General features: G+C 59.6%; 90 protein-coding genes and 2 pseudogenes (1 of these 92 cut by a window edge). 53 read left to right on the top strand and 39 right to left on the bottom strand.

The window, feature by feature from the left end; translation table 11 throughout:
* From AB4Y89_RS09065 to AB4Y89_RS09050, 4 genes are all read left to right on the top strand, one after another.
* On the top strand, positions 1 to 243 hold the 3' portion of the coding sequence (locus AB4Y89_RS09065; protein ID WP_442300595.1) for a M67 family metallopeptidase. Its footprint begins 213 nt before the window's first position; the window shows 243 of its 456 coding nt (coding positions 214-456); its start codon lies beyond the left edge, outside the window; the stop codon is at positions 241 to 243.
* On the top strand, positions 240 to 566 hold the full coding sequence (locus AB4Y89_RS09060; RefSeq protein WP_442300594.1) for a MoaD/ThiS family protein: 327 nt from the start codon (positions 240 to 242) through the stop codon (positions 564 to 566). Before AB4Y89_RS09065 ends, AB4Y89_RS09060 begins: the two co-directional genes overlap by 4 nt.
* Positions 567 to 665: 99 nt before the next feature.
* A complete protein-coding gene (moeB, locus tag AB4Y89_RS09055) occupies positions 666 to 1,880 on the top strand; it encodes a molybdopterin-synthase adenylyltransferase MoeB (protein ID WP_442300593.1) in 1,215 nt (404 codons plus the stop codon).
* A gap of 338 nt (positions 1,881 to 2,218) precedes the next feature.
* Complete coding sequence (locus tag AB4Y89_RS09050) at positions 2,219 to 3,187, top strand: class I SAM-dependent methyltransferase (RefSeq protein WP_442300592.1); 969 nt, start codon at positions 2,219 to 2,221, stop codon at positions 3,185 to 3,187.
* A gap of 145 nt (positions 3,188 to 3,332) precedes the next feature.
* On the opposite strand, the gene AB4Y89_RS09045 is transcribed toward AB4Y89_RS09050, so the two are convergent.
* Positions 3,333 to 4,184, bottom strand: coding sequence for an RDD family protein (locus AB4Y89_RS09045; protein ID WP_442300591.1), 852 nt, complete (start codon positions 4,182 to 4,184; stop codon positions 3,333 to 3,335).
* Positions 4,185 to 4,266: 82 nt separating this feature from the next.
* Here AB4Y89_RS09045 and AB4Y89_RS09040 point away from each other — a divergent pair, with 82 nt between their 5' ends.
* Positions 4,267 to 5,166, top strand: coding sequence for a stage II sporulation protein M (locus AB4Y89_RS09040; RefSeq protein ID WP_442300590.1), 900 nt, complete (start codon positions 4,267 to 4,269; stop codon positions 5,164 to 5,166).
* 110 nt (positions 5,167 to 5,276) lie between these two features.
* Here AB4Y89_RS09040 and AB4Y89_RS09035 read toward each other — a convergent pair whose 3' ends face one another.
* The 5 genes from AB4Y89_RS09035 to AB4Y89_RS09015 are packed head-to-tail and all read right to left on the bottom strand — an operon-like array spanning position 5,277 to position 10,801.
* Positions 5,277 to 6,731 (bottom strand): DUF58 domain-containing protein, encoded by a 1,455-nt coding sequence (locus AB4Y89_RS09035; RefSeq protein ID WP_442300589.1) that lies wholly within the window; start codon positions 6,729 to 6,731, stop codon positions 5,277 to 5,279.
* Between the two features lie 6 nt (positions 6,732 to 6,737).
* Positions 6,738 to 7,721: an AAA family ATPase gene (locus AB4Y89_RS09030; protein WP_442300588.1), complete on the bottom strand. Its 984-nt coding sequence runs from the start codon at positions 7,719 to 7,721 to the stop codon at positions 6,738 to 6,740.
* On the bottom strand, positions 7,708 to 8,898 hold the full coding sequence (locus AB4Y89_RS09025) for a DUF4350 domain-containing protein (protein ID WP_442300587.1): 1,191 nt from the start codon (positions 8,896 to 8,898) through the stop codon (positions 7,708 to 7,710). Before AB4Y89_RS09025 ends, AB4Y89_RS09030 begins: the two co-directional genes overlap by 14 nt.
* Positions 8,895 to 9,821, bottom strand: a complete 927-nt coding sequence (locus tag AB4Y89_RS09020; RefSeq protein ID WP_442300586.1) for a DUF4129 domain-containing protein — start codon at positions 9,819 to 9,821, stop codon at positions 8,895 to 8,897. Before AB4Y89_RS09020 ends, AB4Y89_RS09025 begins: the two co-directional genes overlap by 4 nt.
* A gap of 8 nt (positions 9,822 to 9,829) precedes the next feature.
* Complete coding sequence (locus tag AB4Y89_RS09015; protein WP_442300585.1) at positions 9,830 to 10,801, bottom strand: hypothetical protein; 972 nt, start codon at positions 10,799 to 10,801, stop codon at positions 9,830 to 9,832.
* Between the two features lie 465 nt (positions 10,802 to 11,266).
* Between AB4Y89_RS09015 and AB4Y89_RS09010 the strand changes: the two genes are divergently transcribed.
* Both AB4Y89_RS09010 and AB4Y89_RS09005 read left to right on the top strand, forming a co-directional pair.
* A complete protein-coding gene (locus AB4Y89_RS09010) occupies positions 11,267 to 14,518 on the top strand; it encodes a carboxypeptidase regulatory-like domain-containing protein (RefSeq protein ID WP_442300584.1) in 3,252 nt (1,083 codons plus the stop codon).
* Between the two features lie 444 nt (positions 14,519 to 14,962).
* The gene (locus tag AB4Y89_RS09005; RefSeq protein ID WP_442300583.1) at positions 14,963 to 16,597 is read left to right on the top strand and encodes an L-lactate permease; all 1,635 of its coding nucleotides are present in this window, start codon (positions 14,963 to 14,965) and stop codon (positions 16,595 to 16,597) included.
* Between the two features lie 13 nt (positions 16,598 to 16,610).
* Here AB4Y89_RS09005 and AB4Y89_RS09000 read toward each other — a convergent pair whose 3' ends face one another.
* Both AB4Y89_RS09000 and AB4Y89_RS08995 read right to left on the bottom strand, forming a co-directional pair.
* Complete coding sequence (locus tag AB4Y89_RS09000) at positions 16,611 to 16,988, bottom strand: DUF120 domain-containing protein (protein ID WP_442300582.1); 378 nt, start codon at positions 16,986 to 16,988, stop codon at positions 16,611 to 16,613.
* Positions 16,989 to 17,049: 61 nt separating this feature from the next.
* Positions 17,050 to 19,341, bottom strand: coding sequence for a GH92 family glycosyl hydrolase (locus tag AB4Y89_RS08995; protein ID WP_442300581.1), 2,292 nt, complete (start codon positions 19,339 to 19,341; stop codon positions 17,050 to 17,052).
* A 243-nt stretch (positions 19,342 to 19,584) separates the two neighbouring features.
* On the opposite strand from AB4Y89_RS08995, the gene AB4Y89_RS08990 reads away from it, so the two are divergent.
* Together AB4Y89_RS08990 and AB4Y89_RS08985 are read left to right on the top strand one after the other, a co-directional pair.
* Positions 19,585 to 20,037: a DsrE family protein gene (locus tag AB4Y89_RS08990; RefSeq protein WP_442300580.1), complete on the top strand. Its 453-nt coding sequence runs from the start codon at positions 19,585 to 19,587 to the stop codon at positions 20,035 to 20,037.
* A gap of 102 nt (positions 20,038 to 20,139) precedes the next feature.
* Positions 20,140 to 20,520 (top strand): hypothetical protein, encoded by a 381-nt coding sequence (locus tag AB4Y89_RS08985; RefSeq protein ID WP_442300579.1) that lies wholly within the window; start codon positions 20,140 to 20,142, stop codon positions 20,518 to 20,520.
* Here the strand turns inward: AB4Y89_RS08985 and AB4Y89_RS08980 are convergent.
* Positions 20,465 to 20,737, bottom strand: a pseudogene (locus AB4Y89_RS08980) (TOPRIM nucleotidyl transferase/hydrolase domain-containing protein); the annotation flags it as partial. The gene AB4Y89_RS08985 and the pseudogene AB4Y89_RS08980 sit on opposite strands and share 56 nt — an antisense overlap.
* Positions 20,738 to 21,104: 367 nt before the next feature.
* Between AB4Y89_RS08980 and AB4Y89_RS08975 the strand changes: the two are divergent.
* Complete coding sequence (locus AB4Y89_RS08975) at positions 21,105 to 22,301, top strand: hypothetical protein (RefSeq protein ID WP_442300578.1); 1,197 nt, start codon at positions 21,105 to 21,107, stop codon at positions 22,299 to 22,301.
* 50 nt (positions 22,302 to 22,351) lie between these two features.
* A complete protein-coding gene (locus AB4Y89_RS08970) occupies positions 22,352 to 25,528 on the top strand; it encodes a DNA/RNA non-specific endonuclease (protein ID WP_442300577.1) in 3,177 nt (1,058 codons plus the stop codon).
* Between the two features lie 354 nt (positions 25,529 to 25,882).
* Here the strand turns inward: AB4Y89_RS08970 and AB4Y89_RS08965 are convergent, their stop codons facing one another.
* Together AB4Y89_RS08965 and AB4Y89_RS08960 are read right to left on the bottom strand one after the other, a co-directional pair.
* Positions 25,883 to 27,154, bottom strand: a complete 1,272-nt coding sequence (locus tag AB4Y89_RS08965; protein ID WP_442300576.1) for a homoserine dehydrogenase — start codon at positions 27,152 to 27,154, stop codon at positions 25,883 to 25,885.
* A gap of 11 nt (positions 27,155 to 27,165) precedes the next feature.
* The gene (locus AB4Y89_RS08960; RefSeq protein ID WP_442300575.1) at positions 27,166 to 27,639 is read right to left on the bottom strand and encodes a nucleoside deaminase; all 474 of its coding nucleotides are present in this window, start codon (positions 27,637 to 27,639) and stop codon (positions 27,166 to 27,168) included.
* A gap of 60 nt (positions 27,640 to 27,699) precedes the next feature.
* Between AB4Y89_RS08960 and allB the strand changes: the two genes are divergently transcribed.
* The 10 genes from allB (at position 27,700) to AB4Y89_RS08910 (ending at position 37,019) form a co-directional block, all read left to right on the top strand.
* Positions 27,700 to 29,082 carry an allantoinase AllB gene (gene allB, locus AB4Y89_RS08955; protein ID WP_442300574.1) on the top strand — a complete coding sequence of 461 codons (1,383 nt, stop codon included), beginning with the start codon at positions 27,700 to 27,702 and terminating at the stop codon, positions 29,080 to 29,082.
* Between the two features lie 196 nt (positions 29,083 to 29,278).
* The gene (gene uraD, locus AB4Y89_RS08950) at positions 29,279 to 29,788 is read left to right on the top strand and encodes a 2-oxo-4-hydroxy-4-carboxy-5-ureidoimidazoline decarboxylase (protein WP_442300573.1); all 510 of its coding nucleotides are present in this window, start codon (positions 29,279 to 29,281) and stop codon (positions 29,786 to 29,788) included.
* A gap of 14 nt (positions 29,789 to 29,802) precedes the next feature.
* Positions 29,803 to 30,141: a hydroxyisourate hydrolase gene (gene uraH, locus AB4Y89_RS08945; RefSeq protein WP_442300572.1), complete on the top strand. Its 339-nt coding sequence runs from the start codon at positions 29,803 to 29,805 to the stop codon at positions 30,139 to 30,141.
* A gap of 136 nt (positions 30,142 to 30,277) precedes the next feature.
* Positions 30,278 to 31,126 (top strand): factor-independent urate hydroxylase, encoded by an 849-nt coding sequence (gene pucL / locus AB4Y89_RS08940; protein WP_442300571.1) that lies wholly within the window; start codon positions 30,278 to 30,280, stop codon positions 31,124 to 31,126.
* A gap of 392 nt (positions 31,127 to 31,518) precedes the next feature.
* The gene (locus AB4Y89_RS08935) at positions 31,519 to 32,721 is read left to right on the top strand and encodes an allantoate amidohydrolase (protein ID WP_442300570.1); all 1,203 of its coding nucleotides are present in this window, start codon (positions 31,519 to 31,521) and stop codon (positions 32,719 to 32,721) included.
* Positions 32,714 to 33,448 (top strand): (S)-ureidoglycine aminohydrolase, encoded by a 735-nt coding sequence (allE, locus tag AB4Y89_RS08930; protein WP_442300569.1) that lies wholly within the window; start codon positions 32,714 to 32,716, stop codon positions 33,446 to 33,448. Before AB4Y89_RS08935 ends, allE begins: the two co-directional genes overlap by 8 nt.
* Positions 33,445 to 34,698, top strand: coding sequence for a M20 family metallo-hydrolase (locus tag AB4Y89_RS08925; protein WP_442300568.1), 1,254 nt, complete (start codon positions 33,445 to 33,447; stop codon positions 34,696 to 34,698). The genes allE and AB4Y89_RS08925 overlap by 4 nt, the downstream gene beginning before the upstream one ends.
* A gap of 14 nt (positions 34,699 to 34,712) precedes the next feature.
* Positions 34,713 to 36,080, top strand: a complete 1,368-nt coding sequence (locus AB4Y89_RS08920; protein WP_442300567.1) for an NAD-dependent succinate-semialdehyde dehydrogenase — start codon at positions 34,713 to 34,715, stop codon at positions 36,078 to 36,080.
* Positions 36,081 to 36,286: 206 nt separating this feature from the next.
* Positions 36,287 to 36,649, top strand: a complete 363-nt coding sequence (locus AB4Y89_RS08915) for a type II toxin-antitoxin system RelE/ParE family toxin (RefSeq protein ID WP_442300566.1) — start codon at positions 36,287 to 36,289, stop codon at positions 36,647 to 36,649.
* A 52-nt stretch (positions 36,650 to 36,701) separates the two neighbouring features.
* Complete coding sequence (locus AB4Y89_RS08910; protein ID WP_442300565.1) at positions 36,702 to 37,019, top strand: XRE family transcriptional regulator; 318 nt, start codon at positions 36,702 to 36,704, stop codon at positions 37,017 to 37,019.
* A 77-nt stretch (positions 37,020 to 37,096) separates the two neighbouring features.
* On the opposite strand, the gene AB4Y89_RS08905 is transcribed toward AB4Y89_RS08910, so the two are convergent.
* The 5 genes from AB4Y89_RS08905 to AB4Y89_RS08885 form a co-directional block, all read right to left on the bottom strand.
* Positions 37,097 to 39,994 carry a carboxypeptidase regulatory-like domain-containing protein gene (locus AB4Y89_RS08905; RefSeq protein ID WP_442300564.1) on the bottom strand — a complete coding sequence of 966 codons (2,898 nt, stop codon included), beginning with the start codon at positions 39,992 to 39,994 and terminating at the stop codon, positions 37,097 to 37,099.
* A gap of 68 nt (positions 39,995 to 40,062) precedes the next feature.
* Positions 40,063 to 41,295: a DUF5666 domain-containing protein gene (locus AB4Y89_RS08900; RefSeq protein WP_442300563.1), complete on the bottom strand. Its 1,233-nt coding sequence runs from the start codon at positions 41,293 to 41,295 to the stop codon at positions 40,063 to 40,065.
* A gap of 276 nt (positions 41,296 to 41,571) precedes the next feature.
* A complete protein-coding gene (gene treZ, locus AB4Y89_RS08895) occupies positions 41,572 to 43,317 on the bottom strand; it encodes a malto-oligosyltrehalose trehalohydrolase (protein WP_442300562.1) in 1,746 nt (581 codons plus the stop codon).
* 3 nt (positions 43,318 to 43,320) lie between these two features.
* The gene (gene treY, locus AB4Y89_RS08890) at positions 43,321 to 45,966 is read right to left on the bottom strand and encodes a malto-oligosyltrehalose synthase (RefSeq protein WP_442300561.1); all 2,646 of its coding nucleotides are present in this window, start codon (positions 45,964 to 45,966) and stop codon (positions 43,321 to 43,323) included.
* 45 nt (positions 45,967 to 46,011) lie between these two features.
* Entirely contained in the window at positions 46,012 to 46,671 is a 660-nt protein-coding gene (locus tag AB4Y89_RS08885; protein WP_442300560.1) for an MFS transporter, read from the bottom strand.
* Between the two features lie 117 nt (positions 46,672 to 46,788).
* Here AB4Y89_RS08885 and treS point away from each other — a divergent pair.
* The 3 genes and pseudogenes from treS to AB4Y89_RS08870 all read left to right on the top strand — a co-directional run.
* Positions 46,789 to 48,456 (top strand): annotated as a pseudogene (gene treS / locus AB4Y89_RS08880) (maltose alpha-D-glucosyltransferase); the annotation flags it as partial.
* Positions 48,457 to 48,602: 146 nt separating this feature from the next.
* On the top strand, positions 48,603 to 49,793 hold the full coding sequence (locus AB4Y89_RS08875; protein ID WP_442300559.1) for a hypothetical protein: 1,191 nt from the start codon (positions 48,603 to 48,605) through the stop codon (positions 49,791 to 49,793).
* Between the two features lie 47 nt (positions 49,794 to 49,840).
* Positions 49,841 to 50,566 (top strand): hypothetical protein, encoded by a 726-nt coding sequence (locus AB4Y89_RS08870; protein WP_442300558.1) that lies wholly within the window; start codon positions 49,841 to 49,843, stop codon positions 50,564 to 50,566.
* A gap of 162 nt (positions 50,567 to 50,728) precedes the next feature.
* Here AB4Y89_RS08870 and AB4Y89_RS08865 read toward each other — a convergent pair whose 3' ends face one another.
* Both AB4Y89_RS08865 and AB4Y89_RS08860 read right to left on the bottom strand, forming a co-directional pair.
* Entirely contained in the window at positions 50,729 to 51,649 is a 921-nt protein-coding gene (locus AB4Y89_RS08865; protein ID WP_442300557.1) for a segregation and condensation protein A, read from the bottom strand.
* Positions 51,650 to 51,719: 70 nt separating this feature from the next.
* Positions 51,720 to 53,105 (bottom strand): DEAD/DEAH box helicase, encoded by a 1,386-nt coding sequence (locus AB4Y89_RS08860; RefSeq protein WP_442300556.1) that lies wholly within the window; start codon positions 53,103 to 53,105, stop codon positions 51,720 to 51,722.
* A 387-nt stretch (positions 53,106 to 53,492) separates the two neighbouring features.
* Here AB4Y89_RS08860 and AB4Y89_RS08855 point away from each other — a divergent pair, with 387 nt between their 5' ends.
* Entirely contained in the window at positions 53,493 to 54,830 is a 1,338-nt protein-coding gene (locus AB4Y89_RS08855) for an amidohydrolase family protein (RefSeq protein WP_442300555.1), read from the top strand.
* Positions 54,831 to 54,917: 87 nt separating this feature from the next.
* Here AB4Y89_RS08855 and msrA read toward each other — a convergent pair whose 3' ends face one another.
* The 7 genes from msrA to AB4Y89_RS08820 form a co-directional block, all read right to left on the bottom strand.
* Positions 54,918 to 55,394, bottom strand: coding sequence for a peptide-methionine (S)-S-oxide reductase MsrA (msrA, locus tag AB4Y89_RS08850; protein ID WP_442300554.1), 477 nt, complete (start codon positions 55,392 to 55,394; stop codon positions 54,918 to 54,920).
* Positions 55,395 to 55,823: 429 nt separating this feature from the next.
* The gene (locus AB4Y89_RS08845; RefSeq protein ID WP_442300553.1) at positions 55,824 to 56,714 is read right to left on the bottom strand and encodes a pseudouridine synthase; all 891 of its coding nucleotides are present in this window, start codon (positions 56,712 to 56,714) and stop codon (positions 55,824 to 55,826) included.
* A gap of 57 nt (positions 56,715 to 56,771) precedes the next feature.
* Entirely contained in the window at positions 56,772 to 57,947 is a 1,176-nt protein-coding gene (scpB, locus tag AB4Y89_RS08840; RefSeq protein ID WP_442300552.1) for an SMC-Scp complex subunit ScpB, read from the bottom strand.
* A 128-nt stretch (positions 57,948 to 58,075) separates the two neighbouring features.
* Positions 58,076 to 59,200, bottom strand: coding sequence for a trans-sulfuration enzyme family protein (locus AB4Y89_RS08835; RefSeq protein ID WP_442300551.1), 1,125 nt, complete (start codon positions 59,198 to 59,200; stop codon positions 58,076 to 58,078).
* A complete protein-coding gene (locus AB4Y89_RS08830) occupies positions 59,197 to 60,378 on the bottom strand; it encodes a trans-sulfuration enzyme family protein (RefSeq protein WP_442300550.1) in 1,182 nt (393 codons plus the stop codon). The genes AB4Y89_RS08835 and AB4Y89_RS08830 overlap by 4 nt, the downstream gene beginning before the upstream one ends.
* A gap of 261 nt (positions 60,379 to 60,639) precedes the next feature.
* Positions 60,640 to 63,714 carry an amidohydrolase family protein gene (locus AB4Y89_RS08825; protein WP_442300549.1) on the bottom strand — a complete coding sequence of 1,025 codons (3,075 nt, stop codon included), beginning with the start codon at positions 63,712 to 63,714 and terminating at the stop codon, positions 60,640 to 60,642.
* Positions 63,715 to 63,798: 84 nt separating this feature from the next.
* Positions 63,799 to 66,789, bottom strand: coding sequence for a carboxypeptidase regulatory-like domain-containing protein (locus AB4Y89_RS08820; RefSeq protein WP_442300548.1), 2,991 nt, complete (start codon positions 66,787 to 66,789; stop codon positions 63,799 to 63,801).
* Between the two features lie 384 nt (positions 66,790 to 67,173).
* On the opposite strand from AB4Y89_RS08820, the gene AB4Y89_RS08815 reads away from it, so the two are divergent.
* From AB4Y89_RS08815 to AB4Y89_RS08780, 8 genes are all read left to right on the top strand, one after another.
* Entirely contained in the window at positions 67,174 to 68,136 is a 963-nt protein-coding gene (locus tag AB4Y89_RS08815) for a LysR family transcriptional regulator (RefSeq protein WP_442300547.1), read from the top strand.
* A gap of 641 nt (positions 68,137 to 68,777) precedes the next feature.
* The gene (locus AB4Y89_RS08810; protein WP_442300546.1) at positions 68,778 to 69,053 is read left to right on the top strand and encodes a hypothetical protein; all 276 of its coding nucleotides are present in this window, start codon (positions 68,778 to 68,780) and stop codon (positions 69,051 to 69,053) included.
* A gap of 23 nt (positions 69,054 to 69,076) precedes the next feature.
* Positions 69,077 to 72,091 carry a choice-of-anchor D domain-containing protein gene (locus AB4Y89_RS08805; protein WP_442300545.1) on the top strand — a complete coding sequence of 1,005 codons (3,015 nt, stop codon included), beginning with the start codon at positions 69,077 to 69,079 and terminating at the stop codon, positions 72,089 to 72,091.
* A gap of 192 nt (positions 72,092 to 72,283) precedes the next feature.
* Positions 72,284 to 73,237 (top strand): sulfate adenylyltransferase subunit CysD, encoded by a 954-nt coding sequence (cysD, locus tag AB4Y89_RS08800; RefSeq protein ID WP_442300544.1) that lies wholly within the window; start codon positions 72,284 to 72,286, stop codon positions 73,235 to 73,237.
* A gap of 1 nt (position 73,238) precedes the next feature.
* Positions 73,239 to 74,816, top strand: a complete 1,578-nt coding sequence (gene cysN, locus AB4Y89_RS08795) for a sulfate adenylyltransferase subunit CysN (RefSeq protein ID WP_442300543.1) — start codon at positions 73,239 to 73,241, stop codon at positions 74,814 to 74,816.
* Complete coding sequence (locus AB4Y89_RS08790) at positions 74,813 to 75,505, top strand: phosphoadenylyl-sulfate reductase (RefSeq protein ID WP_442300542.1); 693 nt, start codon at positions 74,813 to 74,815, stop codon at positions 75,503 to 75,505. Before cysN ends, AB4Y89_RS08790 begins: the two co-directional genes overlap by 4 nt.
* A 48-nt stretch (positions 75,506 to 75,553) precedes the next feature.
* Positions 75,554 to 76,636 (top strand): XdhC family protein, encoded by a 1,083-nt coding sequence (locus AB4Y89_RS08785; protein WP_442300541.1) that lies wholly within the window; start codon positions 75,554 to 75,556, stop codon positions 76,634 to 76,636.
* On the top strand, positions 76,633 to 77,187 hold the full coding sequence (locus tag AB4Y89_RS08780) for a nucleotidyltransferase family protein (protein ID WP_442300540.1): 555 nt from the start codon (positions 76,633 to 76,635) through the stop codon (positions 77,185 to 77,187). The genes AB4Y89_RS08785 and AB4Y89_RS08780 overlap by 4 nt, the downstream gene beginning before the upstream one ends.
* 86 nt (positions 77,188 to 77,273) lie before the next feature.
* On the opposite strand, the gene AB4Y89_RS08775 is transcribed toward AB4Y89_RS08780, so the two are convergent.
* The 4 genes from AB4Y89_RS08775 to AB4Y89_RS08760 are packed head-to-tail and all read right to left on the bottom strand — an operon-like array spanning position 77,274 to position 81,521.
* Positions 77,274 to 78,128, bottom strand: coding sequence for an FAD binding domain-containing protein (locus AB4Y89_RS08775; protein ID WP_442300539.1), 855 nt, complete (start codon positions 78,126 to 78,128; stop codon positions 77,274 to 77,276).
* Positions 78,129 to 78,131: 3 nt separating this feature from the next.
* Complete coding sequence (locus AB4Y89_RS08770) at positions 78,132 to 78,605, bottom strand: (2Fe-2S)-binding protein (RefSeq protein WP_442300538.1); 474 nt, start codon at positions 78,603 to 78,605, stop codon at positions 78,132 to 78,134.
* Between the two features lie 39 nt (positions 78,606 to 78,644).
* Entirely contained in the window at positions 78,645 to 80,960 is a 2,316-nt protein-coding gene (locus AB4Y89_RS08765; protein ID WP_442300537.1) for a xanthine dehydrogenase family protein molybdopterin-binding subunit, read from the bottom strand.
* Positions 80,961 to 81,020: 60 nt separating this feature from the next.
* Positions 81,021 to 81,521: an O-acetyl-ADP-ribose deacetylase gene (locus AB4Y89_RS08760; RefSeq protein ID WP_442300536.1), complete on the bottom strand. Its 501-nt coding sequence runs from the start codon at positions 81,519 to 81,521 to the stop codon at positions 81,021 to 81,023.
* A gap of 310 nt (positions 81,522 to 81,831) precedes the next feature.
* Between AB4Y89_RS08760 and AB4Y89_RS08755 the strand changes: the two genes are divergently transcribed.
* Entirely contained in the window at positions 81,832 to 82,899 is a 1,068-nt protein-coding gene (locus AB4Y89_RS08755; protein WP_442300535.1) for a purine nucleoside permease, read from the top strand.
* A gap of 125 nt (positions 82,900 to 83,024) precedes the next feature.
* A complete protein-coding gene (locus tag AB4Y89_RS08750) occupies positions 83,025 to 83,603 on the top strand; it encodes a hypothetical protein (RefSeq protein ID WP_442300534.1) in 579 nt (192 codons plus the stop codon).
* A 267-nt stretch (positions 83,604 to 83,870) separates the two neighbouring features.
* Here the strand turns inward: AB4Y89_RS08750 and AB4Y89_RS08745 are convergent, their stop codons facing one another.
* The 4 genes from AB4Y89_RS08745 to AB4Y89_RS08730 form a co-directional block, all read right to left on the bottom strand.
* The gene (locus AB4Y89_RS08745) at positions 83,871 to 84,503 is read right to left on the bottom strand and encodes a CDP-alcohol phosphatidyltransferase family protein (RefSeq protein WP_442300533.1); all 633 of its coding nucleotides are present in this window, start codon (positions 84,501 to 84,503) and stop codon (positions 83,871 to 83,873) included.
* A 120-nt stretch (positions 84,504 to 84,623) separates the two neighbouring features.
* Complete coding sequence (locus AB4Y89_RS08740; RefSeq protein ID WP_442300532.1) at positions 84,624 to 85,097, bottom strand: GreA/GreB family elongation factor; 474 nt, start codon at positions 85,095 to 85,097, stop codon at positions 84,624 to 84,626.
* Positions 85,098 to 85,195: 98 nt separating this feature from the next.
* Entirely contained in the window at positions 85,196 to 85,660 is a 465-nt protein-coding gene (ruvX, locus tag AB4Y89_RS08735; RefSeq protein ID WP_442300649.1) for a Holliday junction resolvase RuvX, read from the bottom strand.
* Positions 85,661 to 86,277: 617 nt separating this feature from the next.
* Positions 86,278 to 87,123 carry a glycoside hydrolase domain-containing protein gene (locus AB4Y89_RS08730; RefSeq protein WP_442300531.1) on the bottom strand — a complete coding sequence of 282 codons (846 nt, stop codon included), beginning with the start codon at positions 87,121 to 87,123 and terminating at the stop codon, positions 86,278 to 86,280.
* A 22-nt stretch (positions 87,124 to 87,145) separates the two neighbouring features.
* Here AB4Y89_RS08730 and AB4Y89_RS08725 point away from each other — a divergent pair, with 22 nt between their 5' ends.
* Positions 87,146 to 87,676: a YfiT family bacillithiol transferase gene (locus AB4Y89_RS08725; RefSeq protein WP_442300530.1), complete on the top strand. Its 531-nt coding sequence runs from the start codon at positions 87,146 to 87,148 to the stop codon at positions 87,674 to 87,676.
* Between the two features lie 64 nt (positions 87,677 to 87,740).
* Here AB4Y89_RS08725 and AB4Y89_RS08720 read toward each other — a convergent pair whose 3' ends face one another.
* Positions 87,741 to 88,760, bottom strand: a complete 1,020-nt coding sequence (locus tag AB4Y89_RS08720; RefSeq protein ID WP_442300529.1) for a hypothetical protein — start codon at positions 88,758 to 88,760, stop codon at positions 87,741 to 87,743.
* A gap of 87 nt (positions 88,761 to 88,847) precedes the next feature.
* Here AB4Y89_RS08720 and AB4Y89_RS08715 point away from each other — a divergent pair, with 87 nt between their 5' ends.
* The 3 genes from AB4Y89_RS08715 (at position 88,848) to AB4Y89_RS08705 (ending at position 93,614) form a co-directional block, all read left to right on the top strand.
* Complete coding sequence (locus AB4Y89_RS08715; protein ID WP_442300528.1) at positions 88,848 to 89,195, top strand: hypothetical protein; 348 nt, start codon at positions 88,848 to 88,850, stop codon at positions 89,193 to 89,195.
* A gap of 73 nt (positions 89,196 to 89,268) precedes the next feature.
* Positions 89,269 to 91,782 carry a TonB-dependent receptor gene (locus AB4Y89_RS08710; protein ID WP_442300527.1) on the top strand — a complete coding sequence of 838 codons (2,514 nt, stop codon included), beginning with the start codon at positions 89,269 to 89,271 and terminating at the stop codon, positions 91,780 to 91,782.
* A 179-nt stretch (positions 91,783 to 91,961) separates the two neighbouring features.
* Positions 91,962 to 93,614 (top strand): CTP synthase, encoded by a 1,653-nt coding sequence (locus AB4Y89_RS08705; protein WP_442300526.1) that lies wholly within the window; start codon positions 91,962 to 91,964, stop codon positions 93,612 to 93,614.
* Between the two features lie 78 nt (positions 93,615 to 93,692).
* Here AB4Y89_RS08705 and AB4Y89_RS08700 read toward each other — a convergent pair whose 3' ends face one another.
* Complete coding sequence (locus AB4Y89_RS08700) at positions 93,693 to 94,157, bottom strand: hypothetical protein (protein ID WP_442300525.1); 465 nt, start codon at positions 94,155 to 94,157, stop codon at positions 93,693 to 93,695.
* Between the two features lie 140 nt (positions 94,158 to 94,297).
* Between AB4Y89_RS08700 and AB4Y89_RS08695 the strand changes: the two genes are divergently transcribed.
* From AB4Y89_RS08695 to AB4Y89_RS08655, 9 genes are all read left to right on the top strand, one after another.
* Complete coding sequence (locus AB4Y89_RS08695; protein ID WP_442300524.1) at positions 94,298 to 94,897, top strand: DUF4230 domain-containing protein; 600 nt, start codon at positions 94,298 to 94,300, stop codon at positions 94,895 to 94,897.
* A gap of 343 nt (positions 94,898 to 95,240) precedes the next feature.
* Positions 95,241 to 95,567: an ArsR/SmtB family transcription factor gene (locus AB4Y89_RS08690; RefSeq protein WP_442300523.1), complete on the top strand. Its 327-nt coding sequence runs from the start codon at positions 95,241 to 95,243 to the stop codon at positions 95,565 to 95,567.
* The gene (locus tag AB4Y89_RS08685) at positions 95,564 to 95,992 is read left to right on the top strand and encodes an SRPBCC family protein (protein WP_442300522.1); all 429 of its coding nucleotides are present in this window, start codon (positions 95,564 to 95,566) and stop codon (positions 95,990 to 95,992) included. Before AB4Y89_RS08690 ends, AB4Y89_RS08685 begins: the two co-directional genes overlap by 4 nt.
* Positions 95,989 to 96,381, top strand: coding sequence for a DoxX family protein (locus AB4Y89_RS08680; RefSeq protein ID WP_442300521.1), 393 nt, complete (start codon positions 95,989 to 95,991; stop codon positions 96,379 to 96,381). The genes AB4Y89_RS08685 and AB4Y89_RS08680 overlap by 4 nt, the downstream gene beginning before the upstream one ends.
* Positions 96,382 to 96,402: 21 nt before the next feature.
* Positions 96,403 to 97,257, top strand: coding sequence for a formyltetrahydrofolate deformylase (gene purU / locus AB4Y89_RS08675; protein WP_442300520.1), 855 nt, complete (start codon positions 96,403 to 96,405; stop codon positions 97,255 to 97,257).
* A 512-nt stretch (positions 97,258 to 97,769) separates the two neighbouring features.
* Positions 97,770 to 100,976, top strand: coding sequence for a sensor histidine kinase (locus tag AB4Y89_RS08670; protein ID WP_442300519.1), 3,207 nt, complete (start codon positions 97,770 to 97,772; stop codon positions 100,974 to 100,976).
* A 295-nt stretch (positions 100,977 to 101,271) separates the two neighbouring features.
* A complete protein-coding gene (gene ggt, locus AB4Y89_RS08665; protein WP_442300518.1) occupies positions 101,272 to 103,041 on the top strand; it encodes a gamma-glutamyltransferase in 1,770 nt (589 codons plus the stop codon).
* A gap of 236 nt (positions 103,042 to 103,277) precedes the next feature.
* Positions 103,278 to 104,168, top strand: a complete 891-nt coding sequence (locus AB4Y89_RS08660; protein ID WP_442300517.1) for an SMP-30/gluconolactonase/LRE family protein — start codon at positions 103,278 to 103,280, stop codon at positions 104,166 to 104,168.
* Positions 104,169 to 104,180: 12 nt separating this feature from the next.
* Entirely contained in the window at positions 104,181 to 105,194 is a 1,014-nt protein-coding gene (locus tag AB4Y89_RS08655) for an amidohydrolase family protein (protein WP_442300516.1), read from the top strand.
* 4 nt (positions 105,195 to 105,198) lie between these two features.
* On the opposite strand, the gene AB4Y89_RS08650 is transcribed toward AB4Y89_RS08655, so the two are convergent.
* Positions 105,199 to 106,185, bottom strand: coding sequence for an arabinan endo-1,5-alpha-L-arabinosidase (locus tag AB4Y89_RS08650; protein WP_442300515.1), 987 nt, complete (start codon positions 106,183 to 106,185; stop codon positions 105,199 to 105,201).
* Positions 106,186 to 106,532: 347 nt separating this feature from the next.
* Here AB4Y89_RS08650 and AB4Y89_RS08645 point away from each other — a divergent pair, with 347 nt between their 5' ends.
* Together AB4Y89_RS08645 and AB4Y89_RS08640 are read left to right on the top strand one after the other, a co-directional pair.
* Positions 106,533 to 106,868 (top strand): PadR family transcriptional regulator, encoded by a 336-nt coding sequence (locus AB4Y89_RS08645; RefSeq protein WP_442300514.1) that lies wholly within the window; start codon positions 106,533 to 106,535, stop codon positions 106,866 to 106,868.
* A gap of 9 nt (positions 106,869 to 106,877) precedes the next feature.
* Positions 106,878 to 109,406: an ADOP family duplicated permease gene (locus AB4Y89_RS08640; protein WP_442300513.1), complete on the top strand. Its 2,529-nt coding sequence runs from the start codon at positions 106,878 to 106,880 to the stop codon at positions 109,404 to 109,406.
* Positions 109,407 to 109,437: 31 nt separating this feature from the next.
* Here the strand turns inward: AB4Y89_RS08640 and AB4Y89_RS08635 are convergent, their stop codons facing one another.
* Both AB4Y89_RS08635 and AB4Y89_RS08630 read right to left on the bottom strand, forming a co-directional pair.
* Positions 109,438 to 110,289, bottom strand: a complete 852-nt coding sequence (locus AB4Y89_RS08635; RefSeq protein ID WP_442300512.1) for a maleylpyruvate isomerase N-terminal domain-containing protein — start codon at positions 110,287 to 110,289, stop codon at positions 109,438 to 109,440.
* 149 nt (positions 110,290 to 110,438) lie between these two features.
* Entirely contained in the window at positions 110,439 to 111,071 is a 633-nt protein-coding gene (locus AB4Y89_RS08630; protein WP_442300511.1) for a CGNR zinc finger domain-containing protein, read from the bottom strand.
* A gap of 115 nt (positions 111,072 to 111,186) precedes the next feature.
* Between AB4Y89_RS08630 and AB4Y89_RS08625 the strand changes: the two genes are divergently transcribed.
* From AB4Y89_RS08625 to AB4Y89_RS08615, 3 genes are all read left to right on the top strand, one after another.
* Positions 111,187 to 112,035 carry an alpha/beta fold hydrolase gene (locus AB4Y89_RS08625; RefSeq protein WP_442300510.1) on the top strand — a complete coding sequence of 283 codons (849 nt, stop codon included), beginning with the start codon at positions 111,187 to 111,189 and terminating at the stop codon, positions 112,033 to 112,035.
* Between the two features lie 66 nt (positions 112,036 to 112,101).
* Complete coding sequence (locus tag AB4Y89_RS08620) at positions 112,102 to 112,797, top strand: alpha/beta fold hydrolase (RefSeq protein ID WP_442300509.1); 696 nt, start codon at positions 112,102 to 112,104, stop codon at positions 112,795 to 112,797.
* Between the two features lie 13 nt (positions 112,798 to 112,810).
* Positions 112,811 to 113,410, top strand: a complete 600-nt coding sequence (locus AB4Y89_RS08615) for a TMEM175 family protein (protein ID WP_442300508.1) — start codon at positions 112,811 to 112,813, stop codon at positions 113,408 to 113,410.
* A gap of 163 nt (positions 113,411 to 113,573) precedes the next feature.
* On the opposite strand, the gene AB4Y89_RS08610 is transcribed toward AB4Y89_RS08615, so the two are convergent.
* A complete protein-coding gene (locus tag AB4Y89_RS08610; protein WP_442300507.1) occupies positions 113,574 to 115,118 on the bottom strand; it encodes an ankyrin repeat domain-containing protein in 1,545 nt (514 codons plus the stop codon).
* Positions 115,119 to 115,343: the final 225 nt, after the last annotated feature.

Here is a 115,343-nt window from a genome sequence, read left to right as displayed (position 1 = left end):
GGCCGCAAACAGGGCCTGGACATCGTGGGCTTTTACCACTCGCATCCAGATCATCCGGCGATGTGGTCTTCGACCGACTTCGCCGAGGCTCATTGGTTCGGCTGCTGTTACGTCATCACCAGCGTCGACAAGGGCAAGGCCAATCTGACCAATGCCTTTCACCTCAGCGGCACGACGGAAGATGACAAAGCTTTTCAGCAGGAAGAGATTCTGATCACAAAAGCAGTTGGAGAAAACGCATGAAGATCAACATCCCGACACCGCTCCGGGCGTTCACGGACAAGCAAGCCACCGTGGAGGTAAACGGCGCCACGGTTCAGGCCGGGCTCGATGCACTGGTCGCCGCCCACCCCGAGCTGAAGAATCACCTCTTTACCCCGGACGGCAAGCTGCGCAGCTTCGTCAACGTCTACCTGAACGATGACGACGTCCGCTATCTGCCCGCCGCCGAGGCCTCCGCAGTCAGCGCCGCTGACGAGCTCACCATTATTCCTTCCATCGCCGGCGGCGCCGGCCGGACTGGCCGTCCAGGCGTAAGCGCTTCGCGCGCTCTTTGTTGTCGTTAGACAACATCCCCTTCCGACATTTTTTTCTTGTCATCCTGAGCGTAGCGAAGGACCCGCTTTTCGGGTCCTCTACGGCTCAGTCAGCCGAAGGACCATACCATGCCTGATTTGAAAGAAGTCGCACTCCCGGAACTGTCGAACGACGAAATCTCGCGCTACTCGCGCCACCTGATCCTGCCCGAGGTGGGCTTTGAAGGCCAGCAGAAGCTGAAGGCCGCCAAGGTCCTGTGCGTTGGGACCGGCGGTCTGGGCGCTCCGCTTGCCTACTACCTCGCCGCTGCCGGCATCGGCACGCTTGGCCTGGTGGACTTTGACGTTGTCGACGCCAGCAACCTGCAGCGCCAGATCATCCACTCGACCTCGACTGTCGGCCAGCTGAAGGTCGACTCCGCCGAGAAGAAGCTCAAAGACCTGAACCCGTACATGAACGTGGTGAAGCACAACGTCATGCTGCGCAGCGACAACGCCCTTGAGATCTTCAAGGACTACGACATCATCGCCGACGGCACGGACAACTTCCAGACACGCTACCTGGTCAACGATGCCTGCGTGCTGCTGAACAAGCCCAATGCCTACGGCTCGATCTTCCGCTTCGAGGGCCAGGCTTCAGTCTTCGCCACGGAGGAAGGCCCCTGCTATCGCTGCCTCTATCCGGAACCGCCACCGCCGGGTCTGGTTCCGTCCTGCGCCGAGGGTGGCGTACTGGGCATTCTGCCCGGACTGGTCGGCGTGATTCAGGCCACCGAGGTCATCAAGCTGATCCTCGGTATCGGCGAGCCGCTTGTCGGCCGCCTGCTGCTCGTGGATTCTCTGTCGATGAGCTTCCGTACGCTGAAGCTGCGCAAGAACCCGAAGTGCCCGATGTGCGGAACGCACGAGATCAAGGAACTGATTGATTACGATCAATTCTGCGGCATCGCTCCGCCGACGACCACCGGCCCGCTGGAAGTAGCGCAGCACGCCGCCGTGGGTGATGTTCTCGTACAGGACGGCATTCCGCAGATCACCGTGGAAGAGCTGAAGGCCAAGCGCGACCGCAACGATGACTTCGTGTTGCTGGATGTTCGCGAGCCGCATGAGTATCGCATTGCGAACCTGGGCGCTCCGCTCTATCCGCTGGGCGAGATCGGTTCGAAGCTTGGCGAGTTGGCGCAGTACAAGGACAAGGAAGTACTGGTCCACTGCCGCTCCGGCGCGCGCAGCCAGAAGGCCGCGCTCGAGCTGAAGGCTGCCGGCTTCTCCAACGTGAAGAACGTCGCAGGGGGCATCCTGGCCTGGGCCGAGAAGATCGACCCGACCATGCCGAAGTACTAAGTCAGTCTCTGCTCATCAAACTCCCGTTTCGGAGCTTCTGTAAATCCTGCTCTGAACGGGAGTTTTTGTGCTCTGAGCTACTCTTCTTCGTTGTTTGTGCTCGTAATTGGAACGACCGGAAATCACGTCAAATGCCGGCCCCTCCTATGTCCGGAAACTGTTCACTTTATAGATCTTCTCGATATACCGAAGGTGTTTTGCAACGTCATGGTTTCGTCCGGGCAACCCGAAGTAAACGCGGGGGCATCCAGAGCAACTAAGCATTAGTTGATGGATACCGCGCCGCGCGCACAGTTGAGCCTCAGCGACGGGATCACCACGCAGCGGAGGATCATCCGGTGAATCGCATCATGCGCAGTCCGTCTGTACGGACAACGCTCTCCTCGTTATTTCACGCCCTTCAGAGCGGTCTGCACGTTAGCGTCACTCCCTCACACTTTTACTTTCCCGTGCCGGACCTGGACTCCTTCCGCGGTAAGGACTGGAAAGAACGCCGTCCCTGTAGCGGCATCGACTTCCGTTTCGACGAGCAGATCCAACGGCTGCAGCAGGATCTGGCGCCCTATCTGGCTGAGTGCAAGTTCCCTGAAAGTTCGGTCTCCAACAATGGACATCGCTCGTTCCACTTCAACAACGGCTTCTTCGAGCATGTGGATGCAGAGATCGCGTATGCCTTCGTGCGCCGCAACAAGCCTCGCCGCATTATCGAGATCGGTAGTGGAAACACCACGATGGTGCTGGCCGCCGCCTTACGTGCCAATCGGAAAGAGGGCTTCCCGGGTGAGTTGATCAGCATCGAACCGCACCCTGCGCCGTATCTCAAACATGGCATCGATGGCTTGACCCAGTTGATCGAAAAGCCGGTACAACAGGTCCCACTCGAGTTCTTTCATCAGCTCGAAGCCAACGATATCCTCTTCATCGATTCCACGCACGTAGTCTCGGTCGACAGCGACGTGCTCTATGAATGCCTGCGCATCCTGCCTGAGCTCGCCGAAGGTGTCCTGGTTCACCTGCACGACATCTTTACGCCGCACGATTACCCGCAGAAGTTCGTGATGACCAATCTCTGCTTCTGGGGAGAGCAGTACATGCTCGAGGCCTTTCTTTCTTTCAACCAGGCCTTCCGCGTCATGTGGTCCGCAAGCGCACTTCAGCACGAACACTGGAACGAGCTTGAGGCCGCCTTCCCGGCGTGGAAAGACAGCTACACACGCATGCCCGCGCAGCTAAAGATCTACGCACCCACACTCGATGGAAAGAATGTGTGGCCCAACAGCTTCTGGATTGAGCGCGCTGCTCGATGATGCAAATGGCGTTGCCTGACGTGGGCATGCCCTAGAGCAATTCTCCTAATACTGTGGTGTTGGAGAAATCTGCGAATGCCGTTTTCTTCGAAGGAAAACGGCGCAAACTGCAAACGCTTCGCTCTACACCTTTAGGAGAACTGCACTAGCCTCTTCGATATACCGCGACCTCGCGCAACGAATGCGCAATGGCTTCCAGGCATCGCCGGCTCCCGGGGGTTGCCGGCACCTCTATCTGCATCTTGCGGCAGAGAGAAGCCAGCATCTGCGACCCGATACGGTCGATCGTATCCGGATCCAGGTCAGGAATCCGGGCGACGAAGGCTTCGATCATGACCAGATCTTCCGTCGAGAGCTTTGCAATCACAGATGGATCGAACTCAACGCCATGCGCCACATGCATCGCATGATTCTGCACCGGGGCGGGCTCGGGAGCGATCGTAATGCTGCGGCTGGAATAGGCTGATCCAGCCCCTGCGGTCTCCTCCTGACGGACAACGATGGTGCCCGCAAGCAGATCGCCCAACCGCTTGTTCTGCTTGCTGATAACGATCGTGAAGATCCCGATGACGTAAGCCGTCGGCATCATATCGATAATCCGCAGGAAGTTCCGCGCCATTGCCTCGAAGAGCGTGATCTGTCTGCCCGTGTCTTTAATGACGCGGATGCGGTTCAAACGCTTTCCCGGCGTCTGTCCATTCCAGAAGGCTTCAAACAGGGTGTAATAGCCCCAGAAGAAGAGAAAGTTCACGAAGATCAGGCCGGCCGTCAGCCACATGCCGGTGCGGTCTGAGACCTGGTTCAGCCGCTCGGCGCCTCCGGCTGACGCAAACGCCAGGCTGATGACGATGACCAGAAATATATAAATGCCACCCTGAAGAAGCAGGTCAGCTAGGTGCGCCAGCATACGTGAGCCGAGGCCGGCCACGGGAAAACTGAGTGCTACCTGCTCGGGTGTGTCGATGCTAAGCTGATCTCGATATTGATGGGTGCTCATGATCTCGAATGCCTGGTTAGAACAGCGTAGGGCCTCCTGGGCCAAATTGGAATTCCTGATTCAGCAGGCAGAGAAATTTCGTTTGAAGCACCTTACCGCCGAGGAGCTCTCCGAGTTCGGCCTGCTCTACCGCCAGGCTGCCGCCGACCTCTCTGCTGCCCGAAGCGACCGTTCCGCCAAAACTACCGCCGAATACCTCAACCGCCTGGTCAGCCGGGCCCATCATCTCGTCTATGCAGGCCGCAAGACGACACTGCGCGGTATGCTGCGGTTTTTCACTGATGACTATCCACGCATCTTCCGTGGGCTGCTTCCCTTCACGGCAGCATCCCTGCTCATCTTCCTCGGGGGAGCCCTGCTGGGAACGCTGCTCACACTGGCGCGGCCGGAGTTCATGCGGGAGTTCCTCGGCCCATCGATGGTGAGCACCATCGAGAAACATCAGATGTGGACCGACTCCGTGGTCGCCATTAAGCCGCGCGCCTCGGCAGCGATCACGACAAATAACCTCAGCGTTACCTTCTTTACCTTCGCGGGAGGTATCGCCGGCGGTGTCTTCACCGTGTTCCTCCTGTTCAATAATGGCCTGCTGATGGGAGTCGTCAGTACAGCCTGCGCGCAGCATCATATGTCCCTCAGCCTGTGGAGTTTTGTCGCAGCACACGGCGCGCTGGAGCTTCCCGCGATCTTCATCGCCGGGGGAGCAGGACTGCGTATTGGCTGGGGTCTCCTGTTTCCCGGACTGCTCTCGCGCCGTGAATCCCTCGTGCTCGCCGGGACCGAAGCCGTCCGTCTGCTCGCCGGCACCATCCCGATGCTGCTCATTGCCGGCACACTGGAAGGCTTTGTTTCACCCACCAAGGCGCCGCTGGCGCTCAAATTCGGCATCTCCGCCACTCTGCTCACCCTGCTTTGGTTGTGGTTAGGACAGAACCGCGACCAGAAAGCCTTGGATACCGTCTCGGAACCAGCGCTCGCCTAAAGCATTTCTCCTGTAGGTGGAGTGTAGGGATCCCGTATCTATGGGCGTTTTCCGCAATGAAAACGCCGCTGCACCCCCTTCCGGGATACCCAGCAACAGGGAAAACTGCCCTAAAGCGTTCCCTGCGATTTGATCTCCAGATAACGGTTGATGGCGGCGATGCCTGCCTTTTCCGGAGATGTCTCCACCACCAGGACCCCGCGGCGCTGTAGCTGCGCCACGATCAGCCTGCGGCGCGCAAGCATCTCATTGGCCGCAGTCACGGCAAACATCTCAGTCGCATTGCGAGGCTGCTGCCGTGCAAACTCCGTCAGTTCGGGATGCTCGAGCAACACCAGCACGACCAGGTGCCGCTTCGCGAGATCGGCAACCGCGAGCGATACGTCAGGCGCAGAGGCACTCTCCGCCATCTCGGTGATCCAGAAGACGAGCGACCGCTGGGTCTGGAGCTGACGGAAGCGGGCCGCAGCCAGCCGATGATCTGCTTCGGCATGCTCCGAATGAACCATCGACAAGGCATCGAGCATACGGCGCAGATGTGGTGCTCCCTTCGATGGGGAGATCTGTTGCTGGATGCGCCGGCCATAGGCAAGCAACGCGCTACGGTCGCCGGCGCGGTCCACCACCTGAGACAGGCGCATCGCTGCCGAGACCGCCTGATCCACCTGTTGCAGGTGCAACCGGTCATCATGCGCCCGCTCCTGGAAGCCGACCATCGCCGAATTGCCATGGTTTGATCCGCCAACCTTCAACTCAAACGATGTCCGTGACAGTCGCCCGGCATCAATGACAGTCCATACCTGTTGCGACCGTTCCGTGCGGAAGGTGCGTGTGATGGGTTTGCCGCGACGTGCGGTCGCTGTCCATGAGATGTTCCGCAGTTCATCGCCCTGCTGATAGTCACGTAGCGACTCAAACTCGCGGCCGAGGCCGATGCGGCCTCGCCTCCGCTTCTCCAACTCGATCTGACGCGCACGGATCAGAAAAACATCGTCGGCTGTGCCGACGGCCTGCGGCACGACACGAATCGTCTGTTCCAGGGGCACAAGCGAGCGACCCTCCGCCAGGCCCAGGATCGACCGGTAACGAAGATAGACGTGGTCCAGCTTCATCTCACCACGTTTGGCCGGAAAGGTCGGGACACGGATCTCCGCCAGTTGGTTGCGGAAGATGGTAATTGCCTGCAGCGGAGGAACCAGCGAGAGTGCGGGATGCAGCCCGTCCATGACCGCGACACGCATCCGGCCGCTCCCAGCCTGTTCGATCTCCAACACAATATCCGTCCGCTCACCCAGCATCGGTGCATGGACAAATCGCCGTCTGACGGTAAAGATGCCGGCCTTCGGTAGACGCCAGGCATCGATCGCAGCCAGCACAAGAATGATGCCGTCCCATACGGGCATCATCCAGAGAGTGTGCGACAGAAAGAACGCGGGAATCGCAAACAACACGCCTGCCGTCAACAGCCACAGGGCGCGCGGCGTAAGAGCAAATGCGAATAAGCGCCAACGCTGGCTTTTCAGCGTAGCGGATGCCGCAACCGGTTCTGGGATCAGCGTCTGCATTCGAACCTATTTGGGAACCGGGGAAGCCGCCAACACGTCGTTCAAAACGCGGTCCGGGTCAAGACCTTCCAGTTCTGCTTCGGCCTTCAATTGCAGGCGGTGCCGCAGACATGGAATCGCGGCCGCCTTGACGTCGTCCGGCAGCAGGAAATCGCGGCCATCTTTGGCGGCGTACACCTTCGCGGTGTTCAACAGAGCGACGGCTGCGCGTGGTGAAGCTCCCAGGGCCAGCGCGGGCCACGAACGCGTGCGGCGAACAATTGACAGCAGATACTGAAGTACCTGCTCCTCTGCTTCGACGGCGCGCGCCTGTGCCCGTGCCGCGGAGATCCAGGCCGGATCGACTGGATCGATCGGTGTCTGTTCCAGCAGGCCGCCGGAGGCATGGTGCCGTTCCAGCACCGAAAGCTCTTCAGCTTCCGACGGATACCCGATTCTGATCTTCAACAGGAAACGATCGAGCTGGGCCTCAGGCAGAGGATAGGTTCCTTCAAACTCCACCGGGTTCTGCGTAGCAAAGACCGTAAAGTACGGATCGAGTACATGGCGCACGCCATCGGCCGTGATCTGTCTCTCTTCCATGCACTCCAGCAGTGCAGCCTGCGTGCGCGGAGGCATACGATTCACCTCGTCGGCCAACAGGAACTGCGTAAATGCCGGCCCCTTGTGAAAGACAAAGGCATTGTGGGACGGCATGAAAACATTTGTACCGGTGATATCGGCCGGCATCATGTCCGGAGTTCCCTGGATGCGACGATAGTCGAGCGCCAGCCAGCGCGCCAGCGACTTCACTGCCAGCGTCTTCGCAACGCCGGGTACGCCTTCAATAATGGCGTGTCCACCGGCGAGCAGCGTCACCATCGCCTGCTCGATCAGCTCATGCTGTCCTGCAAGGACCTTTCCCAGTTCCTGCGAGCCGTGCTCGAAGAGAGCCTGGACGGCATTGGTTCCAATCTGCTCCTCGGGGAGCAACTGTTCATGTTCGGACAAAGAAATTCTCCTTGAAAGCCGTGGATTTCACAGACACCCGCTGCTCCAACTCTTCCATAACCTGATGGAAACGTTTGACCACCGTAAGAGCGACTGCAGGCGAAGTCCGCTTCAATGTTTCTGTCTCTTCTAAAAGCGGGATGATATCGGGCGAGTCATAGTTGAAGCGTTCGCGTAGCGAAGCTGCAATCGCAGGCGCGCCCTCCCGCACCGTTTCACGCCCAATACCGCACTGCTGTTCCAGCATGTGAATCAGGCGCAGACGCGCATCTGCAATCGCCGCTTCTCCCGCACCCGCCTTGTGATACAGATTGCCCATCGAATAGGCGAACTCAAGCGGTGAGGTACGCGGCGTAGTTGCCAATGTCCGTAATGGACCGTGTCGCCATCCATACGCCAGGAAGAGAAAGAGCAACACCGCCAGAAGCTGCAGCACCAGTGCGGTCAAGGGGATGCCTTTGGTTTTGCTCCACGGCGAGAGCGGTAACGGCTGCGCATCGGCTTCGTTGAAGAGAATCGTGCGATCCGTGCCTCCGATACTCGCCATCAGTAGTCGCAGGTTCGCATCGTCGTGCAGACCACGATTGGTGATCGGCTCTACTGAAGCCCACCATACGATCGAACCTTTTCCGTAGGGATAGTAGATGACCGCTGCCCCTCCCATGCACGAGTGCGCCACATAGGTCTCCAGCAGGTCGTCTTTGGCGAGAATGGCAGGATGGAACAAAACCGGTCCGGCATGCGCCAGTGCGCTGCTGCCCTGGGGGGTTGTCAGGCAGCGCTCCGGCGGCCTAAGGTCATCCAGCCAATAGAAACCCGGCAGTAGATGCGCTCCGGCAATGCCATCCGCCAACACGTGGCCACCGCGTTTGACGAAGTCTCCGAGCGCATCCTGCTCGGGCTTCTCGAACTGGGCCCACGGTGTCGCAATCACAAGCGTGGTGTGCTCCGCATCGACGGTATTGAGAGCCGTCAGAGGAGCATCGGAATGCTGCACGCGATATCCGAGACGCTGCAACAGCACATAGGCTGCTTTCGTACCGCCGGCCGCGGCATTGCTCACAATGGGCCTCTGATCATTTGGATCGGAGGATGACGCAAAGATGCTGACGAGGACGATCAGGCCGATGGCAATACCGATGCCGGCCAGGACGAGTTTCTTCTCACGTGCCATCATGCGCGGGACAGCTCCCGTGCAAGCCCGGCCGCACGCTGATAGTCGAGCTCCGTGGCTTCGCGCCGGCCATACCAGACCGACTCGAGTAGTACAGTCTGTTCGCGCAGCAGCCTGCGCTGTTCCGAGCCGGGCTGTAGCAGTACGAGGTACTCCCGCGGCGTGCGGTTACGGACGATCGCCCAGATGCGCCGCTCTTCAAAACCGGTAATCGTCTGCCAATAGAGTGCATGGATCGCCTCTCTCCACTCACCCCGCTGGGCGCACGCCTCCGCCTCCTTTACCCATGAGACCGACGCGGGCGTCTCCTGCTTTGTGCCACGCACTTGTTCCGGCACCAGCCTGTCTTCGCGTAACTGGCGCATCAGCCACAGACCAAGCGCCAGCAGAGGAATGGCAAAGAGAATCACTTCGAGCACGACTCTCGCCCAGCTGATGGTGGAATCGCTGACATTGGAAACGTTCAGGTGGCGCGCCATCCAGAGATCAATCCGTCTGGACAGCCGTTCCCACCACGATGGCTTCGCCTCTTTAAACTCGACCTGCTGCAGTACTGCATCCGCCTCCTTGCGCACATCGTGGCGCGGCTGCGGCGCTGCGGATTCGATCGAAAGATGCTGCAGCAGGGTCTCCGCCTTCGCTGCACGCTGTTGCTGGGTCGCGGTCGCCATCTCCGGCAGCGCCTTCCGCAGCCAGCCATAGCGAACGTGACTCATGGTACTGGCATCGAGATCGATGCTTTCGTCAGGACCTACACGATCTGACGTACAAGCCTTCGTATCACTCGCACAGTCACGGATCAGTTGCTGCAATGTTGCAGTGTTGGCCTGGTGCTGCTGCAAGGTGACATGCGTCAGCACGGTCTGCGCGTGTGTGGCGAGACCCGAGAAGAGCAGCAAAAGCGCAGGAAGAGCGCAACGATACATCGTTTCGCCTAGGCCTCGGCCACACCTTCGGCGGGAGAACCGGGCTCTTCGACAGGCTGCGCCACCAGGTTCTGCATCATGAACTCAATATCGAAGGCTTCGCGGCGCACCCGCTCATCGAAATAGACCAGTGTCATGCTGACGGCGCCAATGGGCTGCAACAGGAGCGATGCGAAAAATACCACCGCCATCGAGACAAGCTGAGCGGCCAAAAGCGCCAGCTTCCCACGCATCGAGGCAAAGACCAAGGCAGAAAGCCCGCCCCAAAGCACCAGATAAAGCACACCGATCAGGCAGAAGATCAGGAAGATGCGCCACTTGCGATCGGCCGTAAGAGCCCGGCTCCGCTTCAGCGCCGCACGTACGCCGAGACCCTCCATCACCGATGCAGGCATCGCCAGGGCAACCTTGCAGAAGCGATAGCCGGAGTATATAAAACTGAAAAATGCCGCAAACCCCACCAGAGCGATCGCGATTGTTACAGAGGTCGATCGAGTTGCGGCCATTACCCCGGCCAGAACAGCCAACACGATATAGATGACAATCGTGACCCATCCCGCGCTCAGGAACTGCACAACGATCAGCGCCGGGTAGCGGAACCAGTGCTTTTTACTCTCCTGATAGGCCGCGCCAACCGTGACCTGGCGATCCAGGTAGACCGACGACACCGCGAAGGTCGATGCGGCCTGCGAGCTGCCATAAACACCCAGGGTGACCAGGCTCCACACGATCGTGAAGACGCCGAGAAGCACGGCGTAGGTCGTGTTCGAATGAGAGGCCCGCACCATGTGGTCAAGGCCGATACGGATGCTGCTGCCGCATAACGACACCAGCGCAGGAACCAGGGCGACACCACAGAAGAGCCAGAAATTGCTCCGGGAGAGCGAGAAGGTGCGATCGACAACCTCGCCCGTAGTAAGCGGACGCAAACGGTCAGTAACCGCGTCGCCGGCAGGGTGAAACTCAGCCTGAGAATCCATAGAGTCCCTGAGAAAGTTTTGGATAGCGCGAATTCTAGCAGAGCCCCTGCAGCGTGTCTGCGAGTTAAATTTAACGCCTGCGCAGACGCTTCCCATTCGCGCCTTTCTGAGGCAAACAAAGAACCTTATGCTGTTTCTTGACGTGACGGTCAACGCTGGAACCGGCGTTATCTGATGTGGTACCTCGCATGGACAGTCGTCATCGGAATCCAATACCCTTTCAATTGATTTGCTGGAGCATTTCTCCTAAGGCTGTAGAGCGGGGTTTTTGGTTGTTTGCGCCGTTTTCCTGCGAAGAAAAACGGCATTCGCAGATTCATCCAAAGCTGCCGTATTAGGAGACTTGCTCTAATTTCGTAGTTTCCCCCAACCTGTCTTGCCCAAAGAAATTGATTCGTGCAGATGTGCAGTAAGCACACGATTTCGAACCCCCTCTAACTCCCCCAAAATTGAGGCCCAAATTTGATGAACCCTCAAAAGCTATTAAGGCTTTTGTTCTGCGTGCTCGCGCTGTGCTTTGCCATGTCGTCGAGCGTGTATGCACAGGGAGGAAGCGCCGTACTAAGCGGGACCGTTACGGATCCCTCAGGCGCCGCCGTTCCCAATGCACATGTAACTGCCACAAATACCGAGACCAACCTGGTGCTCACCTCAGAGACCAATGCATCCGGTCTTTATCGTTTCCCCACTATCCCGCCCGGCCACTACACCATTGCAGCCGAGGTCTCCGGCTTCCAGAAGTTCCAGCAGACCGGCGTACTGCTCACCGTCAGCCAGCAGGCTACGCTCGATATCGGCTTGCAGGTCGGTAGTGAGAGCGAGACCGTCAACGTCACCGCGGGCGCGGCTCTGATCAACACCACCAACGCCGAAGTCAGCAACACCGTCGGCGAACAGGCCATCCGTGAACTTCCGCTCAACGGACGCGATCCATCCAGCCTGGTATTGCTCTCGCCCGGAACCGTCAACGTACTCAACACCGGTGCCGGCACCCTGCAGGGCGAGACCACCTTCCCCAATGAGACCGGCGCCTCCGCAGGCGGCGGGCGCCAGGGCAGCACGCTCTATCTGTTGGATGGCGTGCCCAACATGGACACCTATATGGCGCTCGCAGCGCCTTCACCGAACGCCGATGCCACTGCCGAGTTCCGTGTCATCTCCAACAACTTCGACGCGCACTATGGCTTCTCGCCGGGAGCGGTTGTCAGCATTGAGACCAAGGGCGGCACCAACGCCTTCCACGGCGGAGCCTTCGAGTTCCTGCGCAACAGCGCATTGAACGCAGCCGACTACTTCTCGAAGAAGGTGGATCCGCTACGCCGCAACCAGTTCGGCGGATTCCTCGGCGGCCCGATCAAGAGGAACAAGCTCTTCTTCTTCGCCAACTACCAGGGCACGCGCCAGTCCACCACCGCCACCTCGAACAGCACCAACACGCCCACCGCCGCGATGTTGAACGGCGACTTCTCGGCATACCCGAAGACGCTCGGCGGCGGCTTCGTTAACAACCGCATCGATCCCAGCCTCTATAACCCTGCCGCTGTACGCATTGCCAACACGGCACTGCCGCGCGGAGGAGATCCGGCCAGCGGCCTGGTCTACTACACCGCTCCTGCCTCGGTGGAGAAGTTCGACGAAGGCACCGGCCGTCTGGACTACTCCATCAACGACAAGCAGCGCCTCACGTTGCGTAGCTTCATCCAGTACTACAACCGTGGTGAAGCATCGACGCCCGGCAACATCCTCGCCATCGTTCCCGGCAAGCAGGGCAAGCTCTTCAACGAGGTGCTGAACCATACCTGGACCATCTCGCCCAGCCTGGTCAACGCTCTCTCATTGTTCTGGAACCAGGAGCACGTCTACAACGCAGGCACGCAGCGCGACAGCTCCGGCAACGCCTTCTGTCTCTCTAAGTACATCAACGTCAGCGACCCAGCGGGCGCCTGCTACTCAGAAGGCCTGAACGCCAACGGCGGCTTCAGCACGCCCTACTCCGAATACACGGGGGAGATGCGCCGTTCGTGGGGCTTCTCCGACTCCGTCACCAAGATCATCGGCAACCACACCGTTTCGTTCGGTGTGGACCTGTGGCATCAGCGTGCGCGTGAGTTCACCTACTATCCGGCGGCGCCGATCATCGGCTTCAACGGATACTCCACCGGCTCCGGCCTGGCGGACTTCCTGCTCGGCCGCGTCGGTACCTTCACGCAAGGTGCGGGCGAGATAGCCGATGTCTCCGGCAACCTGCTGGGAGCATTCGGGCAGGACCAGTTCCGTCTGCGTCCGAACCTGACCGTCACGCTCGGCCTGCGCTGGGATCCGAACCTCGCACCGGCCTCGAAGGACGGCCGTGGCGCGGTCTACAACCCGGGACAGCAGAGCACGGTCTTCCCAAATGCCCCCAGAGGTCTGGTCTTCCCCGGCGACCGTGGTGTGCCTGACAGCCTGGCGCAAAACACCTATGGTTACTGGGAGCCTCGTATCGCCTTTGCCTACCAGGCCAGCCCGAAGACGGCCTTCCGCGCCGGCTTTGGTATGTTCACCGCTCCGCTGCCTTACTCGGCTTATAACCACGTAGCCGACGTAAGCCCGTTCAGCCCGACGTTCACACTGAACGGCAGTGCATCGAACCCGATCAACTTCTCCAACCCGTGGGCGAACTTCTCGTCAACGGGCTTCGCCAGCCCGTTCCCGCCCTTTGCCTATGACAATGTTCGGCCCTCGTCGAACTACGTCTTCCCGGCACAGACCACGGTACCGGCAGCCTTCCGTCCGAACTTCAAACTCGGCATGACGCAGAGCTGGAACGCGTCAGTCGAGCAGCAGTTCAGCGGAGACCTGGTGATGCACCTCGCCTACGTCGGCAGTCAGTCCTACCACCAGACGCTGATCATCGACGCCAACCCCGGCCAGATCGCCGCGAGCGTACGTGGAACACGTGGGCTGACGAACTACGGCCAGATCCTCACCATCAACAGCAACGGCACCAGCAGCTATCACTCGCTGCAAGCGCAGTTCGAGAAGCGCTTCTCGCACAGCTTCCAGGCGCAGAGCAGCTTTACGTGGTCGAAGAATATCGACATCGCCGCCAGCGGCAATGCGTCGTTCACTGGCAACGGTCTCTCCAATCCGTATGACCTGCGCTTCAACCGTGGCCTCTCCGACCTGAACTTCCCGCTGGTCTCGGTGACCAACCTGGTCTACTCCACACCGAAACTGAAGGGATGGAACCCGATCGCGCGCAATGTGCTGGGCGAGTGGGAGATCAGCGGTATCTATACGCTGCAATCTGGCCGCCCGTTCAGCGTAAGTGGTGGTAACGGCAACAACAACTCCGGCGCGCTCGTCTATGGCGACCGGGCCGACCGCGTTCCCGGCGTCGTTGTGCAGACGCACCAGGGCAGCAAGCAGGAATGGGTGCAGCAGTACTTCACCACGGCCGCCTTCGCTCAGAATGCAGTTGGGACTTTCGGCAACTCAGGACGAAACATTCTGAAGGGGCCTGGCACCAACTACAGCGATGCGGCACTGATGAAGAACTGGACGATCCAGGAGCGGTACAAGATCCAGTTCCGCTGGGAGCTCTTCAATGCCTTCAACCGCATCACCTTCGGCCAGCCCGATGCCAATCCGTCCAGCGGAACCTACGGACGTATTACGGCAACCGGACCGGTCAAGCCGCGTGTGATGCAGGGCGGTCTGAAGGTCACGTTCTAATAACAATCCTGAAACATGAAGCGGATGTGCTGGTAACCAGCACATCCGCTTTTTATTTAAGAAGACACCGGGTGCCCCGGGTCCCCTTGGGGACCTGGGTATTCGCTCCGCGCGAACCCTCTCTTTTGCTTGTCATCCTCTTTTGCTTGTCATCCTGAGCAAAGTGAAGGACCTGCTTTACCGCCCCGCCGGGATCTTCGGTCGAGAAGCAGATTTCTCCGCTCCCTCCGGTCGACCACCCCAACCAGCAAGCTGGTCGGGGACCCCGGCGCTGCGAAATGACAAACCCAAAAAGACGATTCGAGCTTCGCTCGAACAACCCACATAAGCTTCGCGTATGTGGGGCACCCAGTTTTGTGGCACCATCGGTTTGACCACTCCAAACACGTCCCCGTACCATGGCGCGAAAGCGTTCCATACTCCACTTCGTGAGCCGACACTCGAATGCCGTGGCCGCAGGACTATCTGCTCTATCACCTGGGACTCGGCTGGTCGGCCGCCCTCGCCGCTCTACCGATCTTTACCCTGTTGCTTCTATTGGGTGTCCTGCGCAAACCCTCGTGGATGGCGGGCCTGTCGGGACTGGCCGTTACCTTCGTGCTGGCTATCGGCGGATATCACATGCCCGCGCTGCAGGCCGTCAGCGCCGCTGCACACGGAGCGGCCTTCGGCCTCTTCCCCATCTCGTGGATCATCTTCTGGGCGATTGCCCTCTTCCGCATTACCGAATCCACGGGCAAGTTCGACATTATTAAGGATTCCGTCAGCCGCCTGACCCCTGATCTACGGCTGCAGGCGCTGCTGATCGCCTTCGCCTTCGGAGCCTTTCTCGAAGGCGCCGCCGGCTTTGGAGCTCCAGTAGCCATTGCGGCCACCATGCTGACCGGCCTCGGCTTCTCCGCCTTTACCGCCGCCGCCATCTGCCTGCTGGCCAACACGGGCCCCGTTGCTTTCGGATCGATTGGAATTCCGGTAGTAACGCTCGCCGGAATCACCGGCCTGCCGCTCGACAAGCTCAGCGGAGCAGTCGGCAGCTTCTGCGCGCCGGTCTCGTTCATTCTTCCTGCGTACCTGATCCTCGCCATGTGGGGTCGCACTGGTTTTGCAGGAGTCTGGCTGCCATGTCTCGTCGGCGGTGCCGCCTTCGCATCAGTGCAATGGAGCGTCTCGCACTACATCGGGCCGCAACTCACCGACATCCTTGCCTCGCTGACGGCGATCGCCGCCCTCGTCGCTGTGATTCGCTTCCGCCGGTCGGAGCAGGACACCTCCTACCTGCACCCCGGCGACATTACGGATACGACAACAACAAACGGCTACACCGCCGGCCAGATCTTCGTTGCCTGGATGCCCTACGGCCTGCTGGTGCTCTGCGTGCTGCTCTGGGGTTACCAGCCCTTTCAGAGGCTGCTGAACCGCGGCAGCATCCTGATCCCCTGGCCCTATCTGCACAACATGGTGCTGCGTATGCCGCCGCTGGTGGCCAAGGCCGCGCCGTATCCGGCGATCTTCAACCTGAACTGGTTTAGTGCCTCCGGCACCTCCTGCATGACCGCAACGGTGCTCTCTGCCCTGTTGCTGCGGGTGCGGCCGATGGAGTTCCTCCGCATCCTGGTCTCGGTGGTGCGCACGCTGGCCCTGCCTACCCTGACCGTGACCTCAGTGCTGGCGATGGCCTTCCTGATGAACTACTGCGGAGCCACCGCCACCCTGGGCCTGGCCTTTGCAGCAACAGGAGTGCTGTTCCCCTTCTTCAGCGCCCTACTGGGCTGGCTCGGCGTCTTCCTCACCGGCTCGGACACCTCTGCTAACGCTCTCTTCGGCAGCCTGCAAGAAGTGACGGCGAATCGTCTCGGTCTCGACGCCGTGCTGATGGCTGCAGCGAACTCCGCCGGCGGCGTGATGGGCAAGATGATCAGTTTGCAGACGATCGCGGTAGCTGCTGCAGCGACGAACATGTCGCTGCACGACCAGTCAAAGCTCTTCCGCTTTACGTTGAGGCACAGTGTGCTGCTCGCGGCCGTCATCGGCTTGCTGGCCGTGGTGTACGTCTATGTCTTTCACGTGCGGTGGCTCTAACCGACGTTTCAGTTCATTCGGGTAGACCCTCAATCTCCACGACATCACCATCTTGCAGATGAAAGGCATCGCGGAGCTTGATATCGGTGGCCACCTCAACAATAGTTCTGGGATGGTCACCGCGGCCTTGCTCGTTGGCATCCGTCCTAAGGATGAACGCAGGCCTCCCGAGGATGGAACAGGGAACAAGGTTCACAGAGACGGTGCCGCCATACTCGTGCCCTTCGAGCCGCATCGGCCTCTCCGGCAATCGATACGGAGTTTCAAGCTGGATATTGAGTGTTCCGGGAAACAAGATCATTCCTGTCTTCGCCAAGTAGTGATCGCGCAGCTTCTCGATCCAATAGGAGAAGTTACCAATTCCCGAGACCACCCTGCCACGTAATATCAACGACCCAACTCCACAAAAACGGTTGATACCCAGATAAACTTTCGCGAGCTTTACTTCAAGCTCACATCGCTACCACTGCCTTCGGCCGATACGCACTTCCCCACTGCGACGGCTTCGGTCCCATGACAAACTTCACCGTCGCCCCTGCCTGGATCTGCTCCCACGTCAGCACCGGTTCGGTCAGCGGCTTGCCGTCGATGGTGGCGGACTGGATGTACTGGTTCTCTGCCGAGTTGTTTTCGGCCTGTACCGTGAAGGTCTTTCCGTTTGCCAGCTTCAGGCTCATCTGACGGTAGAGCGGTGAGCCGATCATGTATTCTCCGCTGGCGGCGTTGACCGGGTAGAAGCCCATGGCGGTGAAGATGAACCAGGCGGACATCTGGCCGCAGTCGTCGTCACCGATCAGGCCTGCGGGGCCGGTCTTGTAGTGGGCTGCGGCGATCTGGCGGACGCGTTCCTGCGTCTTCCAGGGCTGGCCGGCGAAGTCGTAGAGATAGCCGTAGTGGTGGCTGGGCTCGTTGTTGTGGTCGTTATGGCCGCCGGCGAAGTGTTGGTCGAGATACTTGGCGTAGTTCTCGGCGCCGCCCATCAGGTCCATCAGGCCTGCCTGGTCGTGAAAGGCTCCCCAGGTGTAGACCCAGGCATCGCCCTCGGTCCAGCCGGCGATGGTGCGATTCGCATTGGTGTCGCCGCCTTCGCCGCCGCTGATCGGCGCCCAGCTTCCGTCGCTGCGCTTGCCGTTCATCAGGTGGCGGTCAGGGTTGTAGAGGTGACGAGCGTTGAGGGAGCGTTGCATCAGCTCCTTGTACTCCGCGTCTTTGCCGAGCATTTTGGCGATCTGCGCGACGCACCAGTCGTCGTAGCTGTCTTCAATGGTGCGGCTGGCGGCTTCGTCGATCTTGTCGACCGGAATGTAGCCGAGGGTCTTGTAGTAGGTCAGGCCGGCGCGGGCCTCATACGGAGTCTTTACCTCGCGGTCGAGCCAGCGGCGGGTGGTATCTCCATCCGGAGGAACGGTAGCGTCTTTCCAGGCCGCCTGCCACGCCGTCTCCTTGTCGAAGCCATGGAAGCCCTTGCGCATGGCTTCGGCGACGAGCGAGTCGGCATGCGTGCCGATCATGATGTTGGTATAGCTGGGGTTGGGCCACTTGGGCATCCAGCCGCCCTCTTTGTAGTCGTTCAGCAGGGCCGTCACCATGCCGTCGATATGTTCCGGAGACGTGAGGGTGAGCCAACTCCACTCGGCGCGGAAGGTATCCCAGATCGAATAGGCCGTGTAGCTGGTGCCATCGTGCACCTTATCGTCAAAGCCGGAGTAGTAGCGGCCGCCCTCGGTCATAATGCGTGGGAAGAGCTGCGAGCGATAAAACGCCGTGTAGAGACGGACTTTGTCAGATTGCGAGGCTCTGGAGACCTGCAGATGCGCGAGCTTCTCCTGCCAGGTGGCATGCAATTTGCGCTGTAGCACTTCGAAGTTCCAGTCCGGCATCTCGGCCTTCAGATTGGCGCGCGCCTGGTCCAGGCTAATGAACGAGGTGCCTACGCGCAGCTCAACCAGTTCACCGGGAGCGAACTCGACGTAGGCGCCGCGATAGTCTTTTGCATCCTTACCGTAGGTCTCACCCGACTTGGGAAGCTTGCGGAACTGCACGACGAAGTAGCCCTTGAAGTTGGGCAGTGCGGCGGCTCCGGCGTTGGGCATACTGCCCGGCCCCAGGTGGGCGTCCATGCGGTGCGGGTTCCAGCCCGTGATCTCGCCCTTGGCGAGATCCACGGCAGCCCAGCCATTGAAGTTGGGCCGTGAGGCCTCGACCAGGATACGGGCCGCACCTTTGGCCGGAAAGCGGAAGCGCATCATGCCGCTGTGTTCGGTTGCGGTTATCTCGGCTTTGAGCGCCTGACCTTCGCCGGCATCGAGGGTCACGCGATAGATATCCGGATGCGACTGCTCGTCTTCGTGGCGAAACTTCATCGCACGCGCTTCGGGAGTTGTGCGCAACTCGCCGCCTACCTGCGGGATGACGGTGACATAGCCGAAGTCGCCCATCCACATCGCCGGCTGATGCGTGCCCATGAAGCCCGACATCGTCGTGTCATGCCACTCATACGAGAGCACGCTGATCTTGTTCTGCCGTGTCTGCGGAATCCAGCCGGTCATGGCGAAGGGAGGTTCGACCAGAGGCAGGGTGCGGCCATAGCCCTCGGGAGTCTTCTCACTACCGATCAGAGGATCAACGTACTGCACCACGTCCGTTGGAGCGGGCTTGGCCTGGGAGTGCCTGGCTTGGGCGGGCTTAGCTTGAGCGAGCAAGGCAGGGGAGACGGCAAGAAGAGCGAATGCGAGGTGTTTCATGGCAGGGAGAAGGATAGTTGAATGGTGGAATGGTTGAATAGTTGAATGGTTTTGATTGGTTGAATTGTTTGATGGGTTCCGGGCGAGATTCACGACTTGCTGAAAGAGAAAAGCAAATCCCTTCGGGATGACAAAAATACGAGGAATCCCGCAGCGCGCATACCCGTACGGAAACCATTCAACTATTCAACCCTTCCACTATTCAACTAAACTCAAGCTTCACCCAAGAAGGAGACCTATCTCATGACACGCCGTAGCTGGATCTTCCGCCTCTCTTCGCTGCTTCTTGTTCCTGCAGGTCTCATTGCGCAGCAACCCGCCACGCCTCAGAATCAGCCGACGCAGCGCATTCTGATTCATGTGCACTCCGATCAGCCTGCGGACTGGCAGGCGGCGTTGAAGAAGGCCAACGACCTGATGACTTCGAGCGCGAAGCCGTATGACACGCGGGTTGAGATTCTGGCCACTGGCGACGGTTTAAAGCTGGTTGATAAGAAGGGTGCTCTTGGCAATGACGTGACCAGCGCGGTTGGCAAGGATGTCAGCTTCGTCGCCTGCCATGCGTCCATGCGCTCGAACAAGATGAACGACGATCAGTTGCAGACAGGTGTCGGCACCGTTCCATCCGGCGGACGCGAGATGGCGGCGCGTAAGGCTGAAGGCTGGACGGTGATGGATGATAAGTCTTTGAAGTAGGGTTTCGTGCTTGCAGAGCCCCATCCACGCTGTGGGTGGGGTTTGTTGTTTGAAAAGTAGATCCCTACGGTAACAGCCGATCACAAAAGGGATAATTTGGCGATGCTACGACTAATCGGACAAAATGAAGCTCAAATACTTCTGAATGAAGCGAATCTGCGCGAAGGTACGCAGGGCGTGCCACGCTCGACTTATTGCTTCCGGCATACCTACGCCACACTCAGATTGCAGGAAGGCGTGGACGTGTATTTCCTTGCCGAGCAGATGGGGACATCCGTCCAGATGATTGAGAGCCACTATGGACACGTCAACACGATCAAGCATGCCGACCGCGTGTTGCAGGGCATGACGGGATGGGAGCTGCCGCAAGTAGAACCGGGCGATATCAAGGCTAAGGCGTCGAAAGCGGCAGAGACGCACGATAAATTCAAAAGGAGGCCGCGCACCAAAGCAATTCCGGGCTCACTTCTTGCTCGCCAGTGATTTTATTCCGGCGATGTAGCTTGTCTCCGTCTGCGTCTAAGATCACGAGCAGAGGTATCTTGAGTCCTTTCGCAATGATTGCAGGGCGCAAAAATTCGCTCTTGCCGTTTACATTCACCATGTGGGCTCCCGACCTACGGTAGGCGTCCCACCGACCGGACAGGACCATCCAGCTCTGGATATAGGCAACGTCCTCTAACCCCTCAACTAATACAAGTTTTTTTGTAAAAACATCTCAGATAAAGCGGGCTGAAGCGCTTGATGGAGTTTCGCTGTCGTTGCATTTAGGTCTTTTGAGGGTTTGCCCGTGAGTTCGGCGAACTTTTTTGCAAGATCCACGACCTTATATTGTCGAACGAGGGCATGGGGAAACCTTTCCCCTGGCAACGCACCGGGCATTGATGCCCCCAGGGCAAGGCTGCTAGAGTTTCAGCAGATGTACCCTCCCTTCCCGGAGAAGACTCGCAGGTTTCAGTGGGGGCCCGGCCATTACCATCACGAATCAGCAGTCCCGAATCCTTATCTTCCTCGTATATCTGCTTGCTGGAGCCGTCGCCCTTCAAGGACTGTTGGTGTGGCCTCCAATGATTGTGATCGGCCCGGCGTTTGCGACGCTCCTGGCTATCATCATTGCGCGTACCGCCAAGGTTAAGCTCACTCTTGCCATCATTGGCGTCGTTTTGCTTTACAGCGTCGTCGTGCTTGTCCTTTTCGTCATAGTGGCTTTTGTCGCACCCAGCCATTATCAGAACGGTGAGGACGCGATCACGTGGGGGCTCACGCTTGAGGGAATTGTGGCGGCTCTCCTGCTCCATGGGCTCATCCGTAAGCTGCGTGCGCGAACTCCTCAGACGCAACAGACAGCGCCGGGGCCGAAGCCACCGCAGAAACAAGACCCACCTGCGGCTACAGAGAACCCCGCCGAAAGGGTCGTCATTCCCAGAGAGTTGGCGGAGTGGATCGCGACGAGCTTCGCGCTTCCTCTTAGCCGGTGCTACGCAGCCAACGCCGCTGCGGCCCGCGCGCTGGAACAAGGCAAGAGCCAGGACATCGCAAAGCAATCCGCAGCCGCGGCGGCAAAGGCCTGGATGCCGAAGCCCGGTGTCTCTTTGCTGGCTGTCAGCGACGACCGCCTGGATGAAGATGGGGCCTGGAAATCGATTGAGTTCGGAGCCCTCAGCCAGTTACTGGCAACCGAAGCCGCGTTGCTGCGAGCCTTCGAGCTTGGAAAGGACATGGCTCAGGCGACGGAGGCGGCGCGTGCCGCCGCGAAAGCGTGGGCGCCAGTCACCCCCCCTGGCTTACCGTCTCAAGTAGACCGCGCTCAGGGAGCGTCCCAGGGGGTCGTCTACGGATTCATGAAGCGCACCGTCCCTTTCCCCCTGACCACGCGGAGAAGCGTTACGTACATCGATAAATCCGTCTGGACGTTCACTGTTCAACGCAAAGGCATCGGGGAAAACAATCGGCCACTCTCTCCGATTCAGGTACAGATGGAGGGCTATCAAATCGACGGGCAACTGGAAGATGGTGACACCGTCGTCTTTGACGCACCTCCTACGGCATCGGTCGTGAACTCCGTTCGCCATATCCATAACCTTTCTAAGGGAGTGGACCTGCTCGTTCATCCGATGGAAGAAAGTCCCGCATACAAGAACTTTCAATCCAACAAGATTCTGGTCATCGTGCTGGTCATCATCCTGGGGGGAGGCATAGTTGTGGCGATGGTCTCGGCGTTCAATCGGCAGGCTGCCCCTATTCGGAAGATGTTCCCTCGATAAAGCATCTATGCCGTCCGCACATCGTTTCATCGCACCGTTGAGGACTTCAGATGAGCGACTTCAACTCGAACTACACTCCACCGCCGGACATCCATATCCCCGCGTTCGATTCAAGCGCGCAGTCTGCCTTTCAGGCAAACACCCAAGTTCCTTCGTTCGACCCATCGACGCAGGCATCGGTCCCGGCATTTCCTACGTTTGACCCATCCATGCAGGCACCATTCCCGGATAGCGGAACATTTTCTACGTTCGACCCGTCGACTCAGGCACCATTCCCGGATAACGGGACATTTCCAAACTTCGATCCATCGACGCAGGGGCCCGCTCCGGATGCCGGAACGTTTTCACCCTTCGACCCTTCGACTCAGGGATTCTCGTCCTCTGATCCAGGCATGTCTTTCCCGCAGGACAACTTCTCCTCCCCAGGTCCAGACCCGAGCTTTCCGTTCGACCCCGGCTTTGCGCCGCCCGATTACGACAACAGCGCCACGTTCGATTCCGGCCTCGCTCCCATTCCAGATTTCTATGGTCCGCCGGATATGGGCACGACACTGCCGGATCCGCCGCCGTTCGACGCTGAGTCAGGCGGTCAGACCTTCAGCTTTGAACCAGTGGCCTCTGTTCCATTGGATTTCGACCAGAAAACGATGGGGCCACCTTCGTTCGATCTGCCTCCAACGGACTTAACCCTGGGCATGGACACCGCCACAGCGACGTACACCGATGTTCGTGTGGACGACTTCCTCACCGCATTCCATGAGGCCAGCTTCGGTCCGCCTTCCTTCGACGAACCCCAGCCAGGAGACCCGAACAACGCGGTTGAGAGCGCTGCCGTTTCAACGGTCGAACCCGGCAAATCGGCTGAGCCCGTTGCCGATACTTCCGCTCGGCTCGACACCGCAGCAGCCAGCACCACGGACTCCAACGCTACACAAACCCCGGAGACGGGCGGAAGCTCGAATTCGAGCGCATCGGCGGATGGTGGAGTAACGCAGAGCGCCGGTGGTAACGAATCCGGAGCGGCGGCAAAGTCTGAGGCAGGTAACTCAGGGATGACGGAGTTCCGGGTGTGGCCAGGGGGACAATATGAACGCGCCGACGGCTCCGCCTACGACTATCAGGCCTCACAATCCTTCGTGCAAAACGGGGAAACGTACTATCAGAACGTCGAGGTACGTCCGGACGGAACAGTCGTCGTTCACGAGTACCGGGGCTCTGAAGGCTTCAATATCGAGCACACCTCGGTCACGCCGGGCCCCGATGCTGGTCCTCCAGTTCCCGGTGCCGGTACTCAAGCTCCAGACACGAGCCAGGCGCCGGCAAGCCCCGAAGCGAAGCCGGACCATGACAAGTCGGTGGATTCTGGCGGGCTCGGGCCCACTCTGCAGGCAATCGACCATTTCCTGGTTCCCAGAGCCGACGAGCATCCCTTTGCCCGAGGCGTTATGGACAACCTCTATAAACGCGGCGAAGGAATCGCGAGTGACCCTGCGGCTCTTTTTGGGTTTCGTCCTGACAAGACTCTACTTGGGTTTGCGCAGTCTTTCATCACACTGGGCAAGGCGGCCGACGACGTCTACTACTACATGATGCACCCCGACAGCCAGGAAGGAGAGCGAAAGCTAGGGAGCGCTGTGGTGGATGGAGCCTTCGAGACTCCCAACGTGATCGGCGTAGCAGAAGGGGCTTTCGGCGCACTTGGCGGTGGAGCAGGTGTGGCAGCGGCAGAGGCTGGAGCGGGTGCCGGAAAGCCTTCCGGCGAGGGTACTCCATCTGGACTTGCGGAACCGAAAGAAGCTACGCCGCCGTCGAAGGGTGAAGGCCCAGCGGCAGCTGAAACCGCCCCGCCGCGGGAGGCTCCCGTGGCAGCCGAACCAGTTGCACCGCCGGCGCAGGAGGGTGGCGGAGAGCCGCCGGCCACGGCAGGCGGTTCTGAACAGAACCCAGCGCCCGCAGCTGCGGAACCCCAGGGCCAGCCTCCAGCAGAGCCGCCGGCTGAACCTCGCGCCTCAGAGGAACCGGCAGAGCCACACAACTCCGAACCGGAACCTCACGACGCTGAACCCGAGCCTCATGACGCTGAACCCGAGCCTCATGACGCTGAACCCGAGCCTCATGACGCTGAATCGGAGCCACACGACGCTGAATCGGAGCCACATGACGCGGAATCCGAGCCTCACGACGCTGAACCGGAACCCCACGACGCAGAATCCGAGCCCAGCAGCGCCGAGCCGGAGCCCAACAGCGCCGAGCCCGAGCCGAACAGCGCCGAGCCCGAGCCAAACAGCGCCGAGCCTGGGCCCAACAGCGCCGAACCGGAGCCGCAGCAAGCCGAACCCGAACCACACGACCCGCAATCCGAGCCGCAAGGCAACGAAACCGAACCGTCCTCGCCGGAGGAGGGCAATACGGAAGAAGGCGCCAACGACTCTTCCGGTGAAAACGAAGAGAGCACTCAGACGCCAGTAGAACCGAGCGAAAACCCCAACAGCGGCGCCCGCGAACTGAACCTGGACGCCGGCGCTTCAGCTACATCGAATAAGCCCAGGTTCTACAGGGGTAGGAAGCCTTTGTCAGCTATCGTGCCAGCACCGAAACCGAAATTTGGTAATCCCTCCGGCGACTCCAGTGGGACTGGCCTGCGCACGGGGATGCGCTTCGGCGAGAAGAACGCAGCGGAGATCTCTTCCAACTTCAACCTCGATTACAACCAGGGCGCCGGAAGACCGAACTCCGTCACGTACGAAGTGCACGCAGGTGTAAGGGAACGCACGGCTGCACCTGAAGAAAGAGCCTTTGCAAGAGACTCCAGCACCGAAGGCGCGCAATCGAGCGACAGTGCCTATACAGGATCCGGCTATGAGCGAGGACATCTGGCTCAGCGGGAGGTATTTAAAGAAAACACATTCACCGGTGCGGACCACTTGACCAACCGTGGAGATGTGCCACAGGGTATCCCGCCGCAACGTGTGGCGGACCAATTCACGAACGTTGTCCCCATGAAGGCCGAACTGAATCGGGGTACGGGTTCCCGCTGGCGGGCAGCCGAGGTGGAAACGCTAAACCTGGCCGATGAGCTCGGCTCTGTCACAGTGAAAGTTGTCCCTAGGTATGCCGAGAATCCCCCAAGACTTTCAGACGGAACGCCAATCCCGGACTCTATCGAGCGTACGGTCTATGATTCGAACGGAAATCAGATCAGACACGATACATTTGATAATCGCTGAACGGTCCCCACAGACCCCTCCGACAGAACGCAGATCTGGCATCTCTCTTCGTAGGTCAGATGTCTGTAACTTCTCATGGCTCCCTCCAAGCTACGTTGTCCATGAAAAGCCACATCCTCAGACCGCTGGACAGGCGTTGTTGCGCCTTATGGTTGACATTCGCGCGTAGCGCGAACTGATTCTTTCGCTCATGCGAAAGAATCAATGACAAACAGTTCCTTCGCTAATTCACCCCAATGAACAAGTTCGCCGGGGACCCCGAACGCTCAGGATGACAAGCACAAGACCGTTCGCGCATCGCGCGAATACCCAGGTCCCCGAGGGACCTGGGGCACCCAACGTATGGCTATCTCTCTAGTCTTCTGCCTTGTCTTCGATGCGAAGCATCTGCAGGCAGAGCGGCTTTTCCAGCATGCAGTCCATCTTCGCGATGGAGCGTAGTGCTCTCTCAACGACAGAGGTCAGGCAGGGCTCAGTGGTTACGACGAAGGGCAGACGGTCTTTCGGATACCCCGGGCGCTGCAGGATGGAGTCGATGTTCGCTCCGACCTTGGCCAAGGCTCCGGCGATGGCGGAGACGATTCCCGGCTTGTCGCTCACCACAAAGCGCAGATAGTGTGGAGCGAGGAACTCGCCCACCACAGCACGCTTACGCACCGGTTGATGCACCACACCGCACTGTTGGGCAACGGCAAGCAGATCGCTGACGACGGCGACCGCCGTTGGGTGCGCTCCGGCGCCGTGGCCGCTGAAGACCACATCGCCGCCGAAGCGGCCGCTGGTCACCACCATGTTTTGGGTGCCGTGGCTCCACGCAATCGGCGACTCGGTCGGAACCACCATCGGACCTACACGCGCATGCACCACGCCATCCTGGACCTGGGCGCGGCTTACCTGGCGGATGGTGCAGCCAAGTTCTTTCGCATAGTGAAAGTCGACCGCCGATACCTTGCTGATGGACTGTGTCGGTACCTCATCGGGATTCAGCTCGGCGTGCATCGCAACGCGCGACAGAATGCAGAGCTTGGCGCGGGCATCGTAGCCGTCTACATCCGCGGAAGGATTCGCCTCGGCGTAGCCAAGCTTCTGCGCCTGGGCCAGCACCTCGGCGTACTCCGCACCCTGCTCCATATGGCTCAGGATGAAGTTGCAGGTGCCGTTCACAATACCGCTGATTCGGACAATCTCATCACCGCCGATACCCTGCAGCGCGCCGGGGATAACCGGCACACCACCAGCGACAGCAGCTCCGTACAACAGCGAGACGCCCTTCTTCGCCGCCAGCTTCTCCAGCCCGGCGCCGCGATAGGCGATCAACTGCTTGTTGGCCGTCACCACGCTCTTACCGGCAGCGATGGCCTTCTTCAGCCAGCCTTCAATCGATTCAAGACCGCCGATCAGCTCGACGACGACGTCGACATCGCTCTTCAGGATGACGTTGATGTCGTCGGTCCAGATCACGGTCTTGGGCAGCTTCTTCGCCTGCGGACGCGAGAGTTTACGCGTGTAGTCACGGTTATAGACGTGCGTGACTTCAATGTCCGCGAACCGCCGCGCCGCCAGCACATCGGCTACACCGCCGCCCACCGTACCGAATCCCAGAATTGCTACCTTCGTCTTCGCCATACTCTCTCTCGCTAGTAGTCGATCTTCTTTTCGCTTGCGGTCCAGGCGCGGAAGCTTTCGAGCGCCTCATCGTGCAGCAGCTGCCGGATGGGGATAGCGCGCTGTTCGAGCGGCTTCTTCACCTCGTCGTACAGGAAGCTGTCGTCAAATCCGACTGCGGCCGCGTCGGCTGCGGTATTGCCGTAATAGATCACCGCGCATCGCGACCAGTACAACGCCGCCAGGCACATGGGGCAGGGCTCGCAACTGGTGTAGACCTCGCAGCCTTCGAGCGAAAATGTTCCCAGCTTCTCGCAGGCTCGGCGAATGGCCACTACCTCGCCGTGGGCCGTCGGATCGTTGGTGCTGGTGACGAGGTTCATGCCCTCGGCGACGATCTCACCGTCCTTCACCACGACGCATCCGAATGGACCACCGCGCCCGGTGCGAACGTTCTCGGTTGCCAGCGCGATCGCGCGTTGCATGAATCTTTCGTGACCGTTCATGTCATTTACAAATGCTTGAAAATGCGCGATTGACGCGCAAAATCACGGCATAATTTGATTATGGCACAGGCCTTCCGATCGAACCGCGTCCTACTCCCACCTCAGCCACAGCCGGCAGCGCTGATGCAGCGGGTCGCGCTGATCGTGGACGATGGCGTCATCACGCAGATCGTCGCCCACGATGCTGTTCCGACGGGAATTGAGGTCGTCGACTTCGGCAACCATGCCCTTCTTCCCGGCCTGATCGATGTGCATACGCATATCAATGAGCCGGGGCGTACCGAATGGGAGGGCTTTGAGACCGCGACACGCGCCGCGGCCGCGGGCGGCTTTGTCACGATTGTCGATATGCCGCTGAACTGTCTGCCGGAGACCACCTCCGTCGAGGCCCTGGAACAGAAGCGCATCGCGGCGCGGGGATTGGCCTACATCGACTGGCTTCCCTGGGGAGGCCTGGTCGGCCCGGGAGACGACTCCACCTCAAATCTCGATGACCTGGAGCCGCTGGTTGAGGCCGGCGCCGCGGGCTTCAAGTGCTTCCTTATCTATCCTGGTTGCGAAGGTCTTACCCACCTTTCGCTGGCGCAGCTTCGCCGCGCTGCACCGACACTTGCGCGCCTGGGCAAGCCGCTGCTCGTGCATGCCGAGCTGGAGGGTCCGGTCATAGAAGCGAGTAAAACTCTGTATGCGGAGGAGGCTGACTGGTCGAAGTATGCAACCTATCTTGCCTCGCGGCCGGATGAGGCAGAGCTCTCCGCCATCCGCGCGTTGATCGAGCTGGTGCGAGAGTTCCGCTTCCGGCTGCATATCGTCCACCTCGCAACCGCACAGGCCGTGCCTATGCTTGCCGCAGCCAAAGCCGAAGGTCTGCCGATCACGGTGGAGACCTGCCCGCACTATCTCTGCATCAGCGCGGAAGAGATTGCCGATGGAGCCACCCAGTTCAAGTGCGCGCCTCCGATCCGCAGCAAAGCGAACCAGGAGGGGCTATGGCAGGCGCTGCGCGATGGCGTCATCGACCTGATCGCCACCGACCATTCGCCGTGTCCGCCGGAGATGAAGCCCGCCGGGCCGTTCGATAAGGCCTGGGGTGGCATCGCATCGCTCTCCACGGCGGTTCCTGTTATCTGGACTGAAGCTCATAAGCGAGGCTTCACCCTTCAGGACTTTGCACGGTGGTTTGCGGTCGCTCCGGCGGAGCTTGCAGGTTTGAGCACGACGCATGGAGAGCTGGCCGTGGACCGGCCGGCGAACTTCACGGTCTTTGCGCCGGAGAGCATGTGGACCGTGACGGAGAGCAGGCTGCACTATCGTCATCCCATCTCGCCCTATCTGGGACGTACCTTGACGGGTGAGGTGATTGCGACGTATCTGCGTGGGGAGCCTGTGTTTGCGGAAAACGAGTTTTCGTTTGCTGCACGAGGACGGGATTTGTCGGTATAGGTGAGTCCACCGCTTGTCAGGATGACAAATTTAAAGACGGTCGCGCGGAGCGCGAATACCCAGGTCCCCCGAGGGACCTGGGGCATCCAGTTCTTTCTTGCCACGGCCTTAACGCTTCAACTTTTAACTTTCAACTTTTAACTCCCACCCACACCTCTCGCTCAGCAACTATCTTTTGAGACAATGACACCCACCGATGAATCCTGTTCTTAATCACTGGAACACGTTGCCCGCCGACCAGGCCAAGGCTGAAATCCTGCCCGCCAATGGCTCGCACGAATGGGCTGAGCAGATGGTCTCGCACCGTCCTTATCCGAATGAGCAGACGCTCTCCGAGATCGCTGACCACATCTGGTATCACCTTGGCGCCGATGCCAGGCAGCAGGCCTTCGACTCGCATCCACGCATCGGCCAACGTCATGCCGCTAAAGAGGCGACGGAGAGATCGCTGGCATGGTCTTCGCAGGAGCAGACGCTTACTGATGACGAGCGTCTGAAGCAGGAGCTGGCCGAAGCCAACCAGCAGTACGAAGAGAAGTTCGGCCGCATCTTCATCGTCTGTGCCACCGGCAAGACGCAGGAGCAGATGCTCGACATCCTGCGTCAGCGTCTGGACAACGATGATGAGACCGAGTTCGCCGAGGCCGCCGAGCAGCAGCGCCTGATTACCCAGCTTCGCCTGCGCAAATGGCTTGCAGGCAATTGAGGAGCGCAAACACCATGTCTATCTCTACTCATATCCTCGATACTTCGGCAGGCCACCCGGCCATCCATGTTGCTGTCAGCCTGCTTCGTTTTGACGGCAACACATGGAAAGCCGTCTCCGATGCATGTACAGACAACGATGGCCGTGTCCGCACCCTGCTTCCGCCCGAGACGCAGCTTACTGCAGGTCTCTACCGCGTCACCTTTGCCACGGGAGAGTACTTCGCAGCACGCGGACAGCAGACCCTTTATCCGGTGATCGAGATCACCTTTGAAGTTCGTCCCGGCGAGCAGCACTATCACATCCCTCTGCTGCTGGCCGCGAACGGCTTCACCACCTATCGCGGGACGTAGCGATGATGGTAGAGAAGCGGATTTCTCCGCTCCCACGATCGCTACGAAATGACAAACAAAAAGCTGACCGGAGTGTGATTGACCACCTGGAAAACGCTCTATCGCAGTCGATAGGGAGGCTGTACCTTATAGGCCTATGGTTAAGCTCGCTCAAAACCGTTACGGCAAATCCCGCGTCCGCCTTCTGAAGGTTACCCGGCATGAAGAGCATCACCACGTTGACGAGTGGACGGTAGAGGTACTGCTGCAGGGCGACTTCGTCAGCGCGCACGTTGAAGGCGATAACTCGAAGATTCTGCCGACGGACACGATGAAGAACACCGTGTACTACGTGGCACATCGGTCCAACGCCACCTCCATGGAACACTTCGCCGAGGAGCTGATCGACTTCCTGCTCTCTCGCAATCCGCAGGTTCTTGCCGCTGAAGTCACCGTCCACTCGGCGCTGTGGAAGCACATGAAGGTTGATGGCAGCCTGCATCCTACAGCCTTCATCCGCGGCAGCGACGAACAACAGACTACACACGTCGTCCGCCATCAGCCCGGCGGATTCCATGTCACCTCCGGCCTCAGCAACCTGGTCATCATGAAGACAGCAAACTCCGGCTTTGAAGATTACATCGTCGATGAGCTCACCACGCTGAAGCCGACCAGTGACCGCATCTTCGCCACGGCCTGCACGGCGACCTGGAAGTACATCCACGCCACTCCACTGCACTACAACCAGCTACGCGAACGTGCCCGCGAGACCATGCTGCACACCTTCGCCGCCCACGAATCGAAGTCGGTACAGCAAACCCTGTACGCGATGGGAGAGGCGGTGCTGGAAGCGGTTCCGGAGATCAGTGAGATTACGCTGACCATGCCCAACAAGCACGCTCTGCTCGTTGACCTCGACCGCTTCGGCGTGAAGAACAATAACGAGATCTTCGTCCCGACGGACGAACCCCATGGGACGATACAGGCGACGCTTGTTCGCATGTAGTGCGAACAAGCTCTAGTTGCTAGTTGCTGGTTGCTAGTTCCTGGTTGATTTCAGCAGATCGCGTGTTGTACTTATCCTCCCACCCTAGCTCCGCGAGGGTGGGGCACCCGGGTTAGGAAAATGAGTAAAGCAGATTTCTCTATACGCGCAGTGGCAAATCAAACGACTAGGGAGTATCGACGAACTGCCCCTGAAACTGGGTGCCCCATCCATCGCATATCGGGGTCCCCAACGGACCTCGTTCGTTGGGGTGGTATCGCGATGGGCGGGATATTCGAGCACAGCTCGAATTCATTTAGGTTTTGGGGCTCACCAGTCCCACTCACGCTACGCGTGAATGGGGCACCCAGAGTAGGGGTTTGTTGAACTGCCGAGACACTTTAGCAACTAGCATGTCTACTTCCGATCTCATTCTCTCTCGCTGCCGCGAACTCGCCGCCATCACTGATGTTGCCGGCGAGACGACGCGGACGTATCTTTCTCCGGCGATGCGGTGCGCGAATAAACAGTTGATGGCCTGGGCTGCGGCTAAGGGCTTCACCGCGCGCTATGACGCCGCGGGAAACCTGCGTATTGTGCGTGCGGCTGCTATCGAGACCGACCGTACTTTCATCCTTGCGTCGCATCTCGATACTGTTCCCAATGCCGGAGCCTTCGATGGTCCGCTCGGCATCGTGCTTGGCCTGGCACTCCTGGAAGAGGCGGCTCCGCTGCCCTTTCACCTCGAGCTCATTGCCTTCAGTGAAGAAGAGGGTGTGCGCTTCGGCTTCCCTTTCATCGGGAGCAAGGCACTGACTGGCGAACTCTCGGATGATCTGCTGGCGCGGATTGATGGCAAGGGCACATCCGTGCGGGAAGCGATAACCGCTTATGGCTTGAATCCGGACGAACGCAGCGATGCCCGATTGCACAGCGGGCACTTCGGCTATCTGGAATTTCACATTGAGCAGGGGCCTGTTCTCGAGCATGAAGACCGCTCGCTCGGGGTTGTTACCGCCATCATCGGCCAGTCGCGGCTTCAGCTTGTCTTTACCGGCAAAGCCAACCACGCGGGCACCACGCCGATGCATCTGCGCCATGATGCTCTGGCTGCTGCCGCCGAGTTCGTCCTCGCCACCGAAAGGCTGGGCCGTAACACTCCAGGCCTGGTAGCAACCGTCGGTCAGCTCTCGCCACACCCGGGTGTAGGCAACGTCATTCCCGGCGAGGCCGTTCTCTCGCTCGACGTCCGCCATGCGGATGATGCAGTACGCCATGACGGCGTGGAGAGCCTATTGAAAGCCGCACACGCCATTGCCCAGAGGCGCGGCATGGTTGTCTCCTTCGCGGCAAAGCTCGATCAGCCGGCTGTCCCCATGGACCCGAAGCTGACCACCCTGCTTGCCGAAGCAGCGGCACCGTGCAATCCACTTTCCATGACCAGCGGAGCCGGCCACGACGCCATGGTCGTCGCTCCTCAGCTGCCGGCGGCCATGCTTTTTTTACGGACACCAAATGGTCTTTCCCACCATCCTGATGAAACCGTGCGCCCAGACGATGTACAGTTAGCCTTTGAAACCGGACTCCGGTTTCTGGAGCGCATCGCCGATGTTTAACCTGGGACACTCTCGCAGCCGCACCGCTGGTGATCACTTTCTGCTCACGCCGGACAGCTTCATTCGCTCCCCCTTTCCGGGAATGCACAACGCGGTTGCCATCGTGCACGTCTCGCCGGCCGCAGGCGCCGGTTTTACCCAGTACACGGCGGAGATGGCCGCTGACGGCTTGCTCGGCCAGGCGGCCGCACAGCGCTTTTTCTACGTGCTCGAAGGCAGCGTCTGCCTGGTAGCCGAAGGCCGGCGGTACACGCTGAACGCCAACGGATACGCCTACATTCCCGAAGATCTTGAACACAGCATCACCAGCACACAGCCGGCAAGGCTTGCTGTCATCGAAAAGAAATACCAGGTGATCGACGGTGTAGAAGGCCCTGCGCTTCTGGTCGGGGATGAGACCAAAGTTGCTTCCAGCGCGTTGAACGGTGATGAAGATCTACAGGTGCGCGCGCTATTGGCCGGCGATACGGGCTTCGACTTCGCCGTCAACACCATGAGCTACAAGCCCGGCGCCGCGCTCTCGCAGACCGAGATTCACGTCATGGAACACGGCCTGCTGATGATGACCGGCGGAGGCATCTACAAGCTCGCCGATCAGTGGTATCCGGTGACTGCGGGCGACTTCATCTACATGGCGCCGTACTGCCCGCAGTGGTTCGGAGCGCTTGGCAAAGAACCGGCAAAATACCTCATCTACAAAGACTGGAACCGGCACCCGCTCGCATGAAGATCGCCGTCAACCTTGACCGTCTGTCGTCGGAGCTGGAAGACCTCGCCAGCTTCTCCGATGCTCCCCCCTCCGAGGAAGGCACCGCAGTCACACGCGTCGTCTTCACCAGCACCGATCTGGAAGCGCGGACCTTCCTGGAGACGCTGGCTGAGAAGGCCGGCCTCAGCATTCGCCGCGACGCTGTCGGCAATATCTTCTTCCGCTGGGAAGGCTCTGACCCGACACTTGCGCCCATCGGTACCGGCTCGCACACAGATGCGATCCCTTATGCCGGCATGTACGACGGTACGGTGGGCGTGCTTGGCGGTTTGGAAGCGATCCGCGCGCTGAAGGAGGCGGGCTTCCAACCAAAGCGCTCGGTCGAGCTCCTGATGTTTACCTCCGAGGAGCCGACACGTTTCGGCATCGGCTGTCTTGGCTCGCGCCTGTTGTCGGGCACTCTCTCACCGGAAAAGGCCGATGCCTTCCTCGACAAACACGAGCGCACATTGGAAGAGGTCCGTACGGCTGCCGGTTTCCCTGGCGGTCTCGATACCGTGAAGCTGCCCGCCGGTTACTACCAACATTGGCTGGAATTGCACATCGAACAAGGCCCGCTGCTTGAGCGGGAGGGCCTGCCCATCGGCATCGTTACCGCCATCGCGGCGCCTGCCAGCTATAAGTTCCACCTGGAAGGTTTCGGCGGACACGCGGGGGCGCTGCTGATGCCCAATCGCAAGGACGCGCTCTGCGCCGCCGCCGAGGTTATCCTCTCGGTCGAGCGTAATACTCTGGCCACCGGCGCGATCGATACGGTTGGCACGGTGGGAACGGCTCAGATCCATCCCGGCGCGGTGAATTCAGTACCCAGCCGCGTGACGCTGGAACTCGATCTGCGCGATATCGATCCGGCACGCCGCGAGTCTGTCATCGAAGCCGTCCGCCGCGATATCGCCGCCATCCAGGCGAAACGTGGTGTCATTATCCGCGAAGAGCTGGTCAATGCCGACCCGCCGGCAACCAGCGATGCCACGATCGTGGCCACGCTGGAAGAGGTCTGCCGCGATGCGAAGATCCCATACAAGAAGATGGTGAGCCGCGCGTACCACGACTCGCTCTTCATGGCGCGCCTCTCTCCCATTGCGATGATCTTCATTCCCTGCCGCAACGGCGTCTCGCATCGCCCGGATGAGTATGCCTCTCCAGAGGCAATCGGCACCGGAGTTAGCGTCCTTGCAGCCGCCATGGCACGGCTTGCGGCACAATAGGAACACAGACGCGCATGCCAATTCTCTCCATTAATCCCTCTACAGGAAAAACGCTGCGGCACTTCGATGCCCTGCCCCCGGAACAACTGGAAGCCAAACTGGCCCTCGCCGCCTCCGCGTGGAAGGCGTACCAGGAGGTGCCGCTGGAGCATCGCGCGCTCTGCATGCGTAAGCTGGCCTCTCTTATCGAAGATGAAACGGAAGAGCTGGCGCGCCTGATGACGCTGGAGATGGGCAAGCCCATCCGTGCTGCCCGCGCCGAGGCACAGAAGTGCGCCACCGCCTGCCGCTTCTATGCCGAGAACGCCGCTAAATTCCTCACGTCCGAGGCGGTCCCGACCGAGGCCTCCAGCAGCTACGTCCGCTTCGATCCGCTGGGCGTCGTCCTCGCCATCATGCCCTGGAACTTTCCTCTGTGGCAGGTCTTCCGCTTCCTGGCTCCGGCGCTGATGGCAGGCAACGCCGGTCTTCTGAAACACGCATCGAACGTGCCCCAGTGTGCTCTCACGATTGAGGCTCTCACCCGCCGCGCCGGCTTCCCGCGTGGCGTTTTTCAGGCGCTCCTCATTGAGTCGTCTGACGTGGCCAAGGTCATCGACGATCCGCGGGTCGCCGCCATCACGTTGACCGGCAGCAATCCCGCCGGCTCGGCCGTGGCCGCACAGGCAGGCAAGCTGATCAAGAAGACCGTGCTGGAGCTCGGCGGCTCCGATCCGTTCATCGTGATGCCCTCAGCCGACCTGAACGTTGCGATCGACACCGCCATCAAGGCGCGCACCATCAATAACGGCCAGTCATGCATCGCGGCTAAGCGTTTTATTGTTCACGAGAGCATCTACAACGAGTTCCAGGAGCGCTTCTCCGCCGGTATGGATAACCTGAAGGTCGGCGATCCCCTGCTCGATGAGACCGACGTCGGCCCGCTGGCAACTTCGAAAGGCCTTGAAGAGGTACAAGCCCAGGTGCAGGCCTGTATCGACGCCGGAGCTCTGCTCATCACCGGCGGCGAACGCATGATGGTGGACCAGGGCAACTACTTCGAACCCACCGTGATCGCTGGCCTGTCGCGTACCGCACCGGTCTATCGAGAAGAAATCTTCGGTCCGGTCGCGCTGCTCTTCCGCGTCCACTCGGTGGACGAAGCGATTGAGGTTGCCAACGACACGCCCTTCGGCCTTGGGGCCTCTGCCTGGACCCACGACCCGGTCGAACAGCAGCGCTTTGTCGCCGATCTGCAGGCGGGTTCAGTCTTCATCAATGCCATGGTCGCCAGCGACCCGCGCCTGCCGTTCGGTGGTGTAAAGCAGTCGGGTTTCGGCCGTGAGCTTTCAGCCGTGGGAATGCACGAGTTTATGAATCGGAAGACTGTTGTGGTGGCCTAGGAGTTAGAGCATTTCTCCTGTTGCTGGGTAGCCCGGAAGGGGAGTGCAGCGGCGTTTTCATTGCGGAAAACGCCCATAGATAACGAATCCCTACACTACACCTACAGGAGAAATGCTCTAGCTCCCGAGCCGCACCTTGACTGCAGCCGGCATCTCAGTTCAATTATGTACTTGATGGAATATATATTACGGTACATAATTTATCAGTGAGTTGGGAAATTGAGATCACCGCAGAGTTCGAAGCATGGTGGGTCAGCCTTACCGTCGAGGAACAGGAATCCGTTGCCCGGGCTATCAATCTGCTGGAAGCGCTTGGGCCTTCGCTCTCGCGCCCTCACGCAGATACTCTGAAGGGCTCGATCTTCCCGAACATGAAAGAACTGCGGGCGCAGCACGAAGGCCGCCCTTACCGTATGCTTTTTGCCTTCGACCCACGTCGCGTCGCCTTAATGCTAGTGGGCGGTGATAAGACTGGCGATAGCCGGTGGTACGAAAAGATGCTCCCTGTAGCTGAACGCCTCTACACGGAGCATCTGAAAAGTCTGGAGAAAGTAGAAAAACGATATTGAACTCAGAAGCATGTGAGCATGCAGGAGCTCAGCTCGGTTGAGGAATCAGCAAATGGCGACTACTACCTGGAAGGCACTTCGCTCAAAGTTACCCGCAGACGTTCAGGGGCGCCTGCGTAAGCAACTCGCCGAAGACATCGCAGCAATGCCATTGGACAAGCTGCGCAAAGCACGTCATCTCACCCAAGCGGCAGTTGCAGCAAAAATGAACATCGAACAGGGTGCGGTCTCAAAGATCGAAGCCCGCAGCGATATGTACATCAGCACGTTGCGAAGCTACGTCGAAGCGCTAGGCGGCACACTTGAGCTCCGGGTCGACTTCCCCGAAGGATCGGTTACAAACATCGACCTGATAGAGAAGACCGCTTAGCCCAATCTCCGTAGACACAGCGCCCTGAAGTGAATAAGGCGCGGCTGATAGCCGCGCCTTATTCACTTCGATTGCGTTTAGAAGTTGAAGCCCATCTGCAGGGTGAGGCGGCGTACTGCGTTGCTGGAACCGCCGGGGCCCATGAAGCCGCCGCCACCGATCGAGTTCGACCGGCCGAACTGCGGCGAGGTCACCGTGCCGACAGGAGAGCCGTAGTTCACCACGTTCAGGAGGTTGTTGGCCTGGATAGCGAAGTTGACGGTGTACCTGTGGCCGGAGCTGGCTCCGCCAAACGGTCCACCAGCACCTCCCGGACCACCCTGGCCACGGCCGCCTCCCGGAGGCGGCATCATGCCGCCCTGCTGCTGCTGACGGCGTCCGCCATTAGGACCAGAGGCTGCGCCGGTCTTCTCACCGAAGCCGAAGACCTTGTTCAGGCGCAGGTTGAAGTTCAGCGAAGCCGGCCCGGTGCAGTTGTTGATCGGAATCTGGGTGTAGTTCCCGCTCTGCTGAACGCTATACCAGGCGTTCGAAGTCTGCCCCGTCTGCAGAGCCGCGGCACTGGTGCAGGCGCCCGCGAGGTTGGCGCTGCCCGAGTTGGCCCATGCCGGACGGTCGTTATAGACCGAATCGCCGTTCAGGTCTCTGCCGGCCAGAATGTTGTACGGGTTTCCTGAACTTGCCACCAGGAACGGGCTGGCCGAGAAGCCGTGTTTGAAGTTAATGTTACCGGCCATCAGCATGCGGTTGCGCACGTCGAACTGAGTGCGACCGTAGTCGGCTTTCGTATCCGTCGCGCGCGACGGAATAAACGTGGCGCCGGACGCATTACCGTTGACGTAGTTGAGTGAGTAGAAGCCAAAGAGCGAGACGGTATTGCTCAGCCGCATGTTGCCGTTGACGAAGATCTGGTTCTGGTTGAAGACGCCGCCAGAATCATAGCGGTAGTTGATCATGTTGGTGGCAGTGTTGGCGAAGGCGCGGTTCAGGTACTGGTGCACACCACGCGAGTTCAGGTAGTTCACCGAGATGGAGGCCTTGCCGACCTGCTGGTCGACGCCACCCGCGAACTGCATGATGTATGCCGAGCGGGTATCCCCGATGGTGTAGACCGTATTCTTCCCGCCTGTGCCGCTGCTGCTGCTGCAGGCTTGCGGGTTACTGGGGCCGCAATTGAGATACCCGCCCTGCGGTGCGCTGAACGTCGTGGTCTGAACATTGGTGCCGTTCTGGCGGACAACGTTCATGACCTGCGTGAGGTCAAAACGGTCGTAGAAGATACCGTATCCGATGCGGACGACTGTCTTGGGCGAGCCGTGCTTGTTCGGGATACCCCAGGCGAGCGCGACACGCGGAGCGATGTCGTGATTCGAATCGATCTGATTCTGGGTCTCGAGACGCATGCCCGCGCTGAGCGTCAGGTTGGGACGGATCTTCCAGTCATCCTCAACGTAAAGACCAACGTCCGTCACACGCGAGGAGACAGTGGCCTGGTTGATAGTCGAAACCGCATACTGATTGACATGGCCAGCTGCGTAGTCCTGGATGGTGGCGTAGGTGAATGTACCGTTTGCGTTAGCCGTCGAGTAAGCGCTCTCCTCGGTAGTACGCAGGCGCCCGCCAAACCGCCAGAAGTGCTTCTGCAGAGCGATGGAAGTATAGTTCTGCAGCTCGAAGTGGCTATCCGTCACATTGGAGTTGCCGCTGGTGGAGCCGCCGGTGCTCATACCGCCTGAGACATTGAGGCCGGCGAGACTTGGATTCAGAGCAGTCGCAGCCGCATTCGTACGTTGCCACTCGAAACGGGTCTCGTTGACGACCTTGGGGCTGATGATCTGCGAGTCGCTGATCTGGATGGTATCTTCCTGGGCCGTCGAGTTCTGTCCGCGTGTAGGCAGAACGAACGTGCCGATGTTGTTGTTCTTGTTAGTCCCCTGCTCGTGCTGGAAACGGATGGTCAGGGTGTTCTTGTCAGAGAGAGCAAAGTCGACGCGCGGGCTGATCTCCCACCGCTTCTGAGGATGATTAATCGCGCTGCCGGCGTAGGTGCCGGTAAGGCAGCCGACGGTTCCCGGAGCGCAGATCGTCGACAGATCATTCAGATTTGTCGCATAGATCTGGACGTTATTGCTGATGATGTTGTTGTCTTCGATATCGCGATTGTTGCCGCTGACGTTGAACGACGAGGTCTTGGTCAATGGGCCGCTAAGGCTGCCGAGAAGGAAGAAGGTGTGATAGTCCGGCTGGTTCTGCACGAACGGGCTGCTCGTGTTCAGCCACTTCTGATTGCCCTGCACGTTGATATTGCCGCGGAACTTATCCGTGCCCGGCTTGGTGAGGATCTCAACGCGACCGAAGCCCAGCTTGTCGTACTGTGCCGAGAACGGATTCTGATTGACGCGAATCTCACGAATCGATGACTTCGGAGGCAGCGTGCCGCCGGTAAAGCCGTCGATGTAGATCTGCCCGCCGTTCGGTCCGGCCGAAGGTCCGGCAAGGGCCGAGAGCTGGTTCTGGAGCTCGTCCGGATCGTCAGAGAGCGCGTCCAGGTCCTTATCCTTGATGACCGTGGCGCTGGCATTCGAGTCAGCGTCCACGCTGACCTGGTTGGTCTGCGTGGTGACGTTCACCTCAGCATTAGCTTCGGCGATCGCCAGCTTGACGTCCAGATTGAGCGACTGGCCCGCGGCCACACGCACGCCTTGACGCACGAACGAACCGAAGCCGGACATCGTCACCGTGATCGAGTAGCTGCCCGCCGGCACGTTGGAGATGGAGTAGCTGCCGTCTCCCTTGCTCTGCGCCGTCAAAGCCTTTCCGTTAGCCGCTGTCGCGGTAATCGTCGCGCCAGGCACCACCGCTGCATCAGGATCCGTCACAAGACCGCGAATCGTTCCCGTCTGCTGCGCCTGACCGGCGACACTCACTGCCAGAACCACCAGCAGCCAGACACACTTCCACCATGAGCGTTTCATCTCAGCTCCCAGGCACAACAAGTGCCACACTCAAAATTCGTTCGTACTGCGTTCGTTTGCTTTTCTACTTACTGTGCGTCCCCGCCTGCTCCGCCGCCCATGCTCCACGGCGCCAGGTTCATGGAACTGGCTCCGTTCGGCGCGGCAAGGATAGGCTCAACTCCGCTCAACATAGTCACTGCCGTGACGGTGTCCGCATTCGCAGCGCCGGTGCCGACGATCATCAACGCATCGCCGTTCTTCACCGTTGCCAGCTCACCCGTTGGAAGGCGCGACAGCATGGATACCAGGTCGCCTCGAGGACCACCACCACCCGGACCGCCAAAGCCCCGTCCACCACCTGCACCGCCAGGTCCCATACCTCCTGAACCTGCACCTTCACCACCGCCTGCCGGCCGTCCCATACCCTGCGGTGCACCACCGCCTGAGGCTCCACCGCCTTGAGGTGCACCACCAGGAGCTCCTCCACCGTTGGCACCAGCCGCACCATTTGCAGCGCCGCGAGCACGCGCGGCAAGCATGGCCGCCATCTGCGGCGGCAGAGCACGGAAGTCTGAGTTCGAGGTCACCATGATGGTGACGTTCTTCTTGCTGGCAAGGTCCTTCAGAACGATCTTGCCGCTGGCGGCATCGACACTGGTGACCGTGCCGGCCAGGTTGCGGAAGGCTCCGCTGACGATCTCATCGGCCGCAATCGCGGTGCCGTCTTCGTTCTTCTCACCACGCACGCGAAGCTGGTCGCCCGGCCTGATGTCGGCCAGTGTACCGGGCTTGGTGTCTTCAAACTTCACCGAATCGGCTGCGTACCGGCGGAAGATTGTCTTCGGTGTCGTCGTAATCTCGACAACCTTCTGGCCCTGCTTGATCGTGATAGAGCCGCCGTTCACGGCGTTGACCAGACCGCCCGATCCACGACGAGCCCAATCCGCCTGGGTTGCCGCATTGCGCTGTGCGATATCGCCAGACTTCATGAGGACCACGCGAACAGCCGTGATCGCGGAAGCGTCACCCGGGCCGCTGGCAAGCACGCGGTCTCCGGCAGTGATATCAGAGGCTGTGGCCGGCTGTGCGGTCTTCAGGTCAGTGCTCCCGGGCGCGAGCTGCACTACTTTGGTAGCGTCAGCAAGGGTCACGGTCACCGTTGCTCCCTTGTCTGTCGCCACCGTCACTGTCTTCCCATCGATACTCTTCACGGTGCCGAGGGCCGATGCATTCTGGGCTACAGCGCAGGGCGAAACGGTCATTACCACCGCAGTCGCGGTGAACAGAGTCGCCAGAAAATCTCTCTTGGTTGCGAACATAGCCTAATCCTCGAACGGGACACCACACACAGTCGGCTGGATCGCACAAAACGACGTGCCGCACTGCAGTTGGGGAGTCTGCAGGGATTACGGTCGAACCGTCGCCTAAGTTTCATGAAATTTCTGGGGAAATTACGCTGAAACCTTCCGGGGAAGCGCTCGTCTAAAGCGTTTTCTCTGTTGCCGGGGATCCGGAAAGGGACTTGCAGTGGCGTTTCATTGCAGAAACGCCCATCGGATGCGGAAGCCTTCACGTATACCCACAGGGAAAATACTCTAACTGCGCCGCAGAACGGCCGTTGCCCCATCGTGCAGCGTTAGTGTACCGCTCTCGAGAGTGCACGTGCCGGAGGAGAGAACCAGTTCGGTAACGGGAGGGACCGAAAGCCGCACCGGTTGACGACCCAGGTTCACCGCCACCGTGACCGCTTCCCGGTGCATCATGAGCCATCCCTGCTGCTCATCGAACTCGACGCGACAGGTTCCCGGCGAGCCGTCCTCAAGCTCCGGCAGGGAGCGCCGTAGCCGGATCAGGTCCTTGTACCAGGTCAGCATCTGCGCATGTTCCCCGGTTGCGGTCTCCTCCCACCGAAGACAGCTGCGCTCGAAGCTCGCACGCTCGACGGGATCGGGTACGTCCTCCGGCTTCCATCCAAAGGCTGCGAACTCACGCCGCCGGCCTTCGCTCACCGCGCGGGCCATCTCCGGCTCTTCATGGTCGGCGAAGTAAAGGAAGGGTGTGGATGCGGCCCACTCCTCGCCCTGAAAGAGCATCGGCACAAATGGCCCCAGCAACATCAGAGCCGCGGCGGCACGGGCACGGTCTATTCCGGCAATCGCCGCAACCCGATCACCCTGAGCACGATTTCCTATCTGGTCGTGGTTCTGGATATAGCCCAGAAAACGATGCCGATCCAGAGTCCCAGCGGGCCGTCCATGGATGCGGTTGCGATGACGCGAATAGATGCCGTCGTACACGAAGACCTCTTCCAGCGCCTTGGCCAGCTTTGCCAGGCCACCAAAGTCTTCGTAGTAGCCGCGTGTCTCGTGCGGTGCAACAGCGGTAAACAACGCATGGTGAAAATCATCGCTCCACTGCGCGTCGATGCCGTAACCGCCTGCCTCGCGCGGAGTGACGATGCGCGGGTCGTTCAGGTCGCTCTCGGCGATCAACGCGAGTTGCCGGCCGGTAGCGGAGCTGAGATGCTCTGCCTCGGTAGCAAGTTGTTCCAGGAAGTGAATCGCGGAACGGTCTACAAAGGCGTGAACAGCGTCCAGACGCAGACCATCCATGTGGAAGTCGCGCATCCACATCAGTGCATTGTCGAGAAAGAAGCGCCGCACCTGGTCCGCTCCCCACTCTTCGAAGTTCACCGCACCGCCCCAGGGTGTGTGATGCGTATCCACCAGATACGGGCCGAATTTACCGGTGTAATTCCCCACCGGACCGAAGTGGTTGTAGACAACATCCAGCAGCACTGCCAGCCGCTTGCCATGAGCCGCATCCACGAAGCGCTTCAACGCATCCGGACCGCCATACGGCTGATGCACGGCATACAACGCCGCACCGTCATATCCCCAGCCAAAGACACCCGGAAACGCGGCCAGCGGCAACAGCTCCACATGGGTAATACCCAGCTCAACCAGGTGATCGAGCCGCGCGATCGCGGAGTCCAGTGTGCCTTCCGGGGTAAAGGTGCCGATATGCAGTTCGTAGATGACCGCGCTTGAGAGCGGCGGCGCCTGAAAGCCTTTATCGGTCCAGGCAAAGGCGGCCTGATCGTAGACACAGGACAGGCCATGGACACCATCCGGCTGCCACAACGATCGTGGATCAGGCCATAGCTGATCGTCATCGTCTATGGCAAAGCCATAGCGCGTACCAGCCCCGGCATCGGGAGCTTCCAACCTCCACCAGCCATGATCGTCCACCTCCCGGGGTGGTTGCATCTCGTGAAGTCCATCATGAAGATGCAGACGGACGCGAGAGGCGCGCGGCGCCCATACTTCAAACCGATGCATGCCTTACTCCCGTACCAGCAGCGCTACGGGGAAGCGCTGCAGGAAGCTGGCGGTCTTCTGCCGTCCGCCATGTTCTATCTCGCCGGTCAGCACATTCTTCCAGCGGCCCTCGGGGACCTCGACCGTTGTGCCTGCCCAGCTATCTCCAAGCTTAATGCGCCAACGAGGTGCCAGTGTGATGACACTGTGATTCCGCAGATACGCGATGATGTGCGCCGCCTTCGGCCCCTGCACCTCCAGTGGCGTATATGCCGCAGTGGGTCCGAACCACTCCGGATGTTCCTTCCGCAGCAATAGCAGCTTGTGGATCAGCCACAGCTTGGGCAGGCCTTCTTCGCTGCGTTCCATCATCTCTTCAGGAGAGAGCGACTGTACCTCCTGGAGGAGACGGCGGCGGAGGTCGTAGTCCACCGGTCGGCGATTGTCGGGGTCTACCAGCGAATAGTCCCAGAGCTCTCCGCCCTGGTAGAGATCGGGCACTCCTGGAGCCGTGTATTTCAGCAGTGTCTGCGTCAGCGAGTTCATCCATCCGGCCTCGCGGACACGTTCCACCATCTGCTCCAACTCATTTACGAAAGGCTGGTGCTCGAGAATCCGTTCGATGAAGCGATGCAGTGCATCTTCATATTCACGGTTATTGTTCGTCCAGGTGGTGTGCTGCTTCGCCTCGCGCATGGCCTTGTCCATGTATGCCGTCAGACGTTTCTTGTTGATCGGCCACGCACCGATCATCGTCTGGTAAAGAAAGTACTCGGTATTGCGATCGGGATACCGCTCGCCGCGGAATTCTGTATTCATGCGAGACCAGCGGTTCAGCGCGGCACGCCACCGCGCCGGAATCTCTGTCAGCACAGCCAGACGCGCGCGCACATCGTCTGCACGTTTCGTATCGTGCGTGGAAAGCGTCGTCATCGTCTGCGGATGCGTCTGCTGTATGGTCGCGCAGTAGTGGTGAAACTCTTCCACACTGATGCCATTATGCGCCGGATCCGCGCCCACTTCATTCAACCCGATCATGCGGTTATAGGTGTAGAACGCTGTATCTTCCACTCCCTTGGCCATCACCGGCGAGGTGAACTGCTGGAAGCGCATGACGAACTCATTCTCGCGGAAGCCGCGCACCTTTAGCGTAAGTACATCGCCGACAAAGTCAAAGAGACCTGGGTCAAGATCAGGGCGCCGGCGCTTGGCTTGATTGATGGCCTGCCAGACACGGTAACGGTCTTCATCGGTAATGTTGTCTCGATCGGTGGCGACATAGGTACGGTAGACCTGGAAACAACTCGCCACCTCGCGGATGACGCGGCGGATCTCGGCACGCGTCGTGTCGCGGCGATCACGATTGTTTTCGCAGATCTCCACGAGAAGCGCTGCAAGACGATTGACGTCCGAGCCCAGAGCCTCCTGCGTGACATGATGCTTCTTCTCATGCGCCACATCTTCAAAGTCGATAGGTTCATGTGTGAAGTCGGAGTAGATGGTAGTCATCTCTTCCAGGCCCGGACCATGCGCCAGCAGGCCATTGCACACATTCAGAAAGTCATACCCGCTGGTGCCATGAATGGGCCATTCCTGGCGCAGCCACTCACCTGACTCGAGGATCTTCTCGCCGATGATCCACGCATCGGGAGCCTGTTCGCGCAGACGCCGGAAGTATCCCTGGGGATCGCGCAGGCCGTCGGGGTGATCGACACGCACGCCGTCGAGCGCACCCTCTCTCAACCACTGCAGAATCAGCGCATGAGTCTCTTCGAAGACGTGTTCACGTTCGACACGCAGGCCGATGAGCGTGTTCACATCGAAGAAGCGCCGGTAGCCAAGCTCCTGGTCTGCCGTACGCCAGTAGGCGAGGCGATAGTTCTGCTGGTTCAGCAGATCGTCCAGGGCATCGATGTTGTTGTTCAGGTCCGCGACCGCCTGATCGATCGAACGGCAGATGTTGCCGTCTTCAGCGCACAGACGTTCCAGCAGAGCGTAGATGACGGTCTTGTCGCGATGGCGGTTGACGGCGACACTGCGGTCCGTCGCTTCCGGTGCGGGCAGGCGGGCAAACGAGTCGGCGATAAAGCTCAGGGTATCGCTACGCGCATACTCCGCGGCACGCTGCAACAGGCCGTAGAGCGAGCGTGGCGCCACGGGGAACTCATTCTTCATGTAGAGCACCACGAAGCCGGCGCCGCGGCGCGCGACCCCGATCTGACGATCGCTGAGAACCTTGCCGTACTGGTCGCCAAGGATCGGCACCAGCACCTTGTTCTGCAGCTTGGCCTCTTCCTGATGCCAATTAATGTCGAACCACGTCGAGAAACGCGACGCTGGCCCGTTCTCCAGCACGTCCCACCAGAGCCGGTTTTCCGGCCCCAACGCCATGTGGTTCGGCACAATGTCGAGAATCTGCCCGAGGCCAAGTTCACCCAGGCGCCAGCGCAGGCGTCCGTGGCCCTCGATACCGCCGAGCTCCTCGTTCACCTTCTGGTGATCGACAACGTCGTAGCCGTGCATGGACCCGGGTGCAGCCTGCAGATACGGCGAACAGTAAATGTGCGTGATACCTAAATCGTGCAGGTAGTCCGCAACGGCGGAAGCGTGGTCAAAGTCGAAGCCTGCATGCAGCTGCAGACGATAAGTGGACGTGGGGATGCGGGCCATTCTTCTCTACTTTCCGTGATGGCATGTCTCGGTCCTTGGGACACACTAAGGTCTGCACCTTAAGAAGCGAATTTCGCTGGCGGGGTTGGATGGCTGCTGCAGGAGACTAAACGGTAGAAAACAAGCGTCAGGAGGCGGTTTTTCCACTGGGCAGTTCGCGAGGTCGCCGGCTGGTCGCCGCCACTGCGCGATATGAAAAGCGGACAGCAGCGCGAACGCCGCCGGAAATACGATGGACGAGGCAAACGTCATGCGCCAGGCAACAAAGGTTGCGAGTAGTGTGGTCAGCGTAGGTCCGCCGAGACGCTGCACGATATTCAGCGTGGTGGTGGCCATGGGAAGCTGTTCCCGCTGAACCGCAGCATACGCCGCTGAGATTGATGGTATTCCGATGGCTCCCATCGCCATACCGCGGAGGAAGAGTGTTACCGCCAGCATGGATGTCACGAGGCCATGCCGGCTGAGATACAGAAATGGAAGTGTTGCCGCCGGCGAGAGCAAGGCTCCATAGGACGAGACGCGGCGAAGGCCGAAGCGTTGTGTCAGCGTTCCCATCATGGGATAGGAGCAGAGCATTCCCAATCCCATTGGGGTGAGCATCAGGCGCGTTGTCGAAGGCGACTCCCCACATGCGCGAATAAGGAAGAACGGAATCAGCATCTGACCCGCAAATGAAATTCCATTCGAGAGGAACTGTATCGTCATCGCAGTCCGAAAGGTGCGGTCGCGAAAGTATCTGGGCAGCATCTTCGATGCCGCGTGACGCCGGAGCGGCAGACCGCATCCAACGGAGTGACCGTCATGAACGAGGCACGACCCCCTGTGAAGAAGGCTGGCAGCGCAAACGATCCGCTTTGGTACAAAGACGCCATCATCTATGAGTTACACGTTAAGGCGTTCTGTGACTCGAACAATGATGGCATCGGTGATTTCCCGGGCCTTGTCTCCAAGCTCGACTATCTGCAGGACCTCGGTATTACCTGCATCTGGCTTTTGCCGTTCTTTCCCTCCCCGCTGCGGGACGACGGCTACGATATCGCCGACTATACCGCCGTCCATCCGGCCTACGGCACCCTGGAAGACTTCAAGCTCTTCCTGACAGAGGCCCACCGGCGCGGCATCCAGGTGCTGATCGAGCTCGTCATCAATCACACCAGCGACGAGCATCCGTGGTTCCAGCGCGCACGTAAGGCTCCGGAGGGTTCCACGGAACGTGACTTCTATGTCTGGTCACACACCGACAAAAAGTACCCCGGCGTACCGATCATCTTCAAGGACACAGAGAAGTCCAACTGGACCTGGGACGACGAGGTGGGCATGTTCTACTGGCACCGCTTCTTCCACCACCAGCCGGACCTCAATTTTGACAATCCGCTCGTCTTCGATGAAGTGGTCAAAGCGATGCGTTTCTGGCTCGATCTCGGAGTAGACGGCTTCCGCCTGGATGCCATTCCCTACCTCGTTGAACGCGAGGGCACCCGTTGCGATGCATTGCCCGAGACCCACGCCATCATCAAGGAGATCCGCGCCATCATCGACAACGAGTACACCAACCGGTTTCTGCTGGCGGAAGCCAACCAGTGGCCCGATGATGTGCGTCCCTTCTACGGCGATGGCGACGAATGCCACATGTGCTTCCACTTTCCCCTGATGCCGCGCATCTACATGGCGCTAAGGCAGGAGGACAGGCTTCCCATTACCGACATCATGACGCGCACGCCTCCTATTCCGGACAACTGCCAGTGGGCCCTGTTTCTGCGCAATCACGATGAGCTGACGCTGGAGATGGTGACGGACGATGAGCGCGACTACATGTACCTGGCCTACTCGGCTGACCCGCGCATGCGCATCAATGTGGGCATTCGCCGCCGCCTGGCGCCACTGGTCGACAACAACCGCCGCCGCATCGAGCTATTGAACTCGATCCTGCTTTCGTTTCCGGGGACACCCATCATCTACTACGGGGACGAGCTCGGCATGGGTGACAACATCTACCTGGGCGACCGCAATGGTGTACGCACTCCGATGCAGTGGTCGGGAGACCGCAATGCCGGCTTTTCCCGCGCGAATCCGGAGAAGCTCTATTCGCCCGTGATCATGGACCCGGTGTGGGGTTACCAGACCATCAATGTGGAGGCCCAGCAGACGGACACCTCTTCCCTGTTGCACTGGACCCGCAACATGGTGGCTCTGCGTAAGCTCTTCCAGGTCTTTGGCCGGGGGGCGCTCGAATTCCTTACCCCGGATAACCGCAAGGTGCTGGCCTATATCCGGGAGTATGATGGCGAGCGCATAGTATGCGTCGCCAACCTGTCGCGTTTCGCGCAGCCGGTCTCTCTGGATCTGTCACGCTTTGTCGGCCTGATGCCGGTGGAGATGCTGGGGTACGTTCCTTTCCCCCTCATTACGGATGCTCCATACCGGCTGACTCTGGCGCCATACAGCTTTTTCTGGCTGGAGCTGCAGCCGGCCCCTCCGCAGCTGGATAGGATGACGCAACAGCAGCACCAGGAACCGGCCCGGGATCTGCTGCTAATGACCGAGCCGATGGGGCATCCCGTAGAAGAAGTGCCGGGACCTCCCGAAACAGGTAACGATCCGGGCAGTGTCAGCAACTAAACTTGCTTGAGAGCACGATGTCTACGACCGCCGCCCCTCAACCTTCGACCAGCCCATCCCAGGCAACCACGCCTGCACTTCTGCTTGCACTGCCGCCGCTTGATGCCGAGCAGTTACGTGCCACCTTCAGCCATCTGCGGCCTGTCCTCGCCGGCCTGCCGGTACTTGTTGCGTATCCCGGTCACGAAGAATCTATCGACCTTCCGTTTTCGACGGTTGCCGTCACTCCCCCTGCGGCTATTCCTCCCGCACGCTGGATCCACACCGCCGCGGAGTATCTCAACGCCTACAAGATGATGAGCGAGTATCAGGCTCCGCGCTGCCTCATGCTGGCCTCGGGCTCGTGGACACTGGCGCCGCAGAATTTGCGGGCCATGGTCACCGCTGCCATCGAAAACAACATTGATCTGGTGCTTCCGCGCTACACGACCTCACCCTATGACGGCCTGGTGACCAGCACCATCCTGGCCCCGGTCACGCGGGCGCTCTTCTCCATCAAGGTGCACACGCCGCAGCCGCTCGATTTTGCATTCTCCCTGCGGATGGGCGAACGGCTGGCGGCGACGGCACAGCGATTCACCGCCGCCAATCAGAATGACGCTCTGCTGTGGCCTGTCGGTGAAGCCGCGACCGCCGGCTTCAATGCGCAGGAAGTCGCGATGGACACGCGATCGTTCCCAGTTCCCGAGGTCACCGACCTGACCCAGTTGCTCACCATGGTGGCGGGTTCGCTCTTCTCCGACGTAGAGAGCCGCGCCACCTACTGGCAGCGCGCGCGAACGCAGGCAACCGTGGTCGGGAGCGAGCCTCTGGTCTTCAGTGCAGAGCCGCCCAAGCCTGACGTCACCACCATGATTGAGACCTTCCGCATCGGCTACAAGAACCTCTCGGAGATCTGGTCGCTCGTGCTGCCGCCGAACTCCCTGCTTGGCCTGAAGAAACTGTCGATCCTGGAAGAGCAGCACTTCGTCATGCCCGATGCACTCTGGGTCCGCATAGTGTATGACTTCCTGCTGGCCTGGAGGCTGCGCACCATCAATCGCGCGCATCTGCTGGGCGCTTTGACGCCGCTATATCTGGCATGGGTAGCGAGCTACATTCTGGGTGAACGGAAAGAGGCCCATATCGAAGCCTTAGCTGCGGCCTTCGATTCCGATAAGCCCTATCTGGTCTCGCGCTGGCGCTGGCCCGACCGCTTCAATCCATAACCAACGTTTTCTGCTGAGATAAGAGTTACCGAAAGGAGACCAACGCGATGTGGCAACAGATTCAAGAGGCCCTCTCCGGCTCCGCCCACCGTGTTCTGTCGCGGCTGGCCAGCCTGCTACCCGGTCTGCTGGCGTTGATGCTGGCGATCCTGATCTGCACCCTGATCGGCGCGGCACTGGCATGGGTAGTACGCCGCATCCTCATGGCGATCAAGTTTGACGAACGCATCAGCACCGGGGCGCCCACCAGCGTCTCGGACTTCGCTCCAAGGCGATCCGCAACCCTGCTGATCTCACGCATCGTGCTGTGGGGATTCGTCGTGCTCGGCTGCATCATCGGCATCTCCACGCTCGACGTCTCGGCCGACTCGAAAGATCAGATGACGGTCTTTTTCCTGCCCTACGTCACCCACTCCGTAGGCGCAATCGTCATCTTCCTGATCGGCAACCTCGCCGCACGCTTCCTGGCGCGAACGGTGCTCATCGGCGCGGTGAATATGAGGCTGCAGTACGCCCGCTTCCTTTCGCTCGGCATCAAGTGGCTGGTACTGGTGCTCACCGCCGCCATGATCCTGGACCACCTGCAGATCGGCGGCAATATCATCGAGCTGGCCTTCGGCATTTTGTTCGGCGGTATCGTACTGACGATGGCGCTAGCCATTGGCCTGGGATCGCGCGATATGGTCTCACGGTCGCTCGAAAAGACGGGTCCGCAGGATTCGTTTATCCCAACGCCGCCGCCACAGGAGAGACCACAGGTACGGCATTTTTAGCTACCCAATCACTGGGTGCCCCATCCATCGCAACGCGATGGGTGGGATGTTCGAACAGCTTGGCTCACCACAAGACAAAGCGGTTCGAGCTTCGCTCGAATGTCCCACTCACGCTACGCGTGAATGGGGCACCCAGAGTATGGGTTCCGAATCTAATCAGCCTCAGCGCCAGTCGTCGCGGACGGACTGCTGCTCTTCCATCACCTTGTCGAAGTCGTCTGCCTTCTTGATCATGATGTCGCCGAAGGCTTCTCCCTGGCGAAGCAGCACAGCCTGAAGGCGCACCAACTCCAGCATCGCGAGGAACATGCAGATGAGCGCGCGCTGCGAATGGGTGTTCAGCAGCAGCTTGCGCAGTGAGACTGGACGGTCTTCCATCACCATGCGGCGCTTCACATAGTCGATCATCTGCGCCACGGTCACGGACTCCTCATCCACGTTCAGCACCGGGCGCTTCTTCATGCGGTCCAGGATCTCCTGGAAGACGCGCACCAGATCGACCGTGTCGGCCGCGATCTCGCGGTCACCCTCGGTGATCTGCTTGAAGTCGCGCAGACCCGGATTGCTCCAGACAGCCTCTTCGATCTGCTGCTTCTGCAGCAGCATCTGCGCCGCGGCCTTGAACTTCTCGTGCTCCAGCAGGCGTTCGACCAGCTCGCGGCGGGGATCTTCAGCTTCGCCGGCAGCAACCTCAGCAACCTCGCGCGGCAACAGCATCTTGCTCTTGATGTGGATCAGCAGCGAGGCCATGTAGATGAACTCGCCGGCGGCATCCACATCGGTCTGCTTGATGTGCTCGCAGTAGGCCAGGAACTGCTGGGTGATCTTTGCGATCGGGATGTCGTAGATATCGATGGACTGTTTGCGGATAAGGTCCAGAAGCAGGTCCAGCGGCCCCTCGTAGACCTGCCCGACAAGGATGGAGAATGGGGACTGCGACGCCTCTTCCTTCGCGGGGTCAGGACGCTTGGGGTCCACCTTCGCGGGAGTGGCGGCGGGCTCCGCCACAGTCTGGACTGCGGCTTGGGCTGGGGTCTCGGCCGCAGGAGCCTGCGTTGCCTCGGTGATGATCTCTTCCGGCATTCGTTTTTATTTTAGGATGTCGCCCATGGCGGAAAAAGTGGGGGAAATCCCCCCCTTTTCTTTTCTGGTGTTACCGGCGGCGCCGGCCCCCAGAACGGTTGCCAGAACGGTTGCCAGTGGTACGGTTGGCCGGACGCTTGCGACGGCCGCCTCCACCATTATTCCCGCTTGGGGCAGGCGCTGCAGCGCCATCGCTCTTCCAGCTACGGTTCTCCAGGGCCAACAGAGCATCGATGTTGCCAAGGTCCAGGTTTCCCAGGTCGACCGGCTTATTGCGCTCTTCTTTTTCGAGCGCCTTATGATCGGCCTCGATCCAGTTGAAGGCAAATCCCAGCTCCCGCTCCAGCTTTTTGGCCTCATGGCGCTCCTGCGGCATCACGTAGGTCGTCGCGGTACCGGTTGCGCCGGCTCGTCCGGTCCGGCCGATGCGGTGCACGAAGTCGTCAGAGGCGTTGGGCAGGTCGTAGTTCACAACGTGCGCAATGTGGGAGATGTCGATACCGCGAGCCGCAACGTCGGTCGCCACCAGGACGCGGTGATTGCCATCGGAGAAGCTCTTCAGGGCGGCGGTGCGCTGCGACTGCGAGCGGTCGCCATGAATCACCGTGGCGTCGTGTCCCAGCTTCTGCAATTTGCGTGAGATCCGATCGGCCCCGTGCTTGGTGCGCGAGAAGACAAGGAAGCTGCCCTCGTGCTCGTTCAGCTCCTGGTCCAGCAGCGCCTGCTTCTGGTCCTGCATGACGACAATGGCCCGCAGTGTGACACGGTCGGTTGGCTTGCTAGTGGTGCCGATCTTGATGCGCACCGGCTGCTTCACGTAGTCCGACAGAACGTGCTCGATATTGGCATCCAGCGTGGCCGAGTAGCACATGGTCTGACGCTGACGCGGAAGCGCGCCGACGATGCGGCGAATCGAGGGAAGGAAGCCCATGTCGAGCATGCGGTCGACCTCATCGAGCACCAGCATCTCAACGTGCTTCAGGCTGACTTCGCCGCGCTTGAGAAAGTCTTCCAGCCGTCCCGGAGTTGCGACCACCAGGCGCGGACCGCGGCGAAGCTGATCAAGCTGCTGGCCTTCGCTCAGGCCGCCGACGACCAGGACGGAGTCCTTCTTGGCGGCGGGCTCGATCTTCGCGTAGCTGTCGATTACCTGCATCGCAAGCTCACGCGTAGGCAGCAGAATCAGCGCACGCACCGGCTTTTTCACGTTGGCCGTGGAAACCTGTGTCTCCATGCGGTGAATCAGGGGAATCAGAAAGCTGAGCGTCTTTCCGGTGCCGGTGGCCGCGGTGGCGAGTACATCTTTGCCCTCCAGAGCCGGAGGGACAGCGCCCGCCTGTACCGGCGTGGGAGTAGTAAATTTGGCTGCATCCAGGCGCTGCTTCAGCTCCGGCGAGATCGCGAAGTCAGAGAAGTGCACCTTGGGCGTGGATTCAGTGGAATGTTTTGTCGTCAAAAAGAATGTCCTTTACGGGTATGGTTTCTACAACGCAGCGGCGGCGCGTTTGCGTCGACCGGTAGAGCAGCACTGCGTTTTACGTAAGAAACCCATCGTCCGCGGGACGCGTGCTGTGCAACATGGCGAGGAAAGCGATCTGCCTTCCATCCAAGCCAGAGTAAGAACTGCGCTACAGCTCCGGTTGTGCTGGTCTCTGGCCACGCCACCCTGCGGCGGCGCTCCCCATCCACAACCTCTGCTTCAAGCGTATCACGCGCGGCGCCCTAACTAATTGTGGCCATTCTGCCTCCTCGAGCATCAGAAGCTCTGAATAGAAGAAAGGACATAAGCGAGGTCCGCATGAAGCAAGTCCTGCGGTTTTTTGCCCTGGCCGCTTTAGGATGGATGAGTACAGCCGCCCTGGCAGGCGAGAAGTACCACATCAACACCCATCCAATTCCAGACAATACCGTGCTTCGCGGTGTACGTGTGATTGATGGCACAGGCGCCGCCCCCATGGAGGACATGGCGATTGTCATCCACAAAAAGAAGATCGTTGCGGTAGGTCCGAATGCGCAGATCAGGACTCCCAGACATGCGGAGGAGCTGAACTGGAACGGTAAGACAGTGATTCCCGGCCTCATCGACGGCCATGCCCACCTTGGCCTGGTGCTGCACGACAAGGCCGAAGGCTCGGCTGACGCCTACACCGAGGCCAATGTCGTGGGCGAGCTCTATCTGTACCAGCGCTACGGCGTCACCACTGTCAATTCTCTTGGCCTGAATCCTGACCTGGTTTATGACCTGCGCAAGCGTCAGCGGCAGGGCCTCATCGGTGGCTCTCGTCTGCTCACAGCCGGCCGCGGCATTGCAATTGAAGGCGGAGCTCCTCCCCTGACGGTGAAAGACGATGCCATCTATCGCGTCAAGAATCCTGAAGAGGCGCGCGAGGCTGTGCGCGCTATGGCGAAGCAGAAGGTAGACGTTATCAAGGTCTGGGTAGATTCGCTGCGCGGCTCACACCCCAGCATGAATCCCGCGATTTACAAGGCTGTCATTGATGAGGCTCACCAGCATCGGCTTCCCGTTGCGGCGCATGTTTATTACCTCGCCGATGCCAAGGATCTGGTTGCAAGCGGCGTGAATATTCTTGCCCACTCGGTGCGCGATGCCGGTATCGATCAGGAATTGATTGACGCGATGAAGGCCAAGGGAACCTGGTACATTCCAACGCTCGCAGCCGACGAATCAACCTTCACCTACCTCGACCATCCGGAATTTCTGGAAGGCACCTTTGTCCGTCTGGCCGCAGGCCCGGAGCTCTCAACCCGTCTTGCTGATACGGTCTACAAGGGCAAGATCGCTGCTGACCGTGGCACCACCATCAAGCGCCAGGATCTCGCCACCGCGATGCAGAATCTTCGCCGCGCTGCAGAGGCAGGTGTGAATATCGGCTTCGGTACCGATGCTGGAGCGCAGCCTGTACGCATTCCCGGCGTCAGCGAACATCGTGAGCTGCAACTGATGGTGCAGGCCGGACTCACTCCTATGCAGGCGATTACCATCGCCACTTCGAAATCAGCTGCCATGCTGCATCAGACAGATACCGGCGTCATCGCCGTTGGGAAGACCGCAGATCTCCTGGTGCTGGATGGCGATCCGCTCACGCAGATCGAAAACACCGAGAAGATTCTTGGCGTGTGGCACAACGGCCAGCGTGTCGGGGAACTGGCGACGCAGTGAAAACAACAAATACGTAACAAAGAAGAAGGGCCGGTATCTACCGGCCCTTCTTTTCTATTCGATGCTTGACTTGGGGGAGGCTGACGCTCAGATGTGACAGGCGACCATGCCGCGCTTTTCGAGATATTTCTGGTGGTACTCCTCGGCTTTCCAGAAAGTCTGCGCCGGCTCAACGGACGTCACGATGGAGCGTGAGTAGGATCCCGAGGCGGACAGGTCGGCGATCTTCGCCTGCGCTGCGTTGGCCTGCTGCTCGGAGTGGGTGAAGATGACTGAACGGTACTGAGTACCCCAGTCTGGTCCCTGGCGATTCAACTGCGTTGGGTCGTGCAAGGAAAAAAAGGCATCGAGCAGGCGATCGTAGCTGATACGGCTTGGGTCGAAGGTGACCTGAACCACTTCGGCATGACCTGTCCGGTCCGTGCAGACCTCTTTATACGTTGGATGCTCAAGGGCGCCGCCCTCATAGCCGACTGCTGTTTCTAACACACCGGAGAGCTCGTCGAAGCGTGTTTGCACGCCCCAGAAGCACCCGGCACCAAATGTTGCTTTTTCAATTGGCACTGCAGTGTTCCTTTCTACAACTACGAACACGAATAAGATGCCAGCCGAGTATGGTTTGTCATCAACAATCTGATGAAAAATCGAAAGATAGTAACCGGTAGTGCCAGTGTTAACAACAGGTTGCGAGTTGTATGCACACGGGTGTACTCTGCCGGTCACCGGGGCTGCGCTGGACGTTAAAGACGTCCCGCTCTAAAACAATCGGCCGATTTTGAAGACGCTTTAGCCCGAAGTTTTGGTCACATCGAAAACACAAAAAAAGGATTTGTAGCGACCTAGGATGGTCGCTACAAATCGGTCTGCGTCGATTGTGTTTTGTTACAGATTTTGGGAATTTCTAACCGACCCTAACGTTGTGAGGGTCGGGCCCCCGGCGTCCTCCGGGATAGGGCCCGAACTGGCGATTTGTTCCAGCGATTCGACGAAGGGTTAGCGCGAACGGCGTCTGGGGCCTGCAGGCTTGAAGCTGGACTTCGCTCCAGGCTTGCGCTTCGGCTTGGCTGGTTCCTTCAGCTTGGCAGCCTCCGGGAGCACCTTCTTGCGTTCCACCTTACGGCCCTGGCTGGCACGCCCGAGAGCAGTGACTTCACCTGGTGTCAGCTCCCGGAACTCACCCGGCTCCACATCCAGCACCAGGCCACCGTAGGCGATACGGCGGATCTTTTCGACGTGATGGCCTATCTCCTCAAACATCTTGCGGAGCTGCCGGTTCCGTCCTTCGGTCAGGGTGACCGAGTACCAGGGATTCTCGCCACCGCGCGTCAGCGCGATCTCAGCCGGCTGTGTCAGCACACGGTTGCGGCGATCGCCCTCCTGCAGGCGGCCGCGCTCGATCATGATGCCGCCGCGAAGCTGGTGCAGCGCCTGCTCGCTGGGCTGGCCGGAGATCTTCACCAGATAGGTTTTAGCCACACCACTGGAGGCCTTGGAGAGCGCATTCGCCAGTTCACCATCGTTGGTAAGAATCAGCAGGCCCTCAGAAAGGTAATCCAGACGACCGACTGGATATAACCGTTCTCGCGGAGCCTTTGGCGACTTGGCGAAAAGCTCCATGATCGTCGGCCGGCCCTCAGGATCAGAGAGCGTGGTGACATAGCCGCGCGGCTTGTTCAGAACAAAGTAGCGGTGGCGCTCCGGACCGTGCAGCAGCTTACCGTCGACACGGATGTGGTCGCGCTCGGGATCGGCCTTGGTGCCAAGTTCGGTGACAATTTCGCCGTTCAGAGTGACACGGCCGGTAAGGATCAACTCTTCCGCGGCGCGCCGTGAGGCGAGACCAGCCTGGGCAATGATCTTCTGGAGACGTACGGGCTCGCTCATATCCCCTCTATTATCGCCTGTCAGGACAAAAAGAAAGGAATTACGACTTCGATCGAGTTACGCAGTCTCGATGCCCGCGGCGCTCGCCTTCTCCTCAGCCTCGACATCCTCAGGCGCAACGGTAGAGGCCGAGGCTGCTTCTGCTTCAGCAACTTCCGGGGTCTCCCCTGCCTGCGGCTCTACGTCCGCGCCATTGGTTTTGCCTGCCGGCTGGGAGTCCTCTACGGATTCACCGCTGCCATCCGCCTGCGGTTCAGGCGTCGGGGTCTCCTGCGTTTCTTCGCCCGCTCCCTGGGGCTCAACGTCGGGATTCGGCGCGCCTTCCGGGTTCGGATTGATGTCCATCGGCAGATCCTCCTGCTCGGCGAGTTCGCCGGCCATCTTCTCGAACTCTTCGATGCTGGGAAGCTCGGAGGTGTCTTTCAGGCCGAAGCGGAGCAGGAACTCCTTGGTGGTCTTGTAGAGGATGGGACGTCCGATTACCTGCTTGCGGCCGGCTGTGGTGATGAGCTTGCGGGTCATCAGGCCGCCGAGTACGCCGGCGGAGTCAACTCCTCTGATTTCAGAGACTTCTGCGGCCGTGACAGGCTGCTTGTACGCGATCACCGCCAGCGTCTCAAGAGCGGGAAGGGAGAGCTTAAGAGCCGGCTTCAGGCTCTTGGCGAAGTCGCGGATCACGTCGTGGTATTCCGGCCGCGTGGACATACGGAACCCGGAAGCGACCTCAGTGATGTACACGCCACGATCTTCGTAGTTCTCCATCAGGGCGGCGATCTCGGCCTTCAGGAAGTCGCGCAGACGGCGCTCACGCTGCTGGGCAAGCTTCTTTTCATCGACCAACAGGGGCTCGCTCTCGGCAACAGCGGGCTCAGCCGGGGCTGCCGGTGCCGTCTCCGCGGCTACCTCAGCTTTGGCCCCTTCCTGTGCCTCCTGTGCCTCGCCCTCTTCTGCCGGTGCGGGCGTTTCGGCTGCGGAAACGCTCTCCGCATCCTGCGGAGCGGCCTCTACAGCTTCAGGAGCATTCTCCGGGACTGCCTCTCCCTCCACCGGCGCGGACGCTTCGCTGGGTTCAGCGGTCTCCTCGGCCATGGGGAGCTCAGGCTGCGCCGCAGCGGCGTCCTGCTCTGCCAGTTCCTGTTCGAGGTCGGGGCCGAGGAGAGTGATCAACTGGGCGAGCGTAACGGGCTCTTCCGCAGCGTAGATGATGGCTTCGATCTTGGCTTTAAGGCTCATTCCTGTCCGTGACAGTGTAAATGGCGGGATTGAGTGGATTTCTTGGTCTTTATTTTCCGTTTCCAGCTACGTCCCAGCCCAACTTAGCTGACGAGTGCCGGAATACTGGTATATCAAAGCTTGGTCGCCTAGAGCGTTTGCGCGAGAGCGGTCATCAGGTCGTCTGCATCCTCAATCCCGAGCGACAGGCGAAGCAGGTCGTCCGGAATCGAGCGGTCGTGTTCGGCGGGAACACTGGCGTGCGACATCGCCGCCGGAATGCTGATGGTCGAATTCACCGAGCCAAAGCTCACGGCGATCTTGAGCAGGTCAGTTTGCTCGGCGATGCGCTTTGCCGCGGCACGCGAGCCGGCACGGAAGGTCAGCAACGAGCCCGGACCGTTCGCCTGGCGCCGCTGCAGCTCGTAGCCGGGATGCGACGGCAGCCCCGGATAGTTCACCTCGGCCACACGCGGATGCGCCGCGAGAAACTCCGCCACCTTATGCGCATTCGCCTGCTGCGCGTCGATCCGCAGCTTCAATGTCTTAAGACCCCGCAGCACCAGGTAGCAGTCGAACGGTCCAAGAGCCGTGCCCTCTGCGTTCTGCAGGAAATAGATCTCCTGCGCGAGCTTCTCGTCTTTCACGACGATGACGCCCCCGGTGACATCCGAGTGCCCGCAAAGGAACTTCGTGGCTGAATGCAGAACAATATCGGCGCCCAGCGTGAGCGGGTTCTGCAGGTACGGCGACATCACCGAGCTGTCAACGCAAACCGGGGCTCCGTGGCGGTGGGCCACCTCAGCAATGGCGGCGAGGTCCAGAATGCGTAGTAGCGGATTGGTGGGCGTCTCGAGATAGACAAGCTTCGTCTTCGGCGTAATCGCCCGATCCAGTGCGGCGAGATCCTGCGCATCGACAAACTTCACGCTCAAGCCGGCGCGGCCAATCACCTTGCCGAAGAGACGGGATGCTCCGCCGTAGAGATCGTAGTCGGCGACGATCTCATCGCCGGCGGAAAGGAGATGCGTGACCGTGGCGATCGCAGCCATGCCGCTGGCGAAGGCGAAACCGCGCGTTCCCTGCTCGAGCGCCGCCATCTGGTCTTCCAGCACCTTGCGGGTGGGATTGCCGGAGCGCGAGTAATCGAACTTCCCGAAGGCGTCCGCTTCCTCCTGCGCAAAGGTGGCCGTCTGGTAGATCGGTGTCGCCGAAGGGCGTAGTGGGTCGCCGGGAGCGGCATCAAACTGAACCAGCCGCGTCCCGAACTTCACGCCTTGCTCCCGAAGACCGCGGCGAAGGCCTGCTCGAAGTCAGCAATAAGATCCTTCGGAGCTTCAAGACCGACCGAGAGACGGATCAGGCGATCGGAGATTCCCAGCGCCTCGCGTGCTTCACGCGTGAGGTCGCAGTGCGATGCCGTAGCCGGATTGGTCGCCAGCGTCTCCACCGAACCGAGGCTCTCGGCGCAGGTGCAGAGCTTGAGGGCGTTCATGAAACGCAGCGAATCTTCCGTGCTGGCGTCGAGCTCAAAGCTCAACATGCCGCCGAAATCGCTCTGCTGCGACGCAGCCAACGCCTTCTGCGGGAAGGAGTCGAGGCCCGGATAGTTCACCTTCGCCACACGCGGATGCGCTTCGAGCCACGCAGCAATTTGCTTTGCGTGGTTGCAGTGCACGTTCAGACGAGCGGGCAGCGTCTTGATGCCCTGCAACGCCAGCCACGAATCGAAGGGCGTCTGGATCGAACCGATGGTCTTGCGTACCAGACGCAGTCGCTCTACCAGCTTTTCATCGTTGGTAGCTAGCGATCCGCCGATGGTAGCGTTGTGGCCGTCGATATACTTCGTCGTCGAGAGCATGGAGACATCCGCACCCAGCGTGAGGCAGTCCTGCAACAGCGGCGTGAGGAAGGTATTGTCCACAGCAACGAGGATGTTCTCGTGCTTATGCGCGACCGCGGAGACACCGCGGATATCGGAGATCTTCAGCGTGGGGTTCGCCGGGGACTCCAGGAAGACCAGCCGTGTGTTCGGCTTGATGGCGGCTTCTACCGGAGCAGCGCTGGAGGTATCGACGTAGCTGTACTCGATACCAAAGTTGCCCAGCACCTGGTGGAACAGGCGCATGGTGCCGCCGTAGATCACATCCGAGAGAATGACGTGATCGCCCGCCTTGAGGATTGCCATACACAGCGTGTGGATGGCTGACATACCAGACCGGAAACAGAGTGCAGTGGCCGTGTTCTCAATCGCGGCAATGGCCTGCTCCAACGCATTCACCGTGGGGTTGGCGCCACGCGAGTAGCCGTATCCCTTGGTAACGCCGACACTCTCATGGATATAGGTCGCCGTCTGGTGAATGGGAAAAAGAATGGAGTTGGACTGCATCTCGTAGGAGCGATTGGAGTGAATAACGAGTGTAGATGGATCGAAATCTGGACGTTCTGACACGGTATGCTCCCTATGTTGATTGAAGCACAACTAGCTTGACTGAGGGTGTAGGGCGGGTTGGATGGGGAAAGACGAGGGGTAAAGGTGTGGTTGCGAGGATTGGATGGCGGTGAAAGTAAAGCGGTTCGCGCGTACCGCGAATCTCCCACCCATCGCGATGCGATGGATGGGGTGCCCGGATTTGTGGCACTCAAACAGAAGGAAAGGCCGGCGAGAACCGCCGGCCTTTCCAACTAGCATCCAGGAACTAGCAACCAGCAACTATTTTGCTGGGCACATATTCGCTCCCGTGGTCAGCTTCTCGAACGGAGCTGCAATCTCCGCCACTGACCGCAGATGCCCGTTGGTCATAACGCATTGCACATTGGTGACGTCGCTGATGTTCGTCAGTGGGTCGCCATCGACGATGATGAGGTCGGCGAGCTTGCCCTTCTCCAGCGTGCCCAGGTCCTTGTCCAGCAATGCGGCCTTCGCCGCGATGCTGGTCACCGTCTCCAGTGCCTGCCAGGGTTGCAACCCATACTTCACCTGGCTGCGCAGGTTCAGATGCAATGAGGTGGAAGGCAGGTCCAACGGTGAGTCGGTTCCACCGATGTACAGACCTTTGCGATCGAGCACGCCCTTTACCGTGGATTCCTCGCGCATGACGCGGTCTTCGCTGGCTGTCGAAGGATTCTTCACCGCGGCGTTGCGCCCGTTGACCAGGCGGTTCTTCTCCCACGGTGGAGCGATGTTGTAACGGCTGTCATCTGCCATCGCCGGCCAGTTGCCGATGATGCTCTGGTTGAGCAGCGTGGAGATCGTCCACATGCCGGACTCGGCCTCGAGCTGCTGCACATCCGAATAGCTGAAGCCCGTCAGAGAACGGGAGTACGCCCATCCTGTACGGGCCGTTGCCGAGACGTGGCTCATACCGTCATTGCCGATAGCCACCGCAGGCAGCAGATAGTGCGACGCCGTCTGCACACCCATGACGTTATGCGCGAACTCATCGCCCTTCTTCATCCAGCTATAGGGCAGGCGCACATAGAGCTTGAGGAAGTCGAAGTCCAAGGCATGCAGACGCTGAAACTCGCGCTGCAACTGGGCCTCGCTGGTGGTGGCGATCATCATCGGGTAGTAGACGCGTTCGCCATCAACAGCCTCGCCGGTGGCGAAGAGACGCGGACCGACGGCAGCGCCGGAGACGAAGGCTTCTTTCTCCTCGACAGCGCGATAGGCGTTATCCGCCATGTCGCGCAGCGTGGTGATGCCGTAGGCCATCCACAGGCGGCCCATGCGGTCACCGTAGTAGATGGAATTGTCAGAGTTTGGGTGCGAGTGGTTCTCCCACAGGCCCGGTAGCACCGTCGAATTCGTAGCCTCGATCACCTTCGCGCCCGCAGGCACAGGCGTTGCCCCATGCGGTGTAACAGAGATCACACGGTTGCCGGTCACCACAACATCCACGTCCGTCTGGACATCGGGTCCACTGCCCTTCCAGAACTTGCCCGCATGAATCACGGTCGAGCCCGCGGGCTGTTCCGGTGTGTACTTCAGGCTTACCGTCACCGGCGTAATGGCTTTGGTCTTGCGGTCGATCAGCTTCAGCTTGCCATTGTTCAGATAGAGGAGCTTCGATCCGTCGCCGTTATAGGTGGGCGCATCGGTCACCTCATTGTTCAGCGGCTCAGCCTTGCCTGCCGGGACACCGTTTTCATCCACAGGCATGGTGTAGAGCACGTCGCTCATCACGAAGGCCATCTCCTTGCCGGTGGGCGAGTAGACAGGGCCGTCTTCCGTACGCGTTGTCACCGACTCAAACGGAGCCGGCTTGTGCCAGGTCTGCTTCTTCGTCGCGATATCGACCAGCAGGATGTCGCTGGTGCCTTCGCGGAAACGCTTGGTATAGGGATGAATGGTCGCAATGGCCAACGTCTTGCCATTGGCGGAGAAGCCGGCGCGGCCCGGGAAGAAGGTCGCCGGAGCAACAATCGAATCCTTGCCGGTCGCAATCTCCGTCAAATGCGTGGCTCCGGTCTGGTCCTGCGAGGTAAACCACTTGCAGTCCGGAGAGAGAGCGGGAAAGATCTGCGCCGTGGTCTTCGACGGCGAAGGATGCTTCTCTTCACCGGTCTTGGGATCGAGCAGGTAGACGTTCTCGACACCATCTTTGTCCGAGACATACGCGATCCACTTTCCGTCAGCTGACCACATCGGTCCTTGCTTGTAGAAGCTATCGTTGGTCAGCGCCTTCGGCACAGGATTGCCGATCGTCAGCAGATAGAGCTGATTCAGCGCGACAAACGCGACCTGTTTGCCATCCGGCGAGAGCGCCGGACCGTAAAGGCCGAGCGCCTGGCGAGGCAGCTTCGAATCAAAGCGATAGTCCTTCGACTTGAAGATGGGCCGGATGGACTTAATATCGGCCGTGAACGGAATCTCCGTCTCTGTCTTGGCGGAGAGGTCAGCCTTCACCAGCTTGCCGTTGGTGGTGTACAGCAACGACGTCGGCGACATCCACGCGGCCTCAAACGGAAATGCGTCATCGTACTTGCTGGAGATGGGCTTGCCATCGACGATCAGCTTCGACGGGAAGAGCGTCTGTCCCGCGCCGGAAAAGTAGACATACGCCAGCTTGCCGTCAGACGAGACCGAGGGCGAGTCGATGCGGCCTGTCTTCACCTCAACCAGCGTCTTCTTCTCCAGCGTTGTGGGATCGATCTGGATCACCTGGCGGCCAGTCGCAACGCGCAGACCGGGAATCATCTCTTCATCAATAGCGGAGACGTAGACGATCTTGCCGTCCGGCGTCCATGCGGGCTCGTACTCATCGTTCGTTCCGCTGGTGATCTGCTTCGGCTCGCCGCCGTCGATGCCGACGGTCCAGATGTCGTAGGAGCCTTTGAAGTCACGATCGGAGGCAAAGGCAATCGTCTTGCCATCAGGAGAGATGCGGGGCTCGCGATCGTCGCCATGGCCGGAGGTGACCTGCTTCAGGCCGGTGCCGTCTGCATTCATCTTCCAGACGTGGAAGGTGCCGCCGGCATACGACTGGAAGACCACCGTCTTACCATCGGGCGCAAACCCCGGATACGCTGCCTCGTCCGTAGGCTGCGTCAGCTGCTTCGCCTTGCCTCCCTCAATGGGGAGAGAGAAAAGTATTCCCTGCAGATCAAGGATGACTGTCTTGCCATCGGGCGAGACAGTCGAGGCCATATTGGTGCCCTCGTGGATGGTGATGATTTTGGTCTTCGATGTAGAGGCGTCGGGTTTTCCAGCGACAGGTTTCGCGGCCTGGGAGAACGCCGGTACCGAGAGAAGCAGAGCAGCGGAGGCGAGAGCGGAGAGACGCATGAACCTTGAAAGCTCCTTCAACGGAAGAACGCAGTGCGTCCCATTGGGAACGCACTGCGTGGATTTATGTGAAGCGGAACCAGTTTAGAAGCTAATGCGGCCGATGAACTGAAGCTGACGCGGAGCGTACTCCAGGTAACCGCTGCCGCCGGCCGCCGTAGGCGTGCCGTAGGCCGAAGAGTTGGCGTTGGTGTTGTAGCTGTAGGGGTTGAAGTGATTGAAGAGGTTGAAGACCTCGACAGCGACGCTTGCCTTGATTTTTTCGCCGATAGGGAAGGCTTCCTGTAGACGGCTGTCGATGCGCTCGTAAGCACGGCCGCGGAAGGCGTTACGGGCCATCACCCAGTAACCGTAGTTGGCATCGTAAGAGAACTTCGACATGGGAGCGTAGACAGCGAGGCAAGGCGCGACAGCGCAGGTCGTGCCTGCCTGGATCGGCGTCGTGCCGGCTGCGACGGTACGGTTGAAGCTCGGGGTGCCGCCATTCGGTGATGCTGTTCCCGTGGCGGTCGCAAAGGCCAGGCCCGAGCCAAAGCGGAAGAGCGAGGAGAGCGAGAGACCGTACTTCCATTTGTACTCACCACTCAACGTAAGCGAGTGGCGCTGGTCATCCGTACCGTTACCCCACTCATCCTTGATACCGGAAGCAAAGGGCTTATTGGGATAGTAGAAGGGGCCTTCCGTCGAGTTCTTCGTACGCGCCCAGGTATAAGCGAGAGCGCCTGTGAACCCAGCGGTCACGGAGTGCTTGATGCCGAGCTGCAGGCCGTCATAGATGGAACCCGCTCCACCCGGCGTGAAGAACTGCGAGACCGAAGTGAAAGACTGGTTGCAGACCTGGCGGGTGCTGCTGCCATAGCTGGAGATGGTGTCCAGAGCCACTGAGCCGTTACCGCAGACGCGGGCCGTGCTGGACGCGAGCGTGCTGTTCGGGTTCAGGTTGCGCTGTGCATTCGTCGGATCGGCCAGGAAGTTGCCGTTGAGCCGGATCCAATCGTCGTACGCACGCGTGTGGACGAAGTCCATGTTGAGGATCGTTTTCCAGGGCAATTCACGCTGTACGCCGAAAGAGAGTTGCAGCGCGTAGGGCACCTTGGCGTCCTTGGCCAGCGGCTGTACCGCCTGCGTATACGCTGACGGGTTGGCCGCCGGGTTGCCGCCCTTGAACGGATCGGAGAAGTTGATCGGGTTTGCCGCCGTACCACTCACCGAAGCCTGGATCGTGGAGACTCCATTGAAGATTTGCTGGTCGATGATCTGGTTGGCGGAGATGTCGGCGAAGTAGAGACCTGCGCCGCCACGGATATTCGTCTTGCCGTTACCCATGGGATCCCAGGCAAAACCGATGCGCGGTGCGAAGTTGTTGTTGTCGTTCCCCTGCGGCACCAGCAGGCCATTGCTGAGCTTCGGCCCGCCGGTAAAGGCGCCTAAGTCGTTGTCGTAGCGGATACCGAGGTTCACCGTCAGGCGCGGAAGAATCTTCCAGTCATCCTGGAACCAGAAACCGTAGATGGAGCGAGGAACATCGACGGTGAAGTCGCCGAAGCCCTTGATAAAGGTCGCCGCACCGCCGCAGACCGAGTTGATCGCCGTGTAGTTCCAGCTTGAGGCGTCGGAGGCGCCGTTGGGGAACATGGCGTTGTACTGGGCCGCCGTGATGGAGGCGCTGCAGGGATTGATGCGGCCGCGCACGTTCTGCTGGAAGTAGCCACCGTGACCGGTGTAGATGTACTCGGCGCCGAACTTGACCGAGTGCTTGCCCTTTAGCCAGAAGACGTCGTCGCGGTAGTCCTGATTGTTCTGGGCGAAGATCTGCGGGTAGTTATAGGGGCCGCCGACCGTGATGTTGGAGAAGATGATCTCCATTGACTGGGTGTAGGGCAGGTTCTGCCATCCGAAATGGTGATATCCGCCATGCAGATCGTTCACCAGGTTGGGAGTGATATTCGAGTTCCAGTCGGCGACGAAGCCGTAGCTGGTGCGGGTTCCCTGGTAGGCGCGCGATGGATCGGCGTTACCGCTCACACCCAAATAGTCGCTCTTGTAGGTGAAGCCATCGCCACGGACAAAGATGCGGTTGGTCGCATTGATCTGGTAGTCACCGCGGCCAAGATACTCGTTCACGCGCAGTGTGTTCGGATGCGAGAAGGCGGCATTCGTGACCAGATTAGTGGTAGTGGCGGTATCGGGCTTGCGCTCACCCTCATAGGAGCCAAAGAACCAGAGCTTGTCTTTCTTGATGGGCCCACCCATGGTGCCACCGAACTGCTGATCGCTGAAGGGCAGCACTTTCTTGGCCACCGGATCGGGTGCATTCAGGGAGTCGTTGCGGAAGTAGCCGAAAAGGCCGCCGTGATAGGAATTCGATCCGGACTTCGACTGCGAGTTGACGTAGACGCCCGCCGAGCGGCCCAGTGTTGCGTCGAACCGGTTCGTGATGATCTGGAACTGTGAGATTGCATCCTGGGAGAAGCGCGGCTGACCGAAAGCAGCACCGGCAGTATCCTGCGAGACCTGCAGACCGTCCATCGTGATCATGAACTTACCCGACTCCGATGCGGAGCCAACGGGAACGTCCGAGGTAACGGCGTTGATCTTGATGCCTGGGACCAGCGTCGCCAAGGACATGTAGTTGCGGCCGTTGATCGGTACACCCTGAACCTCCTGCGGCGTTACGTTGCCAGCCACAACCGAGGAAGTGGTATCGATGGCGAGCGACTCGGCCTCGACAACGATCGAGGTTGTCGTGGATGCGATGGGAAGCTGCAGATCAAGCGTTACGAGCTGGCCGACAAGCAGCGTGACCGGCTTCTTTACCGGCGTAAAGCCGGAGGAGGAGGCGGTGATCTCGTAGTCAGCGGCGACCAGTGACGGGATCAGGTAGATACCCTCGGCGTTGGTCGTGGCGTGGAACGCAGCACCACCGACGCGAACAACCTCGACGGAGGCGCCGGAGATGGCCGCACCTTGTGTGTCCGTGATCTTTCCGGTGAAGCCAGTCTGCTGGGCACGGCCGACTACGGTGACCACGGAGAGTGCAACAAGAAGAAGCAGGGAGCGAAGGAATATCTTCATGCCAAGTGACCTCACAAAAACAAATTCAGATAGACAGGCCTCTGCCGCGATATCGATAACGGGAAATCGTCGAGCCGGGCCCTTATATGGGGTTCTTTATGTGCCTGTACTGCTGGGTGGCGGTGACTCAGGAGGCTGATCCGCCGGACAAGTGCAAAGGGGACGAACGGAGATCCATCCCCGGGAACAGCGCATTTTCGATCGTGTGTGAGAGCAGCGTAAAAGCGGATCGGCAGCTTGTCTAATCGAAAGATTTTCAGCCGTGATTGATAAAAGAAGAATTCATCTCTTATTGACAAGTGGGAAATACGAGGCAAAACTAAGACTCAACGCGACCACAAGCACGACAACCTGAGCAGCAATCTGGACTGGGAGAAGAGGGTTTTGGACTTTCGTATCCGGCAGTTGCAGTGTTTTCTCACCCTGGCCGAAGTGTTGAACTACGGTAAGACCGCGCGTTCGCTCTACATCAGCCAGCCGACACTGACCTTTCAGATCAAAGGTCTGGAGCACGCGCTCGGCGTGAGGCTGTTCGAGCGGACACGGCAGCACGTGCGCCTGACCGAAGCCGGTGCGGCCTTCCGCGAGTACGCCAAATCGATTCTGGACACGGTCGACGCCGCCCGCGATTGCCTGCAGTCCCTGGACTCGCGCCTGCGGCTGACCATCGCCTGCGGCCCGGTTGGACAGTTCGTCCTGCTGCCGAATGTGATCCGCATGCTTGCCGACGAATATCCGACCTTTGAGCTCGAGGTCTGTGACATGACCACCGAGCAGCAGATGGCCGCCCTGCCGGAAGGCAAGGTCGACGCCCTGCTGATGATGCCGGCGCTGCCGATTGAAGGCATCCATTTCGATCCCCTGCGGCAGGAGAAGATGATGGCTGTGGTCAGCTCTGAGAGCCAGTTGGCGCAGCAGAGCTCGGTCAGCGTGCAGGTCTTCCGTTCAACCCCGATCATCGCCTCGCGCCTGAAGGATTGCCGCTTCCATCAACCCGCGCTGCACAGCATGCTGGCCCCGTTCGGCATCACGCCAAAGTTCACGGAGAGCCCGCAGTCCTGCTCGGTGCAATTCGCCTACGCATCCGCTGGCGAAGGGATTGCCATTACGACCGAAGGTATCCGCACCTGCGTAGTGCCCGGAGTCACGATGCTTCCGATCGAAGAAGAACTGCCTCCGGTAACACTCGGACTTGCATTTCTGGAGAGCAACCTGTCGCCGGCAATGAAGATCTTCCGCAAAGTGGTACTGATAGCCAGCCGCAGACTGGCCGCCACGGCGCGTACGTCACGCCTGGCTCCCGTGGTGGTGAAGGAGTTCGCTTCACGGCGGGAGATGGCTGTTTAGGGCGTATCGACAGATCCAACGAGACCACGCACACGGTCTGTCCCAAATTCGTCGACACCCCAGGCTGCCAAAAAATCCGGCGGCGATGTAATCCCGTTCTGCGCCCCCTCGTCTCTCAGCTGCAGGGGGATTTTCGGGGACCTCTGAAAGCCTCCTGAGTGGGTGGTGTGTGGCCGTTCGTGGGGGACGAGCGGCCCTCCCGCCATACAGCACTACGGCATCTGTCCTCGCCTCTTCCCTCTTCATCCAACAACCCGTTTGTTGTTAGAGCATTTTCCCTGTTGCTGGGTATCCCGGGAGAGGAGTGCAGCGGCGTTTTCATTGCGGAAACGCCCATAGATGGGAAAGCCTTACATCACACCCACAGGGAAAATGCTCTACCGCATTTTCCCTGTTGCTGGGTATCCCGGGAGAGGAGTGCAGCGGCGTTTTCATTGCGGAAAACGCCCATAGATGGGAAAGCCTTACATCACACCCACAGGGAAAATGCTCTACCGCACAGAGAGATACGTGTGTAATCGCGCACGCGAAAGCCCGCGTCTGTAATGGGCGAATCGGTATTTCACTCAATGCCTAAATGATTTCCGCAAACAGGCGGCTAGACCGTCATAGCGGAGCTATGGGCTGAAACGAGTTGGGCTTTGAAACAGTTCATCCGCACTACTCTGTCTTTTCTTTCTCTGGCCCTGGTGGCCTCCGTTGGCCGGGCCCAGACTTCGGTTTCGATCCACGACATCATGACCAGCCTTCCCAACTCCCCATACCTGGGTAAGAGCGTCTCCACCTCCGGCATCGTGGTCGGCGTCATGAGTACCGGCGGGTTTTATATCTCCGAACCGAGCAGCAGTTGGGACAACCTAATCTCTACCGCTGAGGGCCTTCCTGTCTTTTACGCGGCGGGATCGAACCCAACCTAACCTGCGCCGTAGTGGGCAACACCGTGACCATCGTCGGTACCGTAGCCAACACAACCGCTCTGACTGCGGCCGATACACCCGGGACCGGCATTACACCCACCTCCTGCACGGTCACGGCGACCGGTGGCACCATGACGCAGTCAATCTCTATCAGCGGTGTACTCACCAGCTTCGGCGATGCACTGAAGTACACCGGCATGACGACCTCGGCCACGTTCTATGCGGTCTCACCAACGGGCGGAACGCTGGATGAGTCCACGGAGACAGTCACCTCGAATGGACAGTTCTGGGCAACACTCAACTCCAACACTTCCACCAATAACCATCTCTTCCGCTCCACCGGCATCGCGGGCGATGAGTATGTTCCCTCCGGCGCTCCCAGCACTGTTCCGACCTGGGGCGGCAACCCGCAACGCATCCTGATTGACACCACCACCTTTGGCGGAACGGCGGTTGACATCACCGTCGGTCAGTCAATCACCTGCACCACGGGCTCAAGCATCAAAGTGGGCGCCACGGCCGGCATTGGCCTGATCGACTACACGCTTGGCTATGCTCGCCTTCTGATCTTCCCCACCAGCGTCTGCACCGTAAATGGAAGTGTGGCGACCACTACATCTGCAACCGCCGACTCCACACACTTCCAGGTAGGAACGCTGGACCTGGACCGCTTCTACTCCACCACCGGCGCAACGACCGGCTCGGTCGCCATCTCATCGAGCGCCTATACACGCCGCCTGACCAAGGCAGCGTTGGCCATCGTCAACTCCCTCGGCACGCCGGACATTCTGAGTGTGCAGGAGGTGCAGGACCAGACAACCCTCAATGACCTCGCCTCCGCCGTCAACACGCTGGGAAGCACCAGCTACAAAGGCTACCTGGTGCAGAGCAGCGACAGTAATAGCCTGAATCTCGGCTTTCTGGTGAACACCTCTCGTATCGATGCGGACTCCGTGACCCAGATGGGAGCCAGCGCCACCTACAGCGGTGGAACACTGTTTGAGCGGCCGCCCCTGATGCTGAAGGCCGAGGTGCATCGCGTCGGCAAGACGTATCCGGTCACTGTGATCAACGTGCATCTGACCAGCCGCGACAACATCGGCGACAGTAGCCTGGGAGCCGATGTCCGCGCCCGTCGTGCAGCACAGGCTTATTACGTCAGCCAACTGGTTCAGACGGAGCAGACCGCCGGTGAGAATGTGCTCGTGGACGGCAACTTCAATGCCGCCGAATTCAACGATGGCTACGTCGACGTGATGGGTATCATCAACGGCTCGCCCGCGGCAGCCACCGCAGTCACGCTGTACCAGGCGACTGCAACCACGGGAGCGCTGACGAACTTCACCACGGATGTAACGACCCTGCAGCGCTACAACGCCATCACCCGCGGCCAGGCGGATGCGATGGAGCACATTCTTGCATCGTCAACCGTGACCGCGTCCACCACGGCGCAAAACTCACTGGCCAGCTACATGACCAGCGTGGTGCAGCCGCACTTTACCGCCGACTTTGCCGCCGTGAACACGAACAGTTCCACCACCCCCGCCGGACTGACCTCGCACGACGGCCAGGTGGTCAGCTTCCTGATCCCTGCCGTTCCTACCTCGGCGGCGGTCTCTGCCACCTCACTGAACTTCGGCGATGTGTACGTTGGCGGCTCGAAATCGCTCTCGGTGACCGTGCAGAACACCTCGGGCTTCACCTCAACGGTGAACGTCACCAACATTGCCATCAGCGGCACGAACGCAAGCGACTACACACAGACCTCCAACTGCAGCGCGTTGAGCGATCAGCAGACTTGCACCATCACCGTCACCGTTGCGCCGACAGCGACCGGCACCCGCACAGGAACGCTGACGATTACAAACGACTCCACCAACGAGCCCTCACTCACAGTTGCACTGACCGGTAATGGCCTGCCGACGACCGCAACGCTCTCGCCTACCAGCGCCACCTACGGCAACGTGATTCTGAATACGACCTCTGCCACCCAGACCTTCACCTGGACCAATACCAGCGCAATCGCACTGAAGGTAAGCGCAGCGACGGTCACCAGCGGATGGACGGTGGTCACCAATAACTGCGGCACCGTCGCCGCGGCAGCAAGCTGCACCATCCTGGTCGCCTTCACTCCAACGACTCTCGGGTCGCAAACAGGCACGCTGACCGTGACTTCGAACAGCAGCGTGAACGGAACCCTGACCGCCTCGCTGAGCGGCCGCGGTGTTGCTGATGTGGAGGCGTCTCCCACCTCGTTGAGTTTCGGCAACGTGGATATGGGCTATAGCTCGTCGGCGCAGGCGGTCACCATTACCAACTACACCAATGCGACCATCGCTCTGACTTCCATCACCATCACCGGTGACTACGCTTACACCAGTACGTGCGGCAGCACGCTGGCCGGTCTGGCAAGCTGCACTCTGAGCGTGACCTTCACCCCCACGGCCACCGGAACACGAACCGGAACGATAACGGTTAGCACCAACGACACCAAGGTGCCTGTCATCACCGTTGCTCTGACAGGCAACGGTGTGGACTTCTCGATCACGTTGAACCCAACCTCCGGCAGCGTGATCGCCGGGCTGTCTCTCAGCTCGACGGCTACTCTTACACCGATCGGCGGCTTCAACAACTCGATCACTCTCAGTTCCTCCACCACTGCGGGCGGAACGACCGTAAGCTTCGCCAACAGCACACTGACACTCTCGTCCGCGACGACCGATGCCGTGACGATCGCCACCACGGCGCAGTACACGGTGATCGGCTACACGGGCTACGGGCGTTGGATGTCGATCTTCGGTGTCGCGGGGGGCCTGCTGCTGTGGTGTGCCCGTCGTCGCGTAAAAGGCGTGGCACGCGCCGGAGCCCTCTGCGGTCTTGCCTTGTTCTTCCTGTTGCCGCTGAGCGGCTGCAGCGGCAAGCTGCCTTCCAAGAACAGCGATCCGACCTACCCGGGAACCTACACCGTGACTGTGACGGCCACCGATGGCACCTTGACGAGGTCGGCTGCCTACACCATGACAGTGACAGCTAAATAACTGTAAGCACAAGCTTTGCGAGCAGGCGGGGTGGCCTAACGTGCCGGTTGCCCCGCCCTTTTTTGTTAGAATAAACACGTGATGCGCCGCGTCCTTACCGACCGCTGTTGTTGTCTCCTCTAGCGCCCTCCCCCTCGCGCTCGCGCATCGTTCTCTCGTCCCACATCATCTTTTCTGGAAGCACCGGAGTCTATGAGTACCCTTCTTCCCACTGACGCTGCATCGTCCGTCGCCGAGCTTCTGACGCCGCGCAAGATGGACCATCTGCGCGCGTTAGAGGCCGAAAGCATCTTCATCCTGCGCGAGGCCGTCGCCGAATTCGCACGGCCGGTCATGCTGTATTCCATCGGCAAAGACTCAAGCGTCATGCTGCGGCTGGCACAGAAAGCCTTTTACCCCGGCAAGATTCCCTTCCCTCTGCTGCACATCGATACCAGCTACAAGTTCCCGGAGATGATCGCCTTCCGCGACAACTACGTAAAGGAGATCGGCGCCGACCTGATTGTGCACCGCAATGAGAAGGCCATTGCCGATGGAGCGAATCCGCACGACCTGGGAACGCAGAACTGCTGCGGTCTGCTGAAGACGCGTGCTCTGCTCGACGGCCTGGAGGCCGGCGGCTTCGATGCAGCCTTCGGTGGAGCTCGCCGCGACGAAGAGAAGAGCCGCGCCAAGGAGCGTGTCTACAGCTTCCGCGACGGCAACGGACAGTGGGACCCGAAGAACCAGCGCCCAGAGCTCTGGCAGGTCTACAACTCGCGCCTGAAGAAGGGCGAGAGCATTCGCGTCTTCCCGCTCTCGAACTGGACCGAGCTCGACATCTGGCTCTATCTCTACGCCGAGCAGATTCCCATCGTGCCGCTCTACTTTGCGCGTGAACGTGAAGCCGTTATCCGCGCCGGACAGATCACTCTGACCTATGCCGAGACGCGCCTGCTACCCGGGGAAAAGATTGAGACGGTGATGTGCCGTATGCGTTCGCTGGGCTGCATGCCCTGCACCGGAGCGATCCGCAGCGAGGCCGACACCCTTGAAAAGATCATCGCGGAGCTGATCAGCTTCCGCCGCTCTGAGCGCGAGAACCGCGCCATCGACCACGACGAAGAGGGCTCCATGGAGACCAAGAAGCGGGAGGGCTACTTCTAAAATGGCCACCGCATCCGCACACACTGACTTCCGTGTATTTCTGGACTCGCATCTCGACCGTGAGCTGCTGCGCTTCACCACTGCAGGCTCTGTCGATGACGGCAAGAGCACGCTCATCGGCCGCCTGCTGCATGACACCAAGAGCGTCTACGAGGATCAGCTCGCCTCCGTCGCCAAGAGCCGCGTCAATCGCGCAGGCAACGGACGTGTTGACCTCTCCCTGCTGACCGACGGCCTGCGTGCTGAGCGCGAGCAGGGCATCACCATCGATGTAGCCTACCGTTACTTCGCCACCGCGAAGCGCAAGTTCATCATCGCGGACACGCCGGGGCACGAGCAGTACACACGCAACATGGCCACGGGCGCATCAACGGCCGATGTCGCCATCGTCCTGGTGGACGGCAGCAAGGGTATTCTTCCGCAGTCGCGCCGTCACAGCTTTATCGCATCGCTGCTGGGTATTCCCCACGTCGTCGCCGCCGTGAATAAGATGGATCTCGTTAGCTACGATGAGGCGAAGTTCCGCGCCATCGAAGCCGACTTCCGCGCCCTGGCAAAACGGCTTGGCCTACGCAACGTGCAGATCATCCCGGTCTCAGCGCTTGAGGGCGATAACGTCGTTACCTCCTCGACCAACATGCCGTGGTACAGCGGGCCAACCTTGCTGGAGTACCTGGAGACCGTGCCGCTGCGCGAGCACGTTTCCGACCAGCCGCTGCGTTTCCCGGTACAGCTCGTCGTTCGCCCTGACCGCACCTTCCGCGGCTTTGCCGGACAGGTTGCCGGCGGCACTGTCCGCGCGGGTCAGCACGTGGTTGCACTGCCCAGCGGACGCCGCACCCAGGTAAAGCGCATCGTGACCTGGGATGGCGATCTGAAGGTGGCAGGCCCCGGTGAGAGCGTCACTCTGGAACTGACGGACGAGATCGACCTCAGCCGCGGCGAGATGCTGATCTCGCCCGACGCGCATTCCAACTCCGTTCCCACGGTAAGCACTGCCTTCGGAGCGAAGGTCGTGTGGATGCACGAGGAGCCGCTCGAAGCCGGCAAGACCTACCTTCTGAAGCAGACCTCCCGTGTCGTCCGTGCGGAGGTGAAGCGCATTGCCTATCGAGTCGACGTCAACTCGCTGGAGCATCTGGACGCCACCGAGCTGAAGATGAACGACATCGCGGAAGTTGAGTTCGAGACCAACCTGCCGCTCTTCTTCGATGCCTACCGCGAGAATCGCGTAACCGGTGCGGCGATCCTGATCGATCCGCTCTCGAACGCGACTGTTGGCGCGCTGATGATCGACCGTGCTGTCCGCACGGTAACCCGCAACGACCTGCCTGCGTTGCTAGCCGCTGCCCACATCGACCTGGCCGAGCGCCTGCGAGAGCTGCTGGCGGCCGCCGGGCATCGCGCTGTGGTGCTGCATGGCTTCACTCCGGATGAGGTTCCAGTTGCGGTGCGTGCGCTGCAGCTTGCCGGTGTGCTGGCGATCGTCGCCGGTGCTGTTGAAGGTGCGACGGTCCTCGATGCTACAGACGATGCCGGACTGATTGCCGCACTGGCGGAGATGGGAGTAACCGTATGAGCGTCGCCCTTCCGGTGGACTACGACTCGTTGAGCGCAGAGCAGTTGGCGGAACAGATCTTCGCTGAATTTGCCGGTGTGCCTGCCTGCTTTACCTGCAGCTTCCAGACCGAGGACATGGTCGTGCTGGATATCCTGCGGAAGATTCAGCCGGAGATCGCCGTCATTTTCCTGGAGACCGGCTATCACTTCGCGGAGACTTACGCCTACCGCGACCAGATGGTGGCTGCCTGGAACCTGAACCTCGTCAACGCACTGCCTGAAGAGACACGCGCCGAGCACGAGGCGAAACGCGGCCTGTTGCACATCGTGAATCCGACCGAGTGCTGCAACCTGCGCAAGGTGGGGCCTCTGATGAAGTCATTGGAGCCCTACGGTGTGTGGTTCACCGGCCTGCGCCGGGAACAGTCGCCGACGCGCGCCAACCTCAAAAAGGTCGAGGATCATCGCACTCCCAATGGCCACGAGCTGAAGAAGATCTCGCTGCTGGCGGACTGGACATGGGAGCAGGTCACCGCATACGCCCAGGCTCACAACATCCCGGAGCTGCCACTCTACGCCAAGGGGTATACCTCCATTGGATGTGAGCCGTGCACCGCTATCTCTACCGACCCCAATAATGCCCGCGCCGGGCGCTGGGGCGGAAAGAAGCTGGAGTGCGGAATTCACACCTTCAGCGAGAAACAGTAACGCCAGGTTGCGCTTTTCTTTTTCGCCTGAGCTAGCATCTCACTACACATGAAAGAGCGCAGAGACATCGTCGTACTTTCGGGACAGGCCGCCGGCGGCGTTCTGGTCACGCTGGTGCGCGTGCATGGCTCCAGCTATCGCCGCCCAGGAGCCCGTCTGTTGATCCTGCCGGACGGGCGCACCTCAGGCACCATCAGCGGTGGCTGCCTGGAAGCGGAGATCCTGCGCAAGGCCCTATGGAAGGTGCGCAACGGAGCCGTCATCGAGCGCTTCTCCACCGCCTTCGATGACACCGCTGAGATTCCCTACGGTCTGGGCTGTGGCGGCATTGTGGACCTGCTGCTGGAGCCTGTGGACGCTGAGGCCTGTCGGGCTCTTCTAGGCGCAATGGCAGCCTCACTGCATGGATATCCCTGCAAGGTCACGACATGGCTTCCGCGTATTGGTGAGGCCGGGCTGAAGCGGTTGATCCGCTCAGCGCGCGGTGAAGAACTCTTTGCGGATACCAATTTTCCCGGCTGGGACGAGGCGGATCCCGAACGCTGCTTTGAAGAGATACTGGCCGCACCGCAGCGGCTGGTTGTACTGGGAGCAGGTGACGACGCCCGTCCTGTCGTTCGCATGGCCAACGAACTCGGCTGGACCGTGATTGTCGCCGATGGCCGGCCACAACTCGCCAAATGGGAGCGCTTTCCCGGCGCGGAGGCCGTAGGAGTCGCCGAAACACTTGCTGACGTGAAGGTGACCTCCAACGATGCCGTGATCCTGATGACGCACAGCTACGACCAGGACCGCCGCTGGCTGACTGAGCTGTTGCCGCTCGCGCCGAAGTACCTCGGCCTGCTGGGTGCGCGCCACCGTTCGAGTCTGCTTATCGAAGAGGCAGCACAGCACGCTGGTCTCACTCTGCAGGAGGCCTGCAACCGCGTGCATGCGCCTATCGGTCTCGACCTTGGCGGCGATGGTCCGGAAGCGGTTGCGCTCGCCATTCTTGCCGAAGTGCAGGCAGTGCTGCACCAGCGTCCGGCAGGCTTACGCCAGCTCACCGCCGAAAAAGTGCGGACCATCATCGACGAAGGACCGGCCATTCGTTATGAAGATGTATTGTGCGCTCTGGATGTGCAGCCATGAAGGCAGCAGCGCTGATTCTGGCGGCAGGGGCTTCGACACGGCTGGGTCAGCCGAAGCAACTGGTACGCCTCGGCGAGGAGACACTACTCGCAAGGGCGATCCGTATTGCCAATGAGGCTGGCTGCGAACCCATCGTTGTCGTTCTGGGAGCCAACCGGGAAGAGATCGAAGCTGTGGTTCCGCTTGATTCCATACATGTGGTGCATAACGACGAATGGCAGGAGGGTATGGCCTCGTCAATCCGTGCGGGACTGCGCGACCTCGCCATCGGAATGACGGAAGGTGTGCTGGTGATGGCCTGCGACCAGCCCCGCGTCACGGTGGAGCATCTACGTGCGCTGCTCGGTGTGAGTGGCTTGGCTTCCAGCGGGTATGCAGGTCGGCGTGGCGTTCCGGCAGTCTTTCCGCGCGATCTATTTTCGGAGTTGATGAAACTGCAGGGAGATGCGGGAGCCAGAGATATCCTGCAGCACGAAACAGTCACGGTGATTGAGCTTCCAGGCGGCGAGGTGGATATCGATACGCCTGAGGATTTAGAAAAGCTGAAGTAGTTCTTTCCTCACTCGGGTGCCCACCCGGGCGGGGATAAGCACGCAGGTCCTTCGCTTAGGCTCAGGATGACAGCTTTAAGTAGTACTCACAACGACAGTAGAAACTCATCCAGTAAATTGCACGCCACCGCCGTGCGGTACTTCGCAGTCGAGCGGATGTCATCGATCGGCTTGATCTCCGAGGCTAACGCAGCAGCAGCGAGTGTCCGGAGCTCCGGTGTGATCGTCTTGCCAAGTAACACCGCCTCTGTCGCATGCAAGCGTGCGGGACGGTCCACCAGGCTTGCTCCCGCAAGACGAATCTCACGTACGGTCGAGCCATCCATCAATGCGGTTGCCGCAAGCGCGATCTTCGAGATGGCCTGCGCGTTGCGCGTACCTACCTTGCGGACATACTGCCGGTGCTGTGCGAAACGGCACGGCAGGCGGATGGCATAGATCAGCTCGCCCGGTAACAGCACGGTTTTCTTGTAGCCGAGATGGAACTCGTCGTACGGCAGCGTGCGGCGGCCATTCGCGCTCACGAGCTCGATGGTTGCGTCGTAGACAAGAAGCGCCGGCGGATTATCCGCCGCAGGTGAAGCATTCGCGATATTGCCGCCGAGTGTTCCGCGATTCTGATTGGCGATGGACCCGGTCCACGCCGCAGTCTGCACCAACAGGGGAAACTCGCGTGCGATGGTTTCATTGCGGCGGATATCGGTAAACGTCGCTCCAGCACCGAGTGTCAGTGTTTCAGCGTGCTCCTCGATAAAGTGCAACTCTTTGAGGCGGTGGAGCGAGATAAGCTCACGCGGTCCAAGCCGGCCGACGCCGAGCGCCACCATCAGCTCAGTGCCGCCGGCAATAGGCGTAAGTCTGGGATTCGCCGCAAGCGCCGAGAGCACGGCACCGAGCGAGCCGGGAGCGGTGAGCGTGTAATCGCGAACGTCAGATCGCATAGCTTACTTCCCTGCCTCCGCCAGCTTCGCCGTCTGCTGCACGGCCTCGAAGATACGCATGTAACCGGTGCAGCGGCAGAGATTGCCGGAGAGACCTTCCCGGATCTCATCGAGGGTCGGAGCCGGATGCTTCTCCAGCAGATGGTGCGTCGCCAGGATCATGCCGGGCGTACAGATGCCGCACTGCGCTCCACCTTTCTCCAGAAAGCACTGCTGGATGGGATGAAGGTGCGTATGCTCTCCGAGACCTTCGATAGTGGTGACGGTGGCTCCCTGTACCTGAAGCGAAGGCACCAGGCAGGAGTTAATGAGCTCACCGTCCAGAAGCACAGAACAGGAGCCGCACTCGCCCTCGCCGCAGCCCTCCTTCGTTCCAGTAAGGTGCAGATGTTCGCGCAGCAGGTCGAGCAGGCGCGTCATGGGAGGCGCATCGACGGTGACCTGACTGCCGTTGAGAGTGAAGGTGATGATGCTCATACGTGATTCCAATTCTGAAATGCAGATCTCGCTGCTGCGCTACGATGTTGTTCCGCTGAAGACCGGACCAGCAACCGCAGGCTGGAGCTGAGAACTATCGGCAGATGTAAATGTCGGGTTCGCCAGCTTGTCGAAGATGTCCTCGGGTAACAGCGGGCAGTGGTTGAAGCGAACACCCGTCGCCTCTTCAATCGCATTCAGAATCGCCGGAGCGGGGCCATCCATCGGAAGCTCGCCGATGCCTTTCGCTCCAGAGGGTCCGTGAATGCTGGGGACTTCTTCGAAGAGCACATGGATCGGCGGAAGATCGGCGCTGGTAGGCATGATGTAGTTCGTCATCTGATTGTTGGCCATCACACCGTCTTTCCAGACACACTTCTCATAGATGGCATAGCCGATGCCTTGCGCGACACCGCCCTCGACCTGCCCTTTGGCGAGCACGGGGTTCAGCACTTTGCCAACCTCCTGCAGCGCCCAGAAGTTCTTCACCTCGGCCATGTAGGTGCGTGTGTCCACCTCGACCTGGGCGATATACACCGCCCAGGCATACGCCGGATACGCATCGCCGCGATACTTATCGTCGTCCCAGAAGATATCGTCCTGCGCCTGATAACGTGCCGTGGCGCGCAGCTCGCCATGCTTCTGCTTGTAGGCGAGCGCGGCGTGACAGAACTGCTGCGGTGTGTAGGTCTCTCCCAACAGCCCGCTTTCGCGCATACAGCCCAGCAGGTTGTGCGATGCGGTCTCCACCAGCTTGCCGACGATCATTGCTGTACGAGATGCGACGGTCGGTCCGCTATTCGGCACTCGATGGGTGTCAGGCTGCGCGATGCGTACGTCCTTATAAGGGACGTGCAACGCCTGCGCCGCTACCTGGCAGAGGATGGTATTCGTGCCCTGCCCGAACTCGGTCGACGAGACCAGGATCTCCGGCCTGCCCTGGTCATCGACCTCAATGGCCACGAGCGAGTCCAACCGCCGTTCACCGCTGCCGGTAAAGCCGGCACCGTGCATGAAAGTGGCGAAGCCAATGCCACGCTTGATGGGTGACGTTGGATTCGTCTTTGCGAACTCCGCGCGCTTGGCGTGGTATCCACTCTCTTCCAGGGCACGCGTCAGCATGCCGTTGAGATCGATGGGATCTTTGATCAACTGCCCCGTCGCTGTTGTACCGCCGGGCTGAAGGAAGTTACGTCGGCGGAGCTCCTCCGGCGTAATGCCCACGGTCTTCGCGATCAGATCCATGTGACGTTCGAGGCCAAAGATCGACTGCGGTGCGCCGAAGCCGCGGAAGGCTCCGTGCGGAGGACAGTTTGTCGCCACCGCCTTGGCGCGGATACGCAGATTCGGCCAGTTGTAAGGTCCTGCAGCATGAATCGTGCCGCGCGACAGCACCACTGGTGACAGCGTCACATACGCTCCGCCATCGATCGCAAACTCGATCTCGCCGCCCAACAGCCTGCCATCCTTTGAGACCGCCGTGCGGTGGCGCGTGCGCGAGGGATGACGCTTGGTGGTCGCCGCCATATCCTCCATCCGGTCGTAGACCATCTTCACCGGTCTGCCGCTCTTCATCGCCAGCAATGCGGCATGGCAACCGATCACGGAGGGATAGTCTTCCTTGCCACCGAAGGCTCCGCCGGTCTCGACCTGGATGACGCGGCACTTCTCTTCGGACAAAGCAAACGCAAGCTGCAGCGCGTGATGCAGGTAATACGGACACTGCATCGATCCCCATACGGTGACGCCTTCTTCGGTGTACTCCGCGATGACGCCGTTGTTCTCGATGTAGAGCTGTTCCTGTGCGCCGGTGGAGTACTCGCCTTCAATGATGTAGTCGGCGGTCGCCCACACATCGTCGACGTTGCCCTTCTCCATCAGGTAGGTCTTGAAGACATTGGGCGAGTCGCCTGCCTCGCTGTTCCAGATGACCGGCGCATCCGGAGCTTCTGACTCTTCAATGGTGAAGACCGCCGGCAGCGGCTCGTACTCGATGGTCACCGCATCAACGGCCTTGCGCAGCAGCGCCTTATCCGGATGCGCCAACAACACGATGGGCTCTTCGGGATGATTGACGACCTCTTCCACCAGGCAGGGATGGTCCTTGAGCAGATGAACGATGGTGTTCTCGCCCGGGATGTCCTTCCAGGAAACGATGGTGAACTCGTCCCATGGAATGCCTTCGCCGTACCGGATGGCCGTGATGCGCCCACGTGGAAACTTCGAGCGCACGGTGGCGCCGTGAATCATCTGCGGGAAATGAAGATCGTCAATGTACTTGGCGCGTCCCAGTACTTTGGCTTCGCCTTCATAGCGAAGAGCTGGTGCGCCGACAATAGGTTCCTTGGGTGCCATGGCGAAAAAGTATTCGCATAGCATACGTCGCCCCAGACGATTGCGGAAGTAGGGATTCTGCTATCCCAACAGCGCGGCGTACGCTCGCTCTGCCTCGTCGCTGAAAACAACGAAGACGACGCGATCGAGCAGCGGCATATGAGCGTGCTCGCGAACAGCGCGCACGGCGATCTCCGTCGCCCGTTCTAACGGGAAACGATAGACCCCGGTCGAGATCGCCGGGAAGGCGATGCTCCGGGCGCCATGCTCCCGCGCCAGATCGAGACAACGGTTGTAACAACTTGCAAGCAGGTCATCCTCGCCGCTGCCGCCTCCGTTCCATACCGGACCAACCGCATGGAAGACCCACTTCGCCGGTAGGCGGAAGCCTGGTGTGGGTTTAGCGTCACCGGTTTTGCAGCCACCCAGCAGACTGCAGGCATGCAACAGCTCGGGACCGGCGGCGCGGTGGATCGCGCCGTCGACTCCTCCACCGCCCAGCAGAGAGGAGTTGGCAGCGTTCACAATGGCGTCGACCGCCAGTTTTGTAATGTCTCCGCGATGGATCTCAAGCGATGCCATACGTCCTCAGATGCTATTCTCGGCCAAGGGCGTGTCATCCAACTCCTGTCGTCAGCGTTGCGAGCGCAAATTAGTCCAGACGAGGCGGAGGCTGAAGGCTGTGGCGGGTCCACAGTCGAGGCCGACAACGAAGTATGGGCGAATTTGCGCCGCAACCCGAAGGGCCGGGGCAGATTTTCCCGATCTCTTCGTCGCTCGTCGTTCCAGTAGCCAGCTACAGTTCTCTCCTCGCTCCTAGAGCTCAGGAAAATCTGCTCCCGGCGCTGACTGGCAGGAGTTGGATGGCACGCCCTCGCCAGGAGCTATGTTCATGTTGCCGTACCTTCGTCGCGCCGCCGTCTGTCTGCTCACCGTCGCAGCCCCTCTGCTCTCTGCCCAATCGGCCCAACAGGCCCAAAAGCCGTGGCCGATCAAGGCCGTTATTGTCACGACATTTGAGATCGGCAAGGACGAGGGCGATGTCCCCGGCGAATTCCAGCTCTGGGTCGAGCGCGAACATCTGACCGAAACCCTCGACTTCCCCGGCGGCATTCATCCCCTCCGCACCAACCCGGAACACACCGTTCTGGGCCTCCTCAGCGGCACCACGCTGGTGAACGCCACCACCTCGCTGATGGCCCTGGGCACGGACTCACGCTTCGACCTCACCCATGCCTACTGGCTGGTGAACGGCATTGCCGGAGTCGATCCCGCCGATGCCGGAATCGGCTCTGCCGCATGGGCAAACTATGTCGTCAACGACATCTCGCGCTACATCGATCCGCGTGAGATGCCGAAGGACTGGCCGACCGGCTACTTCGCCATCGGAGCCCACGAACCGAACAAGCTGCCGCCCTCCGGCGGCGTGATCCGCGACCGGGTCAACGCCTACAAGCTCAACACCAAACTGACCGCCTGGGCCTACAACCTCACCAAGGACACGCAGCTTCTGGACTCGCCCGAAGTCGCCGAGTTCCGCAAAGGTTTCACCGGCTATCCCAACGCTCAGAAGCCCCCCATGGTGATGATCGGCGACACCTTCGCCTCTGACAGCTACTGGCACGGCAAGCTGATGACCGACTTTGCCAACGACTGGGTGAAGCTCTTCACTGACAGCCAGGGCAACTTTGTGATGACCGAGATGGAAGACTCCGGCTTCACCGAGGCGATGAAGCGCCTTGATCGCATGAAGCGAGTCGACTATCAGCGGCTGATGGTGCTGCGCACCGGATCGAACTTCTCCATGCCTCGCCCCGGTCACACCCCGATCGAGAGCGTGAACTCCCCCTACATCGGCACCCGGCCGGCGGTCGAAAATGCGTGGCGCGTCGGCAGCAGGGTTCTGCACGAGCTCACCTCCAAATGGGAGACCTACGCAACTCACATCCCTGGAGAATAGAGCATTTTCCCTGTGGTGTATGTCTAGGGTGTGTCCATCTATGGGCGTTTTCCGCAATGGAAACGCCGCTGCACATCCCTTCCGGGGTACCCAGCAACAGGGAAAAGCGTTCTAAGCTTGAGGATGTGAGCCTTACGCATCCCTTCCCCGCAGATTGGCGGGTCCAGGTACTCACCGGGCCCCCGCTCATCGCTCCGGCACGTCAGTTCACCTATCCCCGCGCTGTTCCTGGCGAAGAAGACGCGCTCGCCCGCGGCGCCATGTACGTAATGGTGAAGCCCTCATCCGGCGGTGAGTTCCTGGCGACCTGCGCCCGAGGGTTCGCCGACCCTGCACTACCGAGCGGCATCTGGAGCTGCCCCCGGCCGCAGGAGATCTGCCTGGTCTCCGGTGGCTATGCCTGCATTGTGGACACACTGGCGCCGGAACAGGCAGCCCTGGTACCGCAGCGGCCAGCCACCGAGGTGGTGCCTGCCGTCGAGGCTGGTCTGCTGCTCTTCGCCGGTTTCCACACCGTGACTGCCTGGGGAGCGAATGGCCTGGCCTGGGAGACCGGAAAGCTGACCTGGGAGGGTCTGACTCTCCAAGCGGTGGACGGGAACATCCTGAACGGCATGGGATGGGACATGATGGCCGACAAAGAGGTGCCGTTTGAGGTAGACCTCACTACCGGGAAGCACATCGGCGGCGGGTTTCGAGGCTGAAGCAACGTGGCTGGACGGAGAAGCGGGTCCTTCGCCTGCGCTCAGGATGACAGCCGAGAATATCTCTAGAGCATTTCTCCTGTTGCTGGGTATCCCGAAAGAGGCGTGAAGCGGCGTTTTCATTGCGGAAAACGCCCATAGATACGGAATCCCTACACTACACCTACAGGAGAAATGCTCTAGCTATCTGAATGGCAAGAGGTTCGAGTTTCGCTCGAATACCGAGGTCCCTAACGGGACCCGGCGGCACCCAGAGTTGGGTTGTCTTTAGGTTGTCGGCTGCAGCTTGCGGCGCTCGGTCTCGAGATAGGTGAACCGGATGCGGTGGATGACCGTGATGGTCGAAAGCACCGCCAGCACCCACAGCGCGGGAGCCATGGTGCCCCAGTGGTTGAACAGGGCGCCCAGAATGATAAGCACAATGCGCTCCGGCCGCTCCATGAAGCCGACCTTGCACTGACCGATCAGCGCTTCAGCACGGGCACGGGTGTAGCTGACCATCAGGCTGGCCGTCATGACAAAGGCCGCCAGAAAGACATAAAAGAACCGGTTGCCGCGGGCGTAAAAGACCAACAGCCCGAAGAAGAGGGCCACATCGGAATAACGGTCAATCACGGAGTCAAAGAAGGCTCCGAAGACCGAAACCTGATTGGTCTGCCGCGCGACACGGCCGTCGACCATGTCGAAGAGTCCAGCACCGATGATCACCAGGCCGGCATAGAGAAACATGCGATCGGCATTCGCACTTCGCGCATATCCAAAGAAGAAGGCGGCGACGATGTTGATGATCAAACCGACGAAGGTAAGCGTGTTCGGGGAGATACGGGAGAGCGCCAGACCGTTCACGATCTTCTGCAGCAACCAGCCACAGGCTCGTCCAAATGCACTTGTCCAGGTCATTGTGTTACCGCTCTCTAGTCTAAATGCCCGCGGCAAATGAGCCAAAATCGGGCCACCGGACGGAAGCAGATAAAGGCGCGCCGCTCCCGTTGGAGAACCGCGCTCAGCCGGTCCGATCTATTATTCCGATGCTTCGTGAATCGTAGTGAGCTTCAGGATCTCCAACTCGCGCTTGCCGCTGGGAGTAACTACGGTGGCGACATCGCCGACTTCCCTACCCACCAGAGAGCGGCCGATTGGCGAGGTTGTCGAGATCAGCCCCTTGGACACGTCCGACTCCTCGCTGGTAACCAGCTTATAGGTCAGCTCTTCGTCCTTACTGGAATCAAAAACGACCACGGTAGAGCCAAAACCGACCTTGTCGTTGGGAATATTCGCCAGGTTGACCAGCGACAACTCGGCCATACGCTTCTTCAACTGGCCGAGGCGGGCGTTCACAAACTCCTGCCGCTGCTTGGCCATGTGGTACTCGGCGTTCTCGCTCAGGTCGCCAAGGGCAACCGCCTTCTTGATCTCAGCCGGCAGCTCGGTCGTCAGCTCGTACTCCAACTGCTTGATCTCTTCTTCGAGCCTCTTTTTGATATGTTCGGGCATTTCGCTTAGAGCCTTTGAAATGAAATAAGCGCTTCCCCGCGCGCTGTTGGAACCACGCGTGGGCAGCGCCCGCATGCGGCTAGTCCTTGGAAACCTGATTATACGACGGGGGGCGTTTCGCGGGCCGCCCGGTAAGCCTTCTCGGCAAGGTAGCTTTCGAGCAGAACGACAGCCGCCACCTGGTCCAGCACCTCTTTGCGGTTCCGCGTCCCATAGCCTGCCTGGTTCAACCGTTCGTGAGCCTCGCGGGTCGTCAGCCGCTCGTCGAAACAGACCACGGCAATGCCGGTAGCCTGTGCAACAGCCGTGGCAAACTCCCGCGATGCGAGGGCACGTTTCCCTTCGGTCCCGTCCATATTGAGCGGCAGCCCGGCAACGATCTCGGTGATCTCATGCTTGCGGACAAGACGAGCGATGTTCCTTGCATCGTCTTTCAGCCGGCTGCGCCGCAGCGTGAACAGAGGCTCAATCGTCACCCCCAACCGGTCCGTCATGGCGAGACCGACAAAGGTGTCCCCGATATCGATCGCAAGTATGCGAGAAAGCTGCGGCTGCGGATCCATATTTGTCACTTTAGAGCGTTTTTCCTGTTGCTGGGTATCCCGGGAAAAGCGTGCATTGGCGTTTTCATTGCGGAAAACGCCCATAGATGCACAAGCCCTCCACTACTACCCACAAGAAAAATGCTCTAACCCTCCGGGACCTGTCACCCAACCCTTCCGGTCCCGGTCACTTCGTTCCACTCGCCGCGGAAAAATCTGCCGCCCGTCCCCCTAATTTTTTCGTCCCGGCTGCCGATAACAAAGTTGAAATCACGTGAAATCAGAGGTTTGCGCTTTGGCCCAATACTTGCACCACTATCCCCAAATCCGGCGAAGGAGAATGTTTAGCTGCATGATGCGCAATCCTGCGACGGCTATTTGCCCCAACTGCCGCCAAGGCCACTTCAACCGCCGGGGGACGGAAACGGCCCTGCAACGGTACTTTTGCCAAATCTTCCGGCTCTTTCCGTGGGCGTGTTCTCAGTGTGAGTACACCGTCTACAGCCGGGATCGTGGCCATGTGCGATACACCCCTAAGGTGGACGGTCTAACCCCAGCCGCAGTCAACGATCGGGTCCTGCGACGTGAACGGTCAGACTCCTGGGCGTAATCCCCAACGCCTCAAAAAGAGATTGTTGTCAGCGTCCTCTGGAAGGGTCAGAGGAGTTGCTGACATTTAAATCGAGATGCACTCCCGGCATCTCGGGGACATAGCACTCCCCATCGCGGGCGTACGTCTTCGCGCAGCTCGCCGTATTCTCGGGGCGCCGTGGAGACTGGGCAAACTGCCACACCGTCGCATTCGGAGTTCCGCTGTCGCTTAGCCTCGGTGCGTTCAACACACAACCGGGCGCAGGCCCAGCCGGAGCGCAGGTATCCTGCCACACCCACAGCACGACCTCGTGCAGCTTAAGCTTCTTCACCCAGGTGGAGATATCTTCGGCCGTGGTGATGTGGACACCACCACCCTCATCCACCGGCTGTCCGCTGCAGTAGACTCCGGGGGTATATCCCGCGGCTGCCACTGCCTCTGTCCATCCCAGCGTGTAGGCGCGCTGTTCTTCGAACAGGCGTCCCCCCTCTTCCAGGTCCAGAAAGATCACTGCACCTGCGGGGAAACCTTCACGCTTCGCGGCCGCAACTGCCGCAGCACCTTCCCGTTTGCCCAGTTGCTCAGGCTTAACACCGCGTGTCGCGGCAGCCTTGATCTGGGCGTCTCGCTTTCCGTTCCAGAGGATCAGAAAACCATAGCCCAAGCCGCGGATGGTCTCGCGCTTGCCGCCCCAGGTATTACGGGTCTCCCCGGGAGGATTGTTAAGCCAGTAGCCGGTGAAGGCGAAGCGCGATTTTGCGGCGCGCAGAGCGGCGTCTCCAGGATAGTCGTTGCGATCGAAGCCGAGCTTTCCCTGGGCGTGCACCAGCGTGGAAGCACCTATCGCCAGAGCCAATAGAACCCATCGAAACTTCCGCGAAATCACCCGCATATGCCCATGCTACCGTGAGCGCATGACCACTGCTGTCGCCGATCTGCGTTATCCCATCGGGACGTTTTCACGTCCTGAAACCATCACGCCCGCGCACCGTAAGGAAGCGATCGCTGAGATTGCCGCACTTCCGAAGAAGCTCACCGCCGCGCTCGGCCGGCTGAGCGAAGCACAGCTCGATACTCCTTATCGCGAAGGCGGATGGACAATACGTCAGCTGGTGCATCACATCGCTGACTCGCACCTGAACGCCATTACACGGCTGAAGCTGGCGTTGACGGAAGAGAAGCCCGTGATTCGCCCCTACGACGAGAAGGCCTGGGCAGAGCTGCCGGACGCCAGTCTTGACGTGGCCGTCAGTGTCGACCTCCTCAAAGCCCTTCATACCCGCTGGGCCACGGTTCTCGAATCACTCGACGACACTCAGTGGCAGCGCCTGCTGCAGCATCCCGAAGAAGCTGAGCCACGGACGGTGGAAGTGCTCACGCTGATCTACGCCTGGCACTCGAAACACCATGTAGCCCATATCAAGTTGCTAGTTGCTGGTTCCTAGTTGCTAGTTGTCGCTGCTGGTTGTTTTCCAACTAGCAACCAGCAACTAGCATCCAGCAACTGCTTTATTCAATTGGTTTCCGTATCCCCAGCGTCGCCTTCTTCCGTTCCTGCGGCTTAATCGCCTCGCGGTTTTCGGGGGCGTTGGGGTGAACGCCGAAGTCCCATACGCCAAGGTTGATCTCTTTCTCGTTGAGGATCTCCATCAGGGCGTACTCGCCGAAGTCTAGCTGCTCCTTTGGCGTGAGCTTCAGCCAGTGGCCGCCGGGTAGCATCTCGACCGTGGTGGGGATCACATCCTCCTGCCGCTTGGTGGTGCCGATCATCGAGATGTTGAAGCTGGAGACGATGCGCACATCACGGCGCACATCGCAGCGAACGATGACGTAGGTGCTCTTGTCCGATCCGCCCATCGAGACCTGCTGCTGTTTGGCGCCGTGAGTGTTGACCTCGAAGGCGTTCGAGGGCCCGTCCGTATCGTCGTCACCGACACGGATATACAGCGGGCCATCGGGCACATGCAGTTGGATGGGCGAGCGCGGGCCCTTCAGCTCCACAACCTGGTGCGAGGTAGAAAGCGGGTTAATGGCGGCCTTCAGGATGTTGTGCGCCGTCTGCTTATTCAGCTCTCCAGAGGACTGAACCAGCGGCACCAGCTCCGGCGTGCCGTGGAACGTATCCAAAGCAAGGGCCGAGGTGTCCTCCGGCAGACGCAGATTGGGTGCTACCTCAGGAGTCCTGGCGCGCAGGTCAGCCTCCTCCTTCTGGAGCTCGGGGTCGAGTTGCACCTTATTTTGTGCAGCCTGAGCAGCGCCGGGAGCGTGATCCTTCTGGTATCTCTCGGTCGCCTCCCAATCAATCAGGTTGGAAGGTATCTCTTCCTGGCTTCCGCCACGCTCAGCCGAGGTGTAGACAACGTTTTTGCCGGAGATGCGGTAGCTGGTCACTACCTGGTAACTGCCGTCTTTCAGGATGAGATGGGTGCGCTGGGGGCCGTTATAAGGCTGCTGAGCGACAGCCAGATCGCAGCTTAGGCAAGCCAAACCACTGCTCAGGCAGAAGATAAGGGCCAGGGAGCGCGACATTTTCGTATGTAGAAACGTCTTGAACATAGGCAGCCACACGATTAGACGTATCGTGTGTGCTTTCGCAACTGTGATACGGTCAGTGCTATGAGCATGCTACGACAGATCAATACTGGCGAGCGGCGCACATGGATGCGCTGGGTTGCCGTGTTGTGCATGCTCCTGATCATGGTGGCCAGCACAGTTGAGCTGTGCCACACGCACCCAGATTTAGTGAAGCAGTCGCGCGATCAGCGCCAGTCTGCACCCACCGATCATTGCCCGTTATGCGTGGCCATGCACTCGGCGCTGCCCAGTTCCCTGCATGTTGCTCCTGAAGCTGTGGAGCAGGTGGGTACGGTACAGGGACCCGCCATCGATACGCGCCGCCGTCTGCTTTGGGCGCATGGACTGGCCAGCCGTCCTCCTCCTTCCGTAACAACGTTCGCTCTGTAGGCAAGGGCTGCCATCGCTCATCAGCGAAGGCTCCCTTACATGGCGCGTTTTTCACCAGAAGACAGGAGTTCCCATGAAGAAGCTTTTTCTGCTCGTACTGAGCGGAATTGTTCTGCTTTCCGCTCGCGTATACGCCCAGGGTACGGCGGGCAGTGTCAGTGGCATTGTTTCCGATTCCACCGGAGCAGTAATCTCCGGCGCATTGGTCACCATCACTAACCCGGTCAGCGGTCATGCCCAGACCGCCACCACCGGCAGCGATGGCCGCTACACCGTCAGCAATCTTCCCTTCGGCCGCTACCACGCCAGTGCCGCCGCACAGGGATTTCAGCCGCAGGCCTCGGACGTGCAGCTGCGTTCCGCGGCCGCTGCCTCACTCGACTTCCATCTGGCCGTCTTTGCCGGAAATGAGGTCGTGACGGTCGAAGCCGATGCCGAAGACCTGATTAACCGCGATCCGGTTGCCAGCACCGCTATCGACCGCAGTCTCTATGAGAAGCTGCCGACCGAGAGCACAGCCGCTCCGCTCAGCTCGCTGATTACACTCAGCACACCGGGCATCGCCTCGGACTCGAACGGCCTCTTCCATCCGATGGGCGAGCACGCCGACACCACCTACTCCATCGACGGCCAGCCGGTCAGCGACCAGCAGAGCCGCGTCTTCGGCAACCAACTCAGCGTGAATGCCATTCAGTCGGTCAATGTGATTGAGGGCATTCCCCCGGCAGAGTACGGCGATAAGGCCAGCCTGGTGGTGCAGACCACGACCCGTTCCGGACTCGACTCCAAGCATCCAACTGGAACCATCTCGGCCAGCTATGGCAGCTTCGGATCGGCAACGCTCTCCGGGGCAGTCGGCATCGGCACCCAGCACTTCGGCAACTTCGTCAGCCTCGACGGCGTCAACAGCGGCCGCTATCTGGATACGCCGGAGTTCCGTCCGCTGCATGCGCACGGCAACAACCAGAACTTCTTCGATCGCTTCGACTTCAAACCCGACGACCGCGATACCTTCCAGCTCAACCTCTCTGCATCTCGCTCGTGGTTCCAGACACCAAACCAATACGACCAGGAAGCCGCCGGACAAGATCAGCGCGCCAAGATCCTGAGCTACAACATTTCGCCGAGCTGGACCCACGTGCTCAACCCCAGCATGCTGTTCAGCGTGAACCCGTACCTTCGCCAGGACAACTTCCACTACTATCCGTCGGACAACGTCTTCAACGATCTGCCGGCGACGCTGTCACAGTCGCGCCGCCTGCAGAACGCCGGCATCAAGACTGACTTCTCCTGGACCAAAGGCATTAACACGCTGAAGGTAGGCGCCAACTTCTACCACACCTTTCTGCATGAGGGCTTCTCGCTGGGCATCACCGACCCCAGCTATAACGATCCCACCAGCGCCAGCTATAACCCAAACCTTGCTCCCTACGACCTGACCCGCGGCGGCTCTCTCTACCGCTTCAACGGCCGTACCGATGTCAAGCAAGAGGCTGTCTACGCGCAGGACTCGCTGCTGTGGCGCGGTATCGAGCTGCAGCTTGGAGTCCGTGCGGACAACTATAGCGGCCTGAGCAGCCGGTCGATGGTGCAGCCGCGTCTCGGTCTCAGCTACCAGGTCAAGCAGACCAACACGGTACTGCGCGCCGGCTACGGCAAGCTGTTCCTGACTCCGTATAACGAGAACCTCATCGCATCGAGCTCGACCGGCGTCGGCGGCCTCTCCAACGGTGTCTTCGCCGCAGAAGCGTTGAAACCTGGCGGCCGCGACCAGTACAACGTCGGCTTCGAGCAGGGCTTCGGCAAGCACTTCGTCGTCAGCGGGGAGTACTTCTGGAAGTACACCGACCGTGACTTCGACTTCAGCGTATTGTTCAACACGCCGCTGGCCTTCCCGATCCAGTGGAAGAAGTCGAAGATCGATGGTTTCGGTATCAAGGTCAACGTACCGAACGTCAAAGGCTTCTCGGCTTACTCTGTTCTGGGTCATACCCGTTCCCGCTTCTTCGGGCCGGAGGTTGGCGGCATTCTGTTCAACGACCCCGGCGTGACCGATGCTACCGTCTTCCGTATCGATCATGACCAGGCCTTCCAGCAGACCACGCATCTGCAATGGCAGCCGAAGAAGGAAGGTGGATGGGCTGGCCTGACCTGGCGGTATGAGAGCGGTCTGGTCGCCGGCAATGCACCCTTCGCCACCGATACCACTAGTCCAGTGGATCTGACCTACCTGACCGCTGATCAGCAGCAGCAGATCGCGCTGACCTGCAACGGAGTGCGCGCCACGATGAACGCTCCGCTCTCGAGCTGCGCCCCTAACCTGCTTTCCTCACCTCTGGTCTCCATGCCGGCGCCGGGGACGGAGAACGATGACCGCAACCCGCCCCGCATCGCTCCGCGCACGATGTTCGATGCCGGTCTGGGATGGGACAACCTTTTCCATAAAGACCGAATCAAAACGAACATAAGCCTGGCAGTTGTGAATCTGACAAACAAGTTCGCACTCTATAACTTTTTGTCGACGTTCAGCGGAACACACTTTGTTTCGCCACGCACAATCAACGGGCAGGTGTCGTTCAACTTCTAATAGCCCTCCCCCGGTTTCGTTCGAGTTGCCCTCCCCCGGCACCTCAACAACGGTTGGGTGACACCACAGCGGCTCCGGAGCGAACCTCCGGAGCCGTTTTGTCTTCAGCGAAACCAGCTATAATGGATCGTGCACCCCTGCGGAGCCAATCCTGAACAACTGAATATGTGGAGGCGGAGATGTCAGCGAAATACATCTTTGTAACGGGCGGAGTCGTGTCTTCCCTGGGTAAGGGGCTTTCTGCTGCCTCAATCGGCAGCCTGCTGGAGGCGCGTGGTCTTAGGGTCAACCTCATGAAGTTTGACCCCTACCTGAACGTCGACCCCGGCACCATGTCCCCTTTTCAGCACGGCGAGGTCTTTGTCACCGACGATGGAGCCGAGACCGACCTTGACCTGGGCCACTATGAGCGCTTCACCCATGCCCGGCTGTCGCGCGACAACAACCTTACCAGCGGCCGTATCTATGAGCAGGTCATTACCAAGGAGCGCCGCGGCGACTACCTGGGCAAGACCGTGCAGGTGATTCCCCACGTCACCAATGAGATCAAGAGCGCCATGCGTAAGGTCGCAGCCGACTGCGACATCGCCATCGTCGAAATCGGCGGTACGGTCGGCGACATTGAATCGCTGCCCTTCCTCGAAGCCATCCGCCAGATGCGGCAGGATCTTGGACGCGACAATACCTGCTTCGTCCACGTGACCCTGGTTCCCTGGATCGCCGCCGCGCAGGAGCTGAAGACCAAGCCCACGCAGCATTCCGTTAAGGAGATGCTCTCCATCGGTATCCAGCCGGATGTGCTGCTCTGCCGCAGCGAGCGCAACCTGCCTCGCGACATGCGCTCGAAGATCGCCCTCTTCTGCAACGTGGAGGAGGCTGCCGTCATCGCCGCCCGCGATGTCGAGACCATCTATGAGCTGCCCCTGGCCTTCGCGGCTGAGAAGGCCGATGAACTGATCCTGAAGTACCTGCGCATCGACGCCAAGCCTGCCGACATCTCCAAATGGCGGGACCTGGTGCACCGCGCCCACAATCCCAAGGACGAGGTCCACATAGGCATCGTCGGCAAGTATGTGGAGTACGAGGACAGTTACAAGTCGCTGAAGGAAGCCCTGATCCACGGAGCTCTGCATCACAACCTGAAGCTGCGCGTTACCTGGATTGAAGCCGAAGGCCTGGAGACCGAAGACGCCAGCTATCGTGAGCAGTTGCGGGACTTCGACGGCATCCTGGTGCCCGGCGGCTTCGGCAAGCGCGGCATCGAGGGCATGCTCAACGCCATTCGTTATGCGCGCGAAGAGAGAGTTCCCTACTTCGGTATCTGTCTGGGTATGCAGACCGCCTGCATCGAATACGCCCGCAACGTCTGCGGTCTGGCCGGAGCCAACTCGGGCGAATTTGACCCCGCGACGCCGCACCGCATCATCTATAAGCTGCGCGAACTAATCGGAGTGGAAGAGATGGGCGGCACCATGCGCCTGGGCGCCTGGACCTGCGTGATGGAACCGGATTCGCTGGCCGCCAAAGCGTACGGAGCAACCGAGATCAGCGAGCGCCATCGTCATCGCTACGAGTTCAACCGCGAGTACGAAGCAGTGCTCACCGGCGGCGGCCTGCGCTTGACCGGAACCACGCCGGACGCAACCTATGTGGAGATCGTTGAGATCCCCGCGCATCCGTTCTTTATCGGCGTGCAGTTCCATCCTGAGTTCAAGTCGAAGCCGCTGGAGCCACACCCCATCTTCCGCGACTTCGTTGCCGCCAGCTACAAGAACCGCGGCCAGAAAGAAGCTCCGCTGACCGCAGGGCAATCAACGGCGCTGGCGGAATAAAAAGGCTCAACAGGTGTTCACATAATAGAAAAGCACCGCGATAAGCGGTGCTTTTCTATTGCGGACAATATCGTCTTCCTAGCGGCCGGATAGAGCTCCCACCAGGTCCACCACATCGGCGATGACGCGGGTAGTCGGGTTATAGGCCACTACATAGCCCTCGTAGTAGCCATACCGGTATCCCGGGGGAGGCGGCTGCAGGCCGCTGTAGTAGGCCGGAGGTACCGTCTGTATCACATAGGTACGAGGGACTGCATAGCCGGCATAGAAGTTCGGGCGACGACGACTTTGCCACCGACGAGCATCCTGCTCGTAATATCCACGGAAGTGTTCACGCTCGTCACCGCGGAAGCGCCAGTCCATCTTTTTGGCCTGGCCCGGTGGGAGATCGCCGCGATCCATCTTCTTAGCCTGGCCTGGCGGGATTCCGCCGTCCATCTTTTTAGCCTGACCGGGCGGCAGGCCACCGTGACCCGGTTGCGCATATGCGGTAATCGCAGTGGCAGCCGCACATAAAAGCACAACACGAAGAGAAGATTTCAAGGGGGCGAACATTTTTCTACCTTTCTCCTTACTACTTTCATTAGATGCAATTTTCTGTTCAGCCACCATGAAAAACGCGCATCCAACTTCTTGCCATGGTTGAGCAACAGAAGCGAAGCGGACGGGCTGGGCGCCTCATTTTGGCGCTGGTCATTGTCTTTCTGGTGGGATCAGCAGCGATGATCCTCTATCTGCGGCATGCGGTGACAGGAGCCTCCGGCCGCATCGCTTCCCTGCTGCTCGGCCGCCCCGTAAGCTATGACACCTCGGTGCCAGTGGTCATTGAGAAGATTCAATCGCTGCGGCGGCTGGAGACCGTGTCCTACTCCATGGACACCATCGTCGAAGGGAAACGCAGCAGCGACGTGTTGCCCGATCTGCTCTTCGGCGACCGCCTTCTACTGGTCGTACACGGACAGGCAATCGCCGGTGTCGATCTCGCCAAGTTGAAACCTGAAGATGTGAAAGTAGCCAACGGCGCCATCCATGTGGAGTTGCCGGCTTCAGAGCTCTTCTCCGCCAATATCGACAACCGGAAGACACGCGTCTATCTGCGGACGACAGGTCTCTTCGTGCCAGCCGATCAAAATCTTGAGACTGAGACCCGCGCCAAAGCCGAGGAGCAGTTGAAACAGGCGGCGCTGAAAGACAGCATCCTCGACAACGCCAAGCGCAATGCGCAGACGACCGTGACTACGATGCTGAACGGGTTGGGATTCACGCGAGTTGATGTGAAGTAGCGCTGCCGCTACAGGCTCGCTGAAGAGCCCAAGTAGAATCGACAAATTCGAAATGATCCATGCACTGGGTGCCCCATGTCCGGGGTACCCAACGAACTTGTTCGTTGGGGTGGTGTCCCTCGGGGACATGGGCCAGCCTTCACTGTCCCAAGCACGGGTACCACCCTTTTCTAAACCGGCGTTAGAGAGGTGAAAATACGGTCGCGCAAGCGCGATACCCCACGTCAAACCCCACCCTTGGCGATAAAACCGCGAAGAATGGGGCGACGAAAGCCTACTACTTCCAAATTTGTCGATACCTCTTCTCTTGACGAAACCATAACCATTTGGCTATGGTTTCAATGTGAAAGCAGCCCATGCCAATCACGTCTTTCGGGCTCTCGCCGATCCGACCCGCAGGTCGATCTTCGAAGAGCTGACCCGGCAGGGAGAACAGACCGTTCACGCATTGACCCGCCATGCAGGCGTATCGCAGCCTGCTGTCTCCAAACACCTGACGGTGTTGAAGCGGGCAAAGCTGGTACGGCATCGCCGCGAAGGACGCGAGACGCACTATCGCGCGCAGCCGGATGCCCTGGCTCCGATGGTGGACTGGCTGCAGCACTACGGCACCTTCTGGAGCGATAAGTTTGATCGCCTGGAAGCCCTTCTAGAGAGGATGGAACCATGAGCAGCTCCGCAGAAAATACGCGCACCCTTGTGATCGAGAGAGTCTTTCCCCATACACCGGAAAAGCTGTGGCGGGCACTCACGGAAACTCCACTCATTGCGCAGTGGCTGTTGAAGAACGACTTCGCGCCGACGGTTGGACACAAGTTCCAGTTCCGCTCTGAGCCGATGCCGCAGTGGGATGGCGTGATCGACTGCGAGGTGTTGGTCGTCGATCCGTTGAAACAGCTCTCGTATAGCTGGAATGCTCTTGGGCTTGAAAGCGTGGTTCTCTTTACGCTAGCGCCGACACAGGGCGGCACCCATCTCCGCATGGAGCACTCCGGCTTCCGCGCCGATCAGCAGACGGCTTATCAGGGGGCAAACTACGGCTGGCAGAAGTTTCTTGGCGGCCTGGAGCGTGTACTCGCGGGAGACATGCAATGAAAGCTTCCAAAGCATTCGTCGCGGGCTTCTGGATCTCCACCGTGATCTTCGCTCTGCAGATAGGCTTTACCGCCTACGCCCAATTGAAGTTACCCCAGGTGGCCGAGACCTTCACTCATCTCGGCTTCCCTGGCTACTTCCGAATCGAGCTCTCATGGGCCAAGTTTGCGGGCCTGGCTGCATTGCTCATTCCTATGGTTCCGGCGCGTCTCAAGGAGTGGGCCTACGCCGGCTTCGCCATCACGCTCGTCTCGGCATTGATCGCCCATCTCGCCGTTGGTGATGAGTTCGCAGCATGGAGCTGGTCGGTAGGCACCGGAGTACTGTGGAGCGCGTCGTACTTCTTCTTCCGCCGGCTGCAGCCCGACGTCACTCCTTCACCGGTTTGAGGTGTGTAAGATACACCTGCGATGACGAAAGCTGTTCTCCTGCTTGAATGCCCTGACCGCAAAGGCCTGGTTGCGGCCATCATGAACTTCCTCGTGTCGGAGTATGACGCGAATATCCTTCATGCCGGCCAGCACCAGGACGCGGAGCTAGCGCGATTCTTCATGCGCATCGAGTTCGAATGCGCCAGCGAGCTGATTCACGAACGTGTCTTCGCCGAGCGCTTCCGCAAGATCGCCGATGAGTACGGCATTCGCTGGCAGCTTGCCGAAAGTGATGTCAAACTGCGCGTCAGTCTCTTCGTCTCGCAGCACCTGCATTGCCTGGCCGACCTGCTGCAGCGCTACCAGGCCGGCGAGCTCGAGTGTGAGATTGCACTTATCATCGGTAATCACCCTGATGGCGGAAAGCTGGCCGGCTTCTACGGCGTGCCCTTCGTTCATCTGCCGATCGACCGCGACCATAAATCGCAGGTAGAGCAGGAGCAGCAACGTCTGCTTGCAGAATACCGCGTCGATCTGGTGGTGCTGGCGCGCTATATGCAGATCGTGTCGCCGGAGTTTGTCGCAATGTGGCCGGCACGCATCATCAACGTGCATCATTCGTTCCTGCCCGCTTTTATTGGGGCTAAACCCTATCACGCAGCCTTCAATCGGGGAGTGAAACTGATTGGCGCGACCAGCCACTATGTCACCAGCGACCTGGATGAAGGCCCCATCATCGAACAGGATGTCGTTCGCGTTACACAGGGAGACACGATCCCAGATCTCGTCCGCAAGGGCCGCGACCTGGAACGCATCGTTCTCTCACGCGCTGTTCGCTGGCACCTGGAGCACAGGATTCTCTACTACGGGAACAAGACTGTGATCTTTGATTAGGCATCTTGATTGATTCGACTTTTGCTAGTGTCCTGAGTCTAAAGTTTGTGACATAAATCACGAAGAGCTCTAGTGCTTCAGCGAGCTCATCGCACCGCAGGTGCGAATGTCTTGCTTAAGGGGACGGCTTCAGCCGTCCCGTCACCCGCACTGAAATACATGCGGCTTTAGCCGCTGAGGTACCGAGGCTATGCCCTCAGCGGCTAAAGCCGCGTCTTAGTGGAGAGCCATACGGCACGGCTAAAAGCCGTGCCCTTAAGCAAAACAAAGCGCCTTTGGCGCTTCGGGCAAGACAAAAACGCGCGCTGAAGGCCCAGTTCGTTAGGGACCCCGAGGGTGGGGCACCCAGGCAAGGAAAGTGTCGTTCGGCGAAAACTGTCTAGAGCATTTTCCCTGTCGCTGAGTTTCCGAGAGGTGTGCCGCGGCGTTTTCATTGCGGAAAACGCCGATAGATGCGGACGCCCTACATTACACCGACAGGGAAAATGCTCTAATGTTTTTGCCGAGGAAACATGAAGTTGCCGCATTCGTTACAACTTCGTCTGCCTGCGGGCAGATGGCATGGAGAGCTGAGGTCATGGCTCTGCCTGGCGATGTTGTTTTTCTGTATCCCTCTATACGGGATCGATCGTGATCGCACGCTCGCCCAGCTTCATCACACAGGCTGGACCTACATTGAAGGAGCGCCGGGCCAGGTACGCGCGTTGGCCCAAACTACAGATGGTTATCTGTGGCTGGGGACGGCAACCGGACTATTCCGTTACGACGGCATTCAATTCCAGGCCTATAAACCGCAATCAGGTCGGGCCTTTCCGCAACGTAACATCGTCTCTCTCTTCGCCACACCCGATGGTGGCCTATGGGTGGGTTATTGGTACGGAGGGGTCAGCTTTATTAAGGACGGGAGAGTCACGGACTATGGGAAGCCCGACGGACTGCCTTCCAGTCAGGTGCTGGCGTTTGCGCGCGATCGGCAGGGTGTGATCTGGATTGCAGCGGGGAAAGATGGGCTTGTCCGGCTGGAAGGTTCACGCTGGAAAAAGATTGGACCGGATACGGGCTTCTCGGGCCCGGCCAATACCGTCTTTGTGAATCGCGCCGGAACAGTCTGGGTGGGGACTCCGACCAGCGTGGTGTATCTCGTGGAAGGAGAAAGCCGGTTCCAGACAGCAGCACAGGGCCTGCTTCGTGTCAGAAACTTTGCCGAATCCTCCGACGGCACATTGTGGATGGCGGAGACGGGCTACGGTGTACGACCTGTTCCGTTGCCCGGAAGAGACAGCGGAAAGCGGGGGCCGGCAGTCCTTGTAGGATCGCAGGCAATCGCATTCGATCAGCAAGGAAGTCTTTGGATCACCAGCCTGGGCAATGGGATCCGTCGCGTTCCATACCCGGAACGCCTGCATCCACCGAAGATTGAAGGCCCGTCCGCGTGGCGGTTTCACGACCCTGAGGTGGAGGAGTTCACTCCACAGGACGGCCTGACCAGCGATTACGTGTCTTGCCTGTTGGAAGACCATGAGGGCAACCTCTGGATCGGCACCAGCGGTGGACTGGATCGATTCCGGCAGAGCCCTGTCGTCTCAGTCACGGTTCAGCCGGTCGCGAATCGCGGCGCTCTGCCGATCCCATCGCTGCAATCATTCACGACCAATGCGCTGGCAGCGGGAGAGCAAGGCGCGCTTTGGGCTGCGGGTATTGGGCCGCAGGTTCTGGTGAAAATCCAGAATGACAAGATCGCCACGCAGCTGCGTGACCGGTACGTCGATTGCGTCTATCGTGATCCGAACGGTGCTGTATGGCTGGCAACACCGTGGTCGATCTTCCGCCTTTCCAGTGAACATGAGACCGGTTCGACACGGGAAGTCGTAACGTACAACTACGCCGCGGCCGTGCCTGCCGGACAGGGCCAGACGCTGCGTCGGCTCAATCTGCCGGTGACAAATAGGATCGCTGTGAACGTGCAATCGCGCGTCAAAGCGATGACCCAGGATCAATCAGGCAGACTGTGGGTATCGATGGACACAGGGACCTTTCGGCTGGAGAGGTCTGCATGGACCAGCCTCGAAAGTCTGGGTGGCCCGCGCGGTACCGCGACCGCCGAGTTTACTGATTCGCAGGGACGTATATGGTTCGGATTCGCGAACACCATCGCAATGCTGGATCGAGATGGAGTAAGAACCTTCTCCAGAAAAGACGGTATCCAGGTGGGAACCATTACGTCGATCCAGGGCAAAGGGTCGAAGATCTGGATCGGTGGCGAGTTCGGTCTGGAGTTCTGGGAGGGCAGCCGGTTTCAACCTGTAAGTCCGGCAGACGGAAGTGCCTTCAGCGGTGTCTCGGGAATCCTTGCGAATTCTGACGATGGCCTATGGTTCACCGAGCAGCGGGGAGTGATTCATATTCGCGAAGCTCAGCTGCAACAGTTGAGCTCCGGCAAAGTGGAGTTCGAAAGTTTTGGTTTGCTGGATGGTTTTACTGCTGCACTCAGAGGATCTCTCGCCTCGCCCTCGGCCGCGCAAACTACTGATGGCCACCTCTGGTTCGCCACCACAAAGGGGCTGGCCTGGATCGACCCCAAGCGCGTTACACGGAATGACGTGCCGCCGCCGGTATTGGTCGAGTCCGTTCTTGCCAATAACAGGAAATACGACACCTCTACGTTTTTCAGGTTGCCGCCTCGGACGAGGAATCTACAGATCGTCTATACAGCGACAAGTCTCACGATTCCCGAACGAGTTCGTTTTCGCTATAAGCTCGAAGGCCAGGACAAGGATTGGCAGGACGCAGGAACACGTCGAGAGGCTTTCTACACCAACCTCGACCCGGGCTCGTATCGATTTCGAGTGATCGCCTGCAATAACGATGGTGTGTGGAATGAAGCTGGATCAACGCTGTCTTTTGTGGTGTTGCCGGCGTTTGATCAGACGTTATGGTTCAGACTTCTCTGCGTTGCCGTTCTCGCAGGATGCCTGTGGCTGCTTTACCTGCTGCGGCTAAAACAGGTAACAGCACACGTACGGGAGCGGTTAGGCGCTCGCCTTGAAGAGCGGGCACGTATCGCCCGCGAATTGCATGACACACTGCTGCAAGGCTTTCAGGGTCTCCTGTTGCGCTTTGACGCCGTGAAGAAGGCAATTCCCCAGGATCATCCTGCACGTAACCAGATGGAGAGCGTGCTCGATCGCGCCGACGAAGTTCTCCATGAAGGACGGGAACGAGTTCGCGATCTTCGTCATGACGAGATCTCAGCAAATGAACTGCCTGACAAGCTGGCGGCATCCGGAGAGGAACTCAGAAAGGATCATGAGATCAGTTTCAGCCTGAGCGTGATCGGAACGCCACAGCCCCTCGATGCAACAGTCGGCGACGAGGTAATCAGGATAGGACAAGAGGCACTGGCCAATGCATTTCGACACTCCAGCTCTTCGAAGATCGAAGTTGAGATCACGTATGACCCTAGCCGGGTACGGCTCAGGGTTCGCGACGACGGCGTGGGAATGAGTCAGGACGTGTTGATTCGCGGCCGCGATGGTCATTGGGGTATTGTCGGCATGCGGGAACGAACCCAGAAGATCGGCGGACAACTGAAGATCTGGAGCCAGGAGAGCGCCGGAACAGAGATTGAGCTCACGATACCGGCAGCGATTGCATATCCGTTCTCTCACAAGGCGGAGCGTTGGCATTGGATTAAGCGTCTGCTAGGTCCAGGGGGATAAGGCTGTGGATATATTTGCGATAACCCAACCTCGTCCGCAAAGTTCGCGATCTTGAACGCATCAGACCGTGATCTTTGACTAGGGCGTATTTCAAAACGTCCAGTTACCGGCAACGCAATGCTCTCAGAGCTGGAGCAATTCTTTGGTCATATGCACTGGGGCAACGGAATCAACAGGTTCACAGAACGGACAGTAGCGATCCATATCCGCCCCTTCTGTATAGGCCTGATGTCCGATGAACGAAATAACCCGGTCCGTATACTAGCGACATCTTCTCGCAAGGTCTCGACCAGTCATGCACCTTCGTCACCTGCACTCCGGCATTCTTTCTCTGTTTCTCATATCGGCTGCCCAGGCGCAGTTCGGCTCCGCCCCCGCGGGGACAACTCCGGCGCCCAATGCAGCAGGCGGATATGTTCGTGACTCGCGCCAGCATCCTGCCGAGCCCTCCCGCGAGAATGCGTTTTCCATGACCGCCAATCGCTACGGCATCGCCGCTACGCTGCAGACACTTGCCTCACAGGCCAGCGCCACCATCCTTGCCAGAGGAGGAAACGCCGTCGATGCGGCGATCGCAGCGAATGCGGCTCTGGGCGTGATTGAGCCTGAGATGGATGGAATCGGAGGCGATCTCTTCGCCATCGTCTGGGACCCGAAGGAAAAGAAGATGTACGCCCTCAACGCGAGCGGCTGGTCCGCCAAAGCGGAGACCATCGATGCCATGAGAGCGAAGGGTGTTACCAAGATGGACAGCACCAGCATCTATGCGGTCACCGTTCCCGGCGCCGTTGCCGGATGGGCCGCGCTGCATGCCAAGTTCGGCAAGCTGCCGCTTGCGGTTGACCTCGCGCCTGCTATCGCTCTGGCAGAGAATGGCTTCCCGGTCACCGAAACCGACTCGGCTACCTGGGCGCAGTACGGCATGCCCTTCAAGGACAGAGCAGCCTTCGCTTCTATCTTTCTCCCCAAAGGAACCTACCCGCGCGAGGGAGAGATCTTCCGCAATCCCGATCTCGCCAACAGCCTCCGCCTGATTGCAAAGAACGGCGCGGATGCCTTCTACCGCGGCCCTATTGCTGACGCGATCATTCGGCTCTCTGACCAGAGCAACGGCTTTCTCACCAAGGCCGACCTTGCCGAGTACAAGCCGGAGTGGGTCGAGCCCATCTCCACGACCTATCATGGCTGGCGCGTCTATGAGACTCCGCCGAACACCCAGGGAGTCGCTGCTCTCTCCATGCTCAACGTCATGGAGCTCTACCCATTACACGATTGGGGGCATGACTCGGCGAAGACCTTGCACATCGAGATGGAGGCCAAGGCGCTTGCCTATGCCGACATGCTTCACTACGTCGGCGATCCAAACACGGATGAGATTCCCACGAAGAAGCTCATCTCGAAGGAGCTCGCAAAGGAGCGCGCCAAAGGCATCACCGATCAAGCTAACTGTAAGGTTCTTCCTTCCGACCGCAAGGCACAGCTCGACAAGCTGCAATCGGACACGACGTACCTCGCCACCGTCGATCGCGACGGCATGGTGGTCTCATTCATTCAGTCGGATGCGGGCAGTTTCGGCTCTGGCCTGGTGGCGGAGCACACAGGCTTTGTGCTGCATAACCGCGGCAGCGGTTTCTACATGCAGCCTGGCCAGCCTAACTCACTTGCAGGGCATAAACGGCCACTGCACACCATCATTCCCGCGATGATGCAGCAGGATGACAAGACCATCGGCTTCGGCATCATGTCCGGTTTCAACCAGGCCCAGGCTCATGCGCAGTTCGTTGCCAACGTCGTAGATTTCGGCATGAATATCCAGGCGGCGATGGATGCTGCCCGCTTCAACAAAGGCAACTCCGGTTGCACCGTCAGCGTTGAGGATGGCTACTCGCGCGAAGTGCTGGAACAGCTCGCCTCACAGGGCCACCAGATCATCCTGGTGCCGCGTTACTCGCAGGTGATGGGACGCGGCAACGCCGTGATGCGTGACGAGACACTCGGAGTAAACTTTGGCGCTACCGACCCCCGGGCCGATGGACAGGCTACGCCGGAGCAACCGCCCTTCTAGAGCATTTTCCCTGTGTTGCTGGATCTCCCGGAAGGAGCGAACGGCGGCGCTTTCTTTGCGGAAAACGCCCATAGGATGTAGGAGCTCTGCATTACACCTACAGGGAAAATGCTCTAACGAAAACCATGCTTCTTATTCCGTATACTGGGTCCGCCATTCGACCATGGCTTACATTCACTTTGAATATGGCCGGCCCGCAATCGGATAAAGAGACGGAACTCCAAGGAGATTTGACGATGTGCCTTTCGTACGCTCGACGCTTCGCCACCTGCATCGCCCTTGTCGCGGGATCCGTGCAAGCCGCACCTGCCGCTGAGATCCTGATTGGCGATGCAAAGTCACAGCCGGAAAGTCTCACCATCGCTCCTGGCGGAGTGTTGATTGTCGGCAGCGCCAGTTCGCCATTCGTCTACAAGGTACGGCCGGGATCCTCGACCGCGGAGAAATTTATCGACGCGAGTGAAGAAGGTCCGGGAACGTTTTTCTTCGGCATGCTGGCGGACGCTTCCAGCAACACCTTGTGGACGTGCCAGCTCACTCCAGTGCCGGGCACTACACCGATGAAGCGGCATACTGCCTTGAGAGGCTTTGATCTTTCCACGGGCACGCAGAAGACCCGCTGGAACCTGCCTGGGGAGGACAGCGTCTGTAATGACTTTTCAGTCGGCCCGGATAAGGCGCTCTATATCACCGATACGATCAACGGCAAGATCTTCAGGCTGCCTGCCGGCGCTTCAACCGCGGAGCTTTACCTGGAGCACCGTACGCTGATGGGTGTGGACGGCATTACCTTTCTGAACGGAACCCTCTACGTGAACAACGTGTTCTTCAACAAGCTCTATCGCATTCCTGTGGATGCCGCGGGCAAACCGGGGACGCCTGTCGATATATGGATGGACCAGCCGGTGAAGGGGCCTGATGGCATGCGCGCGGCGAACGGCAAGCTTATCATCGCCGAAAATGGAAGCGGCAAAATCTCCGTCATCACCGTCAACGGAGAGAAGGCAAGCGTCACCGTAATCCACGAGGGCCTCAAGACCCCGACGGGAGTGGAACCCGCCGGCGATACGTTGTGGATCGCCGAGCGGGGCGCAGGTAAGGCTGTCTCCCTTCCCATGCCTAAATAGGCTCCTCACTCCATGCGATTGCTACAGTGCGCCACAGGCCGGAAACATATCCAACACCTACGCATCGTCCTCCTGATCTTCTTCACGACGATCGTCTGTGGCGCTCAAAACACGCCTCTCATCGACTATCACCAGCACCTGCTCAGCCCCGAGGTGGCGAAGTTGATTGGAGCATCGAGGACCTTCTCCGCAAGCGATCTGATCGCTGAGATGGATCGTGGCGGCCTGCGGAAGGCCGTCGTTCTCTCACTCGCATATCAGTTCGGAAATCCGAACCGTCCTCCCGTACAGGACGAGTATGCCAAGGTGAAAGCGGAGAATGACTGGACCGCAGAGCAGGTCAAGCAATACCCAGACAGGCTCGTCGGGGTTTGCGGCATTGATCCATTACGGGAGTATGCAGTGACCGAGATTGAGCGATGCGCTGGAGACCCTTATCTCAGGACAGGCATCAAGCTGCACTTTGGAAACTCCGATGTCGATCTCGATAATCCGGCCCACGTCGGCTTGCTTCGTAAGGTCTTCCAGACGGCCGACCGGCATCACATGGCGATCATTGTGCACATGCATGCGAACGTGACACATCATCGTCCGTACGGAAAGAAAGAAGCGGAGGTCTTTCTGAGCCAACTGCTTCCGGCAGTTCCTCATAGCGTAGTGCAGATTGCCCATCTCGCCGGAAGCGGAGGATGGGACGATCCGGCAACGGATGAGGCGCTCTCGGTCTTCCTCCATGCAATGGCAGATCGCGATCGACGCGTGGCGCACGTCTACTTCGATATTTCCGGAGTGGCCGGCCTGGGTGATGCATGGGAGAACAAGAAAGGCGAGATCGCGTCCGAAATCGCGTCAAAGATCCGCCAGGCTGGTGTGCGCCGCATTCTGTTCGGGAGCGACGGTGCATGGACAGGTTTTACACCGGTGAAGGCCATTGCCGCCTACCGTCAGCTTCCGCTGACCAAGGACGAGATGGCCGCGATCGATAACAACCTCGCTCCCTACATGAAAGCGAGCAGGGAGCGTTGATTCTCTAAAGGATTACAGGCCAGCTATCGGTCCAGCTAACCTCTTTGACCCAGAGTGTGGCGCGACCGCCTTCGGTGATCTTCTGGCCATGGAAGACAATCATCGTCTTCCCGGTCCCAGGATCGTCGTACACCATTCCGCCTCCGACGCCTGCCCACTGCGCGCTTCCCTCAAGAATTACCGTCGAACCACCATCCATCATCGGCGTGCCGTCCTTAGCGATGAAGGGACCATTGGGACTCTTCGATCGCCCAACAGCCATCTTGTAGTTGTTGGTGGTGAGGTCGGCGTTGCAGCAGCGGTCTATTGAGACAAACAGGTAATACCAGCCTTCATGGCGAAGCTGCGAGGAGCCTTCGATGGGATGCACCGGAACCCCTGGGCGGGCGGCCATCTCATAGACCTGGCCGGGCTTCAGCATGCCGGTCGCCGGATCGATCTCCCGTTGGCGAATGCCGTCCCAGTAGCTGCCGTAGGTTAACCAGACACGATCGCCATCCACAAGGATGTTTGGATCGAGGTCATTGATCTCCGCTCCGGCAAAGGATTCGGTGACCATGCCGCGGTCGACCCAGTGATAGCGAGGATCCTGCGGATCGAGCGTGACGTTCGTTGCCAACCCGATGACCGTGCGGGTCGTGTTTACGATGGAGGCCGAGTAATAGACGTGATATTCACCGTTGAAGTAGGAGACATCCGGAGCCCAGATCTCAGTAAGACCCGGGAGCTTTGCCTGCAGCCACTCCGGCATCGCGCGAAAGATACTGCCGCAATAACGCCATACGGTGCGATCACTGGAGCATAGGAATGGAAGCGAGCCTTTCCATCCGCCGACAGCATCGGTGACAAAAATGTAGTAAGTTCCATCGACATAGATCACGCTGGGATCGCGCACCGGAGCGATATCACCGCTTACTGAGGTTGCGCCGAGAGCAATCGCCGGCTGGCCGCCATACGAGAGCGGATTCGCCGCAGTATCGGAGGCATGCACGCCTGAACCGCAGCTTGCAAGCAAGGCAGAAAACGCACTGAGTGCGCAAAGGGCTAAGGCCCTTCGGAGGGGGGACATAACAACACCTGCAAAAACGCTGTACTTCGATTATCGCTGAGAGCCGGAGGGTGCGGATAGCAAGCCTATATCTGCCGCGATATTGCAGTTCCAGTGTGGGGAAGAATGCGGAGCGGCCCAGCTACGAAACAGCCGGCCTACCACCCTGTTTTCTAGAACTTACACCACTCGAGGAACACCCAAAATGCGACGAGCGCTATCCGTCCTTACCACGAGCCTTTTAGAGAGACTTGACATCTTCCGGCCATAGGCATAGATAATCTATGCCTATGGAATCTATCTCTAAACAATCGATGCCTTCCGGCGCTCTGGCAATGCTGGTTCTCCGCGTGCTGCGGGCGGGACCGCTCCACGGATATGCCATCGCGCAGAAGATTCATGTGCTCTCCAACGAGGTGCTGGAGGTCGAGGAAGGCTCTCTCTATCCGGCGCTGCAGAAGATCCTGCTGAAAGGATGGGTGAGCGCGGAATGGGGCATCTCCGAGACCAACCGGAAAGTGCGCTTCTACAAGCTGACAGCGGCGGGCCGGAAACAACTGGAAGCGGAGCTTCGGGACTACGGCCGTGTCACCGAGGCGATCAAGGCGATTCTGCGAACGGCATAGGAGGCGGGCATGGGTGAGCTTTGGCGGAGACTCTGGTACCTGCTGCATCGCAGGCAGATGCAGCGCGAGCTGCAGGACGAGATGGCCTTTCATCGCGAGATGCTGGAGCGCTCCGGCACGCCGCGCAAGCACTTCGGCAACGAGAGGCTGCTGCAGGAACGCGCCCATGAGACCTGGGGATGGACGTGGATCGAAAGGCTGGGGCAGGACCTGCGCTACGGCATGCGGACACTGATGCGGTCGCCGTCGTTTTCCATCGCGGCAGTGCTGGTGCTGGCCGTCGGCATCGGTGTCAACGTCGCCGCGTTCGGTCTCTTCAATATGTTCGTGCTGAAACCGCTGCCGGTTCGCGATCCGGATACGCTGGTACGGCTGCAGCGAAGCGCCCCTGGTACCTTTTCGTCCTCCGTTGCTTATCCTTCCATCGAGTTCTATCGCAATCATGCGAAGACGCTGCATGCGGTGATGGCCAGCACCGACCGCGACGTGATTCTCGAACAGGAGAACATACCGGCCCGTACGCGGTTTGTGACAAGCAACCTGTTCCATGAACTGGGAGCAGAGACCGGCCTCGGACGCGTGTTTGATCCTGGCGTTGATGACCGGAGGGATGCGCCTCCAGTCGTGATGCTGAGCCATACCTTCTGGGAACAGCACTATGACGGCAATCCTGACATCGTAGGCCGTGTCGTCCATCTGAACCATAAACCGGCAACCGTGATAGGAGTCGCTCCGCGTAACTTCAGCGGTCTCGGGCTGCCGCATGAGCCTGCGTTCTGGGCGCCCCTGTCACAGCAACCCTACTTCGTGGAGGGCAGTACGGTTCTGACCGATACCTCTCTCGACGGAATGGTTGATATGTGGGCTCGCCTGGAAAGGGGAGTCTCACCAAAGGCAGCGGAGCAGGAGTTGCTTGCGCTAACTGACGAACTGCGCCGTCAATCACCGAAATCTGTGTGGGACAACGAGAGGGTTGTCAGCGAGCCCGGCGGGTACCTGCAGGCGGTACGAAAGGACGACGTGCCAATGCTCACGTTGGTCGCGACACTGGTGCTGCTGATCCTGACCGTCGCATGCAGCAACCTCGGTGGCCTCATGCTCGCGCGTGGTGTCACTCGCTCCCATGAGATCTCGATCCGCTTTGCGCTGGGCGCAAGCCGGCAGCGCATCGTGCGGCAACTCTTAACCGAAAGTCTGTTGCTGGCCGCGATGGCAGCCACGGCTGGAGTTGGTATGGGATATCTCTGCCTGCGCGTCTTCCTGTCGCGGGTGAATGCTCCTCCATGGCTCAATCCTGCTCCGGACTGGAGGGTGGTGCTTTTCGCCGGAGCTGTAGGGCTGATTGCCGCCGTAGTTTTCGGTCTTGCCCCGGCGTTGCAACTTACGGCGAAACGGAGAAGCGGAACGCGATCAAGGCAGATCCTGATCACGGCGCAAATTGCGGCAAGCTGTGTGCTGCTGATCGTCGCCGGGCTTCTGGTCCGCGCATTGCACTTCGCCGTCTCGAGTGATGCAGGTTATGACCACGAGCACATCCTGGTCGTGGATCCTGACCTTGCGGCCCACGGATATTCTGCTGCAACAGCGAGAAGCTACCTGAACACGGCACAGGTGAGATTGCGGCAACTGCCCGGAGTCACCTCGGTTGCCCTTACATCGATGGCTCCGTTGGGCCATAAGAATGTGACTTCACTTGGCGGATATCCTTTCGGGGTCTTCGTCAGCCATGTAGAGCCTGGTTTCTTCAGCACAATGGGGATCGCGCGCCTCAACGGACGCGACTTCCAGCGGGGAGACACAAACGAAGTCGTTGTCAGTGAATCATTAGCCCGGCGCGTGTGGCCGGGTAAGCCTCCTCTTGGGAAACAGTTCCCTCTCGACCCTTCTAATGCGCTCTCGGAGAACTTCACCGTTGTGGGTGTCGTAGCGAATGCGCGCATGATGTCGATGCATGATCCAGATGCGACAGAGCTCTACCAGATGAGCGACGACGGATCGCTGCCGCACATGGTGCTTCTGATACGCACCCAGGGAAAGCCTGAAGGTCTGGCAGCCGCGGTGCGGACCGTAACCTCCAGCATTAATACCGGTCTATTCCCCACTGTCCATCGTTTGAGTGAGTCCTTCCAGGACGAGGTTGGCACTGTAGAAAAGGGAGCCATGATCGCGAGTCTGATGGGAGCCTCCGCCGTGTTGCTGGCGGCTGTAGGCCTGCTTGGACTGGTCGCATACGCCGTCTCGCAAAAGACACGGGAGATTGCGATTCGCCTCGCACTCGGCGCAAAGAAGACACATGTGATCAAAGCTATGCTGCTTCAGTTTGTTGGGCCGGTGGCGATTGGATTGATCGGCGGCGCGGGATTGGCTGCGGCAGCTTCACAACTGCTTCGGCGCATCCTATATGGCGTGAGCGGCCTCGACCCGGCGGCCTATCTCGGCGCGATTGGACTGCTGACTGTCATCATCTCATTTGCGGCATGGATGCCGGCACGTAAAGCTCTCGAGGTTGATGCAATGCGAGTCCTACGGCATGAGTAGGCACTCGCATCTGCGACATGCGCGGAACGGATCAACCAACAATAGCAATATGACCGAGAATCCCCTCGGCGAGCCTCTCGTCGCCATCGATCGCGATCTGCGACATAGCAACGTCGCGATCGATCCCTTTAGTGAAGAGCATCCATGCGATCTGCTCGGGCACTGTGACCCTGCACGTAATCCGCGCCGGCATCTCCTGGAGAAAATGCCAGCGATGCTCCTCCCGGGAGAGCACCCAGCTTCCGCCGCACTCCCCTGAGATCTCAAGCAGGACATTGATTCCGGAAGGCGCATCGATATGTCGATAGGCATACGGCAGGCCGCGAATGAAGCAGTCCAGCACAGGATGATAGAGCTCTCGTGTCAGAATTCCCGGCCTGCCCGTTGCCAGACGAATCTGCTGCTGATGGTGCCAGCGTTCGGTCAACTCGCGCGCCGTATCGAACCAGTTTGCTGAGGTCTCTTCTCCGGCCCAGCTGACGTTGAAGGTTGCCTGGGCAAACGGATCGAGCGATTCATGAAAGTCTGCCGATTGTTCACAGGCAGTCTTCGTCAGCTCAATCAATACCGGCGGGCTGAGCCGCCGAAAGACGGATACGCCCTCCTGGTTCAGACGATTGACCAGTGAGACCACCTCCTGCGGCGTTTGCGGAATCTGCTTGTCGACAAACCAGGCGTCGCGCACCATAGAGAGCTTCCGCAAGGCGGTATCCAAAAGATGCGCGGCGACATCGCGCACCTCCCACCGCGGCGATACGGTACGGTATCCCCACTCTTCTTCCGTCAGAGAGCTCAGAAGATGCAGCAGCTCGYGATCAACCTTTCGCAGAAGAGGGGCGCAAAGAATGGGTTCGTACCCTTCAAGCCGGCGGTGCGTTTCCATCGCGCCATGCTAGAGCATTTTCCCTGCTGCTGGGTAGCCTGAAAGAGGAGTGCAGCGGCGTTTTCGTTGCGGAAAACGCCCACAGATGCAGAAGCCCACTCTACACCTACAGGGAAAATGCTCCACCAGAACGAACTCTCAGGCCGATGTCACTCCGAATCGCGGTCTCGTTTCCTGCGCTGATAGGCCGCCACCTTGATCTTGTTGCCGCAGATATTCATGCTGCACCAGCGACGTGATCCCTTCTTACTGGTGTCGAAGAAGTGGACGATACACGACTCGCATTGACGGATCCGCGAGGTCTCCGTCTCGGCCAGAAGATCGGCGGCTCCGTCGACAATGGGAGCCCACAGACCCGCGGGTTCGGCAGGATCAAAAAAGGTCTCGCGCACAACACCGCCATCGCGCCTGCGAAGCGCGGTGTGAAGGGGATATTGCTGAAGCCGCGCATTGATCTCTTTCAGGAAGTCGTCAGAGGGACCCGAGCCGGCCTCCATGCGCAGGACTGCATCTCTCAGGCGTTCCCGAAATGCGATGAGGTCTTTCCGGAAGGCTTCCGCCTCGGAGGATTGCCGCCAACTCCGCAGAAGTGACTTCGTCTTCGGTAAAGTCACCGTTCCGGATGCGATAAGCCACCGCTCCAGGGAATGCGCGTCCGGCAGAAGCTCGGTCGGGCCGTCCGCCAGGATCGGTTTCGTGTTGAGGAAGTCCAGGATGGGCCGGTTGGCGACGAACAAAAAGCCGTCGACCCATTCGCCGGCATCTGGAGAAGCAGTACGCATGGTCTTCCCTTCCAAAATATCGCATGAAAAGTTTAACACCGTTGTTTACATTTTTAACGGTGTTGTATAGTCTGAATTCGTTCCGCTGGAAAGCGGGCCAAAAGGAGGAAACATCATGACCACGTTTCAACACGCCGATGTCCGCGGCCTGAGGGTCTTCTACCGTGAGGCCGGTTCCACTTCTTCTCCGACCATCGTGTTGCTGCACGGGTTTCCAAGCTCATCGCATATGTTTCGCGACCTGATTCCAAAGCTTGCGGAGAAGTTCCACGTCATTGCCCCGGACTACGTTGGCTTCGGCTACAGCGATATGCCATCAGTGAACGAGTTCGAATACACCTTTGACCGCCTTGCGGACTATACCGAGGAGCTGCTCTTCGGTGTCCTGAGGCTGAAGAAGTTCAGCATCTATGTGCAGGACTATGGCGCTCCCGTGGGCTATCGCATCGCCTACAGACATCCCGACGCCATTGAAGGCATCGTCGTGCAGAACGGGAATGCCTATGCCGAGGGCATCGGATCGGGCTTCGATGCGATGAAACCGTTCTGGGCGAACCGCAATACGGAGACGGAGAAGCCTGTCCGCGGCCTTCTGACAAAAGAGATGACCCTCTTCCAGTACACGCATGGCGTGAAGGAAGTCTCCCGCATCAACCCGGACTCCTACACCGTCGATCAGTTCTTCCTCGATCGCCCCGGCAATGACGCCATCCAGCTAAACCTGCTCCACAACTATCAATCAAACTTGACGCACTATGACGAGTGGCAGGAGTTCTTCCGCAGCCGGCAGCCAAAGACGCTAGTCGTGTGGGGCAAGAACGATCCGTTCTTCACCGTCGAAGGCGCAAAGGCTTATCTGCGCGACATCCCTGCTGCGCAACTGCATCTTCTCGATACCGGTCACTTCGCGCTGGAAGACTCAGCCGATTTCATCGCGCAAGAGATCACAAAGGTTCTCGGCTGAGCTTCGGCCCCACCCAACTTCGTTCGCGTTCGCTATTACAAGGCACCACCAAAGAGGAGATACACCATGTCTTACTCAAAGAATGCCACCATCGTTCTGGTCCACGGTGCGTGGGCCGACGGATCAAGCTGGGAGCTCGTTATCCGCAAACTGCAGCAGCAAGGTTGGAACGTTGTCACCGCTCCGCTGCCTCTGACCTCGCTCAGCGATGATGCCGCCGCCTTGCGCCGCACCATCGACCGGACGCAGGGTCCCGTCATCCTTGCGGGACACGCCTATGCGGGAGCCGTGATTGGAACCGCCCACGAGGAACGCGTCAAAGCGCTGGTCTACATTGCGGCGCTGGCGCCCGACGAAGGGGAGACCGTTGCCCATGTCTTCTATCGTGACGAGCCGCATCCCGATGCTCCCAAGCTTGCGCCGGATGCCGATGGCTTTATCTGGATGCCGGATACGGGCTTCGAACAGGCCTTTGCCCAGAACGCCACAGACGAACAGATCGCCGTTACCCGGGCTGTGCAGCGCCCCATTGCAGTGAAGAGCATTCAGGAACCGGTCACCACTCCAGCATGGAAGTCCAAACCGTCGTGGTATCTCATCGCGGAAGACGACCGCATGATCAACCGCAAGACCCAGCGCTTCATGGCGGAACGCATGCACGCCACGATGGAGTCATTTGCCGTGGATCACACGCCGCTGCTGACTGCTCCAGAGAAGGTTGTAGACATCATTCTAGAAGCTGCGCAGTCGACGCTGGCCTGAAGGGAGACCGCTCATGCTGGACAAGAAGACAACCTCGGAACGGCTGGCAACATTCTCTGACGGAGTCTTCGCCGTCATCATCACCATCATGGTGCTGGACCTGAAACCGCCGGAGGAGCCGACGCTGCGTGCGCTGGCTCCTCTGTGGCCCTTGCTGCTGAGCTATGCGGTCAGCTATCTGTTCATTGCGATTATCTGGATCAATCACCATCACCTCTTCCGCTTTGCCCGAATCGCAACGCCGGAGCTGATCTGGTGGAACTTCGGGCACCTTTTCATGATCTCGTTGGTGCCTGTCACTACTCGATGGATGGCCGGCTCCAGACTCGCTGCGGCTCCGGTCTTTGTCTATGCATTGGTCTTCGTTCTGATTGAGATCGCCTACATCGCCTTCGAGCGGACTGCATTCTCGCAGGCGACGGAGGCCGACATCACTCCGCAAATGCGGCGCGTCGCAAAGATCCGGTCGTACGTCGCCCTCCTTATCTTCACTACAGCTGCAGCCGTCTCATTCTCGTCGCCAGTCTGGGGATTCAGCCTGGTGTGCTGTGTTCTGCTGATCTATCTGAGCCCCCGCTTGCCGGAGCTGTTTCACAGATTCCTGCGGCGCTAATCAACCGATTTCATACAAGGAGAGCAATATGAAGAACACCGCCCATGCACTGGGTGCCTCATGTCCGGGTCCCCAACGAACGAGTTCGCCGGGACCCACCCTTCGCGATAAAACCGCGAAGAATGGGGCAACGAGAGTATTGGCTCGACCGAACCTGTCGATCCTAGTGTTCTTCCTTGTATTGCTCAATGATCTCCAGCACTTCCGGAATAGCTTCGAGCGGTCGTTCAGGCTTTGGAATCTGCGCACCGGCGGCAAGCAGCGCCCGCGTCACTCCCGGATAATCGCCCTTTTCGCGGTGCCAGCTATTCAGTGAGCCGTGCAACGCCCACGCAAGCGGGCTGCCTCCGTGCTCGGTCTCGAAGATATTCACCACGGCATTGTGCCGCAGCAGTGCGTCGACCATCTCGAGATTGCCATGCCACGCGGCGTAGTGCAGCGCGGTCTGGTTGTTCTCAAGCGTGGCGGTTACGGGCCATCCACTCGTGACCAGCAGCTCCACGGCACGGGCGTTGTTGCGCACCGCCGTCCCGACGATGCGGCGGGCGGCGTTAGACGAGAGCTTTTGAAACAGGTTGGGATGCTCCAACAGAATGTTCTGAACGCGAGCGCCTTCCCCGATCTCGGCCGCGTTGATCAGGCGAAGCCACGCCGGGCTGCGCTGCATCAGCAGCTCGAAGACCGCGGTGTGGCCAAACTCGTGTGCGATCATGTGCGGCGACTTCGTCATCCCAAAACCATAGAAATAGATCGATCCGCCGGAATGCGGATTCTGCTTTGGGAAGTAACGCTCGCTGACCGTGGTCCGAATGGTTTCAGGATCATGGTTGAGAATGCGCTCCACCAGCGACAGATCGCCGATGGCCGATGCCATCAGGATGTCAGTCTTCGCTCCGAACTCGATCAGAAAGCGGACGATGTCGTGCCGGTGAGGTTCGCGCCACTCCAGCATCTGCCGCGTGCAGGCCATGTACTGAGCGGCCGTGGACTCATGATCGATATCGCGCGCATCGATCTCTGCGCCACGATGGAGCAGAAGGGAGGCAATCTCATACGTTGCCGCAAAGTGCAGCGGGAGTTGTCCATCGCCTCCACGGGCATGAACAAGCTTTGGATCAACCGCCAGCAGCTCACGGACGCGATCGATCATACCCAGTCTCGCGGCAGCATGAATGTCCACCGTCGCTCCGCGTGAGATGAGGTAGGCGGCAAGCTCACTGTCGGCAGAGTCAAGCACACCGAAGCTGCCCGCCCACCAGCGGGTGCGAGCGTTGACATCGGCTCCGGCGTCGAGCAGCACATCGATCATCTCGCGGTTGTTGCGCTGCACCGCAGCGACAATGGCAGGCGCGTCGAAACTGTAGTCCGGTAAAGGCTCGTTGATCGTCGCCCTGAGCGATGGATGACGCGTTGTCACCTCACGGACCAGCGCTGCCTGGTTGGACTTGATGGCGGCGGAGAGCGCCTTCATCGCATCTTCCGAGGCAAGTTCGACGTGGAGCTTTAGTGCAGGCCAGGTATCGAAGCCATACTCGCGGGCGATGATATGCAGCGCATCGGCGAGTTTGGGTTTCGGCGACGTAACATCCCAGGCACTGAAGCGCGCGGTCGCGGACGAGTCCGCAGCCTGCGATTGTTGCAGCAGTGTACGTGCCTGGTTCTTGAGATGTTCGAGGTTAGGGCGCGCGGGAAGTTCGCGGATAGACATAACTCACTCCTTCTTATGAGCCCGCGATCCGCTTCGTCGGGCGAGAAGAGAGTGGGTTGTGAGATCACGCAAAAGCAAAGGTGGGATAATCCCTTTCCGCGGACGGGGTGCACCCTTGGTGTGCGTTACGAGTGTAACGCAGAGGGATCGGTAGAGAAGCAGATTTCTTCGCTGCCCTTCCTCCCAACGAACGAAGTTCGTTGGGGACCCCGCTTCGCTACGAAA

Origin of the sequence: Terriglobus sp. 2YAB30_2 (genome assembly GCF_052114765.1) — a bacterium.
In the GTDB taxonomy this organism is placed as follows: domain Bacteria; phylum Acidobacteriota; class Terriglobia; order Terriglobales; family Acidobacteriaceae; genus Terriglobus.
The sequence above is the reverse complement of the archived record's forward strand: the minus strand, read 5'-3'. Positions and strand labels throughout refer to the sequence as shown.

What these genes read in the sequence shown, in the direction of transcription:
- AB4Y89_RS09060 (WP_442300594.1), top strand. Translation starts at nt 240, where the DNA reads ATGAAGATCAACATCCCGACACCGCTCCGGGCGTTCACGGACAAGCAA.
- moeB (WP_442300593.1), top strand. Translation starts at nt 666, where the DNA reads ATGCCTGATTTGAAAGAAGTCGCACTCCCGGAACTGTCGAACGACGAA.
- AB4Y89_RS09045 (WP_442300591.1), bottom strand. Translation starts at nt 4,184, where the DNA reads ATGAGCACCCATCAATATCGAGATCAGCTTAGCATCGACACACCCGAG.
- AB4Y89_RS09035 (WP_442300589.1), bottom strand. Translation starts at nt 6,731, where the DNA reads ATGCAGACGCTGATCCCAGAACCGGTTGCGGCATCCGCTACGCTGAAA.
- AB4Y89_RS09025 (WP_442300587.1), bottom strand. Translation starts at nt 8,898, where the DNA reads ATGATGGCACGTGAGAAGAAACTCGTCCTGGCCGGCATCGGTATTGCC.
- AB4Y89_RS09020 (WP_442300586.1), bottom strand. Translation starts at nt 9,821, where the DNA reads ATGTATCGTTGCGCTCTTCCTGCGCTTTTGCTGCTCTTCTCGGGTCTC.
- AB4Y89_RS09015 (WP_442300585.1), bottom strand. Translation starts at nt 10,801, where the DNA reads ATGGATTCTCAGGCTGAGTTTCACCCTGCCGGCGACGCGGTTACTGAC.
- AB4Y89_RS09010 (WP_442300584.1), top strand. Translation starts at nt 11,267, where the DNA reads ATGAACCCTCAAAAGCTATTAAGGCTTTTGTTCTGCGTGCTCGCGCTG.
- AB4Y89_RS09005 (WP_442300583.1), top strand. Translation starts at nt 14,963, where the DNA reads ATGCCGTGGCCGCAGGACTATCTGCTCTATCACCTGGGACTCGGCTGG.
- AB4Y89_RS08995 (WP_442300581.1), bottom strand. Translation starts at nt 19,341, where the DNA reads ATGAAACACCTCGCATTCGCTCTTCTTGCCGTCTCCCCTGCCTTGCTC.
- AB4Y89_RS08990 (WP_442300580.1), top strand. Translation starts at nt 19,585, where the DNA reads ATGACACGCCGTAGCTGGATCTTCCGCCTCTCTTCGCTGCTTCTTGTT.
- AB4Y89_RS08985 (WP_442300579.1), top strand. Translation starts at nt 20,140, where the DNA reads ATGCTACGACTAATCGGACAAAATGAAGCTCAAATACTTCTGAATGAA.
- AB4Y89_RS08975 (WP_442300578.1), top strand. Translation starts at nt 21,105, where the DNA reads ATGATTGTGATCGGCCCGGCGTTTGCGACGCTCCTGGCTATCATCATT.
- AB4Y89_RS08970 (WP_442300577.1), top strand. Translation starts at nt 22,352, where the DNA reads ATGAGCGACTTCAACTCGAACTACACTCCACCGCCGGACATCCATATC.
- AB4Y89_RS08965 (WP_442300576.1), bottom strand. Translation starts at nt 27,154, where the DNA reads ATGGCGAAGACGAAGGTAGCAATTCTGGGATTCGGTACGGTGGGCGGC.
- AB4Y89_RS08960 (WP_442300575.1), bottom strand. Translation starts at nt 27,639, where the DNA reads ATGAACGGTCACGAAAGATTCATGCAACGCGCGATCGCGCTGGCAACC.
- allB (WP_442300574.1), top strand. Translation starts at nt 27,700, where the DNA reads ATGGCACAGGCCTTCCGATCGAACCGCGTCCTACTCCCACCTCAGCCA.
- uraD (WP_442300573.1), top strand. Translation starts at nt 29,279, where the DNA reads ATGAATCCTGTTCTTAATCACTGGAACACGTTGCCCGCCGACCAGGCC.
- uraH (WP_442300572.1), top strand. Translation starts at nt 29,803, where the DNA reads ATGTCTATCTCTACTCATATCCTCGATACTTCGGCAGGCCACCCGGCC.
- pucL (WP_442300571.1), top strand. Translation starts at nt 30,278, where the DNA reads ATGGTTAAGCTCGCTCAAAACCGTTACGGCAAATCCCGCGTCCGCCTT.
- AB4Y89_RS08935 (WP_442300570.1), top strand. Translation starts at nt 31,519, where the DNA reads ATGTCTACTTCCGATCTCATTCTCTCTCGCTGCCGCGAACTCGCCGCC.
- allE (WP_442300569.1), top strand. Translation starts at nt 32,714, where the DNA reads ATGTTTAACCTGGGACACTCTCGCAGCCGCACCGCTGGTGATCACTTT.
- AB4Y89_RS08925 (WP_442300568.1), top strand. Translation starts at nt 33,445, where the DNA reads ATGAAGATCGCCGTCAACCTTGACCGTCTGTCGTCGGAGCTGGAAGAC.
- AB4Y89_RS08920 (WP_442300567.1), top strand. Translation starts at nt 34,713, where the DNA reads ATGCCAATTCTCTCCATTAATCCCTCTACAGGAAAAACGCTGCGGCAC.
- AB4Y89_RS08910 (WP_442300565.1), top strand. Translation starts at nt 36,702, where the DNA reads ATGGCGACTACTACCTGGAAGGCACTTCGCTCAAAGTTACCCGCAGAC.
- AB4Y89_RS08905 (WP_442300564.1), bottom strand. Translation starts at nt 39,994, where the DNA reads ATGAAACGCTCATGGTGGAAGTGTGTCTGGCTGCTGGTGGTTCTGGCA.
- AB4Y89_RS08900 (WP_442300563.1), bottom strand. Translation starts at nt 41,295, where the DNA reads ATGTTCGCAACCAAGAGAGATTTTCTGGCGACTCTGTTCACCGCGACT.
- treZ (WP_442300562.1), bottom strand. Translation starts at nt 43,317, where the DNA reads ATGCATCGGTTTGAAGTATGGGCGCCGCGCGCCTCTCGCGTCCGTCTG.
- treY (WP_442300561.1), bottom strand. Translation starts at nt 45,966, where the DNA reads ATGGCCCGCATCCCCACGTCCACTTATCGTCTGCAGCTGCATGCAGGC.
- AB4Y89_RS08885 (WP_442300560.1), bottom strand. Translation starts at nt 46,671, where the DNA reads ATGACGATACAGTTCCTCTCGAATGGAATTTCATTTGCGGGTCAGATG.
- AB4Y89_RS08875 (WP_442300559.1), top strand. Translation starts at nt 48,603, where the DNA reads ATGTCTACGACCGCCGCCCCTCAACCTTCGACCAGCCCATCCCAGGCA.
- AB4Y89_RS08870 (WP_442300558.1), top strand. Translation starts at nt 49,841, where the DNA reads ATGTGGCAACAGATTCAAGAGGCCCTCTCCGGCTCCGCCCACCGTGTT.
- AB4Y89_RS08865 (WP_442300557.1), bottom strand. Translation starts at nt 51,649, where the DNA reads ATGCCGGAAGAGATCATCACCGAGGCAACGCAGGCTCCTGCGGCCGAG.
- AB4Y89_RS08855 (WP_442300555.1), top strand. Translation starts at nt 53,493, where the DNA reads ATGAGTACAGCCGCCCTGGCAGGCGAGAAGTACCACATCAACACCCAT.
- AB4Y89_RS08845 (WP_442300553.1), bottom strand. Translation starts at nt 56,714, where the DNA reads ATGAGCGAGCCCGTACGTCTCCAGAAGATCATTGCCCAGGCTGGTCTC.
- scpB (WP_442300552.1), bottom strand. Translation starts at nt 57,947, where the DNA reads ATGAGCCTTAAAGCCAAGATCGAAGCCATCATCTACGCTGCGGAAGAG.
- AB4Y89_RS08825 (WP_442300549.1), bottom strand. Translation starts at nt 63,714, where the DNA reads ATGCGTCTCTCCGCTCTCGCCTCCGCTGCTCTGCTTCTCTCGGTACCG.
- AB4Y89_RS08820 (WP_442300548.1), bottom strand. Translation starts at nt 66,789, where the DNA reads ATGAAGATATTCCTTCGCTCCCTGCTTCTTCTTGTTGCACTCTCCGTG.
- cysD (WP_442300544.1), top strand. Translation starts at nt 72,284, where the DNA reads ATGAGTACCCTTCTTCCCACTGACGCTGCATCGTCCGTCGCCGAGCTT.
- cysN (WP_442300543.1), top strand. Translation starts at nt 73,239, where the DNA reads ATGGCCACCGCATCCGCACACACTGACTTCCGTGTATTTCTGGACTCG.
- AB4Y89_RS08790 (WP_442300542.1), top strand. Translation starts at nt 74,813, where the DNA reads ATGAGCGTCGCCCTTCCGGTGGACTACGACTCGTTGAGCGCAGAGCAG.
- AB4Y89_RS08785 (WP_442300541.1), top strand. Translation starts at nt 75,554, where the DNA reads ATGAAAGAGCGCAGAGACATCGTCGTACTTTCGGGACAGGCCGCCGGC.
- AB4Y89_RS08780 (WP_442300540.1), top strand. Translation starts at nt 76,633, where the DNA reads ATGAAGGCAGCAGCGCTGATTCTGGCGGCAGGGGCTTCGACACGGCTG.
- AB4Y89_RS08775 (WP_442300539.1), bottom strand. Translation starts at nt 78,128, where the DNA reads ATGCGATCTGACGTTCGCGATTACACGCTCACCGCTCCCGGCTCGCTC.
- AB4Y89_RS08770 (WP_442300538.1), bottom strand. Translation starts at nt 78,605, where the DNA reads ATGAGCATCATCACCTTCACTCTCAACGGCAGTCAGGTCACCGTCGAT.
- AB4Y89_RS08765 (WP_442300537.1), bottom strand. Translation starts at nt 80,960, where the DNA reads ATGGCACCCAAGGAACCTATTGTCGGCGCACCAGCTCTTCGCTATGAA.
- AB4Y89_RS08760 (WP_442300536.1), bottom strand. Translation starts at nt 81,521, where the DNA reads ATGGCATCGCTTGAGATCCATCGCGGAGACATTACAAAACTGGCGGTC.
- AB4Y89_RS08755 (WP_442300535.1), top strand. Translation starts at nt 81,832, where the DNA reads ATGTTGCCGTACCTTCGTCGCGCCGCCGTCTGTCTGCTCACCGTCGCA.
- AB4Y89_RS08745 (WP_442300533.1), bottom strand. Translation starts at nt 84,503, where the DNA reads ATGACCTGGACAAGTGCATTTGGACGAGCCTGTGGCTGGTTGCTGCAG.
- AB4Y89_RS08740 (WP_442300532.1), bottom strand. Translation starts at nt 85,097, where the DNA reads ATGCCCGAACATATCAAAAAGAGGCTCGAAGAAGAGATCAAGCAGTTG.
- ruvX (WP_442300649.1), bottom strand. Translation starts at nt 85,660, where the DNA reads ATGGATCCGCAGCCGCAGCTTTCTCGCATACTTGCGATCGATATCGGG.
- AB4Y89_RS08730 (WP_442300531.1), bottom strand. Translation starts at nt 87,123, where the DNA reads ATGCGGGTGATTTCGCGGAAGTTTCGATGGGTTCTATTGGCTCTGGCG.
- AB4Y89_RS08725 (WP_442300530.1), top strand. Translation starts at nt 87,146, where the DNA reads ATGACCACTGCTGTCGCCGATCTGCGTTATCCCATCGGGACGTTTTCA.
- AB4Y89_RS08720 (WP_442300529.1), bottom strand. Translation starts at nt 88,760, where the DNA reads ATGTCGCGCTCCCTGGCCCTTATCTTCTGCCTGAGCAGTGGTTTGGCT.
- AB4Y89_RS08715 (WP_442300528.1), top strand. Translation starts at nt 88,848, where the DNA reads ATGAGCATGCTACGACAGATCAATACTGGCGAGCGGCGCACATGGATG.
- AB4Y89_RS08710 (WP_442300527.1), top strand. Translation starts at nt 89,269, where the DNA reads ATGAAGAAGCTTTTTCTGCTCGTACTGAGCGGAATTGTTCTGCTTTCC.
- AB4Y89_RS08705 (WP_442300526.1), top strand. Translation starts at nt 91,962, where the DNA reads ATGTCAGCGAAATACATCTTTGTAACGGGCGGAGTCGTGTCTTCCCTG.
- AB4Y89_RS08685 (WP_442300522.1), top strand. Translation starts at nt 95,564, where the DNA reads ATGAGCAGCTCCGCAGAAAATACGCGCACCCTTGTGATCGAGAGAGTC.
- AB4Y89_RS08680 (WP_442300521.1), top strand. Translation starts at nt 95,989, where the DNA reads ATGAAAGCTTCCAAAGCATTCGTCGCGGGCTTCTGGATCTCCACCGTG.
- purU (WP_442300520.1), top strand. Translation starts at nt 96,403, where the DNA reads ATGACGAAAGCTGTTCTCCTGCTTGAATGCCCTGACCGCAAAGGCCTG.
- AB4Y89_RS08670 (WP_442300519.1), top strand. Translation starts at nt 97,770, where the DNA reads ATGAAGTTGCCGCATTCGTTACAACTTCGTCTGCCTGCGGGCAGATGG.
- ggt (WP_442300518.1), top strand. Translation starts at nt 101,272, where the DNA reads ATGCACCTTCGTCACCTGCACTCCGGCATTCTTTCTCTGTTTCTCATA.
- AB4Y89_RS08660 (WP_442300517.1), top strand. Translation starts at nt 103,278, where the DNA reads ATGTGCCTTTCGTACGCTCGACGCTTCGCCACCTGCATCGCCCTTGTC.
- AB4Y89_RS08655 (WP_442300516.1), top strand. Translation starts at nt 104,181, where the DNA reads ATGCGATTGCTACAGTGCGCCACAGGCCGGAAACATATCCAACACCTA.
- AB4Y89_RS08645 (WP_442300514.1), top strand. Translation starts at nt 106,533, where the DNA reads ATGGAATCTATCTCTAAACAATCGATGCCTTCCGGCGCTCTGGCAATG.
- AB4Y89_RS08640 (WP_442300513.1), top strand. Translation starts at nt 106,878, where the DNA reads ATGGGTGAGCTTTGGCGGAGACTCTGGTACCTGCTGCATCGCAGGCAG.
- AB4Y89_RS08630 (WP_442300511.1), bottom strand. Translation starts at nt 111,071, where the DNA reads ATGCGTACTGCTTCTCCAGATGCCGGCGAATGGGTCGACGGCTTTTTG.
- AB4Y89_RS08625 (WP_442300510.1), top strand. Translation starts at nt 111,187, where the DNA reads ATGACCACGTTTCAACACGCCGATGTCCGCGGCCTGAGGGTCTTCTAC.
- AB4Y89_RS08620 (WP_442300509.1), top strand. Translation starts at nt 112,102, where the DNA reads ATGTCTTACTCAAAGAATGCCACCATCGTTCTGGTCCACGGTGCGTGG.
- AB4Y89_RS08615 (WP_442300508.1), top strand. Translation starts at nt 112,811, where the DNA reads ATGCTGGACAAGAAGACAACCTCGGAACGGCTGGCAACATTCTCTGAC.
- AB4Y89_RS08610 (WP_442300507.1), bottom strand. Translation starts at nt 115,118, where the DNA reads ATGTCTATCCGCGAACTTCCCGCGCGCCCTAACCTCGAACATCTCAAG.